Genomic DNA, 115,343 nt, shown 5'->3' with positions numbered 1-115,343 from the left:
TCCGCGAGGTCAACCGCCTGCGCGAGTCGGACGTCCAGGTCGCTGCCGGCCTGGCGGCCCAGCTCAAATCGCTGGCCAGCGTGCTCGGCGTGCTGCAACTGGAGCCGGATGCCTTCCTGCAAGCCGGTGCCGCCGGCAAGGTCGATGCGGCCGAAGTCGACGCCCTGATCGCCGCGCGCCTGCAGGCCCGTGCCGACAAGAACTGGGCGGAGTCCGACCGCATCCGCGACCAGCTCACCGCCATGGGCGTGGTGCTGGAAGACGGCAAGGGCGGCACCACCTGGCGCCTGGCCGAGTAACCGGCTCGCCACAGGTGTGAAACGGAAAAGCCCGCTGCCAAACAGCGGGCTTTTTTGTGGGCGAGTGATTTTGGGTGAGGGCCCCGGGTATCGCGTTGCTCAACCCAGGCTACGAAACGCAGACATACCACACTCCGTAGGAGGGGCTTCAGCCGCAAGCCCTCGCTATAACCCAAAAACCGCTGAAGCTCGCAGGCAATCGGATTGCCGCCCAGCCGCTCCTACAGGGGCACCGCAGCGCGTAGCCTGGGTCGAGCGCAGCGACACCCGGGGCAGCCACCACCCCCATAGGCCATCCCGCCAAACCCGCAGCCACCACCCCAAACGCCCGGCATTTGACACCTCTCACCATTAGTCCGGTGTATCCCTCTGTATCCAGGGCCGGGTTTCGATGGGCTGGCATACAAATGCGCCCGCCGCCCGACACGTCGCGGATACATCGCAAAGGCCCAATGAGCCCACTCCGACACACAACGCAATCGCCGCTCGACACGGCGGCGCCAGGGTCGGGGTTGACCTCATCGACAAGCAAGCGCGACCTCGCGCAGCCAATGGAGAACACCATGTCCCACGTATCGAATAAAACCCGTATCGGACTGATCGCCATGACCCTGGTCGGCGGCCTGAACATGGCCAGCACGGCCTTCGCCATGCAAGACCTGCCGCAAGGCTACCAACTGGCGTCGGCGGACAAGGCCGGTGAAGGCAAATGCGGCGAAGGTAAATGTGGTGAAGGCAAGTGCGGTGCCGATGAAGCCGGCACCAAGGCGGGCGAGGGCAAGTGCGGGGAAGGTAAATGCGGCGCCGACGAAGCCAGTGCCAAGGCCGGTGAGGGCAAATGCGGGGAGGGCAAGTGTGGCGATGCCTCCTTCGCCCGTACCGACACCGACCACGACGGCCGCGTCTCGCTCAAGGAATTCCTGGCCGTGGCGCCAACGCAGACCAAGGAATTCGAAGCCATCGACAGCAACCACGACGGTTACCTGTCCGAGGCCGAGGTCTACACCTACCGCACCAACCAGTTCACCGCCAACGGCAAGAAAGTCCCCACCGAGCTCTTCACCAAAATGAGCAAGGCCAAGGACTGATCCGCCGTTCACCCTCCCTGCGGGGAGGGTTTTCCCTTCTTACTGCGCGGCCTTCCTGCCAGTTGCCCGGTACGCCATGCCGATCGAGGCCGGCGCGGTAGGGGCAAAGCCGAACTGCGCATACAGATGATGCGCCTCGCCATCGGCCAACAGGCTGACATAGGCGCTTTCCGGCGCGTGTTCGTCCAGGTACTCGCGGATCGCCTGCATTATCCGCTTGGCCAGGCCCTTGCCCTGGTGCGCCGGCAACACGGCAATGTCCGTGACCTGGTAAAAGCAGCCGCCATCACCAATCACCCGACCCATGCCCACCGGGCTTCCCTGATACAACACCTGCACCGCGAACAGGCTGGCCGGCAAGCCTCGGCTGGCCGCTTCTTCGGTTTTCGGGCTCAGCCCCGTTTCGCGGCGCAACATCCGGTAGGTCTCCACCGACGGGGTGGCCAGGAGCAGGGTGTAGGCGTCGTGTTCGTTCATCGGTAGCGTCCTGCGGTCGGCTTGGGATCGCGCATTCTAGCGTTGTGCGCGGTAGGCCCACAGGCTGAGATAAAGCCCCAGCAAGGCGGGCAGGGTGACCGCCGGAAAATCCCGCAGCAAAGCCGTGGGCGCGCAGATGCCCACGGCCACCTCCCAGATATGCAGCGCGGCATGCCCGCTCAGCCACAGCGTGGCACATCCCCACAGTGGCAGGCTGGCTGGGCGATGCAGGGCGCCCAGCACGAACACCGCCCCAACCATGCAATAGACCAGACCGATATCGCGGATGAAATGCGCGTTGTACAGCCCGGTTTCGATCACGCCGGGAATCCGCGCGTACCAGGTTACAGGGTCTGCCAGCATGAACACCCCATTGGCGGCGGCAAGTGTGCCCAGCGCCAGGGCGATGACGAGCAGATGCAGGGGCAGGGGGCGCAAGGCGGGTGGCATGCGAGAAGGCTCCGAATCATGAACGGGCACGTTTGGCCAGGTCGACCACTCTGTCTATAGTGGCCAGGCCGCGAAAACGCCAGAAGGCCCGCCGCGTTTCTTTGGCAAAACTACGCAGCAATCGTGATCTGCCCGGGCCGTTTCTTTGGCATTATCACGCCTGGCCGAGCCATGGATTCGGCGGTGTTCCATTCGCTATCAAGGAAGGTGCCATGCGTGTCGTCACGATCCGTCAATTTGCCCAAGCGCTCGCGCTGATCCTGGCCAGCCTGCAAGCGCTCCCAGCGGTGGCGGGGGAGCCGACCGTCGAATTCCTGGTCTGGGCACGGCAGTGGACAGGCACCCTCGGCAGCAAACAGGTCGAGGTATCGCTGCGCCGCGAGGGCGATAACTTCTCCGGCAGCTACTGTTACCAGCCCTGCACCAACGCCAAGCGCTACCTGCTGCAATTGCGCGGCGAAATGGAAGGGGCGCACGTCCAGCTGTTCGAGCGGGACATCAGCGCCCGCAACAGCGAAACCGTTACCGGCCACTGGCGCCTGGCGCTGGCCGACACCGCCCTGACCGGCACCTGGACCGCCCCCGATGGCCGCCGCACGCTGCCGGTCAACCTCACGGTGGTGGCAGACGAAGCCAAGGCCATCCCCTATGAAATGCGCCTGGTGGCCGATGCGCTGCCCGCCAATGACGACGACTGTCATCCGCCCCATGTCTCGGCCATCCGTCTCTACAAGGACGGCCAACTCGTCCAGACCCTGCCGACCGACTCCCAGGGCAGCTGCGGCATCTACATCCCCGAGGCGATCGACGCCAACTTCGACGGCTGGCCCGACCTGACCCTGGCGCTGTTCCTGCCGGCCGGGCCGAACATCCCGCACCAGACCTGGCTGTACGACCCCGAGACCGGCCTGTACAAGGACGCACCGCAAGGCCTGCAAGACATCACCTCGCCAAGCTTCGACCCGGTGCACAAGATCATCTGGACGGCCTGGCGCTCCAGCTGCTGCGAACACGGCGTGACCACCTACCGCTGGCAGGGCGATGACGTGGTCGAAGTCGATACCCGCAGCAGCTACCTGCTGCCCGTGCTGATTGGTCAGGAACGCCGCTACTGCTACATCACGCCCGACTACGACAACGGCGCCATCATCTTCCCCAGCCGCGTCGAACAAACCGACACCGGTCTCAACCTGCACGGAATCGACCTGAAAGAGTGCGACAGCGGCTCGCCGTCATTCACGGAACGCACCTACATCGACATCTGGAAACCCGACGGCACAACCCTGCTGCGCACCGAACAGGTGGAGTGGAAGCCAACCTCCATGCCAGAAGGAACACGGCTCTGCCCGGAGGTGCCGTTCTTCGCTAACGGGGAGATTCGGCGGGTGGTGATGAGGCATGACGTTGAGTTGTGCAGGGAGGCGGAGCCGCGGGAGGAGTGATGCCGGCGCTTCGTTTCACGGCCATCTGAATTTTCTCGTATCGATTGTCGGCATGGCCATGTCCGACAGAGGAATTATGATAGAAGGCCTTTTTCACGTCGGATCTATCGTGGACACATCATGCTCTGGCAGTTGTAGATGCACACCTGAAACGAAACCTGATGAGGTGATACGGTGATCGAACCGACCCTCACGCTTCTGTTCGGCACACTCGTCATCCTGGCGATCATTGCGGCCAATGGCTATTTCGTCGCCCAGGAATTCGCCTACATGGCCGTCGACCGCACGCGACTCGCCGTCCTGGCCGCCGATGGCGACGCGTCCGCCAGGCGCGCGCTGGAAGTCACCAAACGAACCAGCTTCATGCTGTCGGGGGCCCAGCTTGGCATCACGGTGACCGGCCTGCTGGTGGGCTTCGTGGCTGAGCCGCTGGTGGGCAAGTCCCTCGGTGTGCTGTTGGGCGGGGTGGGTATTGCGCCCGAGGTCGGGGTAACCGTCGGTACGCTGCTTGCGCTGCTGACTGCCACGATCATTCAAATGATCTTCGGCGAGCTCTATCCGAAGAACCTGGCCATTGCCAATGCCGAGCCGATGGCCAGGGGGCTGGCCCGCTCGACACTCATTTACCTGACGGTATTCGGCTGGTTGATCGGGCTGTTCGACAAATCAGCCAACCTGTTCTTGCGGATGCTGCGCATCGAGCCGGTCCATGACCTGGATGTCAGTGTCTCGGCCGACGATCTGCCGCACATCATCTCCGATTCGCGAGACAGTGGAGACCTTCCCGTAGAACTTTCGCTGATGCTGGATCGAATCCTCGATTTTCCCCAGCGGGACGTTGAGCACGCCATGATTCCCCGCTCACGCGTCGACTGGCTTACGCCTGATACGACACTGCTCAAGCTGCGGGAGCTCATGGCCGATGGTGGGCATACCCGCTACCCGGTGATCCATGAAGACACGCCTGTTGGCGTCGTTCAATTGATGGACGTGCTCATGCGCCTGTCCGCCGGCGATGCCGAGGAAACCGTCGAGTCGGTGATGCGACCGGCCATCGTCGTTCCCACGCTCATGGCGCTGCCCGATGCACTTGCCGAACTGATTCAGACCGATAACCAGCTGGCTTGCGTCATCGATGAATACGGTAGTTTCGTTGGCGTGCTGACACTTGAGGACCTTGCCGAGGAAATCGTCGGCGAAATCACGGATGAGCATGATGAAGAAGGCGGCGAGCCGGTCATTCCTGGAGGCGATGGCGTCTGGACCATGGAGGGCGACGTGCACCTGGACGAGGTCGAGCGTGCGCTCGGCCACAGCCTGCCGCGCGAGGAGGTCGAGACGATCGCCGGCCTGCTGATCGCCGAGCTTGGCGCCTTGCCTGCCGAAGGCGACATCGTGACGATCACGCTGCCTGAAAGCCCCGCAGAGCTTGTGTCTGAGCTGTCGGTGGAGCGCCAGTTGCTGATCGAGGTACTGCGCGTTGAGCGGTATGTCCCGACCCAGGTACGTGTCACGCTCGTTGAGACCATGCAGCGGGAGGAAGAGCAATGAACGATCCTCTGATCATCACAGGGGTCACTACAGCCCTGATCGTCCTCAGTGCCATTTTCGTCATCATCGAGTTCGCATTGCTCGGTGCCAGGCGGCACCGCCTCGAGGAGCGCGCCTCGACCAGCCTGTCGGCCCGCGCAGCCTTGCGCGGCATGAACGACCTGACTCTGATGCTCGCCGGCGCCCAGCTTGGCATCACGTTCTGCACGTTCGCCCTGGGGGCCGTGACCAAACCTGCCGTCGACAACTGGCTCGGCCCGTTGCTGATCGCCTGGGGCATGCCCGAGTGGGCGGCAGGTGGCGCCTCCTTCGCGCTCGCGCTTTTTGCCGTGACCTTTCTGCATCTGGTCGTCGGCGAGATGGCACCGAAATCATGGGCCATCGCCCACCCGGAACGATCCGCGCTTGCCGTGGGGCTGATCTCACGCGCCTACATTTGGCCGCTGCGCCCGCTGATGCGTTGGGTAAACCAGATTGCGAACAGCTTGGTAAGGGCCTCCGGTGTCGAGCCCGTCGAGAGTGCAGCGGTCGGCGGACGAGACGTCGCCACCATTCGCAAGCTCGTCGAACACTCCGCTGAAGTCGGAACGCTCAAACCCGACCTGCAGCAGCAGATTTCCAGCCTTATCGATCTGGGGTCCTTGCCGATCGAGGCGCTGCTGACGGCGGATTCCGTTCCGGTGCATGTCACATTCGGTGCCTCGGTGGCCGACATGCGTGCCGCCGCGGCTCGATCGGGACACCTGCGCATTCTGATCCTGAGCGACGATGACAGGCCGCCGCTGGTCGCTCATCTGCGTGACACGCTGCTTGAACCGGATACCCGGCCTGTCCGGGAAGTCGCCCGCAAGGCATTCATCCTGGACGCCAAGACGCCGGTGTATGAATCCCTGGCGCTCATGCGTAAATCGAGTGTGCAGCTGGCCGTGGTCATGAGTAACGGGCACATGAAGGGTGTCGTCACGCTCGCTGACATACTCGAACGCATACTGCCTGTTGCAACCGCTGCGTGATCCAAGCCATTCCATGCACCCGCCGGGACCTGTTTAGGGCCTGGCGGCTCGCTCGGAAAACGGCGAAAGGTCGCTGCTCCAGGTGACAAATAACGCGTCTTCCGGTTCGTTGAGCCGGTTGACAGGGACGAGAAGGGCTTCGGATTTCCATGATGGAGACCATGGTTGCACTGGCAGCGACTGGCTTTGGCCTCGGGCTGTCGCCATTCATGCCGGGCACCCTCGGCTCGTTGCTTGGCTTACCCCTGGCTTGGCTATTGCTGACTCAGCGCCCGCTGCGGCAAGTCCTCATCATGGCCCTGCTGCTGATGGTCGCCGTAGCGCTCTGCCACTGGGCGTCGCTGTGGCAGGGCAGTGGGGATGCGCCGCGGATCGTAGCGGATGAGTTCCTGGTGTTTCCCGTTTCCGTGCTGGGGCTCGCCCTGGTGAATTGCCCCTGGATGCTGGTGACGGCGTTCCTGCTGTTTCGCATGTTCGATATCCTCAAACTGCCGCCGATAAACCTCGCCGAGTCCGTCGGTGGCGGCCTGGGTATCGTGCTGGATGACCTCATGGCAGCCCTTTACACCTGGGTTTTGATCGCCATTGGCAATGCACTGTGGCGCAGGTTCAGGCGAAAAACGCAGGAATGTCCCTGAGCCGCCGCACCGGAAAATCTCGCATCGATGCCGTACATCCCAAGGAGCTGCTCATGTCACTACCTTTCCCAGCCGCCGAAGCGTTGCGCGATGCGGGTATCCAGGCGGCTGCCGCGCTCAATGAAGGGTTGGCGGAAGCCCTGCGGCACCTGCCGGAAGATGCCCATGCAGACCTCAAACGCTCCGTCGGAAGGGTGATGGGCTCGATTTTCAGCGCTACGTTGCATGCGGCCATCCAGGCTCACCCTGAGTTGGACCCGGATGATGAAACCTGGCGACGCATCGCACTGAGAGGGCTTGAGCGGCCCGTGGAATAAGAGAAGCGGGGGAGCCTGGTTTTCTCACCGGCACAGCCAAAGGTTCTGCCGGTATAGCCGCAACAAGTGCACGCAGCTTCAGCCATCACGACCCCCGAGCCATCAGGCTCAACGCCTCAACCCTTGCACCCCCAACCACCCTCACGCTAAAGTCCACCCGTCGCGGTCAATCCCGCGGCCGGGTGTGAGAACCCGAGGAAACCAGGGCGCGACAGCGCTATAGCCGAGAGCAGGCGCTTTTTTTGTGCCTGCTGTTTTCTCGTGCATCTATGGCGGGCCGTGCGAGGCAGGCTTCGGCCTGGCCGGTTTCCTTGGTTCCCGGTTTCTCACCCTTGTACGGTCCGCCACCCAATTCCCGTGAGAAGGATGGGTGACGGCTCCTTAAATGAACCAAGGAGCATATGGATTATGCATTTCCCCCCTTTTACCCAAGGGCTCCACCTTGGGCTGTCTGCTGCGTCATCAACCTCCAGCCTGGAGGTGTTCCATGCCGAATGATGCAATCGCTCTCAACGCTAAACCCCGTACGAACAAAGGCTGCCGATTACAGGCTCGGGCCGAGCTGCGTGTGGCAACGCTGCACAAACTGCTGGAGGCTCTGGCTCAAGCGCCGGCAGGTTCTGCTAATACGGCGGATGTGTGCCTGGCCGCTGGCGAGCTGCTCAGGGATGTCTCGGCGTTCTATGGCCGCGCGCTGGCGCAGGCCGAAGGGAGGGCGCGCCATGCCAAAGCCCTTCAATAGCCACTTGCTCAGCCATGACGGCCACGCCGGCGCCTCGATCGGCTGGCCGCAGGATTGCCAGCAGGCGTTCAGTGAGGGCGTAGCCTGTGCCAGCGCCTGGCTGAACAGCGACGGTTCCGGCTGGCTGTGGGCCAACCTGATTGTCGAGCGCGATGCGCTGCCCACCGGTGTGGAGCGGCGGGCGTTCGAGGTGGGTTTCTTGAGCCGGGTGCACCAACGCCTGTGTTCGCCACTGGGTGGTAACCACCAGGCGCGGCAAACGGCGCTGCGGCTGTAGCCGAAAAGGGCGCTCGCCTGGCGGGCGCCCTGTGGCAATGGCGGTGGCGCGATCAGGCGTCGTGCTTTTTGCCGCCTTTCTCCAGCGACTTTTTAACCTTGGCTGTTTCGGCTTCGATGGCCTCGGCCTGGCGTTCCTTTTTCTTGATCGAGGTCGGGGTGATGACCTTGTCGACCGCCTCGGTGGCGGGGTTGGGGTGTTCCAGTTGCTCGTCGCTGTCGACGTGGTCCTTTTTGGGCTTGGCGCCCTTGGGGATGACGGTCTTGTCGTCGGTCTTGGCTGGTCGGTTGCTCATGCTGTTCTCCTTGACCCTGTACAACGCCCGACGGTCTCGGGCCTCTAGAGTGCAGAGTAAGCAGAGCGCCGAGAGTTCAAGCTTTGCGCCTGGCTGTTCAGCGCCGCGACAGCTCGCTCAGCAGCCCGGGGCTCAGTAGCTGCGGCAGCACCTGGGGTTCGGCTTGGCCCGGGTGGTACCACAGATACAGCGGCACGCCAGAGCGGCCGTGGCGTTCGAGAAAGGCGGTGATGGCTGCATCGCCGCGGGTCCAGTCGCCGCGCATCACGACGACGTTGGCGTCCTGGAAAGCGCGGTGGGTTTCGTCACGCTGGATGGCGACCTGTTCGTTGACTTTGCAGGTCACGCACCAGTCGGCCGTGAAATACACGAAGACCGCTTGCTCGCCCTGGCGCAGCGCGTTCAGGCGGGTTTCGTCGAAGGGCTGGTGTTCGGCTGGGATTGCCGAGGCGGGCGGGGTGATGTCCTGGGCCAGGCCGATACCCAGTGCCAGTACCCCCGCCAAGGCTGCCGGCAGCCAGGCGCGCGACTTGAGCGCACGCTGGCGAAGGCCGCATGCCCACAGGCCCAAGCCCAGCAGCAGGGTGCAGCCGATACCCACCACCAGCGCGGTGCTGCCGACCTGCTGGCTGAGCACCCAGGTCAGGGCCAGGGCGGTGAGGAACATCGGTACGGCGAGGACATGGCGCAGGGTCGTCATCCAGGGGCCGGGCTTGGGCAGGCGGCGGCGCAAGGGCGGGATGAACCCCAGCAACAGGAACGGCAAGGCGATGCCGATGCCAAGGCCGGCGAACACCAGCATGGCGGCAACCGGCGGCAGCACCAGGGCGGTGCCCAGCGCCGCAGCCATGAACGGCCCGCTGCAGGGCGTTGCCACGAAGGCGGCCAGTGCGCCGGTCCAGAAGGCGCCCCGGCTGCCTTTGCTGGCGGCCAGTTCGCCACCGACATCGACCGACGACAGTTCGAACAGCCCCGCCAGGTTGAGCGCGATGGCGCTGGTCAGGAGCAGCAGCACGAGGATCACGCGCGGGTCTTGCAGCTGGAAGGCCCAGCCCAGTTGCGAGCCGCCCGCACGCAGGGCCAGCAGCAGGGCACCGAGCGCGACGCAGACCAGTACCACGCCGCCGGTGTAGGCCAGCGCCTCACGGTGGGCAGTGCCAGCGCTGCTGTTGGCCCGGGCGATGCTCAGGGCCTTGAGGCTGAGAATGGGGAACACGCAGGGCATCAGGTTGAGCAGCACGCCGCCGAGTACAGCGCCAGCCAGGGCCACGAGCGTCAGGCCGAGGGTGTCGCTGGCCGATGCCGTTTGCGGGGTGGCATGCAGTTCCAGGCCGAGTCCGTTGCCCAGGGCGAGCACGGCGTCGAACGAATCGGGGCGCTGTTTACCGGCGGCAGTCTCGATGATCAACAGGTCGCCGTCGCGGCTGATGCGCTGCTCGGCGGCATGGTCGATGGCGCCCGGGGTGAGGGCGAACAGGTGGGGCGCTTCGATTGCCTGCGCGGCCGGCAGCGGGATGCTCAGACGAAACACGTCGTTCTCGACCTGAAAATGCGCCGGACTGCCCAGCGGCCGGGGCAGGGCCTGGCGCCAGGTAGCAAATGCGTCGCGCACGGTGTCGTCGGGCTGGCCTTGGCCGACGGTCAGTTGCAGTTCGAGGCTGGCGCGTTCCGGCACGCAGGCATCGTGGCGGCAGGCGAGGTAGGCCATGTCCAGGCGGATGGGCAGCGGCTGCCCATGCGGCAGGTTGGCCGCCACCTCAAGGGGGACCAGCAGCGCGTAGGGGTGTTCGTAGACATGATTCATCAACCCATCGATCAGCAGCGTCTGCGGCACGGGGTAGGCCGGCTCGCCTGCGCTGACGCCTTCGGGCAGGTGCCAGGTCAGCCGTGGCGCCAGGCCCGCATCGCCCGGTTGCTTCCAGTACCCGTGCCAGTCGCCCTGTGGCTCCATGACAATGGCCAGGGTAGTGGTCTGGCCTGCCGCGGGCGTTTTGCTGTGCGCCACCAGCGAGGTGGCGATGAGCGTTTCGTCGCTACCGGGCATGCCTTGCGCCCAGGCGATTGGGCCGGCGAACAGGGTGAGCAGCAGGGCGGTCAGCAGCCGAATGGACATGGAGGGCCTTGGTGGATTGAACGGAACCGGTAGCGGCAGGGAGCCGCTACCGTGTTTTCAGCGGTGGGTGATGGCCTTCAGGGCCTCGGCCAGTTGCGTGTCTTGCGGGCCGAGCACGCGGGCAACACGGCCCTGGGCATCGAGCAGCACGACACTGGGGATGTCGCGCACGCCAAAGGCACGGAACAACGCGTCGTCTTCATCCAGGGCCAGGGGCAGTTGCGTGCCGGTGGAGGCCTGGTAGTCCTGCAGGTCTTGCTGGGAGGTCCAGAGGCCGGAGGAGATGCCGAGCCAGTCGAGGTCATGCTGGTCGGCCAGGCGCTCGACATCCTCGCGCACGCGCTGGCAGGCCTGGGAGGTCTGCGGGCGGCTTTCGGCCAGGTAAGGCTCACACCAGGGGGCGAAGAACACCAGGGCCCGCGCTTGGCCATTGCCCTGGCCGAGCGCGACCTCATCGCCCTTGAGCGTGGTCAGGCGCAGGCCGTTCACCTGGTCACCGACCTTGAAGGTTTGCGCCGGGTCGGCGGTGTCGTCCACCTTGCTGGCGACCGTGGTGTCGGCCGCTGCGCGCACACGCTCCAGGGCCGCGTGCAACTGAGGGTCGTCCAGGTGGCCAACGTGGGCGATGCGCCCGTCTCGACCGATCAACACATGCTGCGGGGTGACACGCAGGTTGAGCGCGGCGGCCAGGCTGCCATCGTCGACGACGATGGGCATGGTCAACCCCAGTTCCTTGCGGTAGGCGCGGATCGACTCGATGTCGTCGCTGAAGCCGGTGTTCACCGCGATGACCTGGATGTCGTCGCCCAGCGACTGTTGAACCGCCTCGAAGCCCGGCATCTGCTGCCGGCACGGCACGCACCAGGTGGCCCAGAACTTGAGGTAGACCGGCTTCTTGCCGTACAGCTGCGACAGGTCGAGCGTTTCGCCGTCGATGGTCGTGAGCCGGGCCTGCGGCGCGGGTTTGCCGATCAGCGAGGCGCCGGCTTGCTGGGCGCGGCGTTCGCCTTCATCGATGCTGGCGTCTTCGGCGTGGGCGAGGTGGCAGGTCCCGAGGAGTGTGAGCAGGCAGGCCAGCCGGGTCAGGCATGTCATGAGTGGCACGGAGGGTTTCCTTTCAGTCAGCGTGCAGGGCATGCGCGGCTCGCGCTCGATCGAACGACGGCCGCCGGCGTAAAAACAGGCGCCATCATCAGGGATCGACGGTGTAATAAAAAGTGCCAAGAATGGCACGCTCGCCTGTACCATCGCGATTCAGTGCCGGCCCATGCGCCTGGCATCAAGGCGTGCTTTCACGCGGCAACGGACGATCGATCGGCGGGCTCATGGACATTCTTTCCGAGTTTTTCGAACGCACCAACCTGCAGGGCCGGCTGTTTTTCGCGGGCCAGGTGGACGGCACGCTGTTGCTCGACAAGCCGCCGGGCATGGCCTTCATCCATGTGATCGAACGCGGCGGGCTCGACCTGGTGCAGCCAGGGGTGCCGACGATTTCGGTGACCGAGCCGAGCGTGCTGTTCTGCCCGAGCAGCTGCCGCTACCAGTTGCGTGCCAGCACCGAGCAGGGCGCGAACCTGATCTGTGCGTCCTTCCAGTTCGGCCGCCAGTCGATGCAGGCCTTTCCCCTGGGCCTTACCGAAACCCTCATCTTCCCGCTGAGTGCGCTGCACACGCTGGTGCCGGCGATCACGGCCCTGGCCGGTGAGTTCGCCGACCAGGCACCGGGGCGCAGCAAGGCGCTCAACCTGTTGTTCGAGTACCTGTTCATCCTGCTGGTACGGCGCGCGGTCGAGCAGGAAAAACTCTCCGGCGGGCTGCTGTTCGCCCTGCAGGACCGGCGCCTGGGCGAGGTGCTGCGCAGCGTGCACAACGCCCCGGAGGAGCCCTGGAGCGTCGAGCAGTTGGCGGCGCTGGCCTCGATGTCACGCTCCAAGTTCTCTGCGCATTTCTCGCGAATCATGGGCATGTCGCCCATGGCCTACCTCACGGCTTGGCGGATGAAGGTCGCGCAGGATCTGCTGCGCGACAGCGTGCCGATCAAGATCGTCGCCGATGCGGTGGGCTACGGCTCTCAGGCTGCCTTCAGCCGCACCTTTGTGCAGCACATCGGGTTGCCGCCGGCCGAATGGCTGAAACAGGCCACCCGCGAGGAGACCGTGCAGATCGAAGCGCGTGTCGTGCCTCAGGACGCGCCGGCATGAGTACGCCGCGTGGATAAGGTGCGGATCGAGCTCAATCGCCAGGCAGGGCCTTCGCTGATCGAGCAAATACGCCTCGGCATCGCGACCGCTATCCGCGACGGGCAGTTGTATGCCGGGGCGCGCATGCCATCCTGGCGCGATCTGGCGGCGCAACTGGGGGTGGCGCGGGGTACCGTGCGTGCGGCCTATGAACGCCTGATCGACGAACAGCTGCTGGTGGCGCGGGGCGCGGCGGGCACCTATGTGTGCGAGCACCTGCCGGCCCGCCAGGGCGAAGGCGAAGCGTCGGGCCTGCGCGCGCCGTTGCCGGGATTTTTCGTGCAGGCGTTCGGCAGCGCGCCCCTGGTGTTCCAGGTGGGGGTGCCGGCGCAGGACGCGTTTCCGTACACGCTCTGGAGCCGCATGGCGATTGGTGCCGCCCGCCAGGCCGCCAGCAGCCCGACCAATTACCCGGACCCGCGTGGCGAACGGGCCCTGCGGGTAGAGATCGCCGCCTACCTGGCAGTCGCGCGCGGGCTGGTGTGTTCGCCCGACCAGATTCTGCTGACCAGCGGCTATGCCGGCGCCCTGGGCCTGGCGCTGCACGGGTTGCCGCTGCGCAACGCCGATGCCTGGTTCGAGGAGCCGGGGTACCCGTTGGCCCGCATCGCCCTGAAGCAGGCGGGCCTGCGGCCCGTGCCGGTCGAGGTCGACGAACAGGGACTGAAGGTCGAGCAGGGCATCGCCAGGGCGCCCCGGGCCGCGCTGGCCGTGGTCACGGCCGGGCAGCAGGCACCGCTGGGCATGACCCTGTCCCTGGCGCGCCGCCACGCCTTGCTGGAGTGGGCCGCGCGCAGCGACAGCTGGATCATCGAGGACGATTACCTCAGCGAACTGCAACTGGCGGGCAAGGCCGCGCCGGCACTGGCCTCGCTGGACCGGGACGGGCGGGTGATCCACATCGGCACGTTCAGCAAGACCATCAGCCCGTCGTTGCGCCTGGGCTTCATGGTGGTACCCGCCGCACTGGCCAATCGCTTCGTGGATGCGGCTGCCGTGCTGGCACCGGCGCCGGCCATGGCGACCCAACTGGCGCTGGCCGCGTTCATCAAGAGCGGCCACTACCTGCGGCATCTGCGGCGAATGAAACGGCTCTACGCCGCCCGCCTGGGGCTGCTGCACGGGGTGTTGAGCGCCCACGGCACCCGGGACGCCATGGCTGGCCTGGCATTGCTCCTGCCGCTGGCGGACGGCCAGGACGATGAGCGCATCGCCCGGCAGGCCCTGGAGATCGGCCTGGCGCCGGCGCCCCTGAGCGTCTGGTATGCCGAACCCGAGCAGGCCAGATCAGGCTTGCTGCTGGGGATACCCAATGTTCAGGAGCACAATGTTGACCAGGCGTGCGACCAACTCCTGGGGCTCATCGACGAAGCCTGAATGCGCCAAGGCTGCCGCCAGTCTTGAAGGCATTGAAGAAAACGGCTGCTCGATATACTGTTTATGCATACAGTATTTTTGAGTGTTCCGTTCGTGACGTGCCTGATTCTTTTCCCACATGCTGCAAAACCAGGGGGGAGCCCTGTACGCCGCCCCACAGCGGGCTTGCCGTAATGGGCGCCGTGGTTGCCCTGGACAGCCTGCTGGATGCACGGCGGGTCTGGAAAGGGCGTGCGACCGTTGCGCCGGCCAGCACCCAGGCCACCGGGCATGCCGCTCTGGATGCTGCCTTGCCGGCCGCCGGGTGGCCGGATGGGGCGCTGACCGAGGTGCTGGTGGCCGCCGACGGCATCGGTGAGCTGAACCTGCTGTGGCCGACCCTGGCCCGTCTGACCCACAGCGGCGAGCGGGTGGTGCTGGTGGCGCCGCCCCATGTGCCCTACGCGCCGGCCTGGCAGGCGGCTGGCGTGGCCCTGCAGCGCCTGGCGATCGTCGAGGCGAGTGGGCGCGATGCCTTGTGGGCAGCCGAGCAGTGCCTGCGCTCGGGCAGCTGTGGCGCGGTGCTGTGCTGGTTGCCCGACGCGGATGACCGGGCCTTGCGCCGCCTGCAGATGGCGGCGGAAACAGGGCAGACCCTGGCCTTCGCCTACCGCCCGGCGTCGGCGGCGCTCAACCCATCCCCGGCGGCGCTGCGCATCGCCCTGGATGCCGGCCCGGCCCAGGTGCGCATCCTCAAGTGCCGGGGTGGCTTGCCGCCGGCAGCGCCACTGCAACTGACAGCGGTGCATTGACCCATGCGCTGGGCCTGTGTGCTGTTCCCCCAGTTGGCGCTGGACGCCGTGCTGCGCAGTTGCGCCACACCGGATGCGCCCCTGGTGCTGGTCACGGGTACGCCGCAGCGGCGTGTGCTCAAGGCGGTGAATGAGGCCGCACGCGAGCTGGGGCTGCGCCCGGGGCAATCCCTGGCGGCGGCCCATGCCTTGACCCGGGATTTCGCCCAGCATGAATACGACGCGGCCCAGATCGAGCGCAGCCAGCAGTTCCTGGCGGCCTGGGGCTACCGCTTCAGCTCCCACGTCAGCCTGCATTACCCGCGAACGCTGCTGATGGAAGTGGAATCCTGCTTCGGTCTGTTCGGCCCCTGGCCACGGTTCGAAGCGCGGCTGCGCGAAGAACTGACGGCCCTGGGCTTTCGCCACCGCATCGTGGTGGCGCCCACGGCCATGGCGGCGCGGGTACTGGCCAACGCCCACGATGGTCTGGCGGTCGCGGACCGGCCGAGCATGCGCGAGTTGCTCGGGCAATTGCCGGTGGCCCGGGCCGGCTTGCCGCCGGAGGTGACCACTGCCTTTACCCGCATGGGCGTGCGCACCCTGCAGCAGGTGCTGGCGTTGCCGCGCAACGGCCTGGCGCGACGCTTTCCCGCCGAGGTGCTGCTGCACCTCGACACCTTGCTGGGGGACCGTGCCCTGGCGCTGGATTTCTATACGCCACCCGATGAGTTCGACGTGCGCATCGAGCTGAATTTCGATGTCGAGTCGCACCAGGCGCTGCTGTTCCCCCTGCGTCGGTTGACGGCCGACCTGGGGGCCTTTCTCGCCGGCCGTGACAGCGGCGTGCAGCGCTTCACCCTGCACCTGGAGCATGTCGACGGGGCCGACAGCCAGGTGCCGGTGGGCCTGCTCAGTGCCGAGCGCGAGCCGGGCATGCTGTTCGAACTGGCCCGTGGACGGCTGGAACAGGTGCAGGTGATCGCACCGGTACGGGCGATCCGCCTGACGGCCCGGGACCTGCCGCGCTTCGTGCCGGAGCACCGGCAGCTGTTCGATGAGCGGCCGCAGCAATCCATGCCCTGGGAGCAACTGCGCGAGCGCCTGCGGGCGCGCCTGGGCGATGAAGCCGTGCACGGTTTGTGGGCCCAGGCCGATCACCGCCCCGAGCATGCCTGGCAGGCGCTCGAGACAGGCAAGGTGCTGTCACCCCTCGACCCCAGTCTGCGCCCCGGCTGGCTCTTGCAGGAGCCTCAGCCCTGGCGCGGTCGGCCTCGGCTGCTGGCCGGCCCCGAGCGCATCGAGTCCGGCTGGTGGGACGGCCACGACGTGCGACGCGACTATTACCTGGCCGAAACCCCGGAAGGCCAGCGCGCCTGGGTGTACCGGCCGGTGGGCGATGACGAAGGCTTCTACCTGCACGGCTGGTTCGCATGAGCGCCGTTTATGCCGAGCTGCATTGCCTGTCCAATTTCAGCTTTCAGCGGGGCGCCTCCAGCGCCGCCGAGCTGTTCGAGCGGGCACGCCAGCTGGGTTACGCGGCCCTGGCGATCACCGACGAATGCACCCTGGCAGGCATCGTCCGCGCCTGGCAGGCCGCAATGGATCACCAGGTGCCGCTGATCGTCGGCAGCGAGCTGCAAGTGGAAAACGGCCCGCGCCTGGTGCTGCTGGTGGAGAACCTGCCCGGTTACCAGGTGTTGTGCCGGCTTATCACCCGAGCCCGGCGCCGGGCACCCAAGGGCGAATACTGCGTGCTGCGCGAGGATTTCGACGAGCCGCTGGAGGGGCTGCTGGCCCTCTGGTTGCCCGAGCGGCAGCCGAATGCTGCTCACGGCGAGTGGCTGCGGGCGCGTTTCCCGCAACGGCTGTGGCTGGCGGTGGAGCTGCACCGGGGGCCGGATGACCAGCAGCGCCTTGCCGCGTTGCAGGACCTGGCGCTGCGTTTGGACCTGCCGCAGGTGGCCACAGGTGACGTGCACATGCACGCCCGCGGCCGGCGCGCCCTGCAAGACACCATGACCGCGATCCGCCACCACCTGCCGGTGAGCGACGCCGGGCACCGCCTGTTCCCCAATGGTGAGCGGCACCTGCGCACGCCCCAGGCCCTGGCCGATCTCTACCCGGCCGAGCTGCTCGCCGAATCGCTGCACATTGCCCAGCGCTGCACCTTCGACCTGAAGCAGTTGAAGTACGAATACCCCCGTGAACTGGTGCCCGAAGGGCACACACCGGCGTCCTGGCTGCGGCACCTGACGGAAGAGGGCATGCGCTGGCGCTGGGCGAAGGGGGCGCCCGACAAGGCTCGGGAGCTGGTGGAATACGAGCTGGGCGTGATCAGCGACCTGGGCTACGAAAGCTACTTCCTTACGGTCCACGACATCGTCCGCTTCGCCCGTAGCCGTCACATCCTCTGTCAGGGGCGTGGCTCTGCCGCCAACTCGACGGTCTGCTTTGCCCTGGGCATCACCGAACTCGACCCGTCGGAGAGGAAGATGCTGTTCGAGCGTTTCATCTCCCGGGAGCGCAACGAGCCGCCGGATATCGACGTGGACTTCGAGCACGAGCGCCGCGAGGAAGTGTTGCAGTACGTGTTCCAGCGGTATGGCCGGGGGCGGGCGGCGCTGACCGCGGTGGTCAGCACCTACCACGCCACCGGTGCCGTGCGCGATGTGGCCAAGGCCCTGGGTCTGCCACCGGACCAGGTCAATGCCCTGGCCGACTGCTGCGGCCGCTGGAGCGACACCATCCCGCCGCGCGAACGCCTGGAAGAGGCGGGGTTCGACCCGGACAGCCCGGTGCTGCACCGGGTGCTGACCCTGACCGGGCAACTGATCGGCTTTCCCCGGCACCTGTCCCAGCACCCCGGCGGTTTCGTGATCTCCGAGCAGCCCCTGGACACCCTGGTGCCGGTGGAGAACGCGGCCATGGACGAGCGCACCATCATCCAGTGGGACAAGGACGACCTCGACCTGGTGGGCCTGCTCAAGGTCGATATCCTCGCCCTGGGCATGCTCAGCGCCTTGCGCCGCACCTTCGACCTGCTGCGCCGCTACCGGGGCCGCGACCTGACCCTGGCGACCATTCCCGCTGAAGACCCGCAGACCTACGCCATGATCAGTCGTGCTGACACCATTGGCGTGTTCCAGATCGAATCCCGGGCGCAGATGGCCATGCTGCCTCGGCTGAAACCAAATACTTTCTACGACCTTGTGATCGAGGTGGCCATCGTCCGCCCGGGGCCGATCCAGGGTGACATGGTGCACCCTTACCTGCGCCGGCGTAACGGCGAGGAGGCCGTGACCTATCCCTCGGAAGAACTGAAGCCCGTGTTCGAGCGCACCCTGGGCGTGCCGCTGTTCCAGGAACAGGTCATGGAACTGGCGGTGATCGCCGCCGGCTACACCCCCGGCGAGGCCGACCAGTTGCGCCGCTCCATGGCCGCCTGGAAGCGCCACGGCGACCTGGAACCGCACCGCAAGCGCCTGGCCGATGGCATGCTGGAACGGGGCTACAGCGCCGACTTCGCCGCGCGCATCTTCGAGCAGATCAAGGGCTTCGGCAGCTACGGCTTCCCCGAGTCCCACGCCGCCAGCTTCGCGCTGCTGACCTACGCCAGCTGCTGGCTCAAGTGCCACGAACCGGCGGCCTATGCCTGTGCGCTGATCAACAGCTGGCCCATGGGCTTCTACAGCCCCGACCAGATCCTCCAGGACGCCCGACGCCACCGGATCGAAGTGCGCCCGGTGGACGTGACGCAGAGTGAGTGGGACTGCTCCCTGGAGCCCGGCGACGGCGAACAGCTCGCCATCCGCCTGGGGCTGCGCATGGTCCGCGGGCTGCAGGAAGAGGAAGGCCGGCGGATCGAACAGGCGCGCCAGGCTCAGGCCTTCACCAGCATCGGCGACCTGTGCCGCCGCGCCGCGCTGGATGCCCGGGCCCGGGAGCGGCTGGCCGATGCCAACGCCTTGCGCCCGCTCACCGGCAACCGCCACGAGGCGCGCTGGGCAGTGGCGGGGGTCGAGGTGCAGCCGCCGCTGTTCGCCCAACTGCCGCTCGAAGATGACCACCGGGCGCACCTCCCGGCGCCCACGGTGGGCGAAGACCTGCAGACCGACTACTTCACCCTGGGCACCACCCTGGGGCCACACCCGCTGGCGTTGCTGCGCCCGAAACTGGGCGAGCGGCGCTGCCGCAGCTCGGCCTTGCTGGCCACGGTCGGCCATGGGCGCAACGTGCGCGTAGCCGGCCTGGTGGTGGGCCGCCAACGCCCGCAGACCGCCAGCGGCGTGACCTTCGTGACCCTGGAAGACGAATACGGCATGGTCAACGTGGTGGTCTGGCACGACCTGGCCCAGCGTCAGCGCCGGGTGCTGCTGGAGGCTCAGTTGCTGGAGGTGGATGGCCACTTGGAATCCGAAGCCGGGGTGCGCCATATCATTGCTGGTCGTCTGAACGACCTGACGCCACTGCTGACCGGGCTGACCGTGCGCAGCCGGGATTTCCACTGAGTCGGCTTGCCGCAGGGTGGGGGAGGATCGCGGTTTCGCCGATTCACCGTGGCGACGCCATGGTGGATGTAAAAAGCGACATCCACCCTACGGATGCCCTGAATTTTCCAGGCATGCCGCCATCCGTAGGAGCGGGCTTGCCCGCGAGCTCTTCCCCGAATCGACAACCGTTGAAGCTCGCGGCCAAGGCCGCTCCTACAAAGGCAATCCCGTAGGGTGGATCACGCTTCACCGATCCACCATGGCGATACACGCCGAAAACAGAAAACCCCGCCCAGGCAGCACCTGGGCGGGGTTTCGGGTGCAGCGGGTCAACAGATCAGCGGCTGGTAGCCTGCGCCGCTTCGTCGATCAGGTCGGCCACTTGTTGTGGGTTGGAGGTCATCACCACGTGGGAAGCGCCGTCGATCACCACGGTTTTCTTGGAGCCAGCGCGGTCGGCCATGAACTTCAGCGCGGCTTCGGGGATGTTCTTGTCCGCCGAGCCGTAGATGAACCACGACGGGGTGTATTTCCAGGCCGGGTTGACCGCCGGCTCACCCAGCGCTGCGGTGGTGATCGGACGTTGGGTGGCGGCCATCAGCGCGGCGTCGGCCGGTGCCACGTCGGCAGCGAACTGCTCGGCGAACTTGTCCTGCTGGATGTACAGGTCCTGGTTGCCATCGATCAGCGTCACCGGGTCGGCCAGGGTCGGGCCGAGGGTGCCGCCCGGGTAGCGACCGGACAGTTCGAGCACGGTCTCGCCTTTTTCCGGGGCAAAGGCCGCCACGTAGACCAGCGCCTTGACGTTCGCGTTGCCATGCACGGCGTCGGAAATCACCTGGCCACCGTAGGAGTGGCCGACCAGGATCACCGGGCCTTTGGTGTGCTCGACCAGTTGCGAAACGTAGTCGGAGTCGCCTTTAACGCTGCGCAGCGGGTTGGCGACAGCGATCACCGGGTAGCCCTCGGCCTGCAGGCGGGAGGCCACGCCGTTCCAGCTGGAGGATTCGGCGAAGGCACCGTGGACCAGGATCACCGTGGCCTTGTCGGAAGGCGGGGCGATCGGCGCGGCAACGGCGCTGAAGGTGGACAGGCTGCTAGCGGCGATCAGGGCAGTCATGGCGGCCCAATTGCGTGGGGAGATGGACATGGGTATTTCCTTTTGATTGGCGGTTAGGGGCTAAAGCGTTTTGCTGCCCGCACCGGTATGTGCGGGACAGCAGGGTTGGATTCAGTGGGTGAGCAGGGGCGTCAGTTGGCCTGCGCGGTCCAGGGCAGCCAGGTCATCGAAGCCGCCGACATGGCGTTCGCCGATGAAGATCTGTGGCACGGTGCGGCGGCCGCTGCGGGCCATCATTTCGCGGATCAGCTCGGGGGATGATTCGATGTTGATTTCCCGCGGCGCCACACCCTTGCTGGCCAAGAGGGCCTTGGCGTTACGGCAGTACGGGCAAGTGCTGGTGGTGTACAGGGTAACTTCAGACATGATCGGCACTCCGTGAGTGGCTGATGCCTCGTGCATCAGCGATGGAGTGATAGTGACGAAGAACGCTTTCCATTCGGACGCAAATAGTCGAAATTATTGTGCAGATCGTCCAAATCGCTTTATGAGGCTTCCCATGGACCGCTTATCGACCCTGCTCAAGCATTTCGGTGTCAGCGCCGGCACCTACCACACCGGCGGGCTGTGCGGCAGCGCGGCCTTCGATGATTCCGAGGAATACGGCTACCTGCACATCCTGCGCGCCGGGCAGATGACCCTGCGCGTAGCCCATGACCAGGAAATCCGCCTGGAAAAGCCCTCGCTGGTGCTGTTCCCGCGGCCATACCGGCACCGCATGATCGCCAGCGAAGCAGACAGCGCGCAGATGGTCTGCGCCCGGCTGGGCTTCGACGGCGGCGGGCGCAACCCGCTGGCGGGTTCGCTGCCGGACTACCTGATCTTCGGCCTGGACGAGGTACCCATGCTGGGCAGCACCCTGGAATGGCTGCTGGATGAGGCCAGCGCGACCCATTGCGGCCGTGAAGCCGTGCTCAATCGACTCTTCGAACTGGTGATCATCCAGCTGTTGCGCCATATGATGGCCAGCCACAGCGTCTCCAGCGGCATGATGGCGGGGCTGGCGGACCTGCGCCTGGCCAAGGCCATGAGCCTGATGCACGACAACCCCGAGCATCCCTGGTCCCTGGTGGAACTGGCCGCGCAGTGCAACATGTCGCGGGCCAGCTTCGCCGCGCATTTTCGTGAAGTGGTGGGGCAGACACCGGCCGATTACCTGGCCAGCTGGCGGGTCAGCCTGGTGCAGAAGCGCCTGCGCGAAGGCAAACCGGTGGCGCTGATCGCCGACGAAGTGGGCTATGAAAGCCCCTCGGCCCTGGCCCGGGCCTTCCGCCGCAAGACCGGGGAAAGCCCGCTGCAGTGGCGCGGCAAATACGCCTGATTCATTGAATACCGAGCAAGGATGCACCGACCGTGAACGTGCTTTTCATCTGCGGCAAAAACCGCCTGCGCAGCCCGACGGCAGAACAGGTATTTGCCGATTGGCCGGGGGTGGAAACCGCCTCGGCCGGTGTGGGCAACGATGCCGACGTGCCCGTGGATATCGAGGTGCTGGCCTGGGCCGAACTGATCTGCGTGATGGAGCCGGCCCACCGCCGCAAGCTGACTGCGCGCTTCAAGGCGCACCTGGCCAACAAGCGCACCGTGTGCCTGGACATCCCCGACGATTTCGCCTTCATGGCGCCGGAGCTGGTTCAGCTGCTCCAGGCCAAGGTGCCGCGCTACCTGCCGGGCTGAGCCCTATTCACGGCCACGAACAAACCCCTCAATCAACATCAAGTAAATTTTCCATCTCAATGTTTATAAAGAATTTTATCGTCAGAAACTGGCCGTACCTGGCCATCATCTTCATCGGCCTGCTACTGGTGAACAGCACCCGGGAAGTCGGCCTCGAACTGTTCAGCCGCGACATCGATCCCGAGCGGGGCATGATGATGAGCCTGGGCCTGCAACACAGCGCCGGCGTGCTGTGCATCATGTTCGCGCTGTACAAGATGTTCTGGCCCAAACGATAAGGCGGCCCCTGGAGAGCCGCCTCGTCTAAGCCCAGCCATCAGCCCAGCCGCACACCCGTCATGCCCAGCATGATGCCCAGCGAGACCAGCGCCGCGACGCCGGCACCGAAGAACCACAGCTGGTCGGCCGCCCGGCGGGCCATGCCGTGGGCCAGCGCCACCACCCGCAGGCCCGACACCAGGTGGGCCAGGATGAAGAACACGCCTAGGGCGTAGTGCGGCACCAGGCGGATGCTCCAGGGGTCGAGCAGCAGACCGGTGGGGGCGCCAGTGGCGAAGGCCCAGTCGGTTTCGATGCCGGCCCAGGTGCGGGCGAAGATGAACACCGCGTTCAGGTGGCCGAGGATGAACACCGAGAGGAACACCCCCGAGGCGATCTGGAAGATGCGCTGGAAGTCACCGCCACGGGCGCTCCAGTGCCAGGCCAGGTACAGGCCGGAGAACACCTGGAACAGCAGCGCGGCGACCAGCAGCGGTTCGACCACCGGCGAGCGGTAGACCACACGGCCCAGCTCCATGATCTCGGCGTGGGCCTCGGGGCCGAGCAGGCCGAACAGGTGGTTGAACAGGTGGAAGGCGATGAACAGCGTCACCAGCGCGCCGGAAATGCCGTGGGCCACACGGGTTGCGGCGCTGCTGCGGTGTTCCGCCGGCGCCTCGGTCGAACGGTTTGGCAGCAGCACGGCGAACGCGGCCAGGGCCAGCCAGATCGGCGTCCAGACCCAGCTGTCCGGCACCGGGCTGCCCAGCATGTACAGGTTCACCCCCAGGAAGCAGTACAACGTGGGCGCGGCCACCACCAGCAGCGCCAGGCGCCGGGCACGCGCCTGGCGGGTGCTGACCAAGCCGGTTTCCCGGCACGCGACGAACAGGCCCAGGGCCGGCACCAGAAAACTCAGCAGGAGCAGAATCGCCGCCGGCACATAGGCGTGGCCGGTGATCATCAGGTGAAAGGCGTCGAGCAGGAAGGGATAGAACGCGGCAACCACGGCGGGCAACCACAAAGGCCAGGCGGCCACGCGGGTCGCGGGCCAGGGCGTGGGGGACAGCAGGGGGTTGGCATCGGGCACGGTCAGTTCCTCATCGGTAAGGGAAGGCTGGTGCGAGGATGCAGGGACCAAGGACTACTGTATTGATCCAATTACGGTGATTTCGACTGATCCACTTGCCGCGCCAATCCGCTCTGGAACGCGCTGCACAGCCTTAAAAAATCCTGCCAGGCAGGACGACACCCGGCAGGCAATATCGGCCCTTAGGCCACCACAGGAATCAGCGGGTCGGCAGCGGCGAGGGCGCTGGCGCGGTCCGGGGCGGGCGGGTAGATCCACTGCGTGTTGATCTGGATCTTCAGCTCCTTGGCCTCGGCCTTGGTCAGCACCACCTGGCGCTCCCAGCCTTCGGTGAACACGGCGCCCCAGGCACCGAGGTCCAGGCAGGTCACGTACTTGGGCTGGCTGTAGGGGATCGGCTTGAGGCCCAACAGGTCGGCCACGGCGTTGTTGCCGGCCGAGCGGCCGAGGGCAATCGCGTGCTGGCAGCTCATCAGCGCGTGGTTGCCCATGTCGTCGCAGGGCACGAAGGCGGTGTCGCCGGTGGCGTAGACCGCGTCCTGGCCGATCACCTTGAGGTTCTGGTCGGTGTGCAGGCGGCCGAAGCGATCACGCTCGCCGGCGATCTGCGTGGTCAGCGGCGAGGCCCGCAGGCCCACGGCCCAGATCACCGTCCTGGCATCGATGCGTTCGCCGTTGTCGAGCACCACGCCATTGGCATCCACCGCGGTCACCAGGGTGCCGGTGCGCCACTGCACGCCCAGGGTGTCGCTGGCTTCGGCCACCACCTCGGCGATCTGGCTGCCCAGGGCAATGCCGACGCGCTTGCCGGGATCGACGATGATCACGCGGATCGCCGCGCTGTCACCCAGGATGGCGCGCAGGCGGGCGGGCATTTCGGTGGCGGCCTCGATGCCGGTGAAGCCGCCGCCGACCACCACCACGGTGTTGCGGGCGGGGGAATCCGGCAGCGTGCGCAGGCTTCGCAGATGGTCTTCCAGCTCGAGCGCGGAAGCCAGGCTGTCGACGTCGAAGGTATGACGGTCCATGCCGCCCTGGCTCGGTCGCGCCACCTGGCTGCCAGCCGCCAGCACCAGGCGGTCGTAGGCCAGTGCCTGCTCGGCACCGGTGGCATCGACGTAGCTGACGCGCTTGCCCTGGGTGTCGATCTGGGTGGCGGTGCCCTGGACGAAATTCACCCCCACGGCGTCGAACAGCTCGCCCAGCGGGGCCGTGGTGCTGGCCGCGTCGGGCTCGTAGAGGCGCGGCCGCACGTGCAGCTCGGCCTGGGGCGCGAGCAGGGTGACGGTGACGTCCTGGCGTTGCTGCTGGTCGAGCAGGCGCAGGGCGGCGAGGGCGCTCCACAGGCCGCCGAAGCCGGCGCCGATGATCAGAATCTGTTGTTTCATGACTCACTCCATGATCGAGACAAGAGAGGAAAAATCACCGGGCGACCGCGATAACGGCCCGTACTGCGAAAGCGAGTGTGCCGCTGCGTCGGTTCATGGTATTGATCCACTCCGTGCCGAAGTCATTGGTCCACTTGGGAAGCTCATATGCCACGCGACAAGCAACCGCCGCTCGTTGTCTTCATGCCCCTGGGTGCGCCGGAGCCGGGCACCACGCTGCAGCGCTGGCTGTATGACGGGCTGCGCGAGGCGATTCTCAAGGGGCGCCTGCCGGCCGGCAGCAAGCTGCCCGGTACCCGGGTCCTGGCGTCCCACTACGGCCTGGCGCGGGGTACGGTGCAGGCGGCCTACCAGCAGTTGCTCTCCGAAGGCTACCTGGATGCCCACACCGGCAGCGGCACCCGGGTCAGCCAGGTGTTGCCCGGCGTCACCCTGGAGTCCGGCTACGTGCGCCGGCGCATCGTGCCCAGCGTGGAAACCCACGATCCGCCCCCGCAGACGCCGTGGATCGAACGCCTGGCGGCGATCAAGCCAGTGTTCGGCCGCCGCTCGGTAATCCCGGGGCTGCGCCCGTTCTTCCCGCACCGGGGTGATGTGCAGACGTTTCCCGTGGACCTGTGGCGCAAGCTGCATATCCAGCAGCTGCGCTCCTCGCGCATGTCGGCACTGCTGGATTCCGACCCGGCCGGGTTGCCGGCCCTGCGCCAGGCGGTGGCGGGGTACCTGTCCATTGCCCGTGGGGTGCAGGTGTCGGCCGATCGCGTGCTGATCCTGAGCAGCGTGCAACAGGGCCTGGACCTGTGCCTGCGGCTGCTGGTGCAGCCCGGCGAGCCGGTGTGGATGGAGGACCCGGGCTACCCGGGGGCCCGCCAGTTGATGGACGTGACCGGGGTGAACCGGGTGGATGTACCGGTGGACCAGCACGGCCTGGACGTGGACGAGGGCATTCGCCGTGCCCCCAGGGCGCGCCTCGCCTACGTCACGCCGTCCCGGCAGGCCCCCCTGGGCAGCGAGCTGTCGCCGGCGCGGCGCCTGGCCTTGCTGCGTTGGGCGAACACCCAGGGCGCGTACATCTTCGAGGACGACTACGACAGCGAATACCGCTTCATCGCCAAGCCGATTCCCGCGCTGCGTTCGTTGGCGGAGGCGGATCGCTCGGTGATTCTCGCCGGCACCTTCAGCAAGCTGCTGTTCCCGGCCATCCGCCTGGCCTACCTGGTGCTGCCGGCCTCGCTGGTGGAAAGCTTCACCCGGGCCGCCGCACTGACCGCCCGGCACGCCAACAGCCTGGCGCAGGCGGTGCTGGCCGAGTTCATCAGCGAGGGGCACTTCGACCGTCACGTGCGGCAGAAGCGCAAGATCTACGCCTCCCGGGCAGAGGCCTTCGCCGAGGCGGCGCACACCCACTGGCGGGACCTGATTCATGTGCCGGACATCCGCGCGGGCATGGACATCGCCTGCACCCTGGCCCATGAGGACGAAGCCGGCACCTGCGCGCGCCTCGGCAGTGCCGGGATCGATGTGATGCCGCTGTCCAACTACTGCGTGGAGCGCAAGCCGGCCGGCCTGGTGATGGGCTTTGCGCCGTACGACGAACGCGCGATCCAGGACGCCGCCCAGGCGGTGAAGGTCGCCCTGCAGCGCTGAGGGGCGGTTATCCCAGGCGGTCGAGCAGACGTGGCAGGGCAGCGCGGGTGGCGGCCGTCAGGGGCGCGGGCAGGGCATCCAGGGCGAACCAGGCGAAGGCCGCGTGTTTCTCCGGCTCGACCAGGCGCGGCGTGCCGTCGAACCGCTCCGCGAGGTACACCGGCGCCAGCCAGTGTTCCGGCGTGTGCGGGTCGATCTGGTCGACGACACAGAGCAGTTCGAGCGCGTCCAGGTGGATGCCAAGCTCTTCGAGAATCTCGCGTTTTACCGCCTGCTCCACGGGTTCCAGCCAGTCCACCTTGCCGCCGGGCAGGCCCCAGTGTCGGGCTTCGGGTTCGCGCAGGCGCTGGATCAACAGGATGCGGCCATCCTGCACGATAGCGGCGCCGCACCCGAGGCGCGGTTCGGCGGGTTTTACCGGTGATTCGTTCACGGCATGCTCCTTGTTGGCCGGCTCAGGCCTGTGCGAATGCCTGGCGCAGGCGCGTGATGATCTCATCCACGCCCGGCCCCTGGATGGCCGGCGGTATGGGCCGTTCGCCGAATTCCCGCCAGATGAACAGCGTCAGCTCGGCGCCGTCGGTGAGCGACTGGGCGTTGCCTGGCGTGGCGAAGGCGTCGAGTGCGCGGTAGCGGGCGTCTTTCCAAAACAGCGCCTCGACCCAGGCGTACACCGGGATGAAATGAAAATGGATCGGTTGCCCCGGCACATGGCCGTAGCGGCTGATGTACAACCACTTGGGCTGAAGCTGGGTTTCGAGAATCCGTTGGGCCCGGGCGAGCAGGCCGCCCAGTTCCGCCAGCGCCGCCTCGGGCAGGTCGGCCAGCGAATCCACCGGCGCCCGGGACCCCAGCATCACATAGCCGGGCAGGGCACTGGCCAAGTGGTGATTGATGATCCAGTGGGGCGTTTCATGAAGGATGAAACGCGGCGGCAACGTCATGGAAACAGGCCTGCGCTAGAACGGCGCAGCAGGATAACAAGAGACGCCGGGCGTCGCTCGGTTCGGGTGGCAGTCTCGACAGGGCCGCCACCCCAGAAGACGCATCGCGGGACACGCCCGCGATGCGTCAGCCCCCTATTTGACGACCAGCCCCTGGCCGCGGCCCCGCGGATCGGAGGCTGTTTCCAGCGCCGTGCCATTGACCCGGATCGCCTGGATATCGCCCATTTCCCAGCCCTGATCCTCCAGGGTGTAGCCCATCTGCTTCAACTCATCCGCGACCTTGCCGGTCAGCGGCGCGTAGGCGTCGAAGTAAATGGTGTCCTTGGGCAACAACTGGTGATGCACCCGCTGCGCGCCCACGGCCTCCTTCAAAGGCAGGTCGTAGTCGTACAGGTTGTTCAGCACCTGGAAGATCGAGGTGAAGATTCGCGAGCCGCCCGGCGTACCCAGCACCAGGGTGACCTTGCCATCGCGGGTCACCAGGGTCGGGCTCATCGACGACAGCATGCGCTTGCCCGGTTCGATGGCGTTGGCATCACCGCCAACCACGCCAAAGGCATTGGCCGTCCCCGGCTTGGCGCTGAAGTCGTCCATCTCGTTGTTGAGCAAAAAGCCCGCGCCTTTCACCACCACGCCGCTGCCGTAGTCCAGGTTCAGGGTGTAGGTGTTGCTGACCGCGTTGCCGTCCCTGTCGACGATGGAGAAGTGGGTGGTCTGGTGCGGCTCCAGCCCCGGGCGGACTTTTTCGGTCTCGGAGATCGCCGTGGGGTTGACCTCCTTGGCGCGTTTGGCGATGTAGTCCGCCGCCGTCAGCTCGGCCACCGGCACCTTGGAAAACCCCGGGTCGCCCAGGTAGTCGGCACGGTCGGCGAACACCCGTTTCTCGATTTCAGCCAGCAAGTGGATGTAGCGCGACGAGTTCAGCGCCACGCCCTTGAAGTCTGCGGCACGTTGCTCCTTGATGCCCAGCAGCTGCGCCAGTGCGATGCCGCCAGAGCTCGGCAGCGGCGCGGTATAGACCACGTTGCCGCGCCATTGGATGGCGATCGGGTCGCGCCACACCGCCTTGTAGTCCTTGAGGTCATCCTTGCTGATCAGGCCCTTGTCGGCCTGCATCTGCGCCACCAGCAGGTCGGCGGTCTTGCCCTGGTAGAACTCGCTCACGCCCTTGTCGGCGATACGCTCCAGGGTATGCGCCAGCTCGGGCTGTTTGAACGGCTCGCCCGCCTTCATGCTGCCGAAGTAGTCGTTGAAGTTGGTGCTGTCCTTGAACAGGCCGTTGGCGTCTTCGCGGTACTGGTACTGCTTGGCCGCGACCTCGAAACCGTTCTTCGCATAACCCACCGCCGGGGTGATCAGTTCGGCCCAGGGCAACTTGCCGAACTTCTGGTGCGCCTCCCACAGTCCCATCACCGTACCCGGGACGCCCGCGGCGCGAGAGCCGATCAGGCTGAGGTTCTCGATGATTTCGCCCTTGTCATCCAGGTACATGTTGCGGCTGGCCGCCTTGGGCGCCACTTCGCGGTAGTCGAGGAAATACGCCTTGCCGTCGATGTACAGGGTCATGAAACCGCCACCGCCGATGTTCCCGGCTTCGGGGTAGGTCACCGCCAGGGTGAAGGCGGTGGCGACCGCCGCGTCCACGGCATTGCCTCCCTTCTTGAGAACGTCGGCGGCCACCTGTGCGCCATACCGATCGGGAGCGGCCACCGCACCACCGTCCAGGGGCAGGGCGAATGCGGGGGAACTGGCCAGAATCGCGGCACTGACGCCAAGGGCTCGAAACATCACAACGTGCATAGTTGCTTCCTCGGTGTTGTTTTCGTTGAACACTGATTAAGGCTCATGAACGGGGTGGCAGCAATGAGATGCACGCCTAAATGCGTGGGAAGCCCGCGGTTCGGCGACCACTAAAAATTAGGAGCGTTCTTAAATACAGCCCGCAGGGGCACTGGCAATAATTTCGAACATTCCTACCGCCTGCGTACCTGCCATGTCCTGCCTGCCCGTCCGCGTTCTGATCGTCGAAGCGCACCCGTTCAAACGTCGAGCGGCGGCTCAGGTGTTCCAGGAGCTGGGCTGCGACGCCGTGCTGCTGGCGGCCGATGCCGAGGCGGCGCTGCACGTGCTGCAAACCAGCGGGGCCGTGGACATTCTGCTGTACAGCCTGCGTGCGCAGCAGGTCGCCGACCTGAGTGCCTTCACCGCCCTGAGCCAGCGTCGGCTGTTCGGTGCCGTGATCCTGTGCAGCCAGCACGAGGCGGATGTCCACGATGCGATCCGTCGCCTGACGGAAAAACTGGGTGTGGTGCTGCTGGGGTACATCCAGTCACCGGTGATCAGCGGGGCCATTACGCCGCTGGTGAGTGCCTTCATCGGTCGCCCTCGATTCCTGCCGAGCGATGGTCCCCGCCGCCGCGAATACCTCGGGCCGATTTCCCGGGCCGAGCTGCAGGATGCCCTGGCGTCCCAGGCGTTCAAGCCGTTGTTCCAGCCTACCGTCGACCTGCGCAAGGGCGATGTCCGGCGCCTGAACGTGCTCTCGCGCTGGGCCCATCCCCGTCATGGCTGGGTGATGCCTGGCGATTTCCTGCCGTTACTGGCCCGCGCCGAGTTGCTGGGCGAGCTGTTCAGTGCCCAGCTTGAGCAGGGCCTGGAGTTCCTGCAGGCTGCCGACCGCCTGGGGCATCGGCTCGACCTGGCCTTCAACCTGCCGGCCAGCCTGTGTGGTGCACCGGGACTGATCGAGCAGGTGCAACGCGCCGTGGCGCAGCATGATATCGCCCCGACGCGGCTGACCTTCGAACTCGATGAAGACGCCGTGCTGGAACTGTCCCCAGCCGTGCTGGAGAACCTCATCCTGCTGCGTCTGTTGGGCGTGCGCCTGTCGATGGCCGGCTTCGGCAGCGGCTTTTCCTCGCTGGAGCGCCTGGGCCAGCTGCCATTCACCGAAATCAAGCTCAGCGCCGTGCTCACCCGCGAGCCGGACGGCGGCCGCCGATCCCGTGCGGTCATCTGCAGCGTGCTGGCCCTGGCGGCGACCCTGAAACTGTCGACGGTGGTGACCGGAGTGGACACCCAGCGGCAGCGCCAGTGGCTGAACCAGCTCGGTTTCACCCTGGCCCAGGGTGACCTGTATGCCCGCGCCATGAGCGCGGAAAAACTCCTGCCGTGGCTGGAACGACAGGCCGGCTGGCTGCGCAAGACCTGACCCATGCCATTCCTTTCCCGATCGAACGAGTCCCTTCCCATGGCCAATCCACGCCTGCGCATCCTGCTCGCCGAACCTGAACATGACCGCCAGCTGAGCCTGGAAAAAACCCTCAACCGCCTGGGCTACCACCGAATCGCGCCGGTGGCCGGTGCCGGGGAGGTGGCGCTGCTGATCGAACAGGTGCTGGTTCCCTTCGACCTGCTGGTGATCAATGCCGACCTGATCGACGGGCAGGCGTTCGACCTGGACCAACTGCTGAGCACCTACCCGCGGGCCCGTTACTTCCTGGTCTACAACAGCTACAGCCTGGGCGTGATCGGTTTGCCCAGCACGGTGCACGCCTTTGCCTTCTTCGCCTCGGGCTTTCCGGATCGCGAGCAGCTGCACCGTGTGATGACCTGCATCGATCCCGCGCTGTCAGCCTGTCCATCCGTTGCGCTGCAGGAAACCCGCCACGGCTGAGCGACATTCGAGGCTCAAGTTGCCGTGTCGAACCGCGGCGCGTCGAGCTGGCGAACCGGGTGCTGGCTCTCCTGATCGACGCCCTTGAGCTCCAGCAACTGCGCGTGGAACCGTTCCAGCGAGGCCCGGTGGCCGATGCTGATCAGGATGGTGTCGCTCAACTCGCGCTTCAGCAGCGCGTAGCACTGGGCTTCGGTGGCCTCGTCCAGCGCCGAGGTGCTTTCATCCAGGAACAGCACGCTCGGCCGGCTCAGCAGGGCGCGCACGAAGGCACAACGCTGCTGCTCGCCCAGGCTGAGAATCTGCGACCAGTCGACTTCTTCATCCAGCTTCGGCACCAGGTGCTCCAGGCCGCACTGTTGCATGTAGTGCTGCAATTGCGCGTCGCTCCCGGGCTGGGCGGGGTGCGGGTACCAGAGCATGTCGCGCAGACTGCCCAGGGGCAGGTAGGTCTTCTGCGACAGGGTGAGCACACTGCCGAGGTCATAGCGCGCCGTGCCGGAGGCGTGCTCCCAGATACCGGTGATCGCCCGCACCAGGGTGGACTTGCCGTAGCCCGACGGCGCGCGGATCAACAGGCGGTCGCCCGCTTCGAGTTGCAGATCGAGCCCGCTGATCAGGCGTTTGCCGCCCGGCAGCCAGAGGTCGAGGTTCTCCACAGCAAAACGGCCCGGGCTGTGCTGCAGCGTCAGTCCGGTGTCGCTGTCCACGTTGTCCAGGCGGCTCTGGAAGCCCATCAGGCGGTCGACCACGGATTTCCACTCGGCGATTTCCGGGAACACCCGCACCAGGTAGGCCATGGCTTCGTGCACTTCACCGAAGGCCGCGCTGATCTGGGTCAGGCGACCGAGGGAGAAGGCGCCGGCGAAGAACTGCGGCGCCATGATGAACATCGGGATCACCGTGGCGGTGCGCATGTAGAAGGTGGAGTAACCCATGACGATCTTCTGCTGCTTCACCAACGCCCAGAAGTTCTGCAGGGCCGCCTCCAGGCGCTTGGAGAACCGCGCGTGTTCCTCGGCCTCGCCGCGGTACTGGGCCACCGGCTCGGCGTTCTCGCGCAGGCGCATCAGCGAGAAACGGAAATCGGCCTCGCGGCGCTGCTGGATGAAGTTCAGCCGGGGCAGGGCGCGTCCCAGCCAGAAGGCGCCGCCCGTGCCCAGGATCGAATAGAGCAGGGCCGCCCACACCAGCAGGCCGGGAATGACCACGTCCTGGCCGTTGAGCGGGATGCTGATCAGGCTCGAGGCCTGCCAGAGAATGTGCAGGAAGGAAAACAGCGAGACGATGGCCGTCATCAGGCCGAGGCTGAGTTTGAGCGACATGCTGATGTACAGGTTGATGTCGTCGGCGATGCGCTGGTCCGGGTTGTCCATTTCCGGTGCGTTCAGTTGCAGCCTCAGGTAGCGCTGCTGGCCCAGCCACTGGCGCAGGGTGTTTTCCGTGGCCCAGCGCCGCCAGCGCAGGGTCAGTTTCTGCTGGAAGTGGAAGGCCGCCACGGTGAAGGTGGCCAGGGCCAGCTGCAGCAGGATGAACTGCAGGCCCGCCACCAGGAAGGCGTCGTAATCCAGCGCCTGCAAGGCGTTGTAGAAGTGCAGGTTCCAGAAGTTGTTGAGGATGGTCACCCCGACCAGGGCCAGGTTCATCAGCACCGTGCCGAGCAACAGCAGCAGCGCCGGGAGCTTTTCGGAGGAGGTCCAGAACGGGCGGGCGAGTAACCAGAAGTGGCGGAGCGTATGCATTTGACCTCAGTTACTCAGGGGTGAAACGGCGTTGAGTTTATAGGGGCACGTCTATACCATCAACGCTAACCGTTCTCATTGGGCGAGGCTCCAGGCCTCCGGAGGCGCACCATCGAATTGCCGGATTGGCTCTGCCAGGCATGGCCACCCATCGCGCGTGTCATCCAGACCGAACGCCAGGATCGTTCGGCGGTGCCGCTGACGCAACTGTCCGATTCCGCCGTGCTGTTCCCGCTGCTGGACCAGTTCGCCGAACGCTACCCGGGCATCCGCCGGCCGGCGGTGGTGTCCCAGTGGTCGATGAACTACCTCAGTGTGCTGCTGCCCGCCACGTTAGCCGTCTCGCTGACCCAGGGGAAGGCCATTCCCGCCTGGGAACACGACATCGAACTGCTGCACGACCAGGCCCAGCCCCGCGCCCTGAAAATCACCCCCTGGCTGCCGGCCCTGGCCCGCAACCAGCAGGCCGATTACTGGGACCGACTGATCCATGAGCACCTGGAACCGCTGAACGCCACCCTGTCGCAATGGGGCGGGCTGGCGCCGAAGGTGCTGTGGGGCAACATGGTGGCGGTCTGGGACGCGGCGTTCGACCGGCTCAGCGGTTCGATCCCGCGCGAAGGCTTCGCCGAGGCGCACCAGGTGCTGGAACAGATGTCGGTGGCCCAGGGCCGCCTGAAACTGCGCAAGCTGCAGCGCCAGGTCGAGTCCCCGGCGCCGGATGTCATCGCCGAGATTCCCCTGCGTACCCATTGCTGCCTGCACTACCAGCTGCACGCGCCCGTCGAGGGCAAGCCCCTGGTGCTCTGCGAAGCCTGCCCCAAGCTGCACCGCCTGCCCATCGCCGAACAGGCCAGTTACCTGCGCACCATCTACGACGTGGCCGACTGAGTCAGCGCAACGCCGCTCCCAGCCTGTGCTGCACCAGGTCCAGGACCTTGTCCTGCTGCTGCGCCAGGAAGAAATGCCCCCCGTCGAACCAGTGCTGACGACAAGCCCCCGTGGTTTCCAGCTGCCAATCCTCCAGCAGCGCCTCGGCGACATGGGTGTCGTCGCGGCCGGCCAGCACCGTGAGCGGCACCTCCAGCCGTGGGCGGGGCCGGTAGCGGTAGTGCTGCAACAGCGTGAAGTCGGCGCGGATCGCCGGCAGCAACAGCGCCATCAATTCCTCGTTGGCCAGCACCTCCGGCGGCGTGCCGGCGTACTCCCGCAGCTTGGCCAGCAACTGGGTGTCGGTCATCAGGTCGTAGCGCGGGCCGCTGGTGCGGTGCCGGGGTGCGATGCTGGCGGAGACGAACAGGTGGCGCGGCAGCTCCAGCCCCAGCTGCACGCAGCGGTGGCTCAGCTCATAGGCGAGCAAGCCACCGAGGCTGTGGCCGAAAAAGGCGTAGGGCAGGTCGCCGTGTTCGGCGATGACCTGGCCCAGCTCGGCCACTAGCGCCTCCAGGTCGGTGATCGGCGCCTCACCGAAGCGCGCGCCGCGCCCCGGCAGCTGGATGGCGCACACCTGCACATCGGGCGCCAGCGCCGGCAGCCAGGGCATGAAACTGCCCGCGCTGCCACCGGCGAACGGGAAGCAGAACAGACGCAGGCGCGCCTGGGGCAGCGGCCGGGTCTGCACCCAGAGGCTGGCCCGGGCGCGTGCGACGGGGCGAGTCAGCAGAGCGTCGTTCATGCCGGTGCGTCATTCAGCGGCGCGGTGGCGCGGGCGGCGTTCGGAGCAGCGTCTGCCGGCTCGGCCTCGGTCACTTGCCCTTGGTCGACGCGGATCAGGCGGTCGGCCAGCGGGAAGTAGGCGTCATCGTGGGAGATCACGATCACCAGTTTGCCGCGCTGCTGCAGGTCCGACAGGATCTTGGTGTAGAAGAAGTGCTTGAACACCGGGTCCTGGTCCGCTGCCCATTCGTCGAACAGGTAGCACGGGCGGTCGTCCAGGTAGGCGGCCAGCAGCGCCAGGCGCTTGCGCTGCCCCGTGGAGAGGTCGAGGGTGGACAGGCGGCCGCCCTCGATGCTGACCTTGTGGTCGAGCTGCAGGTGCGCCAGGTAGTCCCGGGCCTGCTGCATCAGCACCGGGTTGTCACCGTCGAGCAGGTGCTCGAACAGGCAGAAATCGGTGAAGATCGCCGAAAAATGCTGCCGGTAGAGGTGATTGTCGGTGGTCGACGACACCTGTTCGTCCAAGGTCAGCTCGCCGCCTTCAGGCTGGTAGAGCCCGGTCAGCAACAGGGCCAGGGTGGTCTTGCCACTGCCGTTGCCGCCGGTGATGAAGGTCACCTCGCCGGCGTTCAGGGTCAGGTCGAAGGGGCCGAGGGTGAAGTGGCCGTCCTCCCGCTCCCGGTAGTAGGTGTGCTGCACGGCGGTGCAATGCAGGCGGCTGACCTGATTCGCCACCCGGTGCTCGGCGGGCGTGCCGACCGCTTCCAGCTGCCCTTCGAGGGTGCGGATCTTGCCCAGGGCCACACTGGCCCGGCCCAGGGTGGGCAGGGCGTTCATCAGTTCCGACAGCGGCGTGATCATGTACAGGATGGTGAGGATGTAGCCCGTCACCAGCGTCGCGCCCAGGTCGATGAACTGGGGTGCGGCGAACAGCACCACGCCGATCAGCAGGTAGAAGATGCCGTTGCCCCAGTTCAGCACCAGGGCGTAGATGCTCATGCCGCGCACGAAATCGCGCTGGTATTGCAGGCTCACCGGGCGCAGCAGGCGCTCGAAGAACTGCTGGCGGCGGGCGTGGTTCAGCTGCAGTTCCTTGCTGCCGTCGGTGAGCTGGCGGTACTGGCCGAACAGCTGGTCCTTGAGCTCCCGGGCCTTGGCGATGGAGGTCAGCGCCTTGCCCTGGGGCCAGTGGAAGGTGGCCGCACCCAGCACGATCAGCAGAATAGTCACCCCCAGCAGCGGCAGGCTGAGCCAGCCCAGGTAGCCGAGGCAGGCGACGATGATGCCGCCGTTGACCAGCAGGATCGGCACCAGCTCCACGGCCTGGCTGATGGTCTGGGTGTCGTCGGTGAGCATCGCCAGCAGGCGGTGCTTGCCCAGGCGTTGCAGGCGCGGGTAGGGCGTGTCGACCAGCTTGCTGCTCAGGTGCAGGCGCATGTCGCTGACCGCCGCCTGGCCCAGGCGCAGCAGGCTGACGTCGGACACGATGCGCGAAAACACCACCAGCACCACCAGGGCGCCGAACAGCAGGCCGTCGCGGGGCTGCAACTGGTCGAAGCCGGCCAGGGAATGGTTGATCGTCGCGATCAGGCCGGCGGCGCCCAGGCCGCAAACCAGGCCGGTCAGCGTGGCGATCAGCAGGGCGCCCCAGGAGCGCTTGGCGAGTAAAAGTAGCAAGTCCATGTCAGGCCGTCTCGTCGGTCGCCGGCAGGCGGTGGCTGTGCGCGGGCACTGTCGCAGGGGGCAGGTGGTCCAGGCAAGTGGACAACTGCCGCTGCCAGTCCGGTTGCTGAAGGATAGTCAGGTGCGAGGCCTCAATCACCTGGCGACTGACCGCCCCCGGGTTCAGGCGCGCCCAGTCGGGGTCGCCGAAATCCGCTTCGGCCAGGGTGTCGCTGGCCCACCAGACCTGCACCGGGCAACGCAGCGCCGGCATCTGGAAGCTCGCCAGCAGGTGCTGGGTCTGCGCGTGGTGGCCCAGGCGGATCGCCAGGTGTTCCCAGCTGTCGCCGGCCAGTTGCAGGCCTTGCTGGCGCGCCCACTGCACCAATTCGCCCAGTTGCTCGCCGGCGGGCAAGGCCGCCAGGCGCTGCCGGAGCGATTCGCGGCTGTCGGTTGGCAACTGGCGCCAGTAGGCCTGGCTTTCCGGGGTGAGGGCCTGTTCTGCCGATTCCAGCAGTGCGGCCACCGATTGCGCGGCGGACGCCCGCTGGTACTGGGAGTCCACCACGCCGAGAAACGCCACCTGTTGGCCAGCCTGTTCCAGCTTGGCCGCTGCGGCGATCGCCAGCAGCCCGCCCAGGGACCAGCCCAGCAGGTGATAGGGGCCGTCGGCCTGTTGCTGACGCAGTTGCTCGACGTAGAGGGTCGCCAGGGAATCGATGCTGTGGGCGTCGATGGCGGCGTGGCTGTCGGTCAGGTAGGCCGCCTGCAGGCCCCAGAGCGTCCAGTCGCCCAGGGGCTCGAACAGCGTCCGGTAATCCTGCACATGGCCGGTGGAGGGGTGGAAACAGAACAGGTGACGCGCCGGCGCGGCGTTGCCGGCAGGTGCGGGCGAGAGCCGGACCAGGGGCGACAGCGCCATCTGTTCCTGCACCAGGGCGGCGAAGGCCATCACGCTGGGCGCGCTGAACACGGCGTTGACCGACACGCTGGTGGCCAGGGCTTTCTGCAGGCGGCTGGCCAGCTTCACCGCCGCCAGCGAATGCCCGCCCAGGGCGAAGAAATCGTCCTCGATACCGACCCGTTCCAGGCCCAGCACGTCGGCCCAGAGCTGGGCCAGCAGGCCTTCCAGCGGGGTGCGTGGCTGGGTGCCGCCAACCGCGTCCAGCACCTTGTCGGCCCACTGGCGCAGGGTCTTGCGGTCGAGCTTGCCGTTGCCCATCAGCGGCAGCGACTCGACGATGCGCAGGGTCGGCAGCATGTAGTCCGGCAGGCGGTCCTGGGCCTGCCCCTGGAGCTGGGCGATGCGCAGCGAGTGCCCGGGCGCCTGGGTGATGAAGGCGAACAGGCCCCGGGGTACGTATTCGACCGCCGCCTGGGCAACGCCTGGCAGTTGCGCCAGTTGCGCTTCCACTTCGTCGAGTTCGACGCGGTAACCCCGGACCTTCACCTGGCGGTCTGCCCGGCCGGTGATCTCCAGGCTGCCGTCAGGGCGGTAGCGCGCCAGGTCGCCGGTGCGGTAGACCCGTTCACCCGGCACCTGTGGGTTGTCGATAAAGCGATCGCGGGCCTGTTGCGGGTCCAGGTAGCCCCGGGCCACTTGCGGGCCGGCGATGTACAGCTCGCCGTTCTGCCCGGGCGCCACCGGCTGGCCCTGGTCGTCCAGCAGGTACACGCGCACGCCGTCCAGACGCAGGCTGAGCGGCAGGCGCCGGTAGTCCACGCCCGCTTCGAGGGGGTGCATCAGCACGCCGATGGTGGTTTCGGTCGGCCCGTAATGGTTGTACACCGCCAGCGCCGGCGCCTGGGCACGAATGCTGTCGAGCAGGCGTTTCGAGCAGGTTTCCCCGCCCAGCACCAGGCTCTTGGCCGGCAGCGCGCCGCCGGATTCGGCATGCCCCAGCCAGGCATCCAGCAGCGACGGCACGATCTTCAGGTGGTCGATGCCGTGCGCGGTTTGGTAGTCGGCCCAGGCCTGGGCGTCCATGGTGGTGTTCTTGTCCACCACGTGCAGCTCGCCGCCACTGAGCAGCGCCGGGAACAGCAGGGTGTAGCCCAGGTCCGCCGCCAGGGAGGTGACCACCGCACTGCGGTCGCCCGGCGCCAGGGGCAGGCGCTGGAGAATGCTGCCCACGTAGCTGACCAGTTGCCGATGCTCGACCACCACGCCCTTGGGCGTACCGGTGCTACCAGAGGTGAATAGCACATAGGCCGCGTCCTCGGGGCGGATGCCGCTGTCCAGGGCGCTATCCGGGTACTGCTGCCAGGTGTCGGCCTGAGCGAGGTCGAGGTGGCGCATGCCTGGCAATGTCGGCACCTCGCTGCCCGCGGTCAGGATCAGCGCCGGTGCGGCGGACTGCAGGATGGACAGCGTGCGCTGGGCGGGCTGCTGGGTATCCAGGGGCAGGAACGCCGCGCCGCTCTTCAGCACCGCCAGCATGGCCATGACCATCTCCGCCGAACGCTCGAGGAACAGCGCCACCCGGTCTTCCCGGCCGAGACCCTGTTCGCGCAGGTACTGGGCCAACCGGTTGCTGCGGGCGTCCAGCTGTTGATAGCTCAGGTGCACGCTGCGGTCGCGCAGGGCCGGCTGCGTGGCGAAGGTACGGGCCTGCTGGCTGAAGCGGTCGGGCAGGCTGACGAAAGCCGCCGGTACGTCGCTGCCCACGGGTTGCAAGGCGTCCAGACGTTCGGCGAAGCCCGGCGCCTGGACGGAGAGGGCCGAAAGCGCTTTCTCTGGGTGGGCCAGGGCGTCGAGCAGCAGCGACTGGTATTGCTCCAGCAGGGTCAGGGCGGCCTGGCGGCTGTAGCAGCTGGCGTCGTGCTCCAGGTTCAGCCGGTAGCCACTGGCCGTCGACTCGGGAACCAGCAGCAGCTCTAAGGCCTGGGGCATGGCCTGGACCGCCTGCACCTGCAGACCAGCCAGTGCCGGAATGTCGCCGCCCCATTCGAAGCCGTAGCGCAGGGTCTGCGACTGCGACTGGCCGACCACGCCGCAGTATTCCTGCCATTCCCGGGCCTGCTCACAGGCACTGCGCAGCCGGCTCAGCGCGCTGCTGAACGGTGCCTCCAGCGCCGCCTGCCAGGACAGCGGCAGGGCCTTGGCGAACAGCCCCCAGCAATCGGTCAGTTCTTCGTAGTCGTCCCGGCAGTCGTGGACCCAGTGCAGGTTCAGGCCGCCGGCATCGTCCGTGCTCAGGCGCTGCAACAGCGCGCACCAGGCGGCCAGCAGTACCTCCTCGGCGGTCGCCCCATGTCGCTGGCAGAAGCTCTCCAGCAGGGCTGCGAGTCTGGCATCGCCGTCCAGCTGCACGCGGCTGAGAGAAGACGATTCGGCGCTGCGGCGCTCGCGGTAGAGCAGTTCGTTGCCCGACGCCTCGTAGGAGGCCTGGCTGGCCCAGAAGCGGCGGCCGAACTCGGCGTCTTCGTCGCCCTGCAGGTCGTAGAGCCAGGCGCTGTACTGGGTGTAACTCATGGCGCCATCGTCCACCGGCGGCAGCGACGATGCGCCGAGTGCCCGGGCGATGCGCAGCAGGGTGCCGCGGTCCGCCGCCAGCGCCGGGAACTGCAGCTGCAGCCGATGCCGCGCCGCGTCCAGGCTGTCGACGGCCAGGGTGATCTGCCCGTCGTCCGCGCCCAGGTGCTCGGCCGAATGCGCCTCGACGATACGAATGCGCTCGGCCAGGGGCCGGGCATCGTCGACCCACTGCAACGGCACCTGCAAGCCGGGTTCCGGGCGGGGCCGCAGGCGCAGGGCTTCATGGTTGGCCACCAGCTGCGCCAGGCGCTCGGTCAGGCGCGGCAGGTCCAGCGGGCCGTTCAGCTCCAGCTGCAGGGTGGCCGGCGGCAGGCCGGCGAGCCAGCGCACCCGCTGCTGGGGCGACAGCTGGAAGGCGTCTGCGTGCGCACTCATGGCTGTGCCTCCACGGCCACGTCACGGCTCGCCACGGACCGGGCCTCGGCCAGTTCGTCGCGGCGCATCATCTGCCCCATGGCCACGCAGATCTTGCGCTCGCCCTCGAACGGATCCCGGGCATGGGCCACCAGCATGTTGTCGAGCATCACCACATCGCGTTTCTGCCAGGCGAAGCGCACCGCACAGGCTTCATACACCTCGCCGATCACCGCCATGACGCTGTCCGGAATCTCGCTGCCGTCGCCGTAGTAGACGCAGCGCGGCAGGGCGTCCGGACCGAACAGGCTGAGCAGGTTGCTGCGCACTTCCGGCTCCAGGCAGGCGGGGTGGTGCAGCTGCACCTGGTTGAAGAACGACAGCTCGCCGGTGTCCGGGTGGCTGACGATCGCCTGGCAGTGCTGCTCGATCCGCAGGTTGTCGGCGCCGAACCATTCCCAGCGCATGCCGGATTCGCGGCAGACGCGCTCGACCTCGTCGCGCTGCTCGGTCTTGAAGAAGTCCTGCCAGCGCACGTCGAGCTTGTCGGTGAAATGGCGCACGTAGAGCAGGCCATCGGCTTTCAGGCGGGCGACGATGTCCTGGGGCAGGCGGGCCAGCACCTCGCGGCAATCGACGATCGGCGTGCAGCCGCCCTTGGGCGACGGCGTCTCGCAGTAGAACCACTGCTTGCGCGGCCACTGGGCGAGGTGCGAGCTCTCGTTGTGGAACAGGATCATGTGCTGCTCGGGGTACGGCGTGGAGTGGTAGATGTTCTTGCCCGAGGTGTTCTTCGGCAGGTCCCCGTACGTGCCATACAGGGCCGGTTCGATGGCCTGGGCGAACTGCTCGAAGGCCGCCGCGTCCGGCAGGTCGAAGCCCCGGAACAGCAGGCCGCCGTGGGTGCGCAGCTGGGTGTCGATCCAGCCCCGGGCCTGCAGCGCCCATTGCACCGGGTCCAGTTCGCCAAGCAACGGCTCGATGACCAGCGGCAGCGTCCGGTCGGCGGCCAGCACCGAGGTGCGCACCTGTTCCTCCGGCACCCGGCTCACGGCGGTGGCCCGGGTCTGCTTGAGCTTGCTCAGTTTCGATTGCTTGCGCGAGGCCCGCAGCGCCTCGTCGTCGGTAGCGACGTCATTCATGGAAGGAACCTCGGAATCGGAATGGCGGGGCAGTGCCCAGGACCAGCTGTCGAGTGCCTGCGCCGGGGCGCGGATGACCTGTTCCAGCAGGCTGTCCAGGCCCCGCTTGAGGTGCTCGACGGTGGCCGGCTCGAACAGGCTGGTGCGGTAGACCCAGCGCACGTTCAGCGACTGGTCATCGTCTTCCTCGACGAACACCGCCAGGTCGAACTTGCTGCTCTCCTGGCGCGGCGCCAGGCTTTCCACGGTCAGGCCGGGCAGGGTGGCATCGCCCCGCGGGGTGTTCTGCATGACGAACAGCACCTGGACCAGCGGGCTGACCCCGGCCTGGCGCGGCGGCTGCAGTTCCTCCACCAGCCGGTCGAACGGCACCTGCTGATGCTGGAAGGCCGACAGCGTGTCCTCGCGCAGGCGTTGCAGGCGGGCGGTGAAGTCCCCGGCGTTGTCCAGGCGAGCGCGCAGCGGCAGCACGTTGACGAAGAAGCCGATCAGCCCTTCCAGGGCCGGGTGCTCGCGGTTGGCCAGGTCGGTGCCGACGATGAAATCGCTGCTGCCGGTGGCGCGCTGCAACAGGCTGTTGAAGGCGTTGAGCAGGACCATGAACAGCGTCGCCCGCTGCTGTCGGGCGTAGGCCTTGAGCTGGCCCGCCTGCTCGGCGGACAAACGCTGCTGCAGCGCGGCGCCCTGGTAGTCGGCCCGGGCGGGGCGCGGTTTATCCAGTGGCAGCGAGATCAGCATCGGCGCACCGCGCAGCTGCTGCCGCCAGTAATCCACCGACTGCGCCAGCTGGCGTTGCTGGGGCTCGCTGCGCAGCCAGTGGGCATAGTCGGCGTACTGGATCGGCAGCGGGGCGAACGCCGGCGCCTCGCCAGCGGCGTAGGCCTGGTAGGCGGCGATCACTTCCTGCACCAGGATGCCCATGGACCAGGCGTCGGTGGCGATGTGGTGCAGGGTCAGTTGCAGCACATGGCGCTGGTCGCTCAAGCGCACCAGGCTGGCGCGCAGCATGGGCGCCAGCTCCAGGTCGAAGGGCCGGCCGGCCTCGTCGTCGATCAGGCGTTGCAGGGCCTCGGTCTGGCGCTCGCCATCCAGGTGGCCGAGGTCGGCGAGCTGGACGTTGAGCGGGCAGCAGGCCTCGATCACCTGGTGCGGCTGCTCGCCGTCCACGCTGAAGCGGGTGCGCAGGGATTCGTGGCGGTCCAGTACGCGCTGCAGGGCGGTTTGCAGGGCCGTGACATCCAGCTCGCCGGTCAGCTTGACCGCCGAGGAGATGTTGTAGGCCGCGCTGGCGCCTTCCAGGCGATCGAGGAACCACAGGCGCTGCTGGGCGTGGGACAGCGGGAGCAGCTGCTCGCGCGGCACCACCGGGATGTCCTCGAACGGCGCGCTGGCCTGCTGGGCGTCTACCGCCTCGGCCAGTTGCGCCAGGGTGCTGCGCTCGAACAGCGTGCGCAGCGGCAGTTCGATGCCCAGGCGCCGGCGAATCCGCGACATCACCTGGGTGGCGAGCAGCGAATGGCCGCCTGCGGCGAAGAAATCATCGAACACGCTGATCTCGCTCAGCCCCAGGATCTCCTTCCACAGCTCGGCCAGGGCCTGTTCCGTGGCCGTGCGCGGCGCGACCACCTGATGACGTTCGTCGTCTTCCGGCGTACCGAGGGCCGCCAGGGCCCGCCGGTCAACCTTGCCGTTGGCATTGAGTGGCAGCTGCGGCAGCCGCACCCAGCGCGCCGGCACCATGTAGTTGGCCAGTTGCTGGCCCAGGTACTCGGTGAGGGCAGCACGTAACTGCGCCTCGTCGCCCTCGGCCACGCAGTAGGCCACCAGTTGCAGGGTGCCGCGGGCGTCCGGCAGGGCCAGCACCGCGGCACTGTCTACCTGCGGGTGCTGCATCAGGCGGTTCTCGATCTCCCCCAGTTCGATGCGGTAGCCACGGATTTTCACCTGCTGGTCGCGGCGGCCCAGGTATTCGATCACGCCGTCGGCACGGAAACGCCCGATGTCGCCGGTGCGGTAGAAGCGCGCGCCCGGCACCAACGGGTGCTCGATAAAGGCCTCGCGGGTCCGTTCGGGGTCCTTCAGGTAACCGCGCCCGACCCCCACGCCCCCGATGCACAGCTCGCCCGGTACGCCGATGGGCACGGGGCGCTGGGCCTCGTCGAGGATGAACACCTGGTTGTTGGCGGTCGGCCGGCCGATCGGCATGTGCAGGCAATCGTCGTCCGGCGCGCGGGTGATGGGGTGGAAGGCCACGTCGTCGGAACACTCCGCCGGGCCGTAGGCATTCATCATCGGGATGCCCGGGAAGCGCTCGCACCAGGCCCGCGCCACCGCCGGCGGCAGGGCCTCACCGGTGGGCAGCAGCCAGCGCAGGCTGGCCAGGTCGTGCTGCGCCTGGCTTTCCTGCAGCAGGCCGCGGATCAGCGTGGGCACGGTTTCCAGCACCGTCAGGCGATCGGCGTGCAGCGCATCGAGCAGGGCGGCCGGGTCATGGGCCACGGCGTCCGGCAGGATGTGCACGGTGGCGCCGAGCAGCGGCGCGGCGAGGAACTGCCACACCGAGATGTCGAACGCCGGCGACGCGGTCTGGGCGATGCGGTCGGCATCGTTCAGGCCGAGCGTGGGCACCTTGCCGAAGATGTTGTTGAGCATGCCGCGCTGCTCGACCATCGCGCCCTTGGGCGTGCCGGTGGAGCCCGAGGTGAAGATCACGTAGGCCAGCTGGTCCGGGTCGTGGGTGTAATTCACCGTTGGGTTGTCGGTGTTCTGCCACAGGGCCTGGGCCGGCAGGCAGGTGGGCTGGCGTTGCAGGGTCGAGAGAATCGGGTCCAGCAGGCCGGCGGCCTCGTCGGACACCAGCAGCACCGGCGCCTCGCTCAGCGACAGCAGCTCGCCCAGGCGTTTCGGCGGGTGCTGGATGTCCAGAGCCTGGAACGCCGCACCGGCCTTGAGGGTGCCGATCAGCAGGGTCAGCAGCGCCAGGCCTCGTTCGGCGGCCAGGGCCACCAGGGTTTCCGGGCCGGCACCGGCCTTCTGCAGGGCCTGGGCGACGCAATTGGCGCGGCGATCCAGCTCGGCATAGGTGAGTGATTCGCCGGCGCAGACCGCGGCGATCTGCTGCGGACGGGCCCGTACCTGCTCGGCGAACAGCGCCGCATAGCCGCGCTCCAGCGGGAACGGGGTCTCGGTGCGGTTCCACTCCCGCTGGAGCAACTGGCGCTCCTGTTCCGGCAGCATGTCCAGGCTGGCCAGCGGCGCCTCGGGGCGGTCCAGCATGCTTTCCAGCAGCTGCACCAGGTGGCCCATCATCCGCTGCAGGGTGTCCCGGGTGAACCGCTGCTGGTCGTAGGACAGGCGGATACCCAGGCGGTCGCCGGGGTACAGCACCACGGTCAGCGGGAAGTTGGTGTGCACCCGGTCTTCGTAGATGTCGATGCTGAAACCGTCCAGGCGCACCGCGCTGACATCCAGCGGCGCGTTCTCGAACACCACCAGGCTGTCGAACAGCTGGCGGCCGCGGGGCACGTCGCTCCAGCGCTGGATGTCGACCAGCGGCGCGAACTCGTGGTCACGCAGCTCGGCGTTGTGCGACAGCAGCGCCTGCAACCAGCCGATCACCGGCTGCCCGGGGTCGACGTCGACCCGCAGCGGCAGGCTGTTGATGAACAGCCCGACCATTTCCTCGACACCGGCCAGCGCCGTGGGTCGGCCGGCCACCGTGACCCCGAACAGCACGTCGCGGCTGCCGCTGTAGCGCGACAGCAGCAGGGCCCAGGCGCCCTGGATCCAGGTGTTGGGGGTCAACTGGTGTTCCTGGCAGAGCTGCTGCAGGCGTTGGGTGCGGGCAATGCTCAGGGTCAGGTCGATGTCGCCCACGGCTTCCGGCGCGCGGTCCGGGCGGCCGACCGGGGTGTCGACCTGCAGCGGCGTCGGTTCGCTGAAACCGGCCAACTCGGCGCTCCAGAAGGTTTGCGCGCTGGGCATGTCCTGGCGGGTCAGCCAGCTCATGTAGCCACGGAACGGCCGGAAGCGCGGCCGCGCCACCGGCTCCTGGCGCGCCACGGCCTGGTAGATGGCCAGCAGGTCTTCCATCAGCAGACCGAAGCACCAGGCGTCGGTGAGGATGTGGTGGAAGCTGCGCACCACGCTGTAGCGCCGCTCGCCCAGCTGGAACACCCGCAGGTGGGTCAGCGGCGCACGGCTCATGTCGAAGCCCTGCTGGCGTTCGGCGGCCAGCACCTGGTCCATCGCCTGTTCCTGCTGCTCGGCGTTCAGGTGGCGCCAGTCGTACCAGTCGAAGGCCTGGGCCGTGTCGCGGTACACGCATTGCAGCGGGTCGTGGTCCTCCTGCCACCAGAACCCGGTGCGCAGCATCGGGTGGCGATCGAGGAACGCCTGCCAGGCGCTTTCCATGGCCGGCCGCTCCAGGGCGCCGTCCCAGCTGTAACGCTGCTGCATCAGGTAGATGCCGCTGTTGGGTTGCAGCAGGGTGTGCAGCAGCATGCCCTGTTGCATCGGCGACAGCGGGTAGATGTCTTCGATGCGCGCCCAGTCCAGGGGCTCCGACGACAGCGTGGCGGCCTGGGCATGGCACAGCGGGAAGGCCTCGCTGGCCGGGCGCAGGGCCGGGTCCACGGCCAGGCTGGCCAGTTCGGCCAGGCGTTCGCTGAGTTGCGGGCCCCAGGTGCTGGCCAGGGGGCCGTGGCACCGCAGGTTCAGTTGCCCGTCCTGCCAGTGTGCCTGCAGGCTGAGGGCGGCCGCTGCGCTCGTTTCGAGGCTGGCGCCGTGGATGCCATCGAGCAGGGCATGGGCTTCGCGGTGCGCATCCCAGTCGCCCAGCCAGTGAAGGGCGATCGGCGCCGCCGGCAGCTCCCGCAGCGGTTCCTGCAGGTAGGTGTTACTCGACAGGTAGCGCAGGGCGCCGTAGTCCGCGCCCTGTTGCGGGTAGGCCCGCAGCTGCGCGGCCACGGCGTTCAGGCGCTGCACCGCGCTGCCGTCCGCCACCTGCAGGAACACCGGCACCGGCAGGGCCAGCGGGCCGAGCAGGCGCGCCGGGTCGAGGTCGGCATGGGCAATCGGTGCCGCCAGGGGCAGGCGATTGGCGTCCGGGCGCCCGGCCAGCAGGCTCAGGGCAACCAGGCCGTCGCTGCCGGCTTGCCGCTGCTGTTCCACCACGGCATTCGCCAGCAGCGTGGTCCAGTCCAGGTGCAGGGTGTCGACCAGGCGCTGCAGGGCGGCGGACGTCTGCCGATCCAGCGCCAGTTCGAGGGACACGCCATCGTCGGCCGGCACCGCCAGCGGCGCCAGGTCGACACCGGCGTACTGCAGCCAGTGTTCCCAGGCCTCGTCCAGCTCGCCCTCGGCATGGGCCTGCTGGTGCTGGCTCCAGGCAGCGAATTCGCCGCCGGTGTAGGTGAGGCGCAACGGCCGCTGGAACGCGAGCTGCGACAGCGCCAGGTTGAGGTCGGTGAGCAGCAGCGGCCAGGAGGCTTCGTCCAGGCACAGCGGGTGCGCCGTCAGCAACAGGTAGTGGCCGCTGGCGTCGCTCAGCAGGCTGGCCTGCAGGGATTGGCCGGCCGCCAGGTCCAGGCCGGCGAGGCGGGCGTTGGCCATGGCGTCGAGCGCTGCCGGGTCGAGGCTGACACTGACGGGTTCGTCGACTGCCGGGGCCTTGGCCGTGGCCAGTACCCGTTGTTGCCACTGACCGTCCGCGGCGATCTGCAGGGCCAGGCGCAGGGCCTGGTGATGCTGTTGCACGGCAGCCAGCGCCTGGGCCAGCAGGGCCGGCTCCACCGCCCGCTGCAGTTTGAGGCAGCGCCAGGACGCTTTCAGCTCACCCTGTTCCAGCCGCGCGTGCTGGCCGGCACTCAGGGGGATGTCCAGCCCCTCGGACTGGGCCTGGGCCGCCGTGGCGCCGGCATCAGCGCCAAGCACCCGGGCGATGTCGGCGATGGTGCGGTTCTCGAACAGCTGCTTGGGCGTCAGCTTGAGCCCTTGTTGGTTGGCGCGGGCGATGATCTGCAGGTTGAGGATCGAATCGCCGCCGAGGGTGAAGAAGTTGTCGTGCACGCCGATGCGCTCGGCCTTCAGCACGTCCTGCCAGATGCGCGCCAGGATCGATTCCACCTCGTTGCGCGGTGCCACATGGCTGGCCGCATCCTCGGCCTGCTGGCGTGGCAGGGGCAGCTGGCGCACGTCGACCTTGCCGTTGCGGGTCAGGGGGATGGCGTCGAGGGTGATGAAGTGCGACGGCACCATGTAGTCCGGCACCCGCATGCCCAGGTCGTCGCGCAGTTTGCTGGGTGACAGCGACTGGCTGGCGACGATGTAAGCCACCAGGCGCAGGGTGCCTTCCAGCTCGACCGGCCGCACCAGTACCTGCTGGATCAGCGGCGACAGGCGCCTGATCTGTGCCTCCACCTCGCCGGTTTCCAGGCGGTTGCCACGGATCTTGACCTGGCTGTCGATGCGGCCGAGGAAGGCCAGTTGGCCGTCCTCCAGCCAGCGCACGCGGTCGCCGGTGCGGTACCAGCGCCGTTGCTGTTCATCGATGGGGAAGCTGGCGGCGGTCAGCTCCGGTTGGTGCAGGTAGCCGCGGGCCAGGGCGCCGCCGATCAGCAGTTCACCCGGCACGCCGATGGCCGTCGCCTGGCCATTGCCATCCACCACCCGCAGCTGGCGGTTGGGCAGCGGCCGACCCAGGGGGATCAGCGTAGGGCACTCGCCCACGCGGGCGGCCACCGCGCCCACAGTGGCTTCGGTGGGGCCGTAGTGGTTGAACACCGCGAGACCGGGCGCGAGCGTGCGCACCTGCTCCAGCAGGGCCGGTTTCAGGGCGTCGCCGCCGAACACCAGCAGCGCGCGGGGCAGCAGCCGGGCGTCGGGGTGGGCCTGGAGCAGGCCCGCCAGGTGGCTCGGAGTGATTTTCAGCACATCCACCGGGTGGGCGCCGAAGAAATCAGCCAGGGCCAGGGGGTTGAAGCTGGTGTCCTCGTCCGCCAGCAGCAGGCTGCCGCCGGTGCACAGGGCGCCGAACAGCTGGGTGTGGCCCAGGTCGGCGGCCACCGTGGAGAGCAGGGCGTAACGCGCCGCCGGGGGCGGGGTCAGCACGCTTTGCACGGCATCCAGGTAGGTCAGCAGCGCCTGGTGCTCGACCACCACACCCTTGGGCGTGCCGGTGGAACCCGAGGTGTAGATGACGTAGGCGGCATCCTCGGCGGCGCAGGGAGCCTGGGGCGAATCACCGGCGTGCGCGGCGATGGCCTCGGCCTCCTGGACCAGCCACAGCGCGGGCACCTGTTCGACCAGTGGCGCAAGCAGCGGCGACGGCGACGCACCGATCAGCAGGTTGGCCTGGCTGCCGGTGAGAATGTCCGCCAAACGCCCGGCCGGCTGTTTCAGGTCCAGCGGCAGGTAGGCCGCGCCGGCCTTGAGCGTGGCCAACAGCGCCACCACGAATTCGACGCTGCGCTCCAGCCCCAGGGCCACCAGGCTACCGGGAACGACGCCCCGTTCGCGCAGGTGCTGGCTCAACTGGTTGGCCCGCGTGTCCAGCGCGCGGTAACTCAGCGCCTGCTGGCGGTCTTCCAGGGCGATACGCTCCGGGTGCGCGGCGGCCATGCGCTGGAAGCGCTGGTGAAGGGTGTCCGCAGCGACGTCCAGTTGCACGCCACGGCCATGGGCCTGAACCTGCTGGCGTTCTTCTTCGGCCACCCAGGCCAGGGCCTGCAGGCGGGTATCCGGTTGCGCCGCCATGGCCAGCAGCAGGTCGCGCAATTGGGCCGAGAGGCGGACGATTTCGCCGTCGCTGAAGCGGCTGCGCTCATAACTGAACAGGTATTCCAGGCGCTCACCCGGCACCACGATCAGCGACAACGGGAAGTGGTTGCGCCCCTGGGTCAGCTTGATGCCATTGTCCAGGCGGGTGTCCGGCGGTGCACCGAAGCTCAGGCCGCCAGCGTCCTGGTTCAGGGCATCGGTCACCGGGAAGTTCTCGAACACCAGGATCGAGTCGAACAGCGCCCGGTCGGCGGGCACCTGGGTGAACGGCTTGAGTTTGCCCAGGGGCAGGTAGGCGTGCTGGCGCAGGTCGCTGTTGCGCTGCTGCAGGTCGTGCAGCCAGTCGCCCAGCAGCGGGTTGTCGGCCCACTGCACACGCAGCGGCAGGGTGTTGATGAACAGCCCGACCATGCCGTCCACCGCTGCCAGGTCATCGGGACGGCCGGCGACGGTCACGCCGTAGACCACCTCGTCCCGTGCCGCGTGCTGGCCGAGCAGCAGCGCCCAGGCGCCCTGGATCAGGGTGTTGACGGTCAGGTGCTGGCTGCGGGCGAACTGTTTCAGCGCCGCGGTCTCGGCGGCGTCCAGGCGGGTTTCGCGCTCGGCGAAGGGGTAGTCGAAGCTGACCGTGGGGCGCAGGGCGAAATCCGGCAGCGGGGTCGGCTCGCTGAAGCCCTGCAGCTGGTCACGCCAGAACTGCTCGGTGGCGTCCTGGTCCTGCTCGCCCAGCCAGGCGATGTAGTCGCGGTAGCCGCGGGCCGGGGTCAGGCCGGCGGGGCGGCCCTGCAGGTGCTGGTAGTACAGGGCCAGCCATTCCTGGATGGCGATGCCCACGCTCCAGCCGTCCATCAGGATGTGGTGGAAGGTCCAGACCAGGTGCCAGCGCTGCTCGGGCAGCTGCACCAGGCACAGGCGCATCAGCGGCGCCTCGTTCAGCTCCAGGGCCTCGTCACGCTGGGAGCGGGCCAGTTGCAGCAGCTCGTCCGTTCCGGCGGCGCGTTCGCGCCAGTCCAGTTCGAGCAGGGGCAGCGGCACCTCCTGCTGCACCACCTGGTAGGCGTCGTCCAGGTCTTCCCAGAGAAACGCCGTGCGCAGCACGGCATGGCGCTGCATCAGGGCGCGCCAGGCGCTGCGGAAGGCCGCCGGGTCCAGCGGGCCGGTGATGTCCAGGCTCAGTTGCTGGTAATAGACCCGCGAATCGGGCTCGTAGACGCTGTGGAACAGCAGGCCGTGCTGGGTGGGCGAGAGGGAGTAGATGTCCTCGATGTTGCTCATGTGCTGATTCCAGTCCGTATGCCGTGAAAACGATAGAAAGGGTTGTCGCCCTGGCGGCCCATGGGCGCGCGCAAGGCGTGGCGCCGCCCGCTAACTCTGGGAAATGGGTTTGGTCTTCAGTTTGCCCAGCAGCTTGTCCAGGGATTTCTGGTCGAGGGCCTTGGCCAGGGGGAAGTCCGCCGGCGACAACTGGCCCGCCTGGTCGTCCTGGCAGTGCTGGATGACCGCCCGCAGCTGGGCCATGCAGGCCTGCAACAGGCGATCGCGCGTGGCCTCGGTGTAGCGCTGGCCGGCGAACTTCATCTCCACCTGCAGGCGTCCGCCGAGGATCGCCAGCACCACTTCCAGCTCGTGGCTACGCCGGTTGTGCGCCGCGGAATGGGGCGGCAGCGCCTCATCGGCAAGGCGCAGCAGGCTGTCATCGCTGGCGCCGTCGACCTGGCCCAGGTAGTTGAACAGCACCGGCTGGCGGCTCGCCGGCAGCGGCGAATCGGCCTGATGGCGCAGCAGGCCGTAGCCCAGGGCCTTGTCGGCGACGGCGCGCAGCTGTTCCTTGACCGCAACGATTACCGCGCCGGTGTTCCGCGCTTCCGGCAGCGTCAGGCGCACCGGGTAGAGCTGGGTGAACCAGCCCACGGTACGGCTGACGTCCAGGTCGGGGAACGGCGCATCGCGGCCATGGCCTTCAAGCTCCAGGCCCACTGCGCTGGCGCCGGTCCATTCGCTCAGCGCACTGGCCAGTGCCGCCACCAGCAGTTCGTGACCCTGGGTGCGGTAGCTGGCCTGGGCCTGCTGCAACTGCTGGGTTTCCTCGATGCTGAGGCTGTCGGTCAGCGTGACTTCGTCGGCGACGTGGTTGTCCGCGTTCGGGTGATCCGCCGGCAGCGTCGTCGGCCGGCCCTGCTGCAACCAGTAATCGACCTGGCGCTGGATCGCCGGGCTCTGCGCCTGTTGCTGCAGGCGCTGGCCCCACTGGCGGTAGGAACTGGTCTTGCTCGCCGGCAGCGCGGCCTGGCCGGCCGCCAGACGTGGGTAGAGGGCGCTGAAGTCCTCCAGCAGGATGCGCCAGGACACCGCGTCCAGCACCAGGTGGTGGGCCACCAGGTACAGGCGCTGACTGCCATCGACACGGTCGATCAGCAGGGCGCGGATCAGCGGCCCCCGGGCCAGGTCGAAACCCGGCGTCATGTGCGCGGCAATGCAGCGCTGCAGCGAGGTGCCGGTCTGCATGATCTGCTCGACCTGCACCGCACCGGCGCTGTCGCCGTAGTGCTGCTGCCACTGGCCATCCACGTGGGTGAAGCGCAGGCGCAGGCCGTCATGATGCTCGACCAGGGCCTGCAACGTGTCGCGCAGGGCATCGAGGGCCAGCGGCTGGGCCGGGGTCAGCAACACCGACTGGTTCCAGTGACCGGGCTCCGCCAGGTCCTGCTCGAACAGCCAGTGCTGGATCGGCAGCAGCGGCGCGGGGCCTTCCAGCAGGCCCTGTTCGGCCTGGCTGGCGTCCACCGCCGTGGCCACCTGGGCCAGCTCGGCCAGGGTGCGTTGCTGGAACAGCTGCCGTGGCGTCAGGCCGATGCCCTGGGCACGGGCCTGGGCGATGAACTGCAGGCCCAGGATCGAATCCCCGCCGAGGGCGAAGAAATTGTCCTGGGTACCGACCTGGGCGACGCCGAGCAGCTCGCCCAGCAGGCGGCACAGCACCTCCTCGGTGGCGGTGGTCGGCGCCTGGTGCTGCTCGGCGCGGCGTTCCACCTCGGGTTTGGGCAGGGCCTTGCGGTCGATCTTGCCGTTGCTGCTCAGGGGCAGGGCCGGCAATTGCAGGACGAAGGCCGGCACCATGTGCGCCGGCAGGGTCTGCCCGAGTCGCACCTTGAGCGCGTCAGCATCCAACGCTTCGCTACCGACCAGGTACGCCACCAGTTGCGGCGTGGCCAGGTCGTCGCGCAGCAGGGTGACGGCGGCGTCGACATCCGGTTGCTCGAGCAGGGCGGCATCGATCTCGCCCAGCTCGATGCGCAGGCCGCGCAGCTTGACCTGATGGTCGAGCCGACCCAGGTACTGGATGGTGCCGTCGGCCAGGAAGCGGCAGCGGTCACCAGTGCGGTACAGCCGTCCGGCGCCGAACGGGTTGGGCACGAAGCGCTCGGCAGTCAGTTCCGGACGGTTCAGGTAACCCCGCGCCAGGCCCTTGCCGCCAATGTACAGCTCGCCCACGGCGCCGGTCGGCACCAGGCGCTGGGCCTCGTCGAGGATGTACAGCTGGATGTTGGCGATGGGCGTGCCGATGGGCACGAAGCCCAGGGTCGAACGCGGGTCGCACTGCCAGCAGCTGACGTCGATGGCGGCCTCGGTGGGGCCGTAGAGGTTGATCAGCGTGGCCGAGTGTCGGGCGTTGAAGCGCTGCTGCAGGTCCAGCGGCAGAGCCTCGCCGCTGGCGAACACCTGGCGCAGCGAACGGCACTGGGCCAGGCCCGGCTCGTTGACGAAGGCCTGCAGCATCGATGGCACGAAGTGCAGGGTGGTGATGCGTTCGCGCTGGATCAGCTCGGCCAGGTAATGGCTGTCGCGGTGGCCGTCAGGCTTGGCCACCACCAGGCAGGCGCCGGTGATCAGCGGCCAGAAGAACTCCCACACCGAGACGTCGAAGCTGTACGGGGTCTTCTGCAACACCCGGTCCTCGCCGCCGATGGGGTAGGCCTCCTGCATCCAGTACAGGCGGTTGAGCAGGGCGCCGTGCTCGTTGAGCACGCCCTTCGGCACGCCGGTGGAGCCGGAGGTGTAGATCACGTAGGCCAGGTCGCCCGGCTGGTTGATAGGCGCCGGCGTGTGCTCGGGGTACGACGCAGTGGCCGGCTGGTCCAGGCACCAGGTGGCGATGCCCGCCGGCAGCAGCGGGGCGGTGGCGGTTTGCGCCAGGATGACCACAGGTGCCGCGTCTTCCAGCACTAGGGCCAGGCGCGCCGCGGGCAGGTCCGGGGCCAGCGGCAGGTAGGCAGCGCCGGCCTGGGTGATGCCGAGCAGGGCCACCACCATTTCCACGGAGCGGTTCATGCACACCGCAACGATGCGTTCGCGGCCCGCGCCGTGCTCGCGCAGGCGGTGGGCGAGCTGGTTGGCCCGGCGGTGCAACTGCGCGTAGCTTAGGCATTCGCCGTCGTACACCAGGGCCGGCGCATCCGGGGTGCGCGCCAGTTGCCCGGCCAATGCCTCGACCAGGGTGTGAGGGCCGGGGTAGGCGCGCTGCGTGGCGTTCCAGGTGTCCAGCTGGCGGGTGCGTTCCTCGGTGCTCAGCAGGTCGAATTCACCCAGGGTGGCGGACGGCAGCGCCACCACCTGGGCCAGAACCGCCTGCCAGGCCTGGGCCCAGCGGGCGATGGTGCTGGCGTCGAACAGGTTGCGCTTGAACTTCAGGCGCAGCGCCAGGCGCTGCTGGTCATCGTGCACCTCCCAGCCCAGGTCGAAGCTCGACGCGGTGGTCGGCACCTCGATCTCATGCAGGGTGACGGGGGCCCAGTCATCGGCCTTGAGGCGCGCGGTCTGCATGGCGAACAGCACCTGGAACAGCGGCGTACGGGCCATGTCGCGCTGGGCGGCCAGGGCATCGACCACCTGTTCGAAGGGCACGTCCTGGTGCTCCTGGGCCTCCAGCACACGCTGGGCGACCTGCTGCAGGAACGCGCCGAACGGCTGCTCCGGCGCGACGTCGGCACGGATCACCAGGGTGTTGACGAAGCAACCGATCAGCGCCTGGGTTTCCAGTTGGCCGCGGTTGGCCACGGCGGTGCCCAGGCGCACGTCGCGCTGGCCGGCCAGGCGCCCCAGCAGCACCTGGGTGGCGGCCAGCAGCAGGGTGTAGAGGGTGACGCCGTGCTGGTTGGCGCAGTCGCGCAGCTGGCGGGTCAGGGCCTCGGGCAGCACCAGGTCGTGGAAGCCGCTGGCGGTGTCGGGCTCGGCCCGACGCGGCTGGTCGGTGGGCAGTTCCAGCAGATAGTCGCCGTCTTCCAGGGTCCGCTGCCAGTACTGCAGTTGCGCACGGTAGCGCTCGGCCTGGGCAGGTTGACGCTGCCACAGGGCGTAGTCGACGTACTGCACCGGCAGCGCCGGCAGTTCCGGCTCGCGCTGTTCGGCACTGGCGCGGTAGCACTGCGACAGCTCATCGATCAGCAGTTGCATGGACCAGTCGTCCGCCACGGTGTGATGCACGGTGAGCAGGAGCAACACCTGGTCATGGCCCTGGCGCTGGATCAGCCGGGCGCGCAGCAGCGGGCCGGCGGCCAGGTCGAACGGGCGACGGGCTTCATCTGCCACCCGTTGGTCGAGGCACTCGACCCAGTCGGTGTCGGTCATTGATTCGACGCTGAAGGCCAGCGGGCTGGCCTCGTCGATGACCAGTTCGGCACCGAAGCCCTGTTCGCGCAGGCGGCCGCGCAGCACCTCGTGGCGCGCCACGATGCGCTCCAGGCCCTGTTGCAGCCAGTCGATGCGCACCGGGCCGCTCAGTTCCAGGGCCGCGGTGATGTTGTACTCGGCGGCCTCGGGGTTCAGCTGTTCAAGGAACCACAGGCGTTGCTGGGCGAACGACAGCGGCAGGCGCGCGGGGCGGACCTGGGGCACCAGGCGCTCGCCCTGCACGTCGCCCGGCTGGCCGAGCTGCTGGGCGAAGGCCGCCAGGGTCGGTTGCTCGAACAGGCTGCGCAGGGCCGGCGCCGTGCCGAAACGCTGACGCAGGCGAGCGAGCAGCACCGTGGCCAGCAGCGAGTGGCCACCCAGGCGGAAGAAGTGGCTATGGCGGCCGATCAGCTCGACCGGCACCTCCAGCACCTCCGCCCAGAGTGCGGCCAGTTGGACCTCGGCATCGCCTTGCGGCGCCTCGAATGCCTCGTCGGAAGCGTCGAGCTGCGGTTTGGGCAGTTGCTTGCGGTCCAGCTTGCCGTTGCTGTTGAGCGGCAGGGCCGCCAGCTCCACCAGCACCGTGGGCACCATGTGCGCCGGCAGGGTCTGCGCCAGGGCGGCCTTGATCCCGGACACGTCCAGGGTGCCGCTGTCGGTCACCAGGTAGGCCACCAGTTGCGGGGCGCCCAGGTCGTCGCGCAGCAGGGTCGCCGCTTCACGAATGCCGGGTTGGCGGAGCAGTTGCGCATCGATCTCGCCGAGCTCGATGCGCAGGCCGCGCAGCTTGACCTGATGGTCGAGCCGACCCAGGTACTGGATGGTGCCGTCGGCCAGGAAGCGGCAGCGGTCACCAGTGCGGTACAGGCGCTCGCCGGGTTTGAACGGGTGGTCGATGAAGGTCGCGGCGGTGAGTTCCGGCCGGTTGAGGTAGCCCCGGGCCAGGCCGGCACCGCCAATGTACAGCTGCCCCACGGCGCCGATCGGCTGCGGTTCGAGGGCGTCGTCGAGGATGTACAGCGCCAGGTTGGCGATGGGTTTGCCGATCGGCACGAAGCCCAGTTCCGATTGCGGGTCGCAGACCCAGCAACTGACGTCGATGGCCGCCTCGGTGGGGCCGTAGAGGTTGATCAGGGTCGCCGGATGGCGCTGCTGGAAGCGCTGCTGCAGGGCCAGCGGCAGCGCTTCACCACTGGCGAAGACCTGGCGCAGCGTGGTGCAGCGCTCCAGGCCCGGCTCGGTGACGAAGGCCTGCAGCATAGACGGCACGAAGTGCAGGGTGGTGATGCCCTGGCGCTGCACCAGGTCCACCAGGTAGCCGCTGTCGCGGTGGCCGTCGGGCTTGGCCATGACCAGGCAGGCACCGGTGATCAGCGGCCAGAAGAACTCCCAGACCGACACGTCGAAGCTGTACGGGGTCTTTTGCAGCACGCGGTCCGCCGCACCGATGGGGAAGGCATCCTGCATCCAGTGCAGGCGGTTCATCAGGGCGCCGTGCTCGTTGAGCACGCCCTTGGGCTGGCCGGTGGAGCCCGAGGTGTAGATCACGTAGGCCAGGTCGCCCGGCTGGTTGAGCACGGGCAGGGCGCCGGCCTGTGCAACCTCTGGCAGCGGCGCGTCCAGCAGCAGGACGGGGCGCTCGGCGGGCAGGCGTTCGGTCCAGCGGGCGTGGGTGAGGACCAGCGGGCTGCGGGCATCCTCCAGCATGAACGCCAGGCGCGCCGCCGGCAGTTCCGGGTCCAGCGGCAGGTAGGCAGCACCGGCCTTGACGATGCCGAGCAAGGCCACGACCAGGTCGATGGAGCGCTCCAGGCACACCCCGACCACGCTTTCGCGGCCGATGCCCCTGGCCGACAGCACCTGCGCCAACGCGTCGGCGCGGGCATGCAGCGCCTGGTAGCTGAGGGTGGTGTGTTCGTCGGTCAGGGCCGAGGCATCCGGGCTGCGGCGGGCCTGCTGGCTCAACGCTTCGCCCAGGGTCACCGGGCCCGGGTAGGCACGCTCGGTGGCGTTCCAGCTCACCAGTTGGCGCTGACGTTCCTCGTCGCTCAGCGGCGACAGTTGCTCCAGACGCGCCTCGGGGCTTGCCAGCAGCACGCCGAGGAAGCGCTGCCACTGCGCCAGCCACGCCTGCATGGTGGCCTCGTGGAACAGGCTGGCGCGGTATTCCAACATGACCGACAGGCGCTCATTGTCGTCGTGCACCTCCCAGCTCTGGTCGAACTTGGCCGCCGGCGAGCGGAAGGCCAGGGGCTCCAGGCTCAGGCCGGGCCAGTCCTGGTGGGTGTCGTCGCTGTTCTGCATGACGAACGCCACCTGGAACAGCGGCGTGCGCGACAGGTCGCGCTCCGGCGCCAGGTGTTCGACCACCTGCTCGAAGGGCACGTCCTGGTGTTCCTGGGCCGCCAGTACGGCCTGGCGCACCTGGGCCAGGTACTGGCTGAAGCGCTGCTCGGCGGCCAGTTCGGAACGGATCACCAGGGTGTTGACGAAGCAGCCGATCAGCGGCTGCAGCGCGGCCTGGCGGCGGTTGGCCACCGGGGTGCCGATGCGGATATCGCGTTGCCCGCTGTAACGGCCGAGGAACAGCTTGAGGCTGGCCAGCAGCAGCATGTAAGGGGTGACGCCCTGGTCCCGGGCGTACTGCCGAATCTGCTCGGTGAGCGCCGCCGGCAGCTGCGCGAAGCAGGTGCCGGCGCGGTTGTCGAGGGTGGCGGGACGCGGCAGGTCGGTGGGCAGGTCCAGCAGGTAGTCGCCGTTCTCCAACGTATGCTGCCAGTAGTCCAGCTGCGCCTTGTAGCGTTGCTGGCTCGGCGCGGTGCGCTGCCACAGGGCGTAGTCGGCGTATTGCAGTGCCAGCTCCGGCAGGGCCGGGGCCTGGCCCTGCACGGTCGCTCGGTAGCAGGCGGCCAGTTCGTCCATCAGCACCTGCACCGACCAACCGTCGCCGGCGGCGTGGTGCAGGGTGAACAGCAGCAGCGCTTCGCGGTTGTCGGCGCGCTGGATCAGGCGGGCACGCAGCGGGTGCTGATGGGCCAGGTCGAAGCCCGTGCGGGCTTCCTGTTCCGCCGCCTGCTGGCGGTGTACCGACCAGGCGGCATCCGCGCCATCGAAGCGCTCGACGAGCAGCTCGAACGGCTGGGCCGGGTCGATGAGCAGCCGGGTGCCGGTGCGGTCTTCGGTGATGCGGCTACGCAGGAGTTCGTGGCGCGCCACCAGGGTGGTGAAGGCCTGTTGCAGCGCCGCGACCTGCACCTCACCCGAGAAGGCGATGGCCGAGGTCATGTTGTATTCGCCGGAGCCCGGTGCCAGCTGTTCGAGGAACCACAGGCGCTGCTGCTCGAAGGACAGCGGCAGGTGCTCGGGACGCGGCCCGGCGACGGCCACGGCGTCATCCGCCGCTGCAGGCGCCAGGTCGATGACCTGGGCGAGGGCGCCCAGGGTCGGTTGCTCGAACAGGTGGCGCAGCGCTGGCGCGCTGCCGAATTCCCGGGCGACCCGGGTCAGCAGCACGGTGGCGAGCAGCGAGTGGCCGCCGAGGTGGAAGAAGTTGGCGTTGCGGCCCACCTGTTCCAGCGGGACGTTCAGGACCTCGGCCCAGAGGCCGGCCAGGCGTTGTTCGCTGTCGCTGGCCGGGGCTTCGAAGGCCTCGCTGGCGTCTTCCACGACCGGCTCGGGCAGGGCCTTGCGGTCGATCTTGCCGTTGGCGCTCAGGGGCCAGGCCTCCAGCGTCACCAGGGCCTGGGGCACCATGTAGGCCGGCACGAAGCGGGCCAGCGCCTCACGCCATTGCGCGGTCAGCACGGCGCCAGGGGCGAGCACGGCATAGGCCACCAGCCGCTCTTCCTGGACCAGGACCAGGCTGTCGCGCACCCCGTCCAGCTGGCGCAGGGCATGCTCGATTTCGCCGGGCTCGATACGCAGGCCGCGCAGCTTGATCTGGAAGTCCTTGCGCCCGATGAATTCCAGCTCGCCAGTGGCCAGGTAACGCCCCAGGTCGCCGGTGCGGTACAGCCGGCCGGCGCCGAAGGGGTTGGCGACGAACGCCTGGGCGGTGAGGTCATCGCGGTTCAGGTAACCGCTGCCGACTCCGGCACCGGCGATGCAGATTTCCCCCAGCACGCCCACCGGCACCGGCTGGTCGTGGCGGTCGAGGACGTACAGCTGGGTGGCGTCCACCGGACGGCCGATGGGGATCAACCGACCCTCAGCGGCCGGGTCCACCCGGTGCCAGGCCACCACGTCGGTGCATTCGGTGGGGCCGTAGCTGTTGATCAGCTGGCACTGGCTGTTGGTGCTCTGCAGCCAGTCGCGCAGGGCCGCCAGGCGGATCGGTTCGCCGCCGAGGATCAGGTAACGCAGGCTGGCCAGATCGCGCCAACCGTTCTGCCGGGCGGCTTCGACCACCGGGTAGATCGCGCTGGGCGCCACGTTGAGCTGGGTGATGCCGTGACGGCGGATCGCGTCCAGCAGGGCCAGGTGGTCGTAGCCGTCGTGGCTCGGCAACACCAGGGTGCCGCCGGTCAGCAGCGGGGCAAAGAGGTTCTTCTGGGTCAGGTCGAAGCCGATGGCACTGGCCAGCAGCGCCTTGTCACCCGGGCCCCAGGCAAATTCGCGGGTGTACCAGCGCTGCAGGTTGCGCACGCCGCCATGGGTGACCACCGCGCCCTTGGGCTGCCCGGTGGAACCGGAGGTGTAGATGGCATAGAACGGCGTGTCGGCGCCGATGGCCCGGGCCGGTGCGCTCACCGGTTGCAGGTCGAGGATCGGCTGCTGCGCGTCGAGCCACAGGGTGTCGACCGCCAGCCCCTCCAGGGCCGCGCGGTGGCGGCTGTGGCTGATCAGCAGCGGGCTGGCGCAATCGCCCAGGATGTAGCGGATGCGTTCCTGGGGGAGGGCCGGGTCGATCGGCACATAGGCGGCGCCGGTCTTCAGCACCGCCAGAATCGCCACTGGCAGCTCCAGCGATTTGTCCAGGCACAGCGCCAGCCACTGGCCTTCGCCGGCACCCTGTACGCGCAGAAGGTGGGCCAGCTGGTTGGCCTGGCGATCCAGTTCGCCGTAGCTCAGCTGCCGCTCGCCCTGGATCACGGCCACCGCATCGGGCGTGGCGGCAACCTGCTGTTCGAAGGCGTCGAGGATGTCCCGGGCCGGCGCCAGGTCCTGACGGCTGTCGTTCCAGCGCTCCAGCTGCTGCGCCTCGGCCGGCGTCAGCAACGGGTGGGTGGCCAGGGCCTGCCCGGGCTGATCGAGCAGGCGCTCGAACAGGTGCACGAAGCCCTGCAGCCAGCGCTCGGCAGTCGCCGCGCCGAACAGGTCGAGGGCGTGCATCAGGTTGAATTCGATCGGCCCCTCGGCGGGGGTGACGATGTGGAAGTCCAGGTCGTACTCGGAATGGCTCAGGGCGGTGTCCAGCACCTCGAAGTCCAGGCCAGGGAAGCGGATACGCCGTTCCACGGCCAGCTGCTGGGCGACCATTACCTGGAACAGCGGCGCGTGGCTCAGGCTGCGCGGCAGGGCCAGGTGGTCGATCAGCCGCTCGAACGGCAGGTCCTGGTGGCGCTGGGCGTCCAGCAGGCTGTCGCTGACCTGGCACGCCAGCTCGGCGAAGGTCTGCCCGGCGGGGAAGGAAACCCGCACCGGCATGTTGTTCAGCAGGATGCCCAGCAGCGACTCGGTTTCCGCCTGCAGGCGGTTGGACACCGGGGTGCCGAGAATCAGCTCGTCCTGACCGCTGAGGCGCTGCAGGAAGGCGGCGAAGGCGGCGAACACCAGGCTGAAGGCGGACTGCTGCTGACGGGCGGCCAGGGCCCGCACGCGCTCACTGGCGGCCGGCGACAGCTGCACGCCGACCGTGCCGGAACGGTGGGACTGGATGGGCGGGCGCGGCACGTCCGTCGGCAGCCGCAGCAGGTAGTCCTGGGCCTCGCCGTCGGCACGGGCAAGCGTCTGTGTCCAGTAGCCCAATTGCCGGTCGAGGACCTCCGGCGTCAGGTGGGCGCGCTGCCACAGCGCGAAGTCGGCGTACTGGATCGGCAGCGGCGGCAGTTGCGGCGTCTGCCCCGCCTGCAACGCGGCGTAGATCTGCGCCAGCTCGCGCATGGCCAGGGTCGCGGACCAGGCGTCGGACACCAGGTGGTGGAGGACGATGGCCAGGTCATGGGTCTGCGCGTCGCGGACCAGCAGGCGCGCCCGCAGCAACGGCGGCCGGGCCAGGTCGAACGGCGTGTCGAACCAGTCCCGCAGTGCTTCGGGCAGCGACGCGTCGCCGGCTACCTCGCTGATGGGCAGGTCGAACTCCGGCACGGCCATCACCTGCTGCCAGGGTTCGCCCGCGTCGTTGAGGAAGGCGGTACGCAGCACCTCGTGGCGCTCGATCAGCCACTGGAAACTGGCGCGCAGCGCCGCCACGTCCAGGGTGCCGGTCAGGCGCAGGGCGAAGGGGATGTTGAAGTGCGCGGTGTTCGGGTTCAGCTGTTCGACGAACCACAGGCGCTGCTGGGCGAACGACAGAGGCAGGCGCTCCGGGCGCGGCTGGCGCGGGATGCTCGGCCGTGCCGGCTTGGCGGGCGCAGCGGCCTGGAAACCCTCGATGGCCTGGGCCAGCTGGCGCACGCTGGGGTGTTCGAACAGGCTTTTCAGCGGCAGCTCGCGGCTGAAGGTCGCCCGGATGCGCGACAGCACCTGGGTGGCCAGCAGCGAGTGGCCGCCGAGGGCGAAGAAGCTGTCGGTGACGCTGAAGGCCTCCAGGGCCAGGACGTCCTGCCAGATGGCGTACAGACGCTGCTCGGTGTCGCCTACCGGGGCGATCAGCTCGACATTGGCCGGGTTGACCGCCAGCTCCTGGGCGGTCAGGCGCTTGCGGTCGACCTTGCCGTTGGCGTTCAGCGGCAGGGTGTCGAGTTCGATCAGGTAGGCCGGCACCATGTAGGCCGGCAGTTGCCGGGCCAGATCGGCACGCAGCATGGCTTCGTCCAGCTCGGCACCCAGTTGGCGGGCCCAATAGCCCACCAGTTGCGCCTCGTTGCGCGCATCGGCGCGGGCGATCACCGCGGCTTCGCGGATCGCCGGGTGACGCTGCAGGCGGGCCTCGATTTCCCCCAGTTCGATGCGGTGGCCGCGAATTTTCACCTGCTGGTCGCGGCGGCCGAGGAACTCGATGACGCCATCGGCGCGGTAACGGCCCAGGTCGCCGGTGCGGTAGAAGCGGGCGCCCGGTTGTAGCGGGTGCTCGACGAAGGCCAGGCGGGTGCGCTCGGGGTCATTCAGGTAGCCCCGGCCCACGCCGGCACCGGCCACGCAGATTTCCCCCGGCACGCCGATCGGCACCGGGCGCAGCTGGGCGTCCAGCACGAACAGCTGGGTATTGGGCGTCGGCCGGCCCACGGGCATGGCCTGGGCCTGCTCGTCCGAGGCCTCGGTGATGGCGTGGAAGGCCACGTCGTCGGCGCATTCCGCCGGGCCGTAGGCATTCATCAGCGGCGTGCGCGGGTAGCGGGCGAACCAGTCCCGGCACAGCGCTGGCGGCAGGGCTTCGCCGGTGGGCAGCAGCCAGCGCAGGGCGCTGAGGTCGGTGTCGGCGGTGCTGGCGGCCAGTACGCCGCGAATCACTGCCGGCACGGCTTCCCAGAGGGTCAGGCGCTGGCTTTCCAGCGCTTGCAGCAGGCGCTCCGGGTCCTGGCTCACGGCGTCCGGCAGGATGTGCACGGTGGCACCCACCAGCGGCGCGGCGAGCAGCTGCCAGACGGAAATATCGAAGGCCACTGAGGCGGTCTGGGCGATGCGGTCGTGCTCGCCCAGGCCCAGGGTCGGCACCTTGCCCAGGATGTTGTTGAGCATGCCACGCTGCTCGACCAGCGCGCCCTTGGGCGTGCCGGTGGAGCCAGAGGTGAAGATCACGTAGGCCAGGTCGTCCGCGCTGCCGCGGGGTTCGATCACCGGCACTGGGCCTTGCTGCCACAGCGCTTCGATGTCGATGACCTGGGTGTGGCGGGGGCCACACAGGTCACGGGCCAGCGCCGATTGCTCGCGGCCGGCAAGCAGCAGTGGCGCCTGGCTGAGGTCGAGGATTTCCGCCAGGCGCTCCGGCGGGTGCTTGACCTCCAGGGGCAGGTAGCAGGCACCGGCCTTGAGGATGCCGATCAGGCCGACGAGGTAGGCCAGCCCGCGGTCGGCGAGCACGGCTACCAGCCGGTCGGGCTGCGCGCCGGACTCGATCAGGGCCGCGGCGATGCGGCTGGCGCGGGCGTCCAGCTCGGCGTAGCTGAGCGATTCGCCGTCGCAGACCGCCGCGAGCTTGTCCGGGTGCTGCGCCACCTGCTCGGCGAACAGCGCCGCGTAGGTCCGGTCGATGGGCAGCGGGTGCGCGCTCTGGTTCCAGTCCACCAGCAGTTGCTGGCGCTCCTGCGCATCCAGCAGCTCCAGGTCGCCCACGGTGGCAGTGGGTCGGGCCAGCATGCCGAGCACGATCTGCCGCAGGTGACCGAGCAGGCGCTCGATGCTGTCGCGGGAGAAGCGCCGGCGGTCATAGGAAATCCGGATGGCCAGCTGCTCGCCGGGGATCACCACCACGGTCAGGCCGTAGTGGGTGTGCACGCTGTGCTCCATGCCGTCCAGGCTGAAGGCCAGGTCGCCGCTCAGCAGCTTGGCGTCGATGGGCGCGTTCTCGTACACCAGGATGCTGTCGAACAGTTCTTCGCCCCGGGGGAAGTCGGTCCAGCCCTGGATGTCCACCAGCGAGCTGTGCTCGAACTCGCGCAGGTCCAGGTTGAGCCGCTGCAGGCTCTGCAGCCAGCCGACCAGGTCGAGGTCCGGGCGCACCTGCACGCGCAGCGGCAGGGTGTTGATGAACAGGCCGATCATCTCTTCCACGCCGCTGAGCTGCGGCGGCCGCCCAGCGACGGTGACGCCGAACAGCACGTCGGGGTTGCCGCTGTAGCGTGACAGCAACAGCGCCCAGGCGCCCTGGAACAGGGTGTTGGGGGTGACCCGGTGGCGCTGGCAGAACTGCATCAGGTGCTGGGTCTGGGCGCTGTCGAGCTGGACCAGGTCGTCGTCCACCAGCACCGCTTCGCTGTACTGGCTCTGCCGTGGCTGCTGTTCGATGGTCAGCGGCGTGGGCGCATCCAGGCCACGCAGCTGCTCCTGCCAGAAGGCCTTGGCCAGCGGCTGGCTCTGTTGCTGCAGCCAGCCGATGTACTCGCGGTAGGGCCGCGGCGCGCGCATGGCCGGAGTGCGGCCGTTACGCAGGGCCTCGTAGGTGTCGACGAAGTCCACCATGATCAGCGAGATGCACCAGGCGTCCATGAGGATGTGGTGGAAGCTGCGGATCAGCTCGTGGCGGTTCTCGCCCAGGCACACCAGGCGGAAGCGGATCAGCGGCGGCTTGGCCAGGTTGAAGCCGTTGCGCTGCTCCTGCTGCAGCAGGTCCTGGATATGGGCTTCCTGCTGAGCGGCATCCAGGTGCTGCAGATCAATGTACTCGACCACGTCGCCGACGCTGCGGTGCACCACCTGCAACGGCTGTTTCTGGGTCTTCCACAGGAAGCTGGTACGCAGCGCCGGGTGCGCGGCCACCACCCGCCGCCAGGCCTCGAGGAACGGCTCGACCGCCAGCGGGCCGCCAATCCGGTAGCGGTCCTGCATCAGATAGACCCCGGACTCCTGGTGCAGCAGGCTCTGGAACAGCATGCCTTGCTGCAGTGGCGAGAGCGGGTAGACGTCTTCGATGTGTTGCGCGGTCTTGTTCTGCATCCTGGTCCGGCCTTGTGGTGATCGTGGGCGAGCGGGTGGGGGTGGGCGAGCCGAGTCAGTCGGCTGCGTTCAACTCCTCCAGCAGGTCGTCGAAGGCGCCGTCATCCAGGTTCGCCAGCGGGAAATCCGCGGCGGAGCGGGGGGCACCGTCGGCCTGACGGGTCTCGGGGGATTCGGGTATCGCGCCGGGCTCGATGCGCTGGGCGACCTGGGCCAGGCGCTCGATGGTTTCGCATTCGAAGATCTGCTTGGCGCTGATGCGGATGCCTTGCTGATTGGCGCGGGAAACGATCTGCAGGCTGAGGATCGAGTCGCCGCCGATCTGGAAGAAGCTGTCCAGCACGCCAACCCGCTCGCGCTTGAGCACCTGCTGGCAGATGTCCACCAGGGCCGTTTCCATGTCGGTGCGCGGCGCCAGGTAGGGCGCGTCGGCCTCGGTCTGCCGGTCCGGATCGGGCAGGGCGTTGAGGTCCAGCTTGCCGTTGGGGGTATGCGGCAGGGCGTCCAGGTGCACGAACGCGGACGGCACCATGTAGGCCGGCAGGCGGTCCTGCAGGTAGCTGGCCAGGGCCGCGGCCGCCGGCGCATACCCATGGCGGTCGGTGAAATAGGCCACCAGGCGCACGTTGTCGTCCTGCTTGCGGGCGATCACCGCTGCTTCGCGCACTTCCGAATGGCTGCGCAACACCCGCTCGATTTCACCCTGTTCGACCCGGTAGCCACGGATCTTGATCTGGTGGTCGCGGCGCCCGAGGAAGTCCAGGCGGCCGTCGGCCCGGTAACGCGCCAGGTCGCCCGTGCGGTACAGGCGCTCGCCGTCGCCAACGTGGGGATGGCGAACGAAGGCCCGGGCGGTCTGCTCGGGCTGGCCGAGGTAGCCGCTGGACAGGCTCGGCCCGCCCAGGTGGATTTCACCGGGTTCACCGACGGCGGCCGGCTGGTTCTGTTCGTTGAGCACCCAGAGGCCCATGCCTGGGATCGGCTTGCCGATGGTGATAGGGCTGTCGGGGTCGAGCACGTCCGCCGTGGCCCATACGGTGGCTTCGGTGGGGCCGTATTCGTTGACCAGTTGCACGTGGGGCGCCTTGTTCCACTGTTTTTCCAGCACCCGAGGCGGGCACGGCTCGCCGGCCACCACCCAGGTACGCAGGCTGACCAGGGCACGGGGTTCGGCGTAATCGAGCAGGGTTTCGTACAGCGACGGCAGTGACAGGCTGTGACTGACGCGGTGGGTGTCGATCAGTCGGATCAAAGCAGCGAGGTCGAGCTCTTCGCCGCTGGCGGGCAGGACCAGCAGACCGCCCTGGCACAGGGTCCAGTAGATGCCGGCCACCGAGCTGTCGAAGGCGAACGAGGACAGCAGCAGGTAGGCCCGTACCGGCTCGGCGTAGAACGCCAGGCGCGCCTGGGTCGAGTGGCTGAGGTTGGCGTGGCTGATCGGCACGCCCTTGGGTTGCCCGGAGGAGCCGGAGGTGTAGATCAGGTAGGCGGTGCGCTGCCCATCGAAGGGTACCTGGGGCGCGGCGCCGGCCGTTGCCTCCAGCTCATCCAGCAGCAGGTGGCGCACCGTGCCGGGCAGCAGCGCCTGGTGCTCGCGTTGGCTGAGCAGCAGGGCAGTGCGGCTGTCCTCGATCATGTAGGCGAGGCGGTCGGCGGGGTAGGACGGGTCCAGGGGCAGGTAGGTGGCGCCGGCTTTCCAGGCCGCCAGCATGGCGATGATCGCTGCCTGACCACGACCCAGGAGGATGCCCACCACGTCGCCGGGGCGTACCCCGGCAGCCGTCAGCTGGCCGGCCAGGGCGTCGGCACGCGCGCCCAGCTCGCCATAGCGAATCACGCCTTGGGCATCGGCCAGGGCCGGCGTGTCCGGGTGCTGGCGGACGTGCTGCTCGATCAGTTCGAGCACGCCGATGTCACGCGCGATGAAGGCGGAGGCGGGGGCACGCAGCAGCGCCCATTGGCGCTCGCCCACCAGGGGCACGGCACCCAGCACGCTGCCCGCGTCGCACAGGCCATGCAGCAACAGGGTCCACTGTTCCGCGAGGCAAGCGACTGCGTCCTCGGCAAGACGGGACTGGTCATATGCCAGACGGATGTCCAGGCCCTCGGCGTTTGCCTGCTCCCGGCATTCCACCCCCAGGGTGAAACGCTGGCCGAGGCTCCAGGCCTGCGCGATAAGGTGCTGTGAAGCGGCCTGCAGGGACGGGCGGAAGGCGAACACCAGCTCGCCGCCATGGCCGTTGTCGTAATGGTCCTGCCAGCCCCGGGCCTGGCGCAGCGGCCGCAGCAGGCTGTCGGCCTGCGTGCTCAGGGGCGCGGCCAGGTCCACATCCACCTGGATCGGCAGGCGCTGTTCGTACAGACCCAGGGCCTGTTCCAGGCCTTCGCCCCGGCCCTCGTCAATCCAGGTCACCTGCACCCGCGCCTGGCCGCGCAAGCGGGCAAGCAGCGTGCTCCAGGCGGCGAACAGGAATTCCTCCAGGGCCATGCCGGCCTGCCGGGCCGCCTGCTCCAGCGCCTGCCGCGCCGGGGCGCCGCCCAGTTGCACGATGGCGGGCTGGCAGGCCTTGCCGGCGGCAGCCTGTTGCAGGCCCGGCAGGGGCTCCAGGGTGTCTTCGGGGCGTGCCTGCTGCCAGAAGCGCAGCGGTTCGTTGTCCGGGTCTTCTTCCAGCAGGGTGTGTTTCCACTCGGCGTAATCGACGTATTGCAGGCGCTCCGGGGTTGGCGCGCCGAGCAATTCGCTGACGATCAGGTCCAGGCTGCGCAGGTCCAGGTGGGTGGCCGCGCCCTTGAGCAACAACAACCAGCGATCGGCAGCGGTCTGCACGTAGGCGACCTGCAGCGGCTGGCTGTCCGATGGGGCCTGGCGCAGGCGGGCGATTCGAGCCTCTTGCTCATCGAGGTTGCAGGAACGCCAGTCTTCGACCGTGAGCGGCACGGGCGCCTCTTCATGGATCACCTGGATCGGCAAGGCCATGCCGGGCGCGCTGCGCAGTTCGGTGCGAAGAATTTCTTCCTGCGCGACCAGCGCCTGCAGGCGGCCCTCCAGCAACGCCGGATCGAGGGGCCGGTCCAGGACGACTTGCAGCCAGCTGCCACTGCGCGCGAGGTCGCCTCGCTGCTGGCTGTGCCAGGCGCTGGCCTGTTGTGGAGAGGTACGGAAACCTGTCAGGGCTGACATGCTGTTTTCCTTGTGCAGAGCGGGAAAGAGGGGGGAAACCGTCAGAGCTGTACGTCCTGGCTCGAAATCGCTTCGGCCATGCCGGTGTAGATCTTGCGAGGGCCGCCGTAGGGCTCGCGGCCGTGCACGGCGAGCATGTTGTCGATGAACAGGATGTCGCCCTGCTGCCAGCGGAATTTCACCAGCGACTGCAGGTAGGCCGCGCGCAGGGTGTCCAGCACGTCCGGCTCGATGGGGCTGCCGTCGCCGTAGAAGGTGTTGGTGGGCAGGTCCTGGGCGGCGAAATCGGCGTTCAGGGAATCGCGGATGGCCGGCGGCAGGGTGCTGAGGTGGAAGAAGGTGCCGTGGTTGAACCACACCTCTTCGCCGGTGCGCGGGTGGCGCACCAGGGCCGCGCCGACCTGGCGCGTGCGCAGGCGGTTGCCGGCCTTCCATTCGACCTCGATGCCCACGCTGGCGCAGTAAGCCTCGACCTCGGCACGGTCGTCGGTCTGGAACACCGACTGCCAGGGCAGGCCGAAGCCGTCACCGTAGTTGCGCACGTAGAGGATCTTCTTGCGGCGGAAGGTATCGAGGATGTCGCTCGGGATCAGCGCCTTGATCCGTCGCACCGAGCCGATGGGGGTTTCGCCGCCGGTTTCCGAGGGCAGGTGGCAGTAGAAGAACAGGCGCAGGGGGAAGCGCGGCGAGTAGGAGTGCTCGTTGTGCGGGAAGATGACCTGGTCGGCCGGGTAATCGGTGGAGGTGTAGATGTTGCCGCCGACCCGGGTGCGCGGGGAGGCGCGGAACATGTACTCCAAAGCGCCTGTGGAGAGCGCGTCGATGACCTGGTTGAACGGCTCCACGGCCTGGATGCCGAAACCGCGGAACAGGATGGCGCCGTGCTCCAGCAGCTTCTGCTCCAGCGCATCGCGATTCTGGCCGGCCCACTGCACCAGGTCGACCCCGGCCAGGCTCGGCTCGATCACCCAGGGCAGGCCGTTTTCGCTGTCGAGCAGCCGCCCCTCGGTGAGGTTCTGCTCCGACAGCACGATGGCTTTGCGCCGCGCAGCCCCGGCAATCGGACGGTTGGCGGAAGGAGGAATGGACGTCATGGAATCTCCGGGCTCTAGAGGCTGACGGTGCGGCGGACGGTGGAGGCCAGCCGCGTGCGGCTCTGGCGGGCCTGCTGACTCTGCTGCTGATGCAGGTGGGCGTCGTTCCAGCGCTGCAGATGCTCGCACAGGGCCTCGATGGGCTGGTCGAGCAGGCCATCGAGGTGGTCGAGCAGGTGCAGCCAGACGGCACTCAGGCGCTCGATTTCCTCGGCGCCGAACAGGTGCTGGTTGTACTCCAGCGTCGCCTCGATCTCGTCCCGACGGTGCATGAGATCGAGCACCAGGTCGAAACCCGCCAGGTCCTGCAGCACCTGGGTGTGGGTGATCCGGGCATCGCCGAAGGTATGGCTGCAGAAGCGATCACGCTGGTAGTTGAACTTGACCTGGAACAGCGGGGAGCGATCCGCCTGGCGCTGCGGTGCCAGGTGCGACACCAGCAGGTCGAAGGGCAACTGGCGGTGGGCATGGGCCTGCCGGATGCTGTGGCGGGTCTGGACCAGCAGCTCGGCCAGCGTGGTGTCGTCCGCCAGCTCGCACGTCAGGGTGAGCTGATTGACGAAGAAGCCGAAGATGTCGGCCAGCTCCGGCAGGTCGCGGCCGTGCACGTCGGTGCCGACCAGAAAGCGCGACTGCCCGCTGACATACCGCAGCCAGACATTGAACAGGGTCGCGAGCAGCACGAACAGCGGTTGCCGCTGGGCCCGGGCGGCCTTCTTCAGGCGCTCGACCAGGTCTGCCGGCAGCGCCACCGCGTGGCGACCGGCCTTGGCCGGACCGGCGGGCCGCGGACGGTCCGCGAATGCCAGCTGGACCGGCATGCCGGCCAGGTGATCGCGCCAGAACGCCACTTCCTCCGCGATCAGCGTCGGCGTCATGTAGTGCGGTTCCCAGGCGGCGAAATCACCGTATTGAAGCGGGGCCGGCGAGGCGACGCCGGAGGGCGGTTCGGCGTAGGCGTGCATCAGGTCCAGCAGCAGGATTTCCCCGGAGCGCCCGTCGAAGGCGATGTGGTGCAGGGTGATGATCAGCTCCTGCCGCTGGGCGTCGATGTCGACCAGGCTGGCGCGCCACACCGGGCCACGCTCGAGGTCGAAGGCTTTGGCCAGGTCATCGCGCATGTACTGCTGCAGCGCGCTGTCGCGGGATTGGGGCGGCAGCGGGGTGAGGTCCAGGGTCTCCAGGTGAAAGCGAAAGGCCGCGGGCACCCATTGCTCCTGCCCGTCGGCAGTGGTGCGGTAACAGCTGCGCAGCACGCTGTGGCGCTGGCAGACGGCATTCAGCGCCTGTTCGAGGCGCGCGGCGTCCAGCGGCACGCCACTGAGGGTCATGCGCGTGACGATGTTGTGCTGGGCCCGCTCGGGCGCCATCTGGTGCAGGAACCACAGGCGGCTCTGGGCGAAGGACTGGCGGACACCTGCTGCGTTCGACTCACCCAGGGCGACCAGGGGAGGGTAGTGCTTGGTCATTTCGCGTCCTTAGGCCATCGCCACGATGACCTTGCGGTCGCCCACGAAGGGGTTGCGGCCGTGGGCGACCAGCAGGTTGTCGAGCATCAGCACATCCCCCTTCTGCCAGGGAAAGGCCACGGTGGTGCGGGCGTAGACATCGCGGATGGCGTTCAGGGCGTCGTCCGGGATCGGCGAGCCGTCGCCGAAATAGACGTTGCGCGGCAACTGGTCCTGGCCCACGGCCTGGATCAGGGTCTGGCGCAGGTCGTCCTGCATGGCCGAGATATGGAACAGGTGCGCCTGGTTGAACCACACCCATTCCCGGGTCACCGGGTGCTGCACGGCGGCCTGGCACTGCTGGCGGGTACTCAGCTCACCGTCGTCGGTCCAGCGCCAGTCGATGCCTTGCTCGCGGCAATACTGCTCGACCTTCTGCCGGTCCTCGGTGTTGAACACCTGCTGCCAGGGCAGGTCCAGGGCGCGGCTGTAGTTGCGCACGTAAAGAAGGCCCTTGGCGATGAACTCGTCGCGGATCGCCGGGTCGATTCGCTGGTACACCAGGCGGCTGTCGGTGATCGGCGTCTCACCACCGGACTCGCTGGGGGTCATGCAATGGAACCAGATGCGCCCCGGCCATTGCCGCGTGTAGGACTGTTCGTTGTGCTGGGGGATGGTCTGGTGCGCCGGGTATTCGGTGGAGCTGTAGACCCCGGCGAACACCTTGCTACGTGGCGTGGAGCCAAACTCGTAAGTGCCCAAAGGCTGGCCGAAGCTGCTGGCGAAGCGCTTGAAATCCAGTGGGGTGGCCACGGTGAAGTTGCGAAACAGCACACCGCCGGTGGTTTCCAGGGTGGCCACGGCGAGCGCCTTGATCGCGTCGCTCAGCTCATGGATGGAACGACGCTCCAGGCTTTGCACCAATAGGGGCAAGGGTTGCTCACCGAAAAGCGGGGCGACGGCGCAGCCGTCCAGGGACTGGGCGGCGGTAACCGACGAATGGAATGAAGATTCCGTGACAGGGGCTGCCTGGGTCATGCGGCATACCTTTTTCGCGGGGGCAGGGCAGCGAACCGCCTGGCCCGGGGAGTTTCGGCGTCGAGCGGCCGGCGAAATGCGCAAAGCAGGCTACGCTGCTCTGTCGAATGATTGACTGGCGATGGATCGGGAACACGCAGAACGGCAGGGAGCCTGGCAAGGCACAAGGGCGCGCGCAGGGCACGTGCGGTCTTCGATGGCGGCAGCGCATTGCGGGTCGTGGTCGTGCATCCCTGTAGACGACAGCTCATAGCTCCTCCTCTGGTCCAGAGGTGTGTGGCAGGTAAAGCGCCATTAGGTGTAGCACCGATCCCGATACATGACAGTCACAGACACTAATTAGTAACGATAATCATTCAATTGTAAAGATTGCAAATTCTCTTGTAATCGATAATATTTCCCATTTGTCGCTTCAGGGGTTCTCTGGCTGAAGCTTTTGGGGGAGGGGGAGCGCACTGCCAATGCAGCAGTGTTGCTTCAAATGGTTCAGATGGAGTGGAGTCGCAGGGCAATGAATAATTTCAAGAAAAAAACGCTGGCACTGGCCGTCGCATCGAGCCTGTTCGCCATCGCACCGGTGATGGCAGCAGAGGAAGGCAGGAAGGACGGCGTCATCGAACTCAAGGAAGTGGTGGTTTCCGGGGAGAAGATCCAGCGCACCGAGCGCGAGACGCTGTCCAGCGTCGCGGTGGTGACCAGCGAGGACCTCCGCACCCACGGCGATCACGACCTGCAGTCCGTCATTGACCGCACGCCGGGCGTGTATGCCCAGTCCGGTAACGAAAACTGGGGGATCCGCGGGATTCCAGTCACCGGTTTCGACGACCAGGGCCCCGCGGCCATGAACGGCGCCGTTTCCGTCTATATCGACGATGCGCTGCAGGTCAACCGCCTGCTGACCCACAACCCGCTGCCGCTCTGGGACATGGAGCAGATCGAGATCTACCGTGGCGCCCAGTCCACCACCCAGGGTCGCAACTCGCTGGCGGGCGCGATCATCATGCGGACCAAGAACCCGACCTTCGACCCGGAATTTTCCGTTCGCGGCAACACCGGCAAGTACGGCGAGCGCGGCACCTCGGCGGTGGCCAGCGGTGGGCTGGTCGATGGCGTGATCGCCGGCCGCCTGGCCATCGACTACCAGGAAGCCGATGGCTACATCCGCAACGAAACCCGCAACCAGGACGCCAACCTGCTGCGCACGGCCAACATGCGCGGCAAGCTGCTGATCCTGCCGTCCGACGATGTCGACCTGCTGTTGACCGTTGCCCGTACCCAGCAACGCAGCGGGGTCAACGCCGTTGCCGCCCGCCGTGGCAAGCCCGACTACTTCAAGCTGTACGAGAACACCGAGACCTACAACACCCTGGACCAGAACACCGCTACCGCCAAGCTGGATTGGCGCCTGGACGATTTCTGGACCCTGACCAGCATCACCTCGGGGACCTGGTCCAAGTACGATTCCATTCTCGATTTCGACCGTCTGCCGACCCTTACCCAGACCTCACCGCGCCACCACGAACAGAGCCTGGGTACCCAGGAACTGCGCCTGGGCTACAACGGCGACCGGGTCACCGGCGTAATGGGCGTCTACCTGGGGCGTTTCAAAGGTGAAATCGACGACCAGTTGATGAACGGCACCGTCAAGGCTTTGGACATGCAGGCCGAAACCCGAATCAACAGCCAGGCGGTCTTCGGCGAACTCAACTGGGAATTCGTCGACAACTGGAAGCTGATCACCGGCCTGCGCTGGGAACACGAGAAAAACGACACCGAGATCGAGTACCCCACTCGACTGGTGGCAGTACCCGATCCGCTGGTTGACGAAAGCATCAGCTCCAACGAGCTGCTGCCGAAGATCGGCCTGAGCTACGACATCACGGAAAACCAGCTGGTCGGCCTGACCTGGCAGCGCGGCTACCGCAGCGGCGGCGTGAACGTGCGGACCCGGGCGCGCCATTCGTCCTACGACCCGGAATTCACCAGCACCTTCGAGCTGGCCTGGCGTGGCACCTGGCTGAACAACCGCCTGCGTACCAGCGCCAACCTCTACCACACCGACTGGAAGGACCAGCAGGTCTCGTTCCTCGATATCGCTGCGGGCACCTCGGAAGTGGCCAACGCCGCCGAAAGCCGGATGATCGGCCTGGAACTCTCCGCCGAGTACCTGGTGACCGAACAGCTGCTGGTGAACGTGGGCGCGGCCTACAACGACACCAAGTACGAGAGCTTCGTGCGGGACGGTGTCGACCTGAGCGGTCGCGAGTTCGTCTTCGCGCCCAAGAAGATGGCCAACCTCGGCGCCAACTACACCTTCGACAACGGCCTGCTGATCGGCGGCGACATCGTCTACCAGGGCAGCAGCACCTCCAACTTCGACGTGAACGGTGCACGCCAGGTGACCGGCGAACGCCGCAACGACAGCGTGGTCCTGGTCAATCTGAACGCCGAACTGCCGTTGACCCAGAACCTCACCGTCAGCAGCTACGTACGCAACCTGTTCGACGAGCGTTACATCACCAACAACCAGAGCGACGCGCTGCTGGACGTTGGCGCACCGATGACGCTTGGCATGTCCGCCCGTTACGACTTCTGACATCTGGCTGGCCGCGTGCAAGGCGCGGCCAGCCGGCGCTGGGCAATCATACACGTTGTCTGGTCTCGCCTGATTCTTCCTGCCCTGAGGTGAGTGTTGTCAGAGAACGTCCTTTTCATCCATCGCGGGGGATGCAGTCATGGCGACAACCGATACCATCAGTGAGCTACAGCGCCGGCACAGCGGGCTTTCCGAGCGCTATTGCCTGGACACCACCCCCCTCCTGCAACGCCAGGAATCCCAGGAATCCAACGCGCGCAGCTACCCCCGGCGTATCCCGCTGGAGCTCAAACGGGCCCAGGGCGTTTACGTCGAAGACTCCCGTGGGCAGGTCTATATCGACTGCCTGGCCGGGGCCGGCACCCTGGCCCTCGGGCACAATCACCCGGTTACCGTGGAAGCCATCCAGCAGACGCTGGCCTCGGGCATTCCGCTGCACACCCTGGACCTCAGCACGGCGGTGAAGGATGCCTTCGTGCAGGAGCTGTTCGAGATTCTGCCGGGGGACCTGGCCCGCAACGCCCGCGTGCAGTTCTGCGGCCCCAGCGGCGCCGATGCGGTGGAGGCGGCGATCAAGCTGTCACGCACCGCGACGCGGCAACAGAACGTGCTGGCGTTTCATGGTGCCTACCACGGCATGACCCTCGGCACCCTGTCGCTCAGCGGCAACCTGGGGCCGAAGAAATCACTGGGCGGCCTGATGGCAGGGGTGCAGTTCCTGCCGTATCCCCACGCTTATCGCTGCCCCTTCGGGCTGAGCGGCGAGGCCTCCATCGACGCCAACCTGCACTACATCCGCCACCTGCTGGCCGACCCGGAAAGCGGGCTCACCCAGCCGGCTGCGATGATTCTGGAAACCGTCCAGGGGGAGGGCGGGGTGATCCCGGCGCCGGACCGCTGGCTGCAGGGGCTGCGGCAGATCACCCGCGACTATGGCGTGCCCCTGGTTCTCGATGAAATCCAGTGCGGCATCGGCCGCACCGGCGACCTGTTCGCCTTCGAACGCAGCGGCATCACCCCGGACGTGCTCACCCTGTCCAAGGCCATCGGGGGCGGCCTGCCGCTGTCGGTGGTGGTCTACCGGGGCGAGCTGGACCAATGGGAACCTGGCGCTCACGCCGGTACCTTCCGCGGCAACCAGTTGGCCATGGCGGCCGGCGCGGCCACGCTGCGGCTCATCCGCGAACAGGAAGTGATCCGCCATGTGCAGCAGGTCGGGGCCAAGCTGCAGCGGACCCTGAGCGGCCTGCAGAGCGAGTTCGCCTGGATCGGCGATGTGCGCGGACGCGGCCTGATGCTGGGCATGGAGATCATCGACCCGGCCAACAGCGACACCCTGGGGCAACCCCTGGCCGATGGCAACCGTGCCCGACGTCTGCAGCGGGCCTGCCTGGAGCGCGGGCTGATCGTCGAGCTGGGCGGGCGCCACGGCGCCACCGTGCGCTTCCTGCCCGCGCTGATCATCAGCGAAGCGGAAATCGAGCACGTGGGGCAGATCCTGTTCCAGGCCGCGCAGTCGCTGCAGGCCTGAGACCGTTCCGACCCGAAGCCCTTGCCGCTCAGGCAGGGGCTTCGTCGTTTCTGCGGGCCGGTTTTTCAGATCAGGTTGAGCCGGCGTGCCAGCTTGCGCAGGTTGCTCGGGTCGATCACCAGGGCCCGGGCGGCGGCCGCCCATTTGCCGCCGTGGTGGGCGAGGGTGGTCTGGATCAGCTGGCGTTGGTAATGGTCCATGGCGTCCTGCATCGGGTAGGGCGACTGCAGGGGCGTGACAGCCGGCGTCGATGGCCTTTCCACGACCGCGGCACCGTCCAGGCCGAGCCAGTTGGCCTCGATGGTCAGCAGTTCGGTGCGCGACTCGGCCTGGCTCAGCACTTTTAGCGCGGCCCGGCTGATCACATGGGCCAGTTCCCGCACGTTGCCCGGCCAGCTGTAGTTCAGCAGGGCCCGCTCGGCCTCTGAGGACAGGCGCAGGCAGCGCATGCCCAGGCGCACCCGGTTGAGTTCGAGAAAATGCCCAGCCAGAACCAGCACGTCACGCCCACGTTCACGCAGCGGCGGGATGTGCACGGGGTAGACCGACAGGCGATGGTAGAGGTCCGCACGGAAGCGTCCCTCGCGCACTTCCTCCCAGAGCCGGCGGTTGGTGGCGGCGATCACCCGCACGTCGACATGGCGCGGCTGATCCGCGCCCAGGCGCTGGATTTCGCCGTCCTGCAGGGCGCGCAACAGCTTGGCCTGGATCGACAGCGGCAGCTCGCCGATTTCATCCAGGAACAGGGTGCCGCCATTGGCGGCCTCGAAGCGCCCGGGGCGGTCCTGGGCCGCGCCGGAGAAAGCGCCTTTGACATGGCCGAACAGCTCGCTCTCGGCCAGGGTTTCCGGCAGCGCCGCGCAGTTCACGTAGACCAGCGGCTTGCTGGAACGACCGGAATGCGCCTGCAGCCAGCGGGCGAACAGTTCCTTGCCGACGCCGGTTTCGCCTTGCAGCAGCACCGGCAGGTCGGAGTCGGCGACCACCGCCAGCTCGTCGAGCAACTGATGCAATACCGGGCTTTCGCCGAGGATCGCGCCATTCACTTCGTTGCCGCTTTCCACGGTTTCGCGGCGCGCCAGGCGCAGGCTGCGGACTTCGCCCTCCAGACGGCCGATGCGCAGCGCCGTTTCGATCAGCAGCGCCCAGCGTTGCAGGCGTTCGGCGGAGGCGGCGACGAAGGTGCCGGGGACCATCGCATCCAGGGTGATCGCCCCCCACAGCTTGCCGTCCAGGTACAGGCTCATGCCCATGCAGTCGTGCACCGGCACCGGCTCGTCGGGGCTTTCCTGAAGCAGGCCGTCATAGGGATCGGGCAGCTCGCAGTCGGCAGCGAACTGCAGGGGCTCGCGCTGCGCCAGGATCTGACCCAGTCGCGGGTGGCGGGCCAGCAGGAAGCTCCGGCCCAGCGCCTCGTGGGCCAGGCCGACCGCCGCCTGGGGTCGCAGGCTTTCGCCATCCAGGCGCAGCAACACCACGGCGCTGCAGGCGAATTCCTCGCGCAGGCTGACGACCAGGCGCTGCAGGCGAACCGCCTTGGGCAATTCACTGGCGAAATCAGCCAGCAGGGCATTCTGGAGCGGGGTGAGATTTACCATTTCGGGTATCCATTACCTGAAGAGTCACCGGTAAATTAAACCCGTTCGCCGCCCAATCCCTTGATTTACGTCAATGTCCGTGACGGCACGCTGTTTGCGATGGAGGTACCGAGCCCAGCCTGACAAGGAGACCTCCATGGCCACTCAACTGCTCGACGACACGCTCGGACACCTGGCGTGCACCATTCCCGGGGCCACCCGGGTGTTCCACGAATTCCACCTGGACTTCTGCTGCGGCGGTGCCAAGAGCCTGCGCCAGGCGGCGCATGAACGCGGCGTCGACGCCCACGATGTGCGCAATCGCCTGCTCGAACTCGACCCGCAGCGCGAACAGGCAGACCATTGGCAGGATGCCACCCCGGCGCACCTGATCGACCACCTGCTGACGCGCTACCACGCCATCCACCGCGAGCAACTGCCCGAGCTGATCCGCCTGGCGGTCCGGGTCGAGAAGGTCCATGGCGATCGCCCGGATTGCCCGAACGGCCTCACCGAGCTGCTGATGGAGATGCAGCAGGAGCTGGAAAGCCACATGCAGAAGGAGGAGCAGGTGCTGTTCCCGATGATCCTGCGTGGTGGCGGCGCCATGGCCGGCGGGCCGATCTCGGTGATGCGCTTCGAACACGACCAGCATGGCGAGGCCCTCGACCGCGTCGTCGCGCTGACCCACGACATGCAACCGCCGGCCAACGCCTGCAACACCTGGCAGGCGCTGTACCGGGGCCTGAACGAGCTGCGCCAGGACCTGATGCAGCATATCCACCTGGAAAACAACGTGCTGTTCCCACGGGCCCTGGGCCAGGCGGTGCACCATGGGTGAGTACCGCAAACTCTGGTGGACGCTGATCGCCATCCTCGGCGTGACCTTCTGCGTGCTCGGCTGGTTCGGCCGCGAGGTCTATCGCCAGGCACCGCCGATTCCCGAGCAGGTGGTCAGCGCGAGCGGCCAGGTGCTGTTCGATGCCGAGGGCATTCTCGATGGCCAGACGGCCTGGCAGAGCGTCGGCGGCATGCAGCTCGGGTCGATCTGGGGCCACGGTGCCTATCAGGCGCCGGACTGGACTGCCGACTGGCTGCACCGCGAACTGAGCACCTGGCTCGACCTGGCGGCCCAGGACGAATTCGGCAAGCCGTTCGCCGAGCTCGATGACGACGTGCAAGCCATGCTGCGCCAGCGCCTGAAGCGCGAGTACCGTGGCAACCGGGTGGAGGCGGGGGTACTGACCCTCAGCGAGCGGCGTGTCGCCGCCGTGCGCGAAACCGCGGCTTACTACGACGCGCTGTTCGGCAACGACCCGGCACTGCAGTCGAGCCGCAAGAGCTTCGCGATGAAGGAAAACACGCTGCCCGACGCCAGCCGGCGCGAGCAGATGACCCAGTTCTTCTTCTGGACCGCCTGGGCCGCCGCCACCGAACGCCCGGACTCCCACGCCACTTACACCAACAACTGGCCCCACGAGCCGCTGATCGACAACACCCCGACAGCGGAAAACCTGGTGTGGTCGATCGTCAGCGTGATCCTGCTGATCGCCGGGGTCGGCTTCCTGGTCTGGGCCTGGGCGTTCCTGCGTGACCACGAGGAGGAGGGGCCGGTGATCCCGGCGCAGGACCCGCTGACCCTGGCCGGCCTGACCCCGTCGCAGAAGGCCCTGGGCAAGTACCTGCTGCTGGTGGTGGGGTTGTTCGGCTTCCAGGTCATGCTCGGCGGCGCCACGGCCCACTACACGGTGGAAGGCCAGGATTTCTATGGCTTCCCGCTGTCGCAGTGGTTCCCGTACTCGCTGCTGCGCACCTGGCACATCCAGAGCGCGCTGTTCTGGATCGCCACCGGCTTCCTGGCGGCAGGCTTGTTCCTGGCGCCGCTGATCAACGGCGGCAAGGACCCGAAACTCCAGAAGCTTGGCGTCGACGTGCTGTTCTGGGCGCTGGTGGTCGTGGTCCTGGGTTCGTTCGTCGGCAACTACCTGGCCATTGCCCAGATCATGCCGGCGGAGTGGAATTTCTGGCTCGGTCATCAGGGCTACGAGTACGTGGACCTCGGCCGCCTGTGGCAGATCGGCAAGTTCCTCGGCATCGCCTTCTGGCTGGTGCTGATGCTGCGCGGCATCCTGCCGGCCTTTGCCCAGCCGGGTGACAAGAACCTGCTGGCCCTGCTGTCGGCCTCGGTGATCGCCATCGGCCTGTTCTACGGGGCGGGCCTGTTCTATGGCGAGCGCACGCACCTGTCGATCATGGAGTACTGGCGCTGGTGGGTGGTGCACCTGTGGGTGGAAGGCTTCTTCGAGGTCTTCGCCACCACGGCCCTGGCGTTCATCTTCTCCAGCATGGGCCTGGTGTCCCAGCGTGCGGCCACCACCGCAAGCCTGGCTTCGGCCTCGCTGTTCATGCTCGGCGGGGTGCCGGGGACGTTCCACCACATGTACTTCTCCGGCACCTCCACGCCGGTGATGGCAGTGGGCGCGACCTTCAGTGCCCTGGAAGTGGTGCCGCTGGTGGTGCTCGGGTACGAGGCCTGGGAAAACTGGCGCCTGAAGGCCCGTGCGGCCTGGATGGAACGGGTGCGCTGGCCACTGATGTGCTTCGTGGCCGTGGCCTTCTGGAACATGCTGGGTGCCGGCGTCTTCGGCTTCATGATCAACCCACCGGTCTCGCTGTACTACATCCAGGGCCTCAACACCACGCCGGTGCACGCCCACGCCGCGCTGTTCGGGGTGTACGGCTTCCTGGCGATCGGCTTCACCCTGCTGGTGTTGCGCTACATCCGCCCACACCTGCAGTTCAACGAACGGCTGATGAAGGTGGGGTTCTGGTGGCTGAATGCTGGCCTGGTGCTGATGATCTTCACCAGCCTGCTGCCCATCGGCCTCATTCAGTTCCATGCCAGCGTCAGCGAAGGCCTGTGGTACGCCCGCAGCGAAGCCTTCATGCAGCAGGAGCTGCTGCAGACCCTGCGTTGGGTGCGGACCTTCGGCGACGTGGTGTTCATCGTCGGCGCCCTGGCCGTCGCCTGGCAGGTGGTCAGCGGCGTGTTCTCCACGGCAGACCGCAGCCTGAGTGAAGTCCCGCGGGGAGGTATCCAGCCACAGCGCTGATACGTTGCAGCGCTAGACAGAACGCCCGGTCCGCCCTACAGCGAACCGGGCGTTTTTTATGGAGGAGGTGCAGGGAAGAGGGAGTTACCAGCTCAACAGGAACATGGCCTTGGCCAGGAACAGAATGCCCAGCATGTGCGTCAGCACGCTCAGGTGCAGCCAGCGCGAACGTTGCGGCGTCAGGCTGCCGCTGCGCAGCATGTAGGCGAAGAACAGGAAATGCCCGAGGATGCTCAGCGCCAGGGTGATCTTCAGGGCGAGCAGGGTACCGAAGCTGCTGGCCAGCGGCTCGCGCAGCACCGCGCGGTAATGCCAGGCCAACCCGACACCGGCGCCGTACAGGGCCAGCACCACCCAGTGCATGACCTGGCGGGCGCGCTGCCCCAGGGCCTTGGACAACCGCTCGCGGTTGCCGTCATCCAGGGCACGGGTTGCCCGGCTGAGAATCATCACTTCGAAGAACACGCCGCCAATGAAACAGGCGGCGGCCGCCAGGTGCACGAATTTCAACGACAGGTACAGCACATTGCCTCCTCAGCCTGGCAGGACCGATGCGTCCCCAGCCGGCGAAACCGGCCCAGGCATTGTCCACGCCTATCATGGACAACCTGGCGAAACGCCTGTTGATGCGGATCAATCTCAACGCGCCTGGCGGCGCCGCCGGTGGTTATAGTGACGCGCAATCAACCGATACGAGAGGAGGAGAGGGGTGTCGATACATTCCCGAGTGGGCATCATTGGCGGGACGGGCTGGCTGGGCCGCTCGATTGCCCAGACGCTGGTCGACAGCGGATTCATCACACCCGACGCACTGACGCTGTCGAACCGCACCGGCGTGTGGGCGCAGGCCCCGGCATCACTGGCTGACGTGGCCATCACCGCGAGCAACCAGGCACTGGTCGACACCAGCGACGTGATCATCCTGTCGGTTCGACCCGAAGACCTGAATGCGCTGCGCCTCGACGCGCCGGGCAAGCTGCTGATCTCGCTGGTCGCCGGGGCCGCCCTGAGTGACCTGCAAACCCATACGGGCTGCCGCCGGATCGTGCGGGCCATGCCCAATGCGGCCCTGGAAATCCGCCGCAGCCATACGCCATGGTTGGCCAGCGCCGAGGTCGAGCAGCAGGACCGCGCCTACGTGCAGGCGCTGTTCGACACCTGCGGCCAGGCGGATGAAGTCTTCAGCGAGGCGCACCTGAACTACCTCACCGGGCTGGTCGGCACCGGCCCGTCCTACCCGGCATTGCTGGCGCAGGCGCTGTTCGACAATGCCATTGCCCAGGGCCTGCCGGAAGCGGTGGCGCGGCGAGCCGCAGCGGGCGTGGTGGTGCACGCCAGCCAACTGATCACGGAACAGAGAGGGTTCGACGAGCTGCTCGATGCCCTGATCGGCTACCGCGGGGTCAGCGCCGCGGGCATCCAGGGCATGCGCGACGCCGGCCTGGAACGCTGCGTCAACGCCGGGCTGGGCGCGGCCATGAAGGTCGCCGAATCGCAGCTGTTCAAGCCTGACTGATGGCGCGTCAGGCGTTTTCCTTGCCGGGGCGGGTGAAGGAGTAGCGGTCGATGTCCTGGCGCAACTGCCAACCCTGGCCCTGCCAGTAGCGGGCCGCCGTGTCGTTGCTCTTGAACACGTCGAGGTGGCATTTGTGAATGCCTTGTCGTTCCAGGCCCGCCAGGCAGTGCTCGACCAGTGACTGGCCGATGCCCTGGCGCCGCTGCGCCGGCAACACCAGCAGGTGCTGCAAATAACCCCGACGGCCGTCGTGCCCGCTCATGATGCAACCACAGAGCGTGCCGTCAGCCTCGGCCACGAAGCTCAGCCCCGGGTTGCGCACCAGGTACGCCGCGGTCGACGCCCGGGAGTCCGCCTCACGGATGGAAATCCCGGGCGTGCGTTGCATCAGGTCGATGACCGCGTCGTAGTCATCCATCGTCATCACGCGGATCGTGAACATGGCCAGGCCTCGTGGCAGGGAGGAGAGCGGGGCGGCGTCACTTCACGCCGCGTGCCTCGATCAGGTCGCTATCGAACAGCGTTTCCAGTTCGGCCCGGGCTTCCCGGGCGGTCTGGATCACCGCGGCGGCATCGTCATACACCGCATGCTGGGCCTGCAACACGGCCTCGTCGTGACGCTGGAAGCGGCGCACACGGGCGGTGGCCTGCTCGTCGTCGAGCCCCAGGCCCATGAGCACCTGGCGACTCATTTCCAGGCTGGAGTGAAAGGTCTCCCGCACCGGAATCACGCCCAGGTCCTGCAGACGGTGCACATGCTGGCGGTTGCGGGCGCGGCCGATGATCTTGATGTGCGGGTACAGGCGCCGCAGCTGTTCGGCCATCTGCAGGTTGGCCTCGGCGTCGTCGGTGGCGATGATGAAGAACTCCGCCTTGTCGACCTGGGCGGCACGAAGGATTTCCGGGCGCAGCGGGTCGCCGTAGTAGATCGGCATGTGGCCGATGCTGCGCGAGTAATCGATGACATCCACCGCAGTGTCCAGGGCCACGAATGGCACACGTTGGGCACGCAGCACCCGGGCGATGATCTGGCCCATGCGCCCCATGCCGGAAATCACCACCCGCGGCGTGTCGTTGTCGATCTGCCGGTACTCGTCCGGCACGGCCTTGGCCACGCTCGGCGGCGGGCTCAAGCGCGCCAGGGCCAGGACCAGCAAGGGCGTGACGGCCATGGACAGGGTGATGGTCAGTACCAGCTGATCGTGCAGGCGCGCATCGAACAGTCCGTTGTCGTTGGCCATCTTGAACACCACGAAGGCGAACTCGCCTCCGGCCGCCAGCACGATGCCCAGGCGCAGGGCGCTGTGCCGGGTGAGCCCGCCGAGCAGGCGGCCGACGGCGAACAGCATCGGCAGTTTCAGCAGGATGAGCAGGGCAGTGAAGCCCAGGATCACCAGCGGCTCGCGCAGCAACAGGCCGATGTCGGCACTCATGCCCACGCTGATGAAGAACAGCCCCAGCAACAGGCCCTTGAACGGCTCGATCTGCGATTCCAGCTCGTGACGATATTCCGAATCCGCCAGCAGCAGGCCCGCCAGAAACGCGCCCAGGGCCATGGAAATCCCGGCCATTTCCATCAGCCAGGCGGTGCCGATCACCACCAGCAGCGCCGTGGCCGTGGAGACTTCCTGCAGCTTGGCCTTGGCCACGAAGCGGAACACCGGGCGCAGCAGGTAGCGACCACCAATGACCACCACGCCGATGCTGCCGACCACGAGCAGCAGCTGCTGCGTGCCATTGCCGGTATCGGTGTGCACGCCACCGAGCACCGGCACCAGGGCAATCAGGGGGATGGCGGCAATGTCCTGGAACAGCAGAATGGCGAAGGCCTGGCGACCGTGGGGGCTGGCCAGCTCCTTGCGTTCGGCCAGCAGTTGCAGGCCAAAGGCCGTCGACGACAGCGCCAGACCAAGCCCGAGCACGATGGCGGTATTGAGCGGCTGCCGGAACACCCAGAACGCCACGCCACCGATGACCACACCCGTGAGCAGCACCTGGGCCAGGCCGGCACCGAACACCGATTTACGCATCACCCACAGCCGCCGTGGCGACAGCTCCAGGCCGATGATGAACAGCAGCAACACCACGCCCAGCTCGGAGAAATGGCTGACGCTTTCCGGATCATCGATCAGGCGCAGCACCGACGGCCCGATCAGCACACCGGCTGCCAGGTAGCCCAGCACCGCACCGAGTTGCAGCCGTTTGGCCAGGGGAACCGTGATGACAGCGGCCAACAGGAATACAACCGCAGCCTGCAACAGGCTGGCGTCATGAGGCATGGGGGAACTCCAGGGTATGCGATCGCGAAACATTGTGTAACAAGCGCCCATCATAGGGAGCCGTGCCGGGTGATGCCAGCGTTAAGAACGGCTGTTTCCGGCCACGCTGACTTATAGAGGGACGATCCACAAAGGGCAGGGCGCGAGCAGGGTGGTCGCCTGGCACCCGATTATGCCGACGCGTTATCAGATTGACCGCCGTTGGGCATCCACGACGCTGTTTCTTGTTAGATTCGCAGCCCCCATGAACCATGGCGGTTCAACAATGAGGAATGGAGTCCCATGAGTTACAGCTACCTGTACGGTTACGTGCAAAGTGCCGAATCCTTTCGCGCCGTGGCCCAGATCGATCAGTTGAGCGATGCCGGTGCGCCCAATGCATCGATCATCAAGTGGCAGATGCCTGGAAAGGAGCGGTCCGTATTCAACACGGGCCACTACATCACGCGGATGACCACCCAGCACATTGGCGCAGAACAACGCCTGGAAGTGGTCACTATCGGTCCCGATGGCCACCTGATTCACGCATCGGCGGATGGCATGGTTGAAACCACCGTGGCACCGGTCGGCTCAGGCCCGGATGTGCACGGTGCGATTCGGGACATGCAGACGATCGGAACGAGTGTGTACGCCGTGGGCATGAGCCGGCAGGTCTATCGACGCGCGGTCGACGGCACCTGGGCGCGCCATGACGACGGCGTGCTGCAGAACTCGGACGATATGGACATCGTGGGTTTCAATGCCATCCACGGCCTGAGCGAGAACGACCTGTTCGCCGTCGGCTTCAACGGTGAAACCTGGCGCTGTCAGCACGGCCGCTGGGAGCGATTGCCCACACCGACGACGCAGATCCTCAATGCGGTGCACGTGCTGCCTGACGGTCGCGTCATCGCCGTCGGCAAGCAAGGCGTGCTGATGGTGTTCAACCAGGGCGAATGGACGGAGCAGAACACCGGCCTGCGTGACGACATCTTCGATGTGCAGGCGTTCGCGAACAACGTGTACGTTGCGACTCAAACCGCGCTTTATCGCCTGAAGGAAAACCAGCCGCTGGAGCTCGTGAACATGGGACTGGGCGAAGGCATTACCTGCGGACAACTGCATGCCGGGTATGGCGCGCTGTTGTCTACCGGTCGACGGCACCAGTGCTGGAGCGCGGATGGAAACACCTGGCACAACATCACCTGAAGCCCAGTGTCAAAGGGTCGGGCGCTAGAGCGCTCCGCTGTGCGTTAGACACCCGCGCCGGACCTTGTGCAATATAGACCCCCTGCGACTCGCAACCCGGATGCGCCATGTCCGAATGGACAGTTGAGGAATGTCTTTGAGTCGTAGCCATCGCCAGCTTGAACGAGGGTGCCCATGTCGTCGCAACAGGTTGAGTCCGTGTCGCTGGAACCCCGTATCGGCACCGGGCATATCCGTGCCAGCGCGGCCGAAGGGGCGGCGCTGCAATCCGCGGCGCTATTCGACGGCCTGGTAACGATCGACCACCGCCGCTGGGCCTGTCGCGAAGCCGAGCTGAGCTGGAGCGCCCCCCAGCACGTAGTGATCCTCACCGAACGTGGGGCGACGGCCACGACCCATATCCGCAGCAGCTCGACACTCACCTACGAAGGCAGAGACCGGCCGGGTGCACTCAGCTTCGTGCCAGCAGGGGTGGAGCGCAGCGGATATTTCCGCGATGCCGACCTGATCTACACCGCGCTCTGGATCGATCCAGCACTGGAGTTCCCCGGCTGCCCGCGCCTGGCCGACCTGCCAATGCGGGTCAACAGCGGTGACAGCATTATCCATTCGCTACTGAGTACCCTCAGCATGGAGATGACAGGCGGGCACGTTCCCGAAGCCAGCTATCTGGAACATCTGGTTGCACTGGTTGGCCTGCGCCTGGGCCGGGCCGATACAAACGAGGACAACGGTCGGCTGGGGCGAGCGCTGATCATCCGACTGACCGATTACATAGACGCGCGTATGGAGGGCAGCATTTCGCTGACCGAACTGGCACGGATCGCCGATATGCCGGTCGATACGTTCGCCCGCCATTTCAAGGCCGAGACCGGCATGGCGCCGTATATGTATGTCATCAAACGCCGGATCCATCGGGCCGAAAGCCTCCTGCGAAACAGTACTATGCCCATCGTCAGCATGGCCTTCGAACTGGGTTTTTCCAGCCAGAGCCACTTCACCTCGACGTTCAAACGCCTGACGGGCACCACGCCCAACGCTTACCGACAACAGGCTGACGGAATCCTGACACGCGCTACCTGATACCTGAAAGAACGGCACCATGCGCTGCGAGATACTGGCGGCCTGCCGTTCATTTCAGGAGAGCGCCATGGATGACATGGATCCGCCACGCCCGTCGCGACGTGCCGTACTACAGGCCGGGGCGACCCTGAGCCTGCTCTGGGCATCGGGGGGCAAGGCCCTTGGACAGACGGTTGAGAGCGCCACAGCGCCCACCGCCAGCCTGGTGCCATCCCGAGCAGTGGCGCTGCGTATCAACGCCAGCGAGCGGGTATTGCAACTGGATCCGCGCACCACGCTGTTGGATGCGCTGCGCCACCAACTCGGTATGACCGGTTCCAAGAAAGGCTGCGACCATGGCCAGTGCGGCGCCTGCACGGTGCTGGTCAACGGACGACGGGTCAACGCCTGCCTGAGCCTGGCGGTCATGCATGAGGGAGATGACATCACCACCATCGAGGGGTTGGCCAACGGCGATACCTTGCACCCGATGCAAGCCGCCTTCATCAGCCGTGACGGTTTCCAGTGCGGCTATTGCACGCCCGGGCAGATCTGCTCGGCGGTCGGCATGCTTCAGGAAGTACGCAGCGGCTGGCCCAGCCATGTCAGCGCGAACGTCGCAGCCGCGGAGGTCATGCTGAGCGATGAGGAAATTCGCGAACGCATGAGCGGCAATCTGTGCCGCTGCGCCGCCTATCCCAATATCGTCGCGGCCATTCGCGACGCCGCCGAGGAAGACTGATCATGCGACCTTTCCACTACGAACGGATGACCGATTCCGGCCACGCGGTGGTCGCGGCGGTCGCGCATTCGAAGGCGCGCTTCATTAGCGGGGGCACCAACCTGATCGATTTGATGAAGCTGGAAATCGAACAACCCACGCACCTGATAGATATCAGCCGCTTGCCCCTGGCCCGGATCGATGACACCGCGAACGGTGGCCTGCGTATTGGCGCCCAGGTTCGCAACAGCGACCTGGCGGCCGACAGCCGCGTACGCGGCCGTTACCCCGTGTTGAGCCAAGCGTTGCTGGCTGGCGCATCAGGGCAGATTCGCAATAAAGCCTCTACCGCGGGCAATCTGCTGCAGCGCACGCGGTGCCTGTACTTCTACGACCCGAACATGCCGTGCAACAAACGCAACCCTGGCTCCGGCTGCCCCGCGCTGCGTGGGCATAACCGCATGAATGCAGTGCTGGGCACCAGTGAGGCCTGCATCGCTGCCCATCCTTCAGACATGGCGGTAGCCATGAGTGCCTTGGGCGCGCAGGTGGAAATCCTCGCGCCGAGCGGAGAGACGCGCGTCATCGCACTGGATGAGCTCTACCGACTCCCCGGCGATACCCCTCAGGTCGAGACTCAGTTGGCGCATGGCGACATGATCACCGCCATCGAGCTGCCACCGGCACCGCCCGGCGAGCAGCTCTACCGCAAGGTTCGTGACCGCTCTTCCTATGCCTTCGCCTTGGTATCGGTGGCCGTGGTGCTCGATGTTCGTGGCGCGCAGGTGCGCCATGCGCGCATCGCCCTGGGCGGCGTTGCCCCCAAACCGTGGCGAGCAGTGTCTGCAGAGCAGGCGCTCATCGGCCAGCCACCGAGCATCCAGCACTATGAGATTGCGGCCGCCGCCGCGCTCGAAGGCGCGCAGGGACATGGTGGCAATGACTTCAAAATCCCCTTGGCCAGGCGAACACTGCGCCAGGCATTGGCGACAGCAGAGGCGCAGCGAGCATGACCTCCCATCAAACCATCATTGAAGGCCCCGTCGGCCAGCCCGTGGACCGCGTCGATGGTCGACTGAAAGTAACAGGCCGCGCCCTCTACGCCTATGAGCAACAGGAAATGGGTGAGGTGGCCCACGGTTACATTCTCGGCGCGACCATTGCCAAGGGCCGGATCAGCAAGATCGATACGCACAGGGCGGAGAGGGCGCCGGGCGTTCTGTACGTAATGACCCACCGCAACGCGCCGTCCCAGCCAGCATTCGGGCCGCCCCTGACAGCGACCACCGCCGAGGTGTTCACCCGTGCCCGTCCGGTGCTGGCAACAGACCACGTGCGTTACTACGACGAGCCGGTTGCGCTGGTGGTGGCCACGACATTCGAGGCCGCACGCTCCGCGGCCAGGCTGATCCGGATGACGTACACGGAGGAGCGGGGCGCCTACGATCTTGGCTCACGGATGAACGAAGCCTATGCACCCACGCGAACCAATGCCGGCATGCAGACCGACAGTGCCGTTGGCAACTTCGACGCTGCGTTCGATTCGGCCCCCGTACGGTTCGACGGCCATTATCAAACGCCCTACCAGAGCCATAATCCCATGGAGCCCCACGCCTCCATAGCCGTCTGGCAGGGTGATGACCTGACGCTGTACACCTCGGCACAGACCCTGGCGAATGTCCGAGCCGGGATGGCCAACACCCTGCGCATCGCGCAGGAACGCATCCGTGTTGTCAGCCCTTACATCGGCGGTGGCTTTGGCGCCAAGCTGATCATTCATGCCGATGCCGTGCTGGCGGCATTGGCGGCACGGGTATTGAAACGGCCCGTGAGCGTCGCGCTGACACGCCAACAGATGTACGCCAACGCAGGCCACCGCACGGCGATGCAGCATCAGGTGCGCCTGGGAGCGGATACCAGCGGCAAGCTGACGGCAATCGGCTATGACGTCTGGTCGGCCACCTCACGATTCGAAGAGTTCTGTGAACAGACAGCCGTATTTGCCCGCTCCCTGTATGCCGCCCCCAACCGCCTGACCCGTCATCGACTGGTGCCGGTCGATCTCAACCGCGGCGAGTGGATGCGTTCACCTGGAGAAGCGCCTGGCATGCTGGCCTTCGAAAGTGCCATGGATGAACTGGCGGACCGTTTGCACATGGACCCGATCGAGCTGCGTATCCGCAACGAGCCCGACCTCGACCCCGAACGCGGCGTGCCGTTCGCAACGCGTAACCTGCTGGCTTGCATGAAAACCGGAGCGGAGCGCTTTGGCTGGGAGCGCCGCGACCCCACACCCGGGCGTGTGCGCGTCGGACGGCAGCTGATCGGCATGGGAATGGCCGCGGCCATTCGCCCCAATTATCTGGGTCTGTCCAGGGCCCAGGTAAGCATCGGCGCGACGGGGCGCGTGCAGGTTCGCCTGGACATGACGGACATCGGTACGGGCACTTATACGATCCTCACCCAGGTAGCGGCGCAAAGCTTGGGCGTCCCGCTGTCTGCCGTGCAGGTACAGCTCGGCGACAGTCGCTTTCCGCAAACAGCGGGTTCTGGTGGTTCCTGGGGCGCAGCCAGCGCGGGATCGGCCGTGGACGCCGCCTGCCAGGCATTGAAACAAAGAATCATCCAGGCGGCCGGCGAACCCTTTACCGACGAGCAGGTGCAATTCGCCAACGGCCGGATCAGTACCGGACAGCGGTCGGAGCGGCTCAGCGATCTGATGCTGCGGGTCGCACCGTTGGGATTGCAGGCCGAAGGCAGCGCCGGACCAATGGGTGACACCTACAAAAACTATTCGCAGCATTCCGACGGCGCTCATTTCGTGGAAGTCGCAGTGGACATGGACACCGGAGAAGTTCGCATGCGCCGCATGTTGTCGGTGATCTCCGCTGGGCGCATCCTCAATCCGAAAACGGCACGGTCGCAGATTCTCGGCGGCATGACCTGGGGCATCGGCGCAGCGCTGATGGAGCAGACGCTGCTGGACACCCGCTACGGACACTTCGTCAATCATGACTTGGCCGAATACCTGATACCGGTTAACGGCGATATCGCAGAAATGGACGTGGTGTTTCTGGAGGAGCCCGATCCAAAGGCCAATGTTCTGGGCATCAAGGGCCTGGGCGAACTGGGGGTATGCGGTGCCGGTGCGGCCGTGGCCAATGCCGTCTACAACGCAACAGGCATCCGTATTCGAGAGTTCCCGCTGACGGTCGACAAACTCCTGCCCGGGCTGGTTGCGCTTGAATGATAGGAGGAGGGTGCACGCATTCGCGTTCCATCCGAAAAGGGTTCTATGATGCCAGGCGTTCGCCGTCTGACAGAGAAAAGGCCCATGGATCGTCTGTCCACCTTGTTTTCGCAGTTCGCTGTTCGGGCGCGCCTGTCTTACAACGGTAAGCTCTGCGGAACTGCGATATACGACGGCGCCGATCAGCGGGGCCATCTCCATCTGCTGCGAGCCGGCACCATGACCGTGGTGAGCCCCGACCGCACGCGCCTGGAACTGACGCGCCCAAGCCTGATCTTCCTGCCACGACCGCATCGACACCAGCTGTTGGCAGACGAGTCGCTAGGTGCGGAGCTGCTGTGCGCTGCCATGGAGTTCGAAGGAGGCATCGACAACCCGCTATCTGCATCGTTGCCCGACTTCATGGTGCTGCCGCTGGATGAGCTGCCGATGCTGGCCGACACACTGATGTGGATGTTCAGGGAGGCCGCCGCAGACCACTGCGGCAGGGACGCGGCTCTGGATCGGTTGTTCGAGCTGTTGATCATTCAGTTGTTCCGGCACCTGCTCGACCACCAGCAGCTGCGAACCGGAACGATGGCCGGATTGGCCGACTCGCGGCTGGCGCGCTCGCTGGTACAGATGCACAAGGCGCCACAGCGGGCCTGGTCGGTAGCGGAGCTGGCGAGCGAATCGAACATGTCCCGCGCCGCCTATGCCGTGAATTTCCGCGCGGTGGTCGGGCAGACGCCTGCCGAGTACCTGCTGAGCTGGCGTATCAGCCTTGCGCAGAAGCGACTGCGCGAAGCGAGGCCGATTGCCCTTATTGCCGCTGAAATCGGCTATGACAGCCCATCGGCGCTTGCCCGTGCCTTTCGCCGCAAAACCGGTTACAGCCCCCGGGAGTGGCTGAAGGACTGGCAGGATCGGTGCCAGCGTGCATCCGACATACGCCAACCTGACTTAGCCGTAGCGGAGGGGAAGGGGGCCTGAAGACACAGCCTCAGGCGTTCCCTGCAAGACCTGCACTGATCAGCCTCTTTCCAGTGCAGCCAGCGAATGGCCGGCCACGAAAACCGACGCGGCAAGCAGCCCGATGTCCTTCAGCAGGAACTGACCAGGCATGACCGAGATGCCGGGAAAACCGAGGCTCGGTTCAATCACGCCAGGCGTCGAGACCAAGAAACTCAGGGTCGTGAAGAACAAACCCGCCGACAACGCGCCACCGATCAATGAGAGCGTGGGTGACACCAGGCGACCTGCAATCAATACGCCCACCGAGATTTCCAGGACGCCAAGCAAATTGGAAAAGGTCTCGACGCTGAAAAACAGATACAGCCAGCCGAGCAACGGACTGTTGCTCACCAGCGGCACCAGTCCCTGAGCCTCGTAGTTGGTAAATTTCATGCCGCCGAACCAAAAATAGATAATCACCAGCGCGGCATAGATACCGTAGGTGCCGGCTGCAGAGACATGGCTACTCAACGCTAATCGCTTGGGAAAACTGTCGGATCGGGTGTCCAGGATTTTCATGAGAAAGGCTCCAGAGATCGAGAGAGAAACATGGCCCGGCAGCGCGCCGGACAGCTCAAGGCATTACGGCTCGTGACCCAACGTGGTGTCGGTGGCGAGTGATGAAATTGTTGCCGTTGCGTTCGTGCTCGAGGCGGCTGGACGTATTGGGTTCAATGCAGATCGTCTTGTTTCATTTGTTGAACGCTGCAGACAGCTTGTGCAAAGTGCCGGACGTTGGCAGTCCGGCTGGCAGTTGAGGCAAATCGGGGAAGCGTCCGTGACGGGAGGCCCAAAGCGGCATCCGGGACTTATCGGCGCGCCGGTGGCGGCGCTGATGAAATCGACTCTGACTGCCCAGGTGCAATCCTTGCAGTTCGCATAATGTATATTATGTTAAATCACATATACGAAATGCCTGGCCGCATTAATCACGATCCAAGGCTCAAGGCGTTTCCACCCGATCCTTCTGCTCCACCGCTGCCGATACATTTCCTGGCTCCTGTTCCACCCATTGCCAGAACAGCATGTAGCCCACCGCCAGGATCACCGGTCCGACGAACAGGCCGATGATGCCGCCGGTGACCATGCCACCCAGTGCGCCGATCAGCACCACCGGCATGGGCACGGCGACGCCTCTGCCCAACAGCAACGGCTTGAGGATGTTGTCGGACATGCCGGCAACGAAGCTGTAGATCGCGAACACGATCGTCGCCGCCGAGGCGCCGTCGGTGGCGAAAACATAGCCGATCACCGGCAGCGTGATCAGCACCACCGGCAATTGCATGATGCCCAGCAACAGCACCAACAGGGCCAGCAACCCGGCTCCTGGAATGCCCATCACCACGAAGCCGACGCCCACCAGCAGCATCTGGATGAACGCGATACCGACCACGCCCTGGGCCACGGCGCGGATGGTCGCGGTGCACAGCCGTGCGATCTGCGGCCCACGGTCCGGACCGGAAATGCGCGAGGCGATCTGCAGCGCACTGCGTTCGCCGTTTTCACCGTACGCCATGAACACGCCGGCGAGCATCAGTGCGGCGAGAAACAGGAAGAACCCGCCGCCAACGCCTGCCACCGTGCTCAACAGGTCCAGGCCGACGCCTTGCAGGTGGGGCATCAGGGTCTTGAGCAGGCTGGTCAGGTCCACCGAGGCCTGTTGCCAGAAGGTGAACAGCGGCTGGCCGATCAGGGGCCAGCCGAGCACCGATTCATTGGGCGGCGGAATGTGCCAGGTGCCCTGCTTCACCATGTCCAGCGCGCTGTGGGCGGACTGCACCATGGACACGCCGAGAAAGTAGACCGGCACGATCAGCAACAGCAGCGACACCAGGACGATCAGCGTCGCCACCACGCCATCGCGGCCCAGGGTCGTCCTGAGCCGGCAGTGCAAGGGATAGAAGGTCACGCCCAGTATCAGGCCCCACAGCATCAGGCTGAGGAACGGCTTGAAGACCTCGTAGCAGGTGATGACCAGAAAGGCGATCAGCCCCGCGCGGATCAGGACATCCAGCAGGCTGCGGGAGGAATACCGGTCCTGGGGCACTGGCTGCATGTTCGCCCTCCTCTCTATAGGCCCACGATGCGGGCAACGCGTGCCCCGCTTCCCTGCTCGCCTTCCGCTCAATGGAACGGGAAGATGTAGTTCATCCAGGCCGCCATGCGCAGCAGGATCTTGCGCATGATCGCGACGTGGTGGAAATGCTCGGAATACAGCGCTGCCTGGCCGTAGGCGCCGCCCGGCATCTGTTCGCGGTACTGGGCGAAATCCGGGTCGGTCACTTCCAGGACCACCGGCACGCGCCCGGGCGGCGGCGAGCCGGTAAAGCCGATCAGGTGGCCGCTGGGTTGCACCTGGCCCTCGGCGATCACCGGCATGACCATCTTCACGCGGGCGGCAAACACCTCACCGGGAATGCCGTCGAAGGCGATTTCCGCCTCGTCGCCCAGGGTCAGGCGCAGCTGGCTGTTCTGCCGCATCCAGGCGACGTAGGAGTAGTCTTCGTGAGGGATGAAAATCATCGCCGGGCGCAACGGCATCTTCACCGCATAGATGCCCGGACGCAGCGACACCTGGGTCACGTAGCCTTTCGACGGCGCCCGCACCGTGGTGTTGTCCAGCTCGAACTGGGCGATGTTGAGCTGCGCCTGCAGGTCTTCGACCCGCGCGGCGGTGATGTCCACGTCGCGCCGGTTGCCGACGTTACGCCGTGCCAGCTCACTGGCCCGCGACAGGTCGGCCCGGGCGGAAACCAGCTGGGCACGGATGGATTTGACCCGGTTCTCGAAGGGCGTCGGGTCGATGCGGAACAGCACGTCGCCCTTCTCCATCAGCCGGTTGCCCTGCGCCGGCACCTCAATCACCTGGCCGCTGACCGCCGGCACGATGGGTGTGCTGACGAAGTAGCTGCGCTACACCTCGGAATACGGGTGGTTGTAGTTCATCAGGAAGATCAGCGAACCGATCAGGACGATGCCCCCGAGCACGGCGGTCGGCACCGTCCATTTGTTCAGCGGAATGCGGAAGATCTTGAAGATGGCCACGCAGATGGCGGTGTAGGTCAGGATGAGCAACAGGTCCATGGCTCACCCCTCCTGCCGCGGCAGTTCGATGGGCGTTTCAGGAGGCGTCTCGGGGCGGGCCTCCAGGGCGGCGAGGCGCTCCTGCAGGACGTGAATCTGTCCCTCGAGTTCCTGTAGCCGCGTGTCCTCCACGGGCGCCTCGCCTGGGGCGAACCCCCAGCCGCGGTCCTTGCGGTAGAGCGTTGCCCAGATCCACAGAAACGGCCAGATGGCGTGCAGGGTGAACAGGCTGACCCAGCCCGCGACATGAATGGCGTCCTGCTGCGGGTGCTGGCGGTGGACGGCGATTTCATAGGGAATGTCGTGAATGGCGATGACGCCGTAGAACAGCACGATGCCAACGAAAATCAGAATTCCGAGCGCAACGTAGTCGAGCATTCCAGGCCTCCATGGCGCGTGCATGCTTCAAGCAACGTAGCAGCGCCGTTGAAAACCTGCCATGTGCGTACGTCGGCATGGGTAAAACCGCGTGCCGACCGACCGAAGCCCGCGAAAGTACTGGCCTGGAACCGTTAACGCCGCAGCCCGGGTTCCACGGTCGATACCTGGCTAACGCTGACGATCTGGCCATTCCAGATCATCTCGTAATGGGCGGTCTGGATGATCGAGGTCACGGGGCGCGGCGTCATCAGCGCCCAGCACAGGTTGCCCGGCGAGCGAACCGAGTGGTAGCGCAGGCCGGGGCAACCGCCCCGCCGCGCTTCACGGCCGACCTGGCGGGCATGGGTGTAGTCGTCCGGGTCGTAGATGGGATCGCTCAGGGGGATGGCGGTGAGGTCTTTCATGCCGGCCTGGCTGAAACGGCAGCCGAGTCCCTTGAAGACGAAACGCTCGTAGGCAAGCCCTGGCACATTCGCCCAATAGAGGCCCTGGTGGTGCCGGACCTCGGCGACCGCCGTGTCCATGTTGTCGGCCAGATAGAGCACCCCGTAACTGCCATCACCAAAGCGTGACCCCATGGGATGGACATGGGTAAAGGGTGCGGTCGCATAGGAGCACCCCGGAATGCCGAAGGGAATCTCTTCCCGGGCGATCAGCTCCAGGCGGCCGATCTCGTTCAGCAACCGCGGATTGGTCAGCTCCTGCAGGTGGTACAGGGCCTCGAAGTCATCGGCATCGGCCACGTCATCGAACAGCTCGATCGGCGGAAACTTGGAATTGACCAGGCGATACGCCTGCAGGCTCTCGCCCTCCAGGGTGGCAAGACCGCCGAGCGTTACCACTGCGCCCCTCGCAAGGCGTCGATGCGCCGATAGGTCTCGTACAGGGAAATCATGTCGCCCTGGGCCATGATGTCGAGCGGCGCCCGGCCGTTGAAGAACTCGTTGTGGTTCTCCATCCGGGCGAAGCCGTAGACGTTCTCCGGGTTGTCGAAAATCAGGCGAAGTGCGGCATGGGTGTTGAGCACCAGGCTGACCCGCTGCAGTTGATCGGCATCCAGCGTGACGGACCAGGCCGAACCCTGTTGCCGGGCCCGGGTGTAGGTGCTGCGGGAAATACGCAGGATCCGGCCCGCCTGATCGGCAGACGCGCCCCACTTTTCCAGGATATTCAGGGCAGCACGAAGGCCTGCAACGCACTGCTCTTTGGAAAACTGCTGGGCCTGCACGGCAACGGCGGTCATGACATGCACCTTGATAGTGAATCTACAGAATCAAATTTAGACGTATTGCATCTATAGATCAAATTCGATACAGCGCCCAAGCACGTTGTACAGGGCTGCCAAGGCGTCCCACGCAGCACTCTTTCGCCGAAAAAACCGCGCCCTTTCATCCCCCCTTCCGGATTTGGCTGAACTGTTTCGCCGCACATCCCTCAATCACAGTATTCAGTGCTGACTGCATGTCGCGTGCAGCATCGGCTCCCGTCTACACGATCGAGGGAGAAACGCATGAGTAGCCACGTCATCCATTTCACCGCCCCCATCAACTCGGCCTCCTGTGGAAAGCTGATCGACTACTGCTCCCAGGCCGTCCAGCAAGGGGCCGAGGAGCTGGTGATCAAGATCGCCACCATGGGCGGCGAATGCAGCTACGGGTTCTCCCTGTACAACTTCATCGCGTCATTGCCGATCCCGGTGCACACCCACAACCTCGGCACCGTGGAATCCATGGGCAATATCATCTTCCTGGCGGGCAGCCGCCGCAGCGCCTGCGAGCACAGCAAGTTCCTGTTCCACCCCTTCCACTGGCACCTCAACGGCTCCGTGGACCACGCGCGCATGCTCGAATACGCCATGAGCCTGGATTACGACCTGCATCTGTATGCGCGCATCGTCGCCGAACGCACCGCCAACGCGACCGAACCCCTGGATGTCCTGGAGTACCTGAAGGCCTCGCCGCGCATTCTCGATGCTCAGGAGGCGCTGATGACCGGGCTGGTCCATGAAGTCGTCAGCCTGGACGTGAACCCGGGAGCGGTCACCTGGTGCGTCCACACGTGACAGGCCGCGCCGGCTCAGCGCCTGGCCGTGACGCCCGGCGTCTCGTCGCGCTCGAGAAAGGCCTGGGTCAACGCGGGCAACTGCGCCAGCAGCCAGTCGGCCATGGCCATTTCCTGAACCAGGATGTCTTCGCACGCGCGCTGGGTTTCCACATCATTGGAACTCCCGGCCGCCGCGATCAGCGCCGTGTAGGCGGCAATTTCCATGTGGGCGAACGCATACGAACCCACCGCGCCCTTGAGCACCTCGTCATGCGCCAGCCGGACGCCCAGGGCCTGGGCGAAGGCCATCAGCCTGCCACCAGCGTCCTTGAGGGCCGAGGGTTCGGTGCCGAAGCGCTGCAGGGTGGATTCCAGAAGGCGTTGCTGATCCCGGGTTCGGGCCAGATGCCGTTCGATACCTGTACACAGGTCTGGATAGTGCTCCAGACGCGAAAGCTGGACGCTCAACAGGTGCTCGGCCTGCCGTTCCATGGCATGGGCGTCGCGCAGCCAGTCCAGCAGGTGACGGGTTCTCTCGGTCATGGCCATTCCTCCGTTATAAACGTAGGAAATTCATTCACTTGAGGGGTTCATATTTATTTTCGTCAATAAAACACATGACCATTCGTCACAATTAAGGTTATTTCACGCCCCTCTCCCACAAAAAAGGTTTAGTATTCAAGACGCAACGTCGCAAAGCAGATTTTCCCCGCTTCGCTATTCCTTCCGCTCTCTACAAAAATCTCGCCATTCGCAAAATAGCTGTACACGTCCTGTACGCAGCAAACACGCGGTTCATATATATATCTACAACTTAATATCACCGTAATTATTTTTAATACCGCTCATCCATTTGCGCTCCGCTTTCCAGATATCTCGCTAAGGTACAAAGGTACTGTTAATAGGAGGTATCATGGAACTTGACCTGAACAGAGTCATGAATGACTTATCCGATTACGGAGTCAACATGTCTCGGCGGCCGGACGGAAGTGTGCTGCTTACTGTTGCGCATGGTGGTAATCACCTGCAACGCGTGGTCGATCAGAGTTACACCACGGATGAAATCATCCGTATGGTGAAATTCGATTTATTGGCCGAAGCAGAAAACACCCCGTTGAGCGAAGCCGTTCAATACAGTTGCAACATCAACCTGCCCACCTACACCCACGCACCTATTTGCCGCACCCGCAGCGCCAGTCTGTGGCAAACCCGCAAAATCAAAGACCTATAAAAGCGCTGCGCACCACCGTTAAGAATCTGCCGATCAAGCTGAACACCTGTGCCAGGACGGGCAGACTACTCGAGGTGTCACGTGGATATTAATCGGAAAACCAGGCTTGCCAGGGCTTACGCGCTTTGTGAGTGGCCCTGCCTGATTGGCGTAGTGTGCGCAATCATGCTGCTGTTATGGCAAAGTGCTTTTACTTCTCCCACCCACGCATCCATCGACCTCCCCTCGCTGTATGGGCATCAGCGCTCGTTGCAGGACGTCGACTCCAATTGCCGTCAGGTCCAGTACCAGCCGGCAGCGAAAGACGATTGCACGACCGACTGCGCCCGCGAGAATTTGAGCACCGCTTCCGCGCTGGAAGAGCCGGATTTCGGCTGGTCGATCCTGACCTGCTCGGAAGCCGACCGCTACCACAACCAGCCGATAGCAGATGGCTCGCTAAAGAACCTGGTCATCGAGGTCATCAAGACCAATCGCGCGTTCTGACCCTTCCCCACAGCGGCTGGCGCTCGCGCCAGTAGCTGCCTGCTGCAGCGCCCAGCCTAGCGCCGTTATATCCAATCCTCCGCCCCGTTCAATATCGTTTTGATATCAATCAATACCTGAAAAAACCTGAATTTTGGTAACTTCCGCTAATGCGAGTGGTCTTATTTTGGGAGAGTGGCCCGATTTATGCGGACACTTCATGCATATCCCTGGAACTTCAAGACAACAGCAAGCAGCGCTCCATTTACTTGTGCCTGATATCCACTTTATCGAGAGGCTCTCACACACTGGTAATAAGGAACTTCCTATATGACTGATACAACCATCGAGGAAAACACCCCACAAGAAGCAACACACATCGCGACGCCCCACAAGAATTGGCGCGAATTGCGCAAACGCAACCTGATCCTGACCTGTCTGCCCAAGGGTCGCTACCAGAACGTCCTGGAGCTGGCCTGCAGTACCGGCATGCTCAGTGCGAAGCTGGCGGATCGGGCCCACCAGTTGGCGTGCTGCGACAGCTCGGAAAACGCCCTCAATTCCGCCATTCGACGCATGGGCAGGCACCAGCATGTACGCTTCCTGCAGCGGCGGATTCCCGAGCAATGGCCGGAGGGTCGTTACGACCTGATCGTCATCAACGACCTGGCCAAGCGCCTGACGCCCGTGGAGCTTGCGGACACCACCATCCGCATTCGCGACGCCCTGGCCCCGGCCGGCTCGGTGCTCGCCTGCCATTGGCGCACCCCGCGCGAGGCACACGAACACCACACCGCCGACCAGGTGCACGAGACGCTGAACAAACACCTGGGTGACCGCACGCTGCACCATGTAGAGCCCGACATCCTGCTCGACATCTGGCAAGCGGACCCCGCTTGATCGCGCACAGGCGAACAAAAAAGCCGAACTTCCCCCTCCCCGGCATTTCGTAACTGATAAGGGGCCAGGCCCCACACCGCTTACGGTTCACCCGCTACGGGGCAGGCATCCGCCTTGCCCCGCACGTTCAAGGAGGTCAACGCCATGGCAGACCCGGTCATGTATTTCTGGATTGCCGTTGCAGGGCTTATCGTTCTGGTGAATCTCTGGGCCATCATCAGCGTCTTTCGCAGCGACAGCTCGGTGGGCACCAAGACCCTCTGGGCGCTGGGCATCTGGATATTCCCGATTCTCGGCCTGATCTTCTGGGGCATCGCCGGCCCTCGGGGCCACGGCAGCGGCCCCACGTCCTCGGAACACAGCAAGTGAACCCGGTGCCGGCCACCGCACCCTGACGATGACGCCTAGGCGTCGGATGCCGCGGGGATGATGGAAATCTTGCCATTGCGTTCGACGATCGCGTACTTGATCTGATCGAGCCGTTCCAGGCCATGCTTCTCCCGGGCGGATTCCATCACGTCGTCCAGCCGCAGCCGGGCTTCCTTCAGCCGGCTCTCCAGCGGCACCCCCTGCTCCACCACGATCAGCGGCGCCCCCTCCAGCCACAGGTCGGCCTTCGGCCAGCGCCGCTTGACCATCGTCAGCGCTACGTCGATCGCCACCAGGGTGGAGACAACCAGGATCGAATTGGTCAGCGAAAAATCCTCGCCCAGCAGCGCCTGTTGCGAGGCTTCGCCGATGATCAGCAACAGCACGAAATCGAACAGTGTCAGCTCCGACAGGGACTGTCGCCCCGCCACCTTGAATATCAGCAACAGGGCAACGTAGAGCACAGCCGCACGCAATACCGCATCCATGACGTGATCCTCAGGGGTAGATAAAGTGCTGAAGGTCCAAGGCCTCGCCATTGGCGACCACCCGGAATCGGTACAGGCCCACGGCATCGCTGCGGAACGAGACATGCACGCGGGCCACGCCCTCGGCGTCCGGCTCGAAGCGCAGCGCCACGCCGGAATGGGCATGGCTGGCGCTGCCCAGGGGTTCCGGCACTACCGACTCGATACGCCCGCTGTCCAGCAACTCGCCCTCGAACTGCACGCCCGCCTCGCCGCCGTCACGGCTGCGCACGGTCACCACCAGGGTGGTGGTCGCACCGTTGCGCAGGAACCGCTGGTAATCCACCTGCAGGTCACCGGAGGCCGTTCGCTGCTGCACCTGGCTAAGCGGCCCGCCGGAAAACAGGCCCAGCAGGCACAGGATGATGAGCAGCAACAGGACGAAGAAACCGATGCGCTCGAGACGCCACTGCTGCGCCTGGAGGCGCACGTTTTCCTTGACCGGCGTCTGCCGATCGATCGCCTCTTCGGGGTCGAGAGAAATCCTCATGCCGCCCTACCTCCGCCGGTTTCTTTTATGGAAGTGGCGGCCAGCGAGAAAGTTCATGCAATCGCTGCTGGCGCGCCGGGGACAAACCGGACGGATGATCGCCGCCGGGTCTCCGCTCCCTGGAGCCCGGTATGAGAAATGGGTTGAACTGTTCAGCGCGGCCGGCAGCCCTACCTGAACCACCCACGCGATGAGGAATGCCAGCATGAGCCCCGCAGAACGCCGCCCCGATGACGACCCGGAAATCGACGACCCGGGCAACGAAGACCCCGGCTCCCAGATGGAGCGCCTGGGTACCCTGAGCGAAGGTGTCGACAACGGCACCACCCACGACCACGAACCGCCGCCCCGCGAACGCTAGACAGGGCCAGGACGCGGCACCCCAGCTGATGGGGTGCCGCGCCGACCTCAGGCGGGGATCTGCGCCGCCCGCGCTTCCCGCGCCCAGATGCGGTGCTGTTTGAGCGCCGCTTCCAGCCGCGTGAACAGCGGGTCGATGGCATCGCCGCTCAGCAGACCGTCATCCTCTTGCAGTCCCAGGGTACTGGCCAGGCTGGCCGCCTCCCCGGCCAGGGCAATCGGCTTGAGGTGCTTGTACGCCTCCAGCAGGTAATGCGCCGCCGTGCCGTCCCGGGCCAGGGCCTGGGCCACGCCGGTGCCACCGGGCACGACGACCGCATCCACGGTAATCGACGGGTCACCAGCAAAGGTCCCGCTGGGCTGCAGGCTCTTGCCTTCTGCACTGTTCAGCGGTGCCAGGGACGGTCCCAACAACTTGGCCACGGCCCCTGCCGCCTTGAGCGCCTTGAGCAGCGCCATCACGTCGTCGGCCCTGCAGCCTGCCGCGAGCAATACCGCCACGCGACGCCCCTTGATATCACCCGGCAGCAGGTTGAGCTGACTGAGGGCAGCCGAGGTCGCGGTGGACTGGCCTGGCGCCGTGGCGGTTGGCGCGGGCAACGCAATGCCCAGGTTCTCGGCTACGCGGCTGGCCAGCACCGGGTCGATGTTCAGCAGGATCTCCTTCACCTGGCGCTCGCGGATGAACGCGCGGTCCACCTTCGACAGCTCGAAGCTGTAGGCCGCGATGATGTGCTCCTGCTCCGGCGGGCTCATGCTCCGCCAGAACAGGGTGGCCTGGGAGAAGTGATCGGCGAAGCTGGCGGAGCGCACACGTACCTTGTTGCCCAGCATCGGCTCGGGGTACGAGCTGAACCCGCCCTGGCGCGGGCCCGGCGGCGTTTCGCGGGGCCAGTTGCCGTCGATCGAGTTCGGTTCGTAGGACGCCCGGCCGCGGTTGATCTGCTGACGGTGCGGGGCATCACGCTGGTTGTTGTGGAACGGACAGAGCGGGCGGTTGATCGGCAACTCGTTGAAATTCGGCCCACCGAGGCGCAGCAGCTGGGTGTCGGTGTAGGAAAACAGGCGCCCTTGCAGCAGCGGGTCGTTGCTGAAATCGATACCGGGCACCACGTTGCCGACGTGAAAGGCGGCCTGCTCCACTTCCGCGAAGAAATTGTCCGGGTTGCGGTCGAGCACCATGCGCCCCACCACCCGCACCGGCACCAGCTCCTCGGGCACCAGCTTGGTCGGGTCGAGCAGGTCGAAGTCGAACCGATCCTGGTCTGCCTCCTCGATCACCTGCACGCCCAGTTCCCATTCCGGGTAGAGCCCGTTCTCGATGTCTTCCCACAGGCCGCGGCGGTGAAAGTCCGCGTCCTTGCCGGCCAACTTTTGCGCCTCGTCCCAGACCAGCGAGCAAACCCCCGCCTTCGGCCGCCAATGAAACTTCACCAGGCGGCTCTCGCCATTGCCATTGACCAGTCGGAAGCTGTGTACGCCGAAGCCCTGCATCGCCCGGTAGGCCACCGGGATGGCCCGGTCGGACATGGTCCACAGCACCATGTGCGCCGATTCCGGGGTCAACGAAACGAAATCCCAGAAGGTGTCGTGGGCCGAGGCCCCGGTAGGGATCTCATTGTGCGGCTCGGGTTTCACCGCGTGGACGAAATCGGGAAACTTGATCGCGTCCTGAATGAAGAACACCGGCATATTGTTGCCAACCAGGTCGAAATTGCCTTCATCGGTGTAGAACTTGACCGCAAATCCGCGCACGTCACGCACCGTGTCGGCGGAGCCTCGCGGCCCCTGCACCGTGGAAAAGCGCACGAACACCGGGGTGCGTTTTCCCACTTCGCGGAGGAACGAGGCCTTGGTCAGGTCCTCCAGGGCATCGGTCACTTCGAAATAGCCATGGGCGGCGGCGCCCCGCGCATGCACCACCCGCTCGGGAATGCGCTCATGGTCAAAATGCATGATCTTCTCACGCATGATGAAGTCTTCGAGCAGCGTCGGGCCGCGCTCGCCGGCGCGCAGACTGTTCTGGTTGTCGGCGATGCGCGTGCCGGTGTTGGTGGTCAGGGCTTCGCCGGTCGCGTCTTCACGGAAGGCATCCAGCTGATCGAGCTTGGCGTTGCGGTTGCCGCGGTCGAGGGTATCGGTACCGGCCAGCTCGCTGCTGGCCTTGTCATTCTTCGGATCGTTCATCGGGCTGCTCCCTGGCTTGTCGTTGAGGGATGTGCGCCGTGGCGCATTGCAGCGTTGGAGGCAGCGCAACGGCAGCAAGTTCGAACAGAATTTCCCGGCAATCCGCCAGCACAGCGGTACGATTTTTCCCTGAACTTAGCCCGTCGAGGCCCCTTCTACCGCAGGGCACACCCCCCACAAGGAGTTGACCATGCACACCACCTACACATACCCCTCCCTCATCGCCTTCGCGTTCGCCGCGCTGTGTTCCGCCAGTGCGCTGCAGGCCGCCGAACGGGCGGACACCCAGCCCGTGAGCGCCGAAGACTTCGTCGAAGAAGCCTCGGCCAAGGGCATCGCGGAAATCGAAGTCGGCAAGCTGGCGCTGGAGAAGGCCACCTCCCAGGAGGTCAAGGACTTCGCCCAGACCATGATCGACGACCACACCCAGGCCAACCAAAAACTGGGCACCCTGGCCACCCAGAAGGAACTGGCGGTGTCCGATGACGCCGAGCTGATCAACCAGGCCAAGGCCATGGTCCTGAAAATGCGCGGCGAAGCCTCGTTCGACAAGGCCTACATGAACAACCAGGTGATGGCGCACCAGCAGACCATCGCCCTGTTCGAGCGGGCCAGCCAGTCGAAGGACAACGAAATCGCCGCGTTCGCCAAGGAGACGCTGCCCAAGCTCAAGCACCACCTGCAGATGGCCGAGGAGATCAACGGCAACCTGCCCGAGCAATAAACACCCAACGCAGCCGCCCCGAGCAGATCGGGGCGGCCGCGTGACGGTACGTAAGGAAGAACCGGCCTGACGCTCAGACCGAGCGCAAGCGTTCGTAGTAATACGGCAATTGCAGCAGCGCGTAGCGCGCGGCGGCCTGGCGCACCTCGTTGCGCTCGCCCTCGAACTGCATGGTTTCGCTGATCACCCCTTCGTGCTCCTGCAGGCGAAAGGCGCAGGCGAAGCATTGCACCCCGTCCATGGGCCCATCGGCCTCGGCCAGCCCGGTGTTCGCCAGCGCGATGTCGGCACGGCTGCGTTTCAGCGCGCCGATGGCCATTTCCCGGGTCACCTCCTCGCTGGTCAGGCCAAAGCGCTCGATGGTCTCGAAACTGACGCCCAGGCAACGGTTCTTCGCCTCGGGCGAATACACCAGAAAACCGCAGTCCAGCACCGAGCCGCTGCCGGGGACCTCCGCCACCAGCGAGGCGATCAGCCCGGCGGTGCAGGACTCGGCCGTACACAGGGTCAGGTTGTACTTGCTGAGGAAATTCACGACCTGTTCAACGCTTTGCATGGAGCGGGACCTCGTGCAGTGGATACATCTGCCCAGTGGAATGGTCGGCAGGCTGCAAAGTTCACCCTTTTGCGCGCCGGTGCGGCTGCAAAAAAAGTCGAAACTTTCCTTCTGACCTCCCAGTCATCACAAGAGTATGGGGATCGGTTAGCGCGCAGACCGTCAATCCAGCCGGACACGCCGGTAGGACCGTTTCCCCCGCCCTGCAGATCGGCCCGTTGGCCAGACAGATCATCGGATGAGTGGAGAGAGACAATGGGAAACGCAGCTGTAACTGCACGAATCGATTCGCAGGCCTTGGTCCCGACCCCCATCGAGCCGCCCGTGTACGTGAAGGGCCTGACACCCCAGAAGAAACGGATCCTGTTCGTCACCTCCGAATTCGCCGACCTGATCAAGGTCGGTGGCCTGGGCGACGTGTCGGCGGCCCTGCCCCGCGCCCTGCTCGCGGAGCATGACATCCGGGTGCTGATCCCGGGCTACCGGCAGATCGTCGAAAGCGGCCGGCCGATCCGCATCGTCGGCCAGGTGGACGGCCTCGCCGCCCTGCCCGCCTGCAAGATCGGCCGCATCGACCTGGCCGATGGCCTGATCGTCTACGTGCTGCTCAATCCCGACCTGTACGACCGCGACGGCACGCCCTACGGCGACCGCCAGGGCCGCGACTGGGCGGACAACCACATCCGCTTCGCCCGCCTGGGCCTGGCCGCCGCCGATATCGCCATGGGCCGTGCCGGCATCCGCTGGAACCCGCAACTGGTGCACGCCAACGACTGGCCGGCAGCCCTGGCCCCGGCCTACATGGCCTGGCGCAACGTCAAGCGCCCGACCCTGCTGACCATCCACAACCTGGCCTACCAAGGCGTGTGCGACCTGCAGTGCAGCACCGAGCTGGGCATCCCGCCAGAGGCCTGCGGCATCGACGGCGTGGAGTTCTACGGGCGCCTGTCGTTCCTCAAGGCCGGTATCGCCTACGCCAGCCACGTCACCACCGTCAGCCGCAACTATGCCCGGGAAATCACTACCCCCAGCTTCGGCTGCGGCCTGGACGGCATGCTGCGGGCCAAGGTCGCGGTCGGCCAGCTGAGCGGCATCGCCAACGGCATCGATGAAAGCTGGGAGCCCACCAGCGACCCGCACCTGGTGCAGGGCTTCGACGTCTGCCAGTGGGAAGGCAAGCAGGCCAACACCGCCTACGTCGAGCAACTGCTGGGCCTGGAGTCGGACGGCCCGCTGTTCGCCGTGGTGTCGCGCCTGGTCCAGCAAAAGGGCATCGACCTGACCCTCGGCGTGGCCGGGCAGATCGTCGCCAATGGCGGCCGCCTGGCAGTGATCGGCCGCGGCGAGCCGGAGCTTGAAGCGGCCATGGCCGAGCTGGCCGTGCGCCATCCGGGGCGCATCGGCGTGCACATCGGTTTCAACGAGACCGATGCCCGGCGCATCTACGCCGGCAGCGACTTCCTGCTGATGCCGTCGCGCTTCGAACCCTGCGGCCTCAGCCAGATGTACGCCCAGCGCTTCGGCTCGCTGCCGATCGCCCGGCGCACCGGTGGCCTGGCCGACACCATCGAGGATGGCGTCACCGGGTTCCTGTTCGACGAGGCCACCCTGGACAGCTACCAGGTGGCGATCCACCGGGCATTCCAGGTGTACCAATACCCCGAACTGCTGAACGCCATGCGCTGCCGGGCCATGCACGCCCCGCTGTACTGGCGCCAGTCGGTCAAACCCTACGCTCACCTCTACCAGCAGCTGCTGGGCGTGTCCCAGGTCGCGGCGGAACGACGTTGATGTACCGTCACGGCGCCCGGCGTCTGGACGGCACACAGACACGCTTCGCCCTATGGGCGCCCACCTGCGACAGCGTGGCCGTGGAGCTGCAGGATGGCAGCCGTCACCCGCTGGCGGCGCAAGAAGATGGCTGGTACGCCCTGGACCTCGCCTGCCCGGCCGAGACCCGCTACCGCTTCGTGATCGACGATCACCTGCGGGTGCCCGACCCGGCCTCGCGGCGCCAGGTGGCCGACGTGCACGGTTTCAGCCAGGTGGTGGACCACGCCGCCTATGCCTGGCAACACACCGACTGGAACGGCCGCCCCTGGCACGAAACGGTGGTCTACGAGCTGCACGTCGGCCTGTTCGGCGGTTTCCAGCAGATCGAGGCGCACCTGCCGCACCTGGTCGAACTGGGCGTCACCGCCCTGCAGCTGATGCCCCTGGGGGCCTTTCCCGGCGAGCGCAACTGGGGCTATGACGGGGTGCTGCCGTTCGCCCCGGCATCCGCCTATGGCACCCCGGAGCAGCTCAAGCACCTGATCGACTGCGCCCATGGCCACGGCCTGATGGTGTTTCTCGACGTGGTCTACAACCACTTCGGCCCCGACGGTAACTACCTGGGCGTGTACGCCAACCGCTTTTTCCGCGAGGACCGCATGACCCCCTGGGGCGCGGCCATCGACTTCCGCGAGCAGGCCGTCCAGGACTTCTTCTGCGAAAACGCCCTGATGTGGCTGCTGGACTACCGCATCGACGGCCTGCGCCTGGACGCGGTGCACGCCATCGGCGACGACGCCTTCCTGGCCCAGTTGGCCGCCCGGGTGCGCCGGGCAGTGCCGGCCCCGCGCCAGGTCCACCTGGTGCTGGAGAACGAACACAACAACGCCACCCTGCTGACCCGGGGCTTCGATGCCCAGTGGAACGACGACGGCCACAACAGCCTGCACGTGCTGCTGACCGGCGAGCACGAGGGCTACTACGCCGACTACGCCAGCGAGCCGACCCACAAGCTCGCCACCTGCCTGGAGCAGGGCTTCGTCTACCAGGGCCAGCTCACCCGCCACGGCCAGCCCCGGGGCGAGCCCAGCGGCCACCTGCCGGCCAGCGCCTTCGTGCTGTTCCTGCAGAACCATGACCAGGTGGGCAACCGGGCCTTCGGCGAGCGCCTGATCGCCATCGCCGACACCGACGCCCTGAAGGCCGCCACCGCGCTGCTGTTGCTCTCGCCCATGGTGCCGCTGCTGTTCATGGGCGAGGAATGGGGCTCGACCCAGCCCTTCCTGTTCTTCACCGACTACCACGATGACCTGGCCAGCGCGGTGCGCGAGGGCCGGCGCAGCGAATTCGCCGAGTTCTCGCGCTTCAGCGACCCGGAAATCCGCCAGCGCATCCCCGACCCCAACGCCCTGGACACCTTCACCCGTTCCCAGCCCGACCTCGCCCCCGCCAGCCGCTTCCGGCAACAGGAATGGCTGGCGCTCTACCGGGAGCTGCTGCACCTGCGCCACAGCCGCCTGGGTGCCGGCCTCGACCAGGCCCGCAGCCTCGGTGCCGAGGTGCTGGGCCAGGGGGCGGTCAGTGCGCGCTGGCGCCTGGGCGACGGGCGGGCCCTGCGCATCGACCTGAACCTGGGGCTGATCACGGTCCAGGCGCCTGCCCCGGCAGCGAACGCCGAACGCCTGCACGCCCACCGCGTCAACCTCGACGAATTCCACCAGGGCCTGCTGCCACCGCGCAGCGCCCAGGTCACCCTGGAGCCCGCTGCATGAGCGATACCCTGCTGTCCGAACTGGCGCTGGCCGCCAACCTGTGTGTCGACTGGACGGACGCCAACGGCCGTCCCCAGTACGTCAGCCCCGAGGCCCAGCGCAGCCTGCTCGAAGCCCTCGGCTACCCGGCCCAGAGCCCGGAGCAGATGCGCGCCAGCCTGTCCGCCCTGACCCAGCAACGCAACGAGACCCCAGCCGATGCCCTGCTGATCCAGGACCTTGGCCAGCCCCTGCCGATCGCCGACTGCTCGGCCGGCAGCGCCTACCAGGTCACCGATGAACGGGGCGAAGCGCGTTCCGGCCGCCTCGATGGCCATGCCCGCCTGCCCGCCCTGGACGGCATCGGCTACTACCAGCTGGAAATCGGCGATCGCCAGTACCGGGTGGCCGTGGCACCCTCGGCCTGTCCCTCGGTGGAAGAGCTGTGCGGCAAACGCCGGGTGTGGGGCCTGACCACTCAGCTCTACGGCCTGCGCCGCCCCGACGACGGCGGTCTGGGCGACACCCGCGCCCTGGCCGAACTGGCGCGTCACGCGGCCAACCTGGGGGCCGACGCCCTGTCCCTGAGCCCGATGCACGCGCTGTTCAGCGCCCTGCATGACCACTACAGCCCCTATTCGCCGTCCAGCCGGCTGTTCTTCAACGTGCTGCACGCCGCCCCGGCCAGCCTGCTAGGTGCCGAGCGCCTGCAGCGGGCCATTTCCGATTGCGGCGTGCAGGCCGAGCTGGCGCGCCTGGAAGGCCTGGAGCTGGTCGACTGGCCGGCGGTGGCCACGGTACGCCAGCGCCTGCTGCGCCAGCTGTACGCCAACTTCGTCGCCGCCCCTGGCGACCTGCTGGCCAGCTTCGAGGCATTCTGCGCCGCCGGTGGCGATGCCCTGACCCAGCACTGCCGCTTCGAAGCCCTGCACGAACACCGGGTGCAGAACGGTGACTCCGGCGACTGGCGGCAATGGCCGGAACACTTCCGCAACCCGAACCAGCCGGCCGTGGCGCGTTTCGCCGAAGAGCATGCCGAATGCGTGCGCTTCCACGCCTTCTGCCAGTGGCTGGTGGCCCACGGCCTGGAAACTGCCCAGACCGCCGCCACTGGTGCTGGGATGGGCATCGGCCTGATCGCCGACCTGGCGGTGGGCTCGGACTGCGCCGGCAGCCAGGCCTGGTCGCGCCAGGAAGAACTGCTGCCGGCAGTCACCGTGGGCGCGCCGCCGGACATCCTCAACCGCAACGGGCAGAACTGGGGCGTGTCGGCGTTCTCCCCGACCGGCCTGCGCCAGCACGGCTACCGCGCCTACATCGAGATGCTGCAGGCTAACCTGGCCCATGCCGGCGGCATCCGCATCGACCACGTGATGGGCCTGCAGCGCCTGTGGGTGATTCCCCAGGGCGGCGAGCCCCATGACGGCGCCTACCTGCGCTACCCGCTGGACGACCTGCTGCGCCTGCTGGCCCTGGAATCGCACCGGCACCGGGCGCTGGTGATCGGCGAAGACCTCGGCACCGTGCCCGAGGGGCTGCGCGAGGAGCTGGCGCGGCGCAACGTGCTCGGCACCCGGGTGCTGCTGTTCGAGCAGCACGACGGCCGCTTCATCGCCCCGCAACGCTGGCCCCGGGACGCCCTGGCGACCACCACCACCCATGACCTGCCCAGCCTGCGGGGCTGGTTCGCCGGCCACGACATCGACTGGCGGGTGCGTGCCGGGCACGTCCAGGCCGAGCACCTGGAGACCGACCGCGAGGAACGCCGCCGCGAACGCACGGCCCTGGTCAGCGCCCTGGTGGAGCACGACCAGCTGCAGGGCGCCCCGGACGACATCGAGGCCTGCGTGCAGGGCTGCATCGGCTACATCGGCAGCACCCCGGCGCCCCTGGCCCTGCTGCCCCTGGAAGACGCCTGCGGCGCCGACCAGCAGCCCAACCTCCCCGGGCCGGGCACCGAGCACCCGAACTGGCGCCGGCGCTACGCGCTGCCGGTGCGCGAACTGCTGGAACAGCCCCTGACCCGCCAGCGCCTGGAGCGCCTGGCCACTGCACGTCGCGAGGCCGAGCATGACTGAGTTGCGCGGCACGCTTCGCCTGCAGTTCCACAAGGGCTTCACCCTGGAGGACGCCCTGCCCCTGGTGCCCTACTTCGAGCGCCTGGGCATCAGCCACGTCTACGCCTCGCCGCTGCTGACCGCCCGCCCCGGCTCGATGCACGGCTACGACGTCACCGACCCCAGCCGGATCAACCCGGAACTGGGCGGCGAACCGGCGCTGCTGGCGTTCGTGGAAGCGCTGCATGAGCGGGGCGTCGGCCTGATCCTGGACATCGTGTCCAACCACATGGCGGTGGGTGGCGACGCCAACCCCTGGTGGCTGGACGTGCTGGAATGGGGCCGGCACAGCCCCTTCGCCGGCTTCTTCGACATCCAGTGGCATTCCCACGACCCGCTGCTCGAAGGCCAGCTGCTGGTGCCCTTCCTGCGCAGCGACTACGGCGAGGCGCTGCGCAGCGGCACCCTGACCCTGCACTTCGACCCGAAGCTCGGCACCTTCCATGCCCAGCATTTCGAGCACCGCCTGCCGATCACCCCGCCCACCTACGGCGAACTTCTCGCCGGCAGCCACAGCGGCCTGTCCGACCTCGGCCAGCGCTTCGCCCGCCTCGGCCACGGCCCCCAGGCCCGGCAGAGCGCCAAGGCCCTGTGCGAGGTGCTGGCGCAGTGGGCAACCGACCCGGAACACCGGGCGCTGATCGACGCGCGGCTGGCCACCTACCAGGGCGGCGACGAACAGAGCCAGCAGCGCCTGCACCGCCTGCTGGAGCGCCAGCACTACCGGGTGGCCAGTTGGCGCACCGCGGCCGACGACATCAACTGGCGGCGCTTCTTCGACATCAACGAACTCGGTGGCCTGCGCGTGGAGCGCCCAGAGGTGTTCGAGGCGACCCACGCGAAGATTTTCGAACTGATCGAACGCGGCCTGGTGGACGGCCTGCGCATCGACCACGTGGACGGCCTGGCCAACCCCCGCGCCTATTGCAACCGCCTGCGCCGGCGCATCCAGCGCCTGCGCCCCGGCACGCCGTTCCCGATCTACGTCGAGAAGATCCTCGGCCACGGCGAGCAACTGCCCCTGGACTGGGCGGTGGACGGCACCACCGGCTACGAATTCATGAACCAGGTGTCGCTGCTGCAGCACGACCCCCGCGGCGAACAGCCGCTGCGCGAGCTGTGGCAGACCCTCAGCGGGCGCACCGACGTGTTCGAGGAGGAAGTGCTGGAAGCCCGGCGCCTGGTGCTGACCAGCGGCCTGGCCGGCGACCTGGAGGAAGTGGCCCAGCGCCTGCTGCAGGTGGCGCGCAACGACATCGCCACCCGAGACCTGACCCTGGGCTCGATCCGCCGCGGGCTGCTGGAGCTGGTGGTGCACTTCCCGGTGTACCGCACCTACGCCCAGGGCGGGGGCCGCTCGGCCCAGGACCGGCGCTTCTTCCAGCAGGCCCTGGACGGCGCCCGCGGCACCCTGGCCGATGCCGACCAGCCGGTGCTGGAGCACCTCGACCGCTGGCTCGGTGGCGAGCCGCTGTGCAGCCTGCCGCCCGGCCGGCCACGGCGCCTGCGGGCGCAGGTGCTGACGCGCTTCCAGCAACTGACCTCGCCGGTGGCGGCCAAGGCCGTGGAAGACACCGCCTTCTACCGCTCCGGGGTGCTGCTGTCGCGCTACGACGTGGGCTTCGACGCCGAGCACTTCAGCCGCCCGCCCGAGCACTTCCACCGCTGCTGCGAGGAACGGGCCGCGCACCACCCGCTCAGCCTGCTGGGCACCGCGACCCACGACCACAAGCGCGGCGAAGACAGCCGCACGCGCCTGGCGGTGCTCAGCGAGCGGGCACCCTGGTACGCCGAACGGGTGCGCCAGTGGGTCGAGCGATCACAGCCCCTGCGCGACACCGAGGACGCCCCCAGCCTCGGCGAAGAGCTGATCCTCTACCAGGCCCTGCTGGGCAGCTGGCCCCTCGATCTGACGGCCGACGATAAACCCGGCCTGCAGGCCTACCTGGAACGCCTGCACACCTGGCAGCGCAAGGCCCTGCGCGAGGCCAAGCTGAGCACCGCCTGGAGCGCGCCGAACGACGCCCACGAAGCGGCCGGCGCGGCCTTCCTCGAGCGCCTGCTGACCGCTCCCGAAGGCCGTGAGCTGCGCCAGGCGCTGGTCGACACGGTGAACGCCATCGCCCCGGCCGGTGCCCTCAACAGCCTGGTGCAATGCCTGCTGCGCCTGACCGCGCCGGGCGTGCCGGACCTGTACCAGGGCTGCGACTACTGGGACTTCAGCCTGGTGGACCCGGACAACCGGCGCCCGGTGGACTTCATCGCCCGCGAACGCTCCCTGGCCCTGCAGGACACGCCGGCCGAGCTGCTGGAGCAGTGGCGCGACGGCCGGGTCAAGCAATGGCTGATCCAGCGCCTGCTGCGTCTGCGCCGCGACCGCGCCCGGCTGTTCAGCCACGGCGACTACCAGCCGATCCAGGTCGAGGGCGAGCACGCCGAGCGTGTGCTGGCGTTCGTCCGCAGCCAGGGCGAGCAGCACGTGCTGGTGGTGGCGCCGCGCCTGGCCGCCGGGCTGCTGGAAGGCTGCAGGGTGCCGCAGGTGCCGGCGCAGCGCTGGGGCGACACCCGCCTGGTGCTGCCGCCGGCGCTGTCGGTGCTGCCGCTGACCGGCCTGCTCTCGCCATGCCAGACCAGCAGTGCCCACGTCCTGCCGGTGGCCGGTCTGCTCGCCGACTTCCCGGTCAATGTCCTCTGTTTCAGCACCGCTTCCCTACCGGCTTCCCCCGCCGCTTTCACAGGAGTCACGCCATGAGCATCGATGAACAACGCGTCCGCGAATTCGCCTTCCAGATCTGGGAGTCCGAAGGCAAGCCTTCCGGCCAGGCGGAGCGCCATTGGGAGATGGCCTGCAAGCTGGCCGAAGCCGAGGCCGCCGGCGAGGTGCAACCGGAACCGGTGCCCAAGCCCAAGCGCATCAGCAAGCCCAAGACCGTGCCGCTGACCGAGCCCGAGCAGCCCGCGCTGCTGAAGAAACCCCGGGCGCCGCGCAGCACCGCGCCCAAGACCCCGAAACTCTGAGGAGCCATCATGAGCACTGCGCGCAACCGTCAGCATTCCCGGGTGACCGAGGGCAATCCGTTCCCGCTGGGCGCTACCTGGGACGGTCTAGGAGTCAATTTCGCGCTGTTCTCGGCACACGCCACCCGGGTCGAACTGTGTCTGTTCGACGACCAGGGCAAACACGAAATCGAGCGCATCGAACTGCCCGAGTACACCGATGAAATCTGGCACGGCTACCTGCCCGACGCCCGCCCCGGGCAGGTCTACGGCTACCGGGTGTACGGGCCGTACGAGCCGGAAGCCGGACACCGCTTCAATCACAACAAACTGCTGATCGACCCCTACGCCAAGCAACTGGTGGGCAAGCTGGAGTGGTCCGAGGCGCTGTTCGGCTACACCATCGGCCACGAGGATGGCGACCTCAGTTTCGACGAGCGCGACAGCGCCGCCTTCGTGCCCAAGAGCAAGGTCATCGACCCGGCCTTCACCTGGGGCGAGCAGCCGGCGCCGCGCATCCCCTGGGACAGCACGGTGATCTACGAGGCCCACCTGCGGGGCCTGAGCATGCGCCACCCGGCGGTGCCCGATGCCCAGCGCGGCACCTGCGCGGCCCTGACCAACCCGCAGCTGCTGCGCTACATCCGCTCGCTGGGGGTGTCCAGCCTGGAGCTGCTGCCGATCCATGCCTTCGTCAACGACCAGCACCTGCTGGAAAAGGGCATGAACAACTACTGGGGCTACAACAGCATCGGCTTCTTCGCCCCCCACCCGGCGTACCTGGCCAGCGGCAAGATCAGCGAATTCAAGGAAATGGTCGCGCACCTGCACGACGCCGGCCTGGAGCTGATCCTCGACGTGGTCTACAACCACACCGCCGAGGGCAACGAACGCGGCCCGACCCTGTCCATGCGCGGCATCGACAACGCCAGCTACTACCGCCTGATGCCGGACGACCGCCGCTATTACATCAACGACTCCGGCACCGGCAACACCCTGGACCTGTCGCACCCCTGCGTGCTGCAGATGGTCACCGACTCGCTGCGCTACTGGGCCAGCGAAATGCGCGTGGACGGCTTCCGCTTCGACCTGGCGTCGATCCTCGGCCGTCACCCCCACGGCTTCGACGAACGCCACGGGTTCCTCGTGGCCTGTCGCCAGGACCCGGTGCTGAGCAAGGTCAAGCTGATCGCCGAACCCTGGGACTGCGGCCCCGGCGGCTACCAGGTCGGCGGCTTCCCGCCGGGCTGGGCCGAGTGGAACGACAAGTTCCGCGACAACGTGCGCGCCTTCTGGAAAGGCGACGAAGGCGAGCTGGCGGAACTGGCCAGCCGCCTCACTGCCTCGGGCGACCTGTACAACCAGCGCGGCCGGCGGCCGTTCGCCTCGGTCAATTTCATCACCGCCCACGACGGCTTCACCCTGCGCGACGCGGTGTCCTACGACCACAAGCACAACGAGGCCAACGACGAGAACAACCAGGACGGCACCGACCACAACATTTCCTGGAATCACGGCTGCGAAGGCCCCAGCGACGACCCGGCGATCCGCCAGCTGCGCATGCAGCAGATGCGCAACCTGCTGGCCACCCTGCTGTTCGCCCAGGGCACGCCGATGCTGCTGGCCGGCGACGAGTTCGGCCGCACCCAGCACGGCAACAACAACGCCTACTGCCAGGACAACGAACTGAGCTGGCTGGACTGGGACATCGACGAGGAAGGCAACGCGCTGCTGACCTTCTGCCAGCGAGCGATCGCCCTGCGCCGGCGCTACCCGATCCTGCGCCGGCGGCGCTTCCTGGTGGGGCACTACAACGAGGAGCTGGGGGTCAAGGACGTCACCTGGCTGGCCCCCGACGGCGAGGAAATGACCGAGGCCCACTGGCACGACAACGAAGCGCGCTGCATGGGCATGCTGATGGACGGCCGCGCCCAGCCCACCGGGGTCAAGCGCAGCGGCGCCGACGCCACTCTGTTGCTGCTGCTCAACGCGCACCACGACAGCCGCACCTTCCAGCTACCGGAGGTGGCCGGCGGCAAGCGCTGGATCTGCCTGATCGACACCCACGAAACGGCCGCCGACGCCCCGCATCCGCTGCACAGCGATGCCCTGGAGCTGCACGG

Annotated in this window: 81 protein-coding genes and 1 pseudogene (1 of these 82 running past the window's edge); 45 read left to right on the top strand and 37 right to left on the bottom strand. The window is 66.8% G+C overall.

The genetic code is table 11. The features are described 5' to 3' along the window. Both cysS and N5C28_RS20220 read left to right on the top strand, forming a co-directional pair. Positions 1–299, top strand: partial view of a cysteine--tRNA ligase gene (gene cysS / locus N5C28_RS20225; RefSeq protein ID WP_279825055.1) — the end only. 1,087 nt of this gene lie to the left of the window's left edge; the window shows 299 of its 1,386 coding nt (coding positions 1,088–1,386); the start codon falls outside the window, past its left edge; its stop codon occupies positions 297–299. Positions 300–862: 563 nt separating this feature from the next. Next, on the top strand, positions 863–1,387 hold the full coding sequence (locus tag N5C28_RS20220; protein ID WP_279825053.1) for an EF-hand domain-containing protein: 525 nt from the start codon (positions 863–865) through the stop codon (positions 1,385–1,387). 39 nt (positions 1,388–1,426) lie between these two features. Here the strand turns inward: N5C28_RS20220 and N5C28_RS20215 are convergent, their stop codons facing one another. Then, a complete protein-coding gene (locus N5C28_RS20215; protein WP_279825052.1) occupies positions 1,427–1,864 on the bottom strand; it encodes a GNAT family N-acetyltransferase in 438 nt (145 codons plus the stop codon). Between the two features lie 36 nt (positions 1,865–1,900). After that, on the bottom strand, positions 1,901–2,314 hold the full coding sequence (locus tag N5C28_RS20210) for a hypothetical protein (protein WP_279825050.1): 414 nt from the start codon (positions 2,312–2,314) through the stop codon (positions 1,901–1,903). Between the two features lie 212 nt (positions 2,315–2,526). On the opposite strand from N5C28_RS20210, the gene N5C28_RS20205 reads away from it, so the two are divergent. The 7 genes from N5C28_RS20205 (at position 2,527) to N5C28_RS20175 (ending at position 8,294) form a co-directional block, all read left to right on the top strand. After that, on the top strand, positions 2,527–3,756 hold the full coding sequence (locus N5C28_RS20205) for a nitrite reductase (protein WP_279825049.1): 1,230 nt from the start codon (positions 2,527–2,529) through the stop codon (positions 3,754–3,756). 174 nt (positions 3,757–3,930) lie between these two features. Then, positions 3,931–5,307 carry a hemolysin family protein gene (locus N5C28_RS20200; RefSeq protein WP_279825048.1) on the top strand — a complete coding sequence of 459 codons (1,377 nt, stop codon included), beginning with the start codon at positions 3,931–3,933 and terminating at the stop codon, positions 5,305–5,307. Then, complete coding sequence (locus tag N5C28_RS20195; protein ID WP_279825047.1) at positions 5,304–6,320, top strand: hemolysin family protein; 1,017 nt, start codon at positions 5,304–5,306, stop codon at positions 6,318–6,320. Before N5C28_RS20200 ends, N5C28_RS20195 begins: the two co-directional genes overlap by 4 nt. 149 nt (positions 6,321–6,469) lie before the next feature. Beyond that, positions 6,470–6,958, top strand: coding sequence for a phosphatidylglycerophosphatase A (locus N5C28_RS20190; protein WP_279825046.1), 489 nt, complete (start codon positions 6,470–6,472; stop codon positions 6,956–6,958). Positions 6,959–7,011: 53 nt separating this feature from the next. Beyond that, complete coding sequence (locus N5C28_RS20185) at positions 7,012–7,275, top strand: hypothetical protein (protein ID WP_279825045.1); 264 nt, start codon at positions 7,012–7,014, stop codon at positions 7,273–7,275. A gap of 487 nt (positions 7,276–7,762) precedes the next feature. Beyond that, positions 7,763–8,017, top strand: coding sequence for a hypothetical protein (locus tag N5C28_RS20180; RefSeq protein ID WP_279825044.1), 255 nt, complete (start codon positions 7,763–7,765; stop codon positions 8,015–8,017). Continuing rightward, positions 7,998–8,294, top strand: a complete 297-nt coding sequence (locus N5C28_RS20175) for a LasR-specific antiactivator QslA (protein ID WP_279825042.1) — start codon at positions 7,998–8,000, stop codon at positions 8,292–8,294. The genes N5C28_RS20180 and N5C28_RS20175 overlap by 20 nt, the downstream gene beginning before the upstream one ends. Before the next feature lie 52 nt (positions 8,295–8,346). On the opposite strand, the gene N5C28_RS20170 is transcribed toward N5C28_RS20175, so the two are convergent. The 3 genes from N5C28_RS20170 to N5C28_RS20160 form a co-directional block, all read right to left on the bottom strand. Beyond that, the gene (locus N5C28_RS20170) at positions 8,347–8,589 is read right to left on the bottom strand and encodes a hypothetical protein (RefSeq protein WP_279825040.1); all 243 of its coding nucleotides are present in this window, start codon (positions 8,587–8,589) and stop codon (positions 8,347–8,349) included. 97 nt (positions 8,590–8,686) lie between these two features. Continuing rightward, positions 8,687–10,702, bottom strand: coding sequence for a protein-disulfide reductase DsbD domain-containing protein (locus tag N5C28_RS20165; protein ID WP_279825038.1), 2,016 nt, complete (start codon positions 10,700–10,702; stop codon positions 8,687–8,689). 57 nt (positions 10,703–10,759) lie between these two features. Then, positions 10,760–11,797, bottom strand: a complete 1,038-nt coding sequence (locus N5C28_RS20160; protein ID WP_279825080.1) for a TlpA disulfide reductase family protein — start codon at positions 11,795–11,797, stop codon at positions 10,760–10,762. A 230-nt stretch (positions 11,798–12,027) separates the two neighbouring features. Between N5C28_RS20160 and N5C28_RS20155 the strand changes: the two genes are divergently transcribed. The 5 genes from N5C28_RS20155 (at position 12,028) to N5C28_RS20135 (ending at position 19,600) form a co-directional block, all read left to right on the top strand. Then, complete coding sequence (locus N5C28_RS20155; protein ID WP_279825036.1) at positions 12,028–12,903, top strand: AraC family transcriptional regulator; 876 nt, start codon at positions 12,028–12,030, stop codon at positions 12,901–12,903. 9 nt (positions 12,904–12,912) lie between these two features. Continuing rightward, positions 12,913–14,319, top strand: coding sequence for a PLP-dependent aminotransferase family protein (locus N5C28_RS20150; protein ID WP_279825035.1), 1,407 nt, complete (start codon positions 12,913–12,915; stop codon positions 14,317–14,319). A gap of 173 nt (positions 14,320–14,492) precedes the next feature. Then, positions 14,493–15,110 (top strand): translesion DNA synthesis-associated protein ImuA, encoded by a 618-nt coding sequence (gene imuA, locus N5C28_RS20145; protein ID WP_279825034.1) that lies wholly within the window; start codon positions 14,493–14,495, stop codon positions 15,108–15,110. Positions 15,111–15,113: 3 nt separating this feature from the next. Next, positions 15,114–16,526, top strand: a complete 1,413-nt coding sequence (locus tag N5C28_RS20140) for a DNA polymerase Y family protein (protein WP_279825033.1) — start codon at positions 15,114–15,116, stop codon at positions 16,524–16,526. Beyond that, positions 16,523–19,600: an error-prone DNA polymerase gene (locus N5C28_RS20135; RefSeq protein ID WP_279825031.1), complete on the top strand. Its 3,078-nt coding sequence runs from the start codon at positions 16,523–16,525 to the stop codon at positions 19,598–19,600. Before N5C28_RS20140 ends, N5C28_RS20135 begins: the two co-directional genes overlap by 4 nt. 319 nt (positions 19,601–19,919) lie before the next feature. On the opposite strand, the gene N5C28_RS20130 is transcribed toward N5C28_RS20135, so the two are convergent. Further along, positions 19,920–20,732: an alpha/beta hydrolase gene (locus N5C28_RS20130; protein ID WP_279825030.1), complete on the bottom strand. Its 813-nt coding sequence runs from the start codon at positions 20,730–20,732 to the stop codon at positions 19,920–19,922. An 81-nt stretch (positions 20,733–20,813) separates the two neighbouring features. After that, a complete protein-coding gene (gene grxC / locus N5C28_RS20125; RefSeq protein ID WP_279825029.1) occupies positions 20,814–21,068 on the bottom strand; it encodes a glutaredoxin 3 in 255 nt (84 codons plus the stop codon). 133 nt (positions 21,069–21,201) lie between these two features. On the opposite strand from grxC, the gene N5C28_RS20120 reads away from it, so the two are divergent. Genes N5C28_RS20120 through N5C28_RS20110 form a run of 3 tightly spaced genes read left to right on the top strand, consistent with a single transcriptional unit; the run spans position 21,202 to position 22,657 of the window. Beyond that, on the top strand, positions 21,202–22,023 hold the full coding sequence (locus tag N5C28_RS20120) for an AraC family transcriptional regulator (RefSeq protein WP_279825028.1): 822 nt from the start codon (positions 21,202–21,204) through the stop codon (positions 22,021–22,023). Positions 22,024–22,055: 32 nt separating this feature from the next. Beyond that, on the top strand, positions 22,056–22,379 hold the full coding sequence (locus N5C28_RS20115) for a low molecular weight protein tyrosine phosphatase family protein (protein ID WP_279825026.1): 324 nt from the start codon (positions 22,056–22,058) through the stop codon (positions 22,377–22,379). 59 nt (positions 22,380–22,438) lie between these two features. After that, on the top strand, positions 22,439–22,657 hold the full coding sequence (locus N5C28_RS20110) for a hypothetical protein (RefSeq protein ID WP_279825024.1): 219 nt from the start codon (positions 22,439–22,441) through the stop codon (positions 22,655–22,657). Positions 22,658–22,695: 38 nt separating this feature from the next. On the opposite strand, the gene N5C28_RS20105 is transcribed toward N5C28_RS20110, so the two are convergent. Beyond that, positions 22,696–23,727, bottom strand: a complete 1,032-nt coding sequence (locus N5C28_RS20105; protein WP_279825023.1) for a hypothetical protein — start codon at positions 23,725–23,727, stop codon at positions 22,696–22,698. Positions 23,728–23,909: 182 nt separating this feature from the next. Continuing rightward, a complete protein-coding gene (locus N5C28_RS20100; protein WP_279825022.1) occupies positions 23,910–25,115 on the bottom strand; it encodes an FAD-dependent oxidoreductase in 1,206 nt (401 codons plus the stop codon). Positions 25,116–25,262: 147 nt separating this feature from the next. On the opposite strand from N5C28_RS20100, the gene N5C28_RS20095 reads away from it, so the two are divergent. Further along, complete coding sequence (locus N5C28_RS20095; protein WP_279825021.1) at positions 25,263–26,762, top strand: PLP-dependent aminotransferase family protein; 1,500 nt, start codon at positions 25,263–25,265, stop codon at positions 26,760–26,762. 7 nt (positions 26,763–26,769) lie between these two features. On the opposite strand, the gene N5C28_RS20090 is transcribed toward N5C28_RS20095, so the two are convergent. The 3 genes from N5C28_RS20090 to ggt form a co-directional block, all read right to left on the bottom strand. Beyond that, a complete protein-coding gene (locus N5C28_RS20090) occupies positions 26,770–27,195 on the bottom strand; it encodes an NUDIX domain-containing protein (protein ID WP_279825019.1) in 426 nt (141 codons plus the stop codon). 22 nt (positions 27,196–27,217) lie between these two features. Beyond that, a complete protein-coding gene (locus N5C28_RS20085) occupies positions 27,218–27,706 on the bottom strand; it encodes an HIT family protein (protein WP_279825018.1) in 489 nt (162 codons plus the stop codon). A 135-nt stretch (positions 27,707–27,841) separates the two neighbouring features. Beyond that, the gene (ggt, locus tag N5C28_RS20080; RefSeq protein ID WP_279825017.1) at positions 27,842–29,509 is read right to left on the bottom strand and encodes a gamma-glutamyltransferase; all 1,668 of its coding nucleotides are present in this window, start codon (positions 29,507–29,509) and stop codon (positions 27,842–27,844) included. Positions 29,510–29,702: 193 nt separating this feature from the next. On the opposite strand from ggt, the gene N5C28_RS20075 reads away from it, so the two are divergent. Together N5C28_RS20075 and N5C28_RS20070 are read left to right on the top strand one after the other, a co-directional pair. Further along, on the top strand, positions 29,703–30,920 hold the full coding sequence (locus N5C28_RS20075; RefSeq protein ID WP_279825016.1) for an EAL domain-containing response regulator: 1,218 nt from the start codon (positions 29,703–29,705) through the stop codon (positions 30,918–30,920). A 39-nt stretch (positions 30,921–30,959) separates the two neighbouring features. Further along, a complete protein-coding gene (locus N5C28_RS20070) occupies positions 30,960–31,385 on the top strand; it encodes a chemotaxis protein CheY (protein ID WP_279825014.1) in 426 nt (141 codons plus the stop codon). Positions 31,386–31,399: 14 nt separating this feature from the next. On the opposite strand, the gene N5C28_RS20065 is transcribed toward N5C28_RS20070, so the two are convergent. Further along, positions 31,400–33,127: an ABC transporter ATP-binding protein/permease gene (locus tag N5C28_RS20065; protein ID WP_279825013.1), complete on the bottom strand. Its 1,728-nt coding sequence runs from the start codon at positions 33,125–33,127 to the stop codon at positions 31,400–31,402. Between the two features lie 198 nt (positions 33,128–33,325). Here N5C28_RS20065 and fhuF point away from each other — a divergent pair, with 198 nt between their 5' ends. Next, positions 33,326–34,018, top strand: coding sequence for a siderophore-iron reductase FhuF (gene fhuF, locus N5C28_RS20060; protein WP_279825078.1), 693 nt, complete (start codon positions 33,326–33,328; stop codon positions 34,016–34,018). Between the two features lies 1 nt (position 34,019). Here the strand turns inward: fhuF and N5C28_RS20055 are convergent, their stop codons facing one another. From N5C28_RS20055 to N5C28_RS20015, 9 genes are all read right to left on the bottom strand, one after another. Next, on the bottom strand, positions 34,020–34,802 hold the full coding sequence (locus tag N5C28_RS20055) for an alpha/beta fold hydrolase (RefSeq protein WP_279825012.1): 783 nt from the start codon (positions 34,800–34,802) through the stop codon (positions 34,020–34,022). Beyond that, entirely contained in the window at positions 34,799–36,466 is a 1,668-nt protein-coding gene (locus N5C28_RS20050; RefSeq protein ID WP_279825011.1) for a cyclic peptide export ABC transporter, read from the bottom strand. Before N5C28_RS20050 ends, N5C28_RS20055 begins: the two co-directional genes overlap by 4 nt. Before the next feature lies 1 nt (position 36,467). Beyond that, positions 36,468–40,358, bottom strand: a complete 3,891-nt coding sequence (locus N5C28_RS20045) for an amino acid adenylation domain-containing protein (protein WP_279825010.1) — start codon at positions 40,356–40,358, stop codon at positions 36,468–36,470. Beyond that, positions 40,355–50,533 (bottom strand): non-ribosomal peptide synthetase, encoded by a 10,179-nt coding sequence (locus tag N5C28_RS20040; RefSeq protein ID WP_279825009.1) that lies wholly within the window; start codon positions 50,531–50,533, stop codon positions 40,355–40,357. Before N5C28_RS20040 ends, N5C28_RS20045 begins: the two co-directional genes overlap by 4 nt. 90 nt (positions 50,534–50,623) lie before the next feature. Next, positions 50,624–64,678, bottom strand: coding sequence for a non-ribosomal peptide synthase/polyketide synthase (locus N5C28_RS20035; RefSeq protein ID WP_279825008.1), 14,055 nt, complete (start codon positions 64,676–64,678; stop codon positions 50,624–50,626). Positions 64,679–64,733: 55 nt separating this feature from the next. Continuing rightward, a complete protein-coding gene (locus N5C28_RS20030; RefSeq protein ID WP_279825006.1) occupies positions 64,734–67,859 on the bottom strand; it encodes an amino acid adenylation domain-containing protein in 3,126 nt (1,041 codons plus the stop codon). 41 nt (positions 67,860–67,900) lie between these two features. Continuing rightward, positions 67,901–68,953, bottom strand: a complete 1,053-nt coding sequence (locus tag N5C28_RS20025) for a TauD/TfdA family dioxygenase (protein WP_279825004.1) — start codon at positions 68,951–68,953, stop codon at positions 67,901–67,903. Positions 68,954–68,967: 14 nt separating this feature from the next. Further along, a complete protein-coding gene (locus N5C28_RS20020) occupies positions 68,968–70,422 on the bottom strand; it encodes a condensation domain-containing protein (RefSeq protein WP_279825002.1) in 1,455 nt (484 codons plus the stop codon). A 9-nt stretch (positions 70,423–70,431) separates the two neighbouring features. Beyond that, positions 70,432–71,376, bottom strand: coding sequence for a TauD/TfdA family dioxygenase (locus N5C28_RS20015; RefSeq protein ID WP_279825076.1), 945 nt, complete (start codon positions 71,374–71,376; stop codon positions 70,432–70,434). Positions 71,377–71,950: 574 nt separating this feature from the next. Between N5C28_RS20015 and N5C28_RS20010 the strand changes: the two genes are divergently transcribed. Together N5C28_RS20010 and N5C28_RS20005 are read left to right on the top strand one after the other, a co-directional pair. Beyond that, positions 71,951–74,035, top strand: coding sequence for a TonB-dependent receptor (locus tag N5C28_RS20010; protein ID WP_279825001.1), 2,085 nt, complete (start codon positions 71,951–71,953; stop codon positions 74,033–74,035). 139 nt (positions 74,036–74,174) lie between these two features. Continuing rightward, on the top strand, positions 74,175–75,566 hold the full coding sequence (locus N5C28_RS20005; protein WP_279825000.1) for a diaminobutyrate--2-oxoglutarate transaminase: 1,392 nt from the start codon (positions 74,175–74,177) through the stop codon (positions 75,564–75,566). 65 nt (positions 75,567–75,631) lie between these two features. On the opposite strand, the gene norR is transcribed toward N5C28_RS20005, so the two are convergent. Continuing rightward, entirely contained in the window at positions 75,632–77,164 is a 1,533-nt protein-coding gene (gene norR, locus N5C28_RS20000; protein ID WP_279824999.1) for a nitric oxide reductase transcriptional regulator NorR, read from the bottom strand. Positions 77,165–77,300: 136 nt separating this feature from the next. On the opposite strand from norR, the gene ytfE reads away from it, so the two are divergent. Next, positions 77,301–77,984, top strand: a complete 684-nt coding sequence (gene ytfE / locus N5C28_RS19995; RefSeq protein WP_279824997.1) for an iron-sulfur cluster repair protein YtfE — start codon at positions 77,301–77,303, stop codon at positions 77,982–77,984. Then, positions 77,977–80,256 carry a nitric-oxide reductase large subunit gene (locus tag N5C28_RS19990; RefSeq protein WP_279824995.1) on the top strand — a complete coding sequence of 760 codons (2,280 nt, stop codon included), beginning with the start codon at positions 77,977–77,979 and terminating at the stop codon, positions 80,254–80,256. Before ytfE ends, N5C28_RS19990 begins: the two co-directional genes overlap by 8 nt. A gap of 84 nt (positions 80,257–80,340) precedes the next feature. On the opposite strand, the gene N5C28_RS19985 is transcribed toward N5C28_RS19990, so the two are convergent. Further along, on the bottom strand, positions 80,341–80,781 hold the full coding sequence (locus N5C28_RS19985; protein ID WP_279824994.1) for a hypothetical protein: 441 nt from the start codon (positions 80,779–80,781) through the stop codon (positions 80,341–80,343). 184 nt (positions 80,782–80,965) lie between these two features. On the opposite strand from N5C28_RS19985, the gene N5C28_RS19980 reads away from it, so the two are divergent. Continuing rightward, positions 80,966–81,772 carry a pyrroline-5-carboxylate reductase dimerization domain-containing protein gene (locus tag N5C28_RS19980; RefSeq protein WP_279824993.1) on the top strand — a complete coding sequence of 269 codons (807 nt, stop codon included), beginning with the start codon at positions 80,966–80,968 and terminating at the stop codon, positions 81,770–81,772. A gap of 7 nt (positions 81,773–81,779) precedes the next feature. Here the strand turns inward: N5C28_RS19980 and N5C28_RS19975 are convergent, their stop codons facing one another. After that, positions 81,780–82,214 carry a GNAT family N-acetyltransferase gene (locus N5C28_RS19975; RefSeq protein WP_279824992.1) on the bottom strand — a complete coding sequence of 145 codons (435 nt, stop codon included), beginning with the start codon at positions 82,212–82,214 and terminating at the stop codon, positions 81,780–81,782. Positions 82,215–82,251: 37 nt separating this feature from the next. Next, the gene (locus tag N5C28_RS19970; RefSeq protein WP_279824991.1) at positions 82,252–84,051 is read right to left on the bottom strand and encodes a monovalent cation:proton antiporter-2 (CPA2) family protein; all 1,800 of its coding nucleotides are present in this window, start codon (positions 84,049–84,051) and stop codon (positions 82,252–82,254) included. A gap of 282 nt (positions 84,052–84,333) precedes the next feature. Here N5C28_RS19970 and N5C28_RS19965 point away from each other — a divergent pair, with 282 nt between their 5' ends. The 6 genes from N5C28_RS19965 (at position 84,334) to N5C28_RS19940 (ending at position 91,244) form a co-directional block, all read left to right on the top strand. Further along, complete coding sequence (locus N5C28_RS19965; RefSeq protein WP_279824989.1) at positions 84,334–85,239, top strand: hypothetical protein; 906 nt, start codon at positions 84,334–84,336, stop codon at positions 85,237–85,239. Positions 85,240–85,413: 174 nt separating this feature from the next. After that, entirely contained in the window at positions 85,414–86,322 is a 909-nt protein-coding gene (locus N5C28_RS19960) for an AraC family transcriptional regulator (RefSeq protein ID WP_279824987.1), read from the top strand. A gap of 67 nt (positions 86,323–86,389) precedes the next feature. Continuing rightward, positions 86,390–87,043 (top strand): 2Fe-2S iron-sulfur cluster-binding protein, encoded by a 654-nt coding sequence (locus N5C28_RS19955; RefSeq protein WP_279824985.1) that lies wholly within the window; start codon positions 86,390–86,392, stop codon positions 87,041–87,043. 2 nt (positions 87,044–87,045) lie between these two features. Further along, complete coding sequence (locus N5C28_RS19950; protein ID WP_279824983.1) at positions 87,046–88,035, top strand: xanthine dehydrogenase family protein subunit M; 990 nt, start codon at positions 87,046–87,048, stop codon at positions 88,033–88,035. Next, complete coding sequence (locus N5C28_RS19945; RefSeq protein ID WP_279824981.1) at positions 88,032–90,272, top strand: xanthine dehydrogenase family protein molybdopterin-binding subunit; 2,241 nt, start codon at positions 88,032–88,034, stop codon at positions 90,270–90,272. The genes N5C28_RS19950 and N5C28_RS19945 overlap by 4 nt, the downstream gene beginning before the upstream one ends. Positions 90,273–90,356: 84 nt before the next feature. Next, positions 90,357–91,244 (top strand): AraC family transcriptional regulator, encoded by an 888-nt coding sequence (locus N5C28_RS19940; RefSeq protein ID WP_279824979.1) that lies wholly within the window; start codon positions 90,357–90,359, stop codon positions 91,242–91,244. Positions 91,245–91,283: 39 nt separating this feature from the next. On the opposite strand, the gene N5C28_RS19935 is transcribed toward N5C28_RS19940, so the two are convergent. The 6 genes and pseudogenes from N5C28_RS19935 to N5C28_RS19910 form a co-directional block, all read right to left on the bottom strand. Then, positions 91,284–91,784 carry a DUF417 family protein gene (locus tag N5C28_RS19935; RefSeq protein ID WP_279824977.1) on the bottom strand — a complete coding sequence of 167 codons (501 nt, stop codon included), beginning with the start codon at positions 91,782–91,784 and terminating at the stop codon, positions 91,284–91,286. A gap of 424 nt (positions 91,785–92,208) precedes the next feature. Beyond that, entirely contained in the window at positions 92,209–93,321 is a 1,113-nt protein-coding gene (locus N5C28_RS19930) for an AI-2E family transporter (protein ID WP_279824975.1), read from the bottom strand. A 68-nt stretch (positions 93,322–93,389) separates the two neighbouring features. Next, positions 93,390–94,349 (bottom strand): annotated as a pseudogene (locus tag N5C28_RS19925) (biotin/lipoyl-binding protein). Between the two features lie 3 nt (positions 94,350–94,352). Continuing rightward, positions 94,353–94,727 (bottom strand): DUF3302 domain-containing protein, encoded by a 375-nt coding sequence (locus N5C28_RS19920; RefSeq protein ID WP_279824973.1) that lies wholly within the window; start codon positions 94,725–94,727, stop codon positions 94,353–94,355. A gap of 134 nt (positions 94,728–94,861) precedes the next feature. Further along, positions 94,862–95,572: an RES family NAD+ phosphorylase gene (locus tag N5C28_RS19915; protein WP_279824972.1), complete on the bottom strand. Its 711-nt coding sequence runs from the start codon at positions 95,570–95,572 to the stop codon at positions 94,862–94,864. Further along, on the bottom strand, positions 95,566–95,973 hold the full coding sequence (locus N5C28_RS19910; protein WP_279824970.1) for an antitoxin Xre-like helix-turn-helix domain-containing protein: 408 nt from the start codon (positions 95,971–95,973) through the stop codon (positions 95,566–95,568). The genes N5C28_RS19915 and N5C28_RS19910 overlap by 7 nt, the downstream gene beginning before the upstream one ends. Before the next feature lie 267 nt (positions 95,974–96,240). On the opposite strand from N5C28_RS19910, the gene N5C28_RS19905 reads away from it, so the two are divergent. Next, positions 96,241–96,792: an ATP-dependent Clp protease proteolytic subunit gene (locus N5C28_RS19905; protein WP_279824969.1), complete on the top strand. Its 552-nt coding sequence runs from the start codon at positions 96,241–96,243 to the stop codon at positions 96,790–96,792. 14 nt (positions 96,793–96,806) lie between these two features. On the opposite strand, the gene N5C28_RS19900 is transcribed toward N5C28_RS19905, so the two are convergent. Next, positions 96,807–97,316 carry a DUF892 family protein gene (locus N5C28_RS19900; RefSeq protein WP_279824967.1) on the bottom strand — a complete coding sequence of 170 codons (510 nt, stop codon included), beginning with the start codon at positions 97,314–97,316 and terminating at the stop codon, positions 96,807–96,809. Positions 97,317–97,686: 370 nt separating this feature from the next. Here N5C28_RS19900 and N5C28_RS19895 point away from each other — a divergent pair, with 370 nt between their 5' ends. The 4 genes from N5C28_RS19895 to N5C28_RS19880 all read left to right on the top strand — a co-directional run bounded on the left by N5C28_RS19895 (position 97,687) and on the right by N5C28_RS19880 (position 99,738). Beyond that, the gene (locus N5C28_RS19895; RefSeq protein WP_279824966.1) at positions 97,687–98,004 is read left to right on the top strand and encodes a hypothetical protein; all 318 of its coding nucleotides are present in this window, start codon (positions 97,687–97,689) and stop codon (positions 98,002–98,004) included. Positions 98,005–98,169: 165 nt separating this feature from the next. After that, the gene (locus N5C28_RS19890) at positions 98,170–98,490 is read left to right on the top strand and encodes a hypothetical protein (protein WP_279824964.1); all 321 of its coding nucleotides are present in this window, start codon (positions 98,170–98,172) and stop codon (positions 98,488–98,490) included. 309 nt (positions 98,491–98,799) lie between these two features. Next, positions 98,800–99,369, top strand: a complete 570-nt coding sequence (locus N5C28_RS19885; RefSeq protein WP_279824963.1) for a class I SAM-dependent methyltransferase — start codon at positions 98,800–98,802, stop codon at positions 99,367–99,369. Positions 99,370–99,513: 144 nt separating this feature from the next. Further along, positions 99,514–99,738 carry a PLD nuclease N-terminal domain-containing protein gene (locus N5C28_RS19880; protein ID WP_279824962.1) on the top strand — a complete coding sequence of 75 codons (225 nt, stop codon included), beginning with the start codon at positions 99,514–99,516 and terminating at the stop codon, positions 99,736–99,738. Between the two features lie 35 nt (positions 99,739–99,773). Here N5C28_RS19880 and N5C28_RS19875 read toward each other — a convergent pair whose 3' ends face one another. Both N5C28_RS19875 and N5C28_RS19870 read right to left on the bottom strand, forming a co-directional pair. Then, positions 99,774–100,226, bottom strand: a complete 453-nt coding sequence (locus N5C28_RS19875; RefSeq protein WP_279824961.1) for a YetF domain-containing protein — start codon at positions 100,224–100,226, stop codon at positions 99,774–99,776. A 10-nt stretch (positions 100,227–100,236) separates the two neighbouring features. Further along, entirely contained in the window at positions 100,237–100,755 is a 519-nt protein-coding gene (locus N5C28_RS19870; RefSeq protein WP_279824960.1) for a hypothetical protein, read from the bottom strand. Between the two features lie 205 nt (positions 100,756–100,960). Here N5C28_RS19870 and N5C28_RS19865 point away from each other — a divergent pair, with 205 nt between their 5' ends. After that, positions 100,961–101,116, top strand: a complete 156-nt coding sequence (locus N5C28_RS19865) for a hypothetical protein (protein WP_279824959.1) — start codon at positions 100,961–100,963, stop codon at positions 101,114–101,116. A gap of 47 nt (positions 101,117–101,163) precedes the next feature. Here N5C28_RS19865 and katE read toward each other — a convergent pair whose 3' ends face one another. After that, complete coding sequence (gene katE, locus N5C28_RS19860; protein WP_279824958.1) at positions 101,164–103,371, bottom strand: catalase HPII; 2,208 nt, start codon at positions 103,369–103,371, stop codon at positions 101,164–101,166. A gap of 121 nt (positions 103,372–103,492) precedes the next feature. Between katE and N5C28_RS19855 the strand changes: the two genes are divergently transcribed. Continuing rightward, positions 103,493–104,026: a DUF4142 domain-containing protein gene (locus N5C28_RS19855; RefSeq protein WP_279824957.1), complete on the top strand. Its 534-nt coding sequence runs from the start codon at positions 103,493–103,495 to the stop codon at positions 104,024–104,026. 73 nt (positions 104,027–104,099) lie between these two features. Here the strand turns inward: N5C28_RS19855 and N5C28_RS19850 are convergent, their stop codons facing one another. Continuing rightward, on the bottom strand, positions 104,100–104,582 hold the full coding sequence (locus N5C28_RS19850; RefSeq protein WP_279824956.1) for a CinA family protein: 483 nt from the start codon (positions 104,580–104,582) through the stop codon (positions 104,100–104,102). A 255-nt stretch (positions 104,583–104,837) separates the two neighbouring features. Between N5C28_RS19850 and glgA the strand changes: the two genes are divergently transcribed. The 6 genes from glgA to glgX form a co-directional block, all read left to right on the top strand. Further along, positions 104,838–106,373, top strand: coding sequence for a glycogen synthase GlgA (glgA, locus tag N5C28_RS19845; protein WP_279824955.1), 1,536 nt, complete (start codon positions 104,838–104,840; stop codon positions 106,371–106,373). Continuing rightward, on the top strand, positions 106,373–108,127 hold the full coding sequence (treZ, locus tag N5C28_RS19840; protein ID WP_279824954.1) for a malto-oligosyltrehalose trehalohydrolase: 1,755 nt from the start codon (positions 106,373–106,375) through the stop codon (positions 108,125–108,127). Before glgA ends, treZ begins: the two co-directional genes overlap by 1 nt. Continuing rightward, positions 108,124–110,184 carry a 4-alpha-glucanotransferase gene (gene malQ / locus N5C28_RS19835; protein WP_279824953.1) on the top strand — a complete coding sequence of 687 codons (2,061 nt, stop codon included), beginning with the start codon at positions 108,124–108,126 and terminating at the stop codon, positions 110,182–110,184. The genes treZ and malQ overlap by 4 nt, the downstream gene beginning before the upstream one ends. Then, positions 110,177–112,975: a malto-oligosyltrehalose synthase gene (locus N5C28_RS19830; RefSeq protein WP_279824952.1), complete on the top strand. Its 2,799-nt coding sequence runs from the start codon at positions 110,177–110,179 to the stop codon at positions 112,973–112,975. Before malQ ends, N5C28_RS19830 begins: the two co-directional genes overlap by 8 nt. Continuing rightward, a complete protein-coding gene (locus tag N5C28_RS19825; RefSeq protein WP_279824951.1) occupies positions 112,972–113,241 on the top strand; it encodes a DUF2934 domain-containing protein in 270 nt (89 codons plus the stop codon). The genes N5C28_RS19830 and N5C28_RS19825 overlap by 4 nt, the downstream gene beginning before the upstream one ends. Before the next feature lie 9 nt (positions 113,242–113,250). Next, the coding region (gene glgX, locus N5C28_RS19820; protein WP_279824949.1) for a glycogen debranching protein GlgX at positions 113,251–115,343 on the top strand (2,093 nt) is incomplete at its 3' end.

It is taken from the genome of Pseudomonas sp. GD03944 (assembly GCF_029839275.1).
GTDB lineage: Bacteria > Pseudomonadota > Gammaproteobacteria > Pseudomonadales > Pseudomonadaceae > Aquipseudomonas.
The sequence above is the reverse complement of the archived record's forward strand: the minus strand, read 5'-3'. Positions and strand labels throughout refer to the sequence as shown.

What these genes read in the sequence shown, in the direction of transcription:
- N5C28_RS20220 (WP_279825053.1), top strand. Translation starts at nt 863, where the DNA reads ATGTCCCACGTATCGAATAAAACCCGTATCGGACTGATCGCCATGACC.
- N5C28_RS20215 (WP_279825052.1), bottom strand. Translation starts at nt 1,864, where the DNA reads ATGAACGAACACGACGCCTACACCCTGCTCCTGGCCACCCCGTCGGTG.
- N5C28_RS20210 (WP_279825050.1), bottom strand. Translation starts at nt 2,314, where the DNA reads ATGCCACCCGCCTTGCGCCCCCTGCCCCTGCATCTGCTCGTCATCGCC.
- N5C28_RS20205 (WP_279825049.1), top strand. Translation starts at nt 2,527, where the DNA reads ATGCGTGTCGTCACGATCCGTCAATTTGCCCAAGCGCTCGCGCTGATC.
- N5C28_RS20195 (WP_279825047.1), top strand. Translation starts at nt 5,304, where the DNA reads ATGAACGATCCTCTGATCATCACAGGGGTCACTACAGCCCTGATCGTC.
- N5C28_RS20190 (WP_279825046.1), top strand. Translation starts at nt 6,470, where the DNA reads ATGATGGAGACCATGGTTGCACTGGCAGCGACTGGCTTTGGCCTCGGG.
- N5C28_RS20185 (WP_279825045.1), top strand. Translation starts at nt 7,012, where the DNA reads ATGTCACTACCTTTCCCAGCCGCCGAAGCGTTGCGCGATGCGGGTATC.
- N5C28_RS20180 (WP_279825044.1), top strand. Translation starts at nt 7,763, where the DNA reads ATGCCGAATGATGCAATCGCTCTCAACGCTAAACCCCGTACGAACAAA.
- N5C28_RS20175 (WP_279825042.1), top strand. Translation starts at nt 7,998, where the DNA reads ATGCCAAAGCCCTTCAATAGCCACTTGCTCAGCCATGACGGCCACGCC.
- N5C28_RS20170 (WP_279825040.1), bottom strand. Translation starts at nt 8,589, where the DNA reads ATGAGCAACCGACCAGCCAAGACCGACGACAAGACCGTCATCCCCAAG.
- N5C28_RS20165 (WP_279825038.1), bottom strand. Translation starts at nt 10,702, where the DNA reads ATGTCCATTCGGCTGCTGACCGCCCTGCTGCTCACCCTGTTCGCCGGC.
- N5C28_RS20160 (WP_279825080.1), bottom strand. Translation starts at nt 11,797, where the DNA reads ATGACATGCCTGACCCGGCTGGCCTGCCTGCTCACACTCCTCGGGACC.
- N5C28_RS20155 (WP_279825036.1), top strand. Translation starts at nt 12,028, where the DNA reads ATGGACATTCTTTCCGAGTTTTTCGAACGCACCAACCTGCAGGGCCGG.
- imuA (WP_279825034.1), top strand. Translation starts at nt 14,493, where the DNA reads ATGGGCGCCGTGGTTGCCCTGGACAGCCTGCTGGATGCACGGCGGGTC.
- N5C28_RS20140 (WP_279825033.1), top strand. Translation starts at nt 15,114, where the DNA reads ATGCGCTGGGCCTGTGTGCTGTTCCCCCAGTTGGCGCTGGACGCCGTG.
- N5C28_RS20135 (WP_279825031.1), top strand. Translation starts at nt 16,523, where the DNA reads ATGAGCGCCGTTTATGCCGAGCTGCATTGCCTGTCCAATTTCAGCTTT.
- N5C28_RS20130 (WP_279825030.1), bottom strand. Translation starts at nt 20,732, where the DNA reads ATGTCCATCTCCCCACGCAATTGGGCCGCCATGACTGCCCTGATCGCC.
- grxC (WP_279825029.1), bottom strand. Translation starts at nt 21,068, where the DNA reads ATGTCTGAAGTTACCCTGTACACCACCAGCACTTGCCCGTACTGCCGT.
- N5C28_RS20120 (WP_279825028.1), top strand. Translation starts at nt 21,202, where the DNA reads ATGGACCGCTTATCGACCCTGCTCAAGCATTTCGGTGTCAGCGCCGGC.
- N5C28_RS20110 (WP_279825024.1), top strand. Translation starts at nt 22,439, where the DNA reads ATGTTTATAAAGAATTTTATCGTCAGAAACTGGCCGTACCTGGCCATC.
- N5C28_RS20100 (WP_279825022.1), bottom strand. Translation starts at nt 25,115, where the DNA reads ATGAAACAACAGATTCTGATCATCGGCGCCGGCTTCGGCGGCCTGTGG.
- N5C28_RS20095 (WP_279825021.1), top strand. Translation starts at nt 25,263, where the DNA reads ATGCCACGCGACAAGCAACCGCCGCTCGTTGTCTTCATGCCCCTGGGT.
- N5C28_RS20085 (WP_279825018.1), bottom strand. Translation starts at nt 27,706, where the DNA reads ATGACGTTGCCGCCGCGTTTCATCCTTCATGAAACGCCCCACTGGATC.
- ggt (WP_279825017.1), bottom strand. Translation starts at nt 29,509, where the DNA reads ATGCACGTTGTGATGTTTCGAGCCCTTGGCGTCAGTGCCGCGATTCTG.
- N5C28_RS20075 (WP_279825016.1), top strand. Translation starts at nt 29,703, where the DNA reads ATGTCCTGCCTGCCCGTCCGCGTTCTGATCGTCGAAGCGCACCCGTTC.
- N5C28_RS20070 (WP_279825014.1), top strand. Translation starts at nt 30,960, where the DNA reads ATGGCCAATCCACGCCTGCGCATCCTGCTCGCCGAACCTGAACATGAC.
- N5C28_RS20065 (WP_279825013.1), bottom strand. Translation starts at nt 33,127, where the DNA reads ATGCATACGCTCCGCCACTTCTGGTTACTCGCCCGCCCGTTCTGGACC.
- N5C28_RS20055 (WP_279825012.1), bottom strand. Translation starts at nt 34,802, where the DNA reads ATGAACGACGCTCTGCTGACTCGCCCCGTCGCACGCGCCCGGGCCAGC.
- N5C28_RS20050 (WP_279825011.1), bottom strand. Translation starts at nt 36,466, where the DNA reads ATGGACTTGCTACTTTTACTCGCCAAGCGCTCCTGGGGCGCCCTGCTG.
- N5C28_RS20045 (WP_279825010.1), bottom strand. Translation starts at nt 40,358, where the DNA reads ATGAGTGCGCACGCAGACGCCTTCCAGCTGTCGCCCCAGCAGCGGGTG.
- N5C28_RS20040 (WP_279825009.1), bottom strand. Translation starts at nt 50,533, where the DNA reads ATGAGCAACATCGAGGACATCTACTCCCTCTCGCCCACCCAGCACGGC.
- N5C28_RS20035 (WP_279825008.1), bottom strand. Translation starts at nt 64,678, where the DNA reads ATGCAGAACAAGACCGCGCAACACATCGAAGACGTCTACCCGCTCTCG.
- N5C28_RS20030 (WP_279825006.1), bottom strand. Translation starts at nt 67,859, where the DNA reads ATGTCAGCCCTGACAGGTTTCCGTACCTCTCCACAACAGGCCAGCGCC.
- N5C28_RS20025 (WP_279825004.1), bottom strand. Translation starts at nt 68,953, where the DNA reads ATGACGTCCATTCCTCCTTCCGCCAACCGTCCGATTGCCGGGGCTGCG.
- N5C28_RS20020 (WP_279825002.1), bottom strand. Translation starts at nt 70,422, where the DNA reads ATGACCAAGCACTACCCTCCCCTGGTCGCCCTGGGTGAGTCGAACGCA.
- N5C28_RS20010 (WP_279825001.1), top strand. Translation starts at nt 71,951, where the DNA reads ATGAATAATTTCAAGAAAAAAACGCTGGCACTGGCCGTCGCATCGAGC.
- N5C28_RS20005 (WP_279825000.1), top strand. Translation starts at nt 74,175, where the DNA reads ATGGCGACAACCGATACCATCAGTGAGCTACAGCGCCGGCACAGCGGG.
- norR (WP_279824999.1), bottom strand. Translation starts at nt 77,164, where the DNA reads ATGGTAAATCTCACCCCGCTCCAGAATGCCCTGCTGGCTGATTTCGCC.
- ytfE (WP_279824997.1), top strand. Translation starts at nt 77,301, where the DNA reads ATGGCCACTCAACTGCTCGACGACACGCTCGGACACCTGGCGTGCACC.
- N5C28_RS19990 (WP_279824995.1), top strand. Translation starts at nt 77,977, where the DNA reads ATGGGTGAGTACCGCAAACTCTGGTGGACGCTGATCGCCATCCTCGGC.
- N5C28_RS19975 (WP_279824992.1), bottom strand. Translation starts at nt 82,214, where the DNA reads ATGTTCACGATCCGCGTGATGACGATGGATGACTACGACGCGGTCATC.
- N5C28_RS19970 (WP_279824991.1), bottom strand. Translation starts at nt 84,051, where the DNA reads ATGCCTCATGACGCCAGCCTGTTGCAGGCTGCGGTTGTATTCCTGTTG.
- N5C28_RS19965 (WP_279824989.1), top strand. Translation starts at nt 84,334, where the DNA reads ATGAGTTACAGCTACCTGTACGGTTACGTGCAAAGTGCCGAATCCTTT.
- N5C28_RS19960 (WP_279824987.1), top strand. Translation starts at nt 85,414, where the DNA reads ATGTCGTCGCAACAGGTTGAGTCCGTGTCGCTGGAACCCCGTATCGGC.
- N5C28_RS19955 (WP_279824985.1), top strand. Translation starts at nt 86,390, where the DNA reads ATGGATGACATGGATCCGCCACGCCCGTCGCGACGTGCCGTACTACAG.
- N5C28_RS19950 (WP_279824983.1), top strand. Translation starts at nt 87,046, where the DNA reads ATGCGACCTTTCCACTACGAACGGATGACCGATTCCGGCCACGCGGTG.
- N5C28_RS19945 (WP_279824981.1), top strand. Translation starts at nt 88,032, where the DNA reads ATGACCTCCCATCAAACCATCATTGAAGGCCCCGTCGGCCAGCCCGTG.
- N5C28_RS19940 (WP_279824979.1), top strand. Translation starts at nt 90,357, where the DNA reads ATGGATCGTCTGTCCACCTTGTTTTCGCAGTTCGCTGTTCGGGCGCGC.
- N5C28_RS19935 (WP_279824977.1), bottom strand. Translation starts at nt 91,784, where the DNA reads ATGAAAATCCTGGACACCCGATCCGACAGTTTTCCCAAGCGATTAGCG.
- N5C28_RS19930 (WP_279824975.1), bottom strand. Translation starts at nt 93,321, where the DNA reads ATGCAGCCAGTGCCCCAGGACCGGTATTCCTCCCGCAGCCTGCTGGAT.
- N5C28_RS19920 (WP_279824973.1), bottom strand. Translation starts at nt 94,727, where the DNA reads ATGCTCGACTACGTTGCGCTCGGAATTCTGATTTTCGTTGGCATCGTG.
- N5C28_RS19910 (WP_279824970.1), bottom strand. Translation starts at nt 95,973, where the DNA reads ATGACCGCCGTTGCCGTGCAGGCCCAGCAGTTTTCCAAAGAGCAGTGC.
- N5C28_RS19905 (WP_279824969.1), top strand. Translation starts at nt 96,241, where the DNA reads ATGAGTAGCCACGTCATCCATTTCACCGCCCCCATCAACTCGGCCTCC.
- N5C28_RS19900 (WP_279824967.1), bottom strand. Translation starts at nt 97,316, where the DNA reads ATGACCGAGAGAACCCGTCACCTGCTGGACTGGCTGCGCGACGCCCAT.
- N5C28_RS19895 (WP_279824966.1), top strand. Translation starts at nt 97,687, where the DNA reads ATGGAACTTGACCTGAACAGAGTCATGAATGACTTATCCGATTACGGA.
- N5C28_RS19890 (WP_279824964.1), top strand. Translation starts at nt 98,170, where the DNA reads ATGCTGCTGTTATGGCAAAGTGCTTTTACTTCTCCCACCCACGCATCC.
- N5C28_RS19885 (WP_279824963.1), top strand. Translation starts at nt 98,800, where the DNA reads ATGACTGATACAACCATCGAGGAAAACACCCCACAAGAAGCAACACAC.
- N5C28_RS19880 (WP_279824962.1), top strand. Translation starts at nt 99,514, where the DNA reads ATGGCAGACCCGGTCATGTATTTCTGGATTGCCGTTGCAGGGCTTATC.
- N5C28_RS19875 (WP_279824961.1), bottom strand. Translation starts at nt 100,226, where the DNA reads ATGGATGCGGTATTGCGTGCGGCTGTGCTCTACGTTGCCCTGTTGCTG.
- N5C28_RS19870 (WP_279824960.1), bottom strand. Translation starts at nt 100,755, where the DNA reads ATGAGGATTTCTCTCGACCCCGAAGAGGCGATCGATCGGCAGACGCCG.
- N5C28_RS19865 (WP_279824959.1), top strand. Translation starts at nt 100,961, where the DNA reads ATGAGCCCCGCAGAACGCCGCCCCGATGACGACCCGGAAATCGACGAC.
- N5C28_RS19855 (WP_279824957.1), top strand. Translation starts at nt 103,493, where the DNA reads ATGCACACCACCTACACATACCCCTCCCTCATCGCCTTCGCGTTCGCC.
- N5C28_RS19850 (WP_279824956.1), bottom strand. Translation starts at nt 104,582, where the DNA reads ATGCAAAGCGTTGAACAGGTCGTGAATTTCCTCAGCAAGTACAACCTG.
- glgA (WP_279824955.1), top strand. Translation starts at nt 104,838, where the DNA reads ATGGGAAACGCAGCTGTAACTGCACGAATCGATTCGCAGGCCTTGGTC.
- treZ (WP_279824954.1), top strand. Translation starts at nt 106,373, where the DNA reads ATGTACCGTCACGGCGCCCGGCGTCTGGACGGCACACAGACACGCTTC.
- malQ (WP_279824953.1), top strand. Translation starts at nt 108,124, where the DNA reads ATGAGCGATACCCTGCTGTCCGAACTGGCGCTGGCCGCCAACCTGTGT.
- N5C28_RS19830 (WP_279824952.1), top strand. Translation starts at nt 110,177, where the DNA reads ATGACTGAGTTGCGCGGCACGCTTCGCCTGCAGTTCCACAAGGGCTTC.
- N5C28_RS19825 (WP_279824951.1), top strand. Translation starts at nt 112,972, where the DNA reads ATGAGCATCGATGAACAACGCGTCCGCGAATTCGCCTTCCAGATCTGG.